Consider the following 110,818-nt stretch of genomic DNA (forward strand, 5'->3'; position numbering starts at 1 on the left):
GGGGTAAGCGCGCCGGTTTTCGCCACGCTTTTTCAGGTCGCAACGCGCTCGAACGCCTTTGTTGCCCTCACCGCCGCCGGACAGCGGGCCGGGCCCGAGGGCCAGTTGTGGCTTGCCGAGGCTATGGCGGTCACGGTGGCGGTGATCATCGTGGGCACTCTCGGCGTGCGCAACCTGTGGGGACCGGCGAAATCCAGTCCTGCTTCGGTGATGCGGAGGATCATCAAGAACCCGCTGGTTCAGGCCTGCATGATCGGAGACGCACTTACCTTGTCCGGGCTCCCGGTGCCCGAGGTGTTGATCACCACGCTGGATCTGGTCGGCCGTGCCGCTTTGGGCGTCGGCCTGTTGGCGGGAGGGGCAGGGCTGCCCCCGCGCGGTTGTTCCAAGCCTCGGGCCGGAGGGGGACCGGCATCCTGCTGCGCCCTGTGGTGGCTCCTGCGATCTTCGTCGGCGTGGCGGTGGGGCTTGAGCCGTCGGCGGTGCTGGCGGGCCGTCTGGCCTTTGTCGTCCCTGCCGCCTCGAACGGGTATATTCTGGCCTGCAGGCCGGGCGGCGACGCCGCGCTTTATGCCGCGATCCTCTCCTTTCAGACCCTCCTAAGTGTGGCGCTGATACCCGTGCTGGCGATCGCCGAGGGAGCGTTGGTCTGACGGGTTGCGGCGGCGCAGCACCGCAGCTACGCTTCTGCGCAAAACAGGAGCCAACATGAGCGGACTTCTCGCGCTTCTCGACGACGTGGCGGGTATTGCCAAAGTGGCAGCAGCCCAGATCGACGACATCGCCGGAGCCGCCGCCAAGGCTGGCGCCAAGGCCGCCGGCGCGGTGATCGACGACGCGGCTGTCACGCCGAACTACGTTCAGGGATTCGCCCCTGCCCGCGAATTGCCTATCGTTGGCAAGATCGCTCTGGGCTCGATCCGCAACAAGCTGTTGATCCTGTTGCCCGCCGCCATGCTGATGTCGGCCTTTGCGCCATGGCTTATCACGCCTCTGTTGATGCTGGGGGGCTCGTATCTGTGCTTTGAGGGGGCCGAGAAGATCTGGCACCTGTTCCGGCCCCACACCCCCCACGCCGATGGCAAGGTGCACAACGGCGATCCCCTGCACCTTGAAAGCGAAAAAGTCGCCGGCGCGATCAAGACCGACTTTATCCTCTCGGCCGAGATCATGACCATCATTCTTGCCGCCTTGCCTCAGGATCAGGGCATCTGGCTGCAGGGCGCGGCGCTGGCATTGGCGGCGGTGGGGATCACGGTGATTGTCTATGGTGGTGTCGCACTGATCGTGAAAGCCGATGACGTCGGGCTGTGGCTGGCGCGCGAAGGGCAGCTTTCGCTGACCCGCGGGCTGGGGCGTGGCGTGGTCCGGGTGATGCCGGGGTTCATGAAAACGCTGACCATTGTCGGGACGGCGGCGATGATCTGGGTCGGCGGCTCGATTGTCGTTCATGGGCTGTACGAACTGCTCTGGCCGCTGCCCTATGAATGGATCCACCATCAGGCCGTGGCGGCTGCGGCGCTGGTCGGCAGCGCGTCCGGTTTCGTCGAATGGGCGGTGACCGCGTTCTTCGATGGCATTCTGGGGCTGGCCTACGGGCTCTTGCTGATCCCGGTCGCGACCTGGGTGATCAACCCGGTGCTGAAGGCTGTGAGCCGGGACAAACCGGCGCATTGAATGTTTGCCCCGGCCCCCGCGCGTATGCTTGAGTGCGCGCACCTTTGGGGGAAGGACAACGCCGATGTGCTGGACGATGGGAGTCTCTGCGGCCATGGTCGCGCTTGGTGGCACCGCTACGGTGGTCTCGGCCCGGCGCAAGGATCCCTTGGCGATCCCGGTCACGCTGGGCTATTTCACGCTGATGGAGGCGTTGCAGGTCGCGGGCTATGCGGTGATCGACCAATGTTCGTCGCCGGTGAATCAGACGGTGACACTGCTGTCCGTGCTGCACATCGTTTTCCAGCCCTTGTTCATCAACGCCTTTGCCATGACGCTGGTGGCCAGACCCGTCGGGCGCGGGATGCGGTCGCTGGTGTTCTCGCTCTGCGCGGCGTCGTCCGTGCTGATGATCCTGCAACTCTACCCGTTCGACTGGGCGGGCAGCTGCGCGCCCGGCTCCAATCTCTGCGCGGCGCAGCTGTGCACGGTGAGCGGCGACTGGCATCAGGCGTGGGATGTGCCGTTCAACGGGCTGATGGTGCCGCTCGAGCAATCGTTGGGCCTGACCTGGGGCTTCCCGAGCTACCTTGTCGTCACCTTCGCCCTGCCGCTGCTCTATGGCGCGTGGCGACTGGTGCTGTTTCACGCATTGGCGGGGCCGATCGCGGCGGGGTTGCTCACGACCAATCCCAATGAGATCCCGGCCATCTGGTGCCTGTTCTCGATCGCCATCGTCCTGATCGGCCTCAGCCCGCTGATCCGCCGTCAGTTCACCGCCGGGCCGCCGTCGCCTGCGTGAGACCGCGCGGGGGGGCTGTCGGCCCCCCTCGGCCCGTGCCGGGCCTCACCCCCCGAGGATATTTTCAGACAGAAAATGCGCGGTTAACGAAACCTTAACAGCGCCTCTTTGCTCTGAAAATGTCCTCAGGAGGGTGCAGTCGGCGCCAGCCGAAGAGGCGGGCGGAAGGCCGCCCTTGCACCTTTGCCAAGCGCCTAGACGCTTCACAGGGGTTGCCCACCGCTGCTGTGCGGTGTTCTGTGGCATCAATCTGGGAGAGGAGCCTGTATGAAAGCCGCTGTTTGCCGAGCCTTTGGCGAGAAACTGACCATCGAAGAGGTCGTGCTGCGCGCCCCCGGGGCGGGTGAGGTGCAGGTCACCGTCGAAGCCGTCGCCATCTGTCATTCCGACATCGGCTTTCTGGACGGGCTCTGGGCCGGCCAGTTGCCTGCGGTTTACGGCCACGAGGCGGCCGGGCGCATCGCCGCGCTGGGGGACGGGGTGCAGGGGCTGGCGGTCGGCGATGCCGTCGTTGTGTCGATGATCCGCGCCTGTGGTCAGTGCCGCGCCTGTCGGACCGGCAAGCCGTTCCTGTGCGCCACCGCCTATAACCGGGGCAACGGCGTGCTGAGCCTGCCCGATGGCACCGTGGTCGAGCAGGGTCTGTCCACCGCCGGTTTCGCCGAATCCTGCGTGGTGCATGCCAGTCAGGTCGCCAAGGTGCCCGACGATCTGCCGATGCAGCTGGGCGCTTTGCTGGCCTGCGGCGTGATCACCGGCACCGGCGCGGTGATCAACACCGCGCAGGTCGCGCCCGGCGACAATGTCGTGGTGATCGGCGCAGGCGGTGTGGGGCTCAACGCGTTGCAGGGCGCAAAGCTGGCCGGCGCGAACAAGATCATCGCCATTGATCTGGCCGAGGAGAAGCTTGCCGCAGCGCTCGAGTTCGGGGCCACCGACACGCTGCGCGCCGATATGAAAGGCCTGCGCCGTGCGGTCATGGGCCTGACGGACGGCTACGGTGCCGATCATGTCTTCGTCGCCGTCGGCGCGATTGCCGCTTACGCACAAGCGCCCTCGCTGGCGTGCAAGGGCGGGCAGGTGGTGATGGTCGGCATGCCGCCCTCGGGCGTGAAGATGGAGGTCGAGCCGGTTATCGTCGCCGCCACCGCACAGACCCTGAAAGGCAGCTTCATGGGGGCGACTGTGGTGCAGCGCGACATTCCCTATCTGGTCGAGATGTGGCGGCAGGGTCGGTTGAAGCTGGAAGAGCTGGTGACGCAGACCTATCGCTTCGAGCAGATCAACGAGGCCATTGCAGACGCCCGGCAAGGCCATGTCCGGCGCAATGTGATCCTCATGGACCGGTGATGTCAGTCGTCCAGCGCGCCGTCCCAGCCATAGCCGATGAAGCTCACCTCATCGCCGCCCAGCCGCCGGTACAGCGCGCGGGCGGCGGTGTTGTCTGGTTCGGTGCCCAGCCAGATGCCCTGGCACCCCAGACGGCGGGCATGGTCGATCAGCGCCTGCGTCACCGCCCTCGCATAGCCGCGGCGCAAGACGGTGTCGCGGGTGCCGACCTCGTTGATGAACAACGATGGCGCCTTGTCGGGGTGCAGCAGGATGGTCCCCGAGGCAAAGCTGACCACCACCCCGTCCAGCAGGCCGACCACGATGTGGTGCAGCGGATCGGAGAGGAACGCTGCACTTTGCCCGGGGTCCACGGGATTGTCGAACAGCCCCGGCGGCGTTGCCAGCAGCAGGGGCAGGTCCGCTGGTTCCAGACATTTCACGATCAGATCAGTCACCGCATTTCCCCGGTTGCGCAGAGGTGAGGGCATGAAGCTAACAGACCTTGAGACTTTCGTCATCGGCACACCGCCCCCCGGATGGGGCGGGCGCTACTGGCTGATCGTCAAGCTGACCACCGACAACGGCATCACCGGCTATGGCGAGGTTTACGCCGCCTCGGTCGGTCCCAAGGCGATGGTCGCGGTGATCGAGGATGTCTTCGAGCGCCACATGCAGGGCGAGAACCCCGAGAGCATCGAGAAGATGTTCCGCCGGGTCTATTCCTCGGGCTTTACCCAGCGCCCGGATCTGACGGTGATGGGCGCTTTCTCGGGGCTGGAGATCGCCTGCTGGGATCTGATCGGCAAGGCACTGGACCGTCCGGTGCACGCGCTGCTGGGCGGGTTGCTGAACGAACGGCTGCGTGCCTATACCTATCTCTATCCGCTCGACGGGATGGATGCCGGGGCATTTTGGTCCTCGCCCGAGATGCAGGCGGAATCCGCGCTTGCAGCGGTAAATCAGGGCTTTACGGCGATCAAATTTGACCCCGCCGGGCCTTACACCATCCATGGCGGCCACCAGCCGGCGCTTTATGACATCGACCTGAGCGTGCGGATGTGCGCCGCGATCCGCAAGGCGGTGGGCAACCGGGCGGATCTGCTGTTTGGCACGCATGGGCAGTTCACGCCGTCGGGCGCGATCCGGCTGGGGCAGGCGTTGGAACCCTACAGCCCGCTCTGGTACGAAGAACCGATCCCGCCCGACAACCTGCTCGACTTTGCACAGGTGGCGCAGGCAGTGCGCATCCCGCTGGCGACGGGCGAGCGGCTGACGACCAAGGCCGAGTTCGGCACGCTTTTGCGCTCGGGCGGGGCGTCGATCCTGCAACCGGCGCTGGGCCGGTCGGGGGGCATTCTTGAGACCAAGAAGATCGCCGGCATGGCCGAGGCCTTTGGCGCGCAGGTGGCCCCGCATCTCTATGCCGGACCGGTCGAGTGGGCGGCGAATGTGCAGCTGGGGGCGACGCTGCCCAACCTCTTGCTGGTGGAGACAATCCAGACCGGCGGCACCTTCCATCTGCCGCTGATCCGCCATTCGCTGCGGGTGGAAGACGGCTATATCCCCGTGCCCACCGCGCCCGGTCTGGGCATCGCGTTTGACGAGGATCTGGCGCGCGAGCACCCTTACACCGGTCGCGATCTGCATCTTCAGGTGCAGGAAGCGCCGTGCAATTACGCGGCTGAGAACGCCTTCAAGGGCGGTGCCCCGCGCGAGTAAAAAACAGGCCCCCCGGCAAATCCGGCCTGCGTGCAAGGGTGAAGTTTCTGCAATGGCACCGGAATTCGGGTTGAAAAACTGGACCCGTCGCGTTTGGATAAGGACGGGTCGCATTTGGAGCGGCGTGTGTCGCGCTCCTGAGGCGCCATGACGGCAAGGATGGAGCAGGCACAGAACCGCCGCCCGCAAGATGATAACAAACAGGGAGACTGTTATGAATTTTTCCAAGGAAGCCGTTTCTGATCGTATCCATCCCGCCGCCACGATGTACGCGCGGGAATGCCAGGACGGCAAACTGAGCCGTCGCGAGTTCCTGACACGCACGACGGCACTGGGTGTCGCCTCGGTCACGGCTTACGGTCTGCTGGGTCTGGCCGCGCCTGAGGCTGTCGCGCAGGAAACCCCCGTCATGGGCGGCACGCTGCGCATGCAGATGATCATCAAGGCACAGCGCGATCCGCGCACCTGGGACTGGTCCGAGCACGCCAACGCGGTGCGCGGCTGGCTGGAATATCTGGTCGAGTACCAGCGCGACGGCTCGCTCAAGCCCGTGCTGATGGAAAGCTGGGAAGCCTCGGACGACGCCACCACCTACACGCTGAACATCCGTCAGGGCGTCAAGTGGAACAACGGCGACGACTTCACCGCCGCCGACGTGGCCCACAACATCGCCGCCTGGTGTGACACCAGCGTTGAAGGCAACTCGATGGCCACCCGCATGGGCGCGCTGGTCGAGGATGGTCAGCTGCGCGAAGGCGGCGTCGAGGTCGTCGACGACTACACGCTGCGCCTGAACCTCGCGACCGCCGACATCGCGCTGATCGTGTCGATGGCCGACTATCCCGCCGTGATGATGCACCCCTCGTTCGAGGGTGACGACGTTGTTGCCAACCCGATCGGCACCGGTCCCTATCGGCCGGTCAGCTACGAGCCGGGCATCGGCTGCGTGGTCGAGCGCAACACCGATCACACGTGGTGGAATGAGGGTAACGGCGCCTATCTGGACCGTATCGAGTTCGTCGATCTGGGCACCGACCCGGCGGCCTGGGTTGCGGCGGCAGAAGCGGGCGAAATCGACCTGAACTATCAGGCGCAGGGCGATATCATCGATATCTTCGATGCCATCGGCTATCCGCGCTCGGAAGCTGTCACCGCCTCCACCATCACCGTGCGCTTCAACCAGGACAGCGAGCCGTACGACAACCTCGCCGTGCGTCGCGCGCTGCAGAAGGCCGTCAACAACGCCGTGGTGCTTGAGCTGGGCTACAGCGATCTGGGCACCGTGGCGGAAAACCACCATGTCTGCCCGATCCACCCCGAATACGCCGAACTGCCGCCGCTGGTTGTCGATCCGGCTGCCGCTGCCGCTGAAATCGCCGAAGCGGGCTTTGCCGATTACGAATTCGAGCTGATCTCGGTCGATGAACCATGGCAGGCGGAAACCTGCGATGCGGTCGCCGCTCAGATCCGCGACGCGGGCATCAACATCAAGCGCACGATCCTGCCGGGTGCGACCTTCTGGAACGACTGGACCAAGTATCCGTTCTCGGCGACCGAATGGAACATGCGTCCGCTGGGCGTGCAGATCCTCAACCTGGCCTACAAGACCGGCGTTCCGTGGAACGAGGCTGCCTTTGCGAACGAAGAGTTCGACACGCTGCTCGATCAGGCCAACGGCATCGCCGATGCGGATGCGCGCCGCGAGGTCATGCACCGTCTGGAAGAGATCATGCAGGAAGAGGGCGTGCTCATTCAGCCCTACTGGCGCTCGATCTTCCGCAACGTGGCCGAGAACGTCCACGGGGCAGAAATGCACCCGACCTTCGTTGTGGACTATGTCCACTACTGGAAGTCGTAAGACACCGGGGCAGGGCGCGTTCATCACGCGCCCTGCGTCTTTCTAAGCCCGTCCCTTCCCGGAATCCTTCGCCGCAGCGGCGCAAGGGGCTGCGTTTCGCACCCTGACGCTGCCCGCCACAGGAGTCGCCATGCTGCTGTTTCTTACCCGGCGTATCGGCCTGATGTTGATCACGGCGTTGTGCCTGACCTTCATCGTCTTCGCGCTCACCAACATGCCCGCCAAGCTGAAAACACTGGCCAAGACGCAGGCCGGCGGTCGTCTGACCGACGCCGAAGTTGTCAGCTGGATCAACGAGAACGGCTACGGCACGCCGATGCTGACGCGCTACGGCGAATGGCTGGGCGTGGTGCCGGGCTGGGTGCGCGAGGAAGATGGCGTCGTTGTCCGCGGGCGCTGCGTCGATCTGACCGACGATCCTGGCAGGGCCGGTGAACGCTGCGGGCTGCTGCAAGGCGACTGGGGCTATTCCACCCGCTTTCAGGACAATGTCGGCACCGTGCTGAGCGCAAGGCTGGGGGCAACCGGTCTGTTGATGATGTGGGTGCTCATCGTGATGGTGCCCATGGCGCTGATCACCGGCGTGCTGGCCGGGATGCGCGAGGGCTCTCGCACCGACCGGACGCTCTCGACCTTCGCCATCGCCTCAACCGCCACCCCTGAATATGTCTCCGGCGTGGTGTTCATCGCGCTGCTGGCCTCGTCCACGGTCGGTATCTCGCCGATCCTTGCCGACTGGGGCTGGATCGACGGGCGCGTGCTGTTTCAGGGCAACGCCCGCTCGGCGATCGAGGGGATCACGCTGTCGAACTTCACCCTGCCGGTGCTCACTGTCGCGCTTTACGGCATGGGCTACGTTGCCCGCATCACCCGCGCCTCGATGACCGAGGTGATGACCCAGCAATACATCCGCACCGCGCGCCTCAAGGGCGTGGGTTTTTCCAGCATCGTCATGCGCCACGCCCTGCGCAACGCGCTGATCGCGCCGTTTACCGTGATCATGCTGCAGATCCCGTGGCTGCTGAACGGCGTGGTGATCACCGAGGTGCTGTTCAGCTACCCCGGCTTCGGCTGGACCCTCTATGAAGCCGCCGTGAACAACGACATCGAGCTGCTGCTGGCGTCTTCGGTCGTCGCCGTGGTGGTCGTGCTGGTAACGCAGTTGATCTCCGATATCGGCTATGTCTACCTCAATCCCCGCATCCGGATTTCGTAAGGAGCCATGCCCATGGACCCCCTGAGCTGGCTCCAGATCTTCGCCCGCCTCGCCCAGCAACTGCTGCCGGTGTGGATCGCCCTCGTTCTCACCTTCGGCCTGTCGATCCGCTACCGGCGGCGGCTGGGCCTCTATGGCAAGCTGTTTGACTCGACCGTCGGCATGATCGGCTTCGGCATCGTGCTGTTCTGGGTGTTCAGCGCGATCTTCGCCGACCTGATCATCACCCATGACGCGCTCAGTCAGGTCAGCCGCATGCGCAACGCGGTGCCCGGCTCGCCGCTGCCCGATCCCGGCGATCTGTACCCCTACTACCTGCTCGGTGGTGACAGCCTTGCCCGCGACGTGTTCTCGCGGGTGATCATGGGCGCGCGCGAGGTGCTGCGCATCGCCCCCTTCGCCGCGATGATCTCGTTCATGATCGGCATCACGCTGGGCCTGCCTGCCGGGTATTTCGGCGGCAAGCTGGATACGGGGCTGACCTTTCTGGCCAACCTCGTGCTGGCCTTCCCGGTGATCTTGCTGTTCTTCCTGCTGGTCGCGCCCGAGATTCAGGAAACCATCATCCCGCTGATCATGGCCGGGGTGCTCTTCATCGCGCCGATCCTGTTCCTGACCGTGCTGCTGAACGCGCGTTTCTTCACCCAGCCGCAGAAGCGCAACCTCTATGTCGGCGGCGTGCTGCTCGTTGGCGCCTGGGCCTATATCGGCCTTGTGTTCAACGCCGATCCGACCGGCCTGTGGTCGATGTCGCCGAACCTGCTCAACGTCTTCGTCGCCGTGGTGTTTGTGAACGCGCCGACCGTATTCCGCATCGTGCGCGGCATCACGCTGGACATCAAGACCCGCGACTATGTCGCCGCCGCCCAGACCCGCGGCGAGGGACCGTGGTACATCATGCTGTGGGAGATCCTGCCCAACGCCCGTGGACCCCTGATCGTCGATTTCTGCCTGCGCATCGGCTACACGACCATCCTTCTGGGCACGCTTGGTTTCTTCGGCCTCGGCGTCTCGCCCGAAAGCCCCGACTGGGGTTCGACCATCAACGCCGGTCGCCGGTTGCTCACTGTCTACCCGCACCCGGCACTGGTCCCGGCGCTGGCGCTGATGAGCCTCGTTCTGGGCCTCAACCTGCTGGCCGACGGGCTGCGCGAAGAAAGCCTGCGGGACTGATGCGCCGCGCTCGCTCCATCATCTGTCTGAAAATATCCCACGGGGGTCCGGGGGTGTGAAACCCCCGGTCCGTCAGTCGCCACAGGAGCCACCGATGACCAACTGGGACCCGTCGCAGCCGATCCTCGAGATCAAGAACCTCTCGATCTCGTTCTTCACCCGCTTGCGGGAAATTCCGGCGGTGATGGATTTCTCCTGCACCGTCATGCCGGGCGAGGCGATGGGCCTCGTCGGCGAATCCGGCTGCGGCAAATCCACCGTCGCGCTGGCGGTGATGCGCGATCTGGGCGTCAACGGGCGCATCGTCGGCGGCTCGATCACCTTCAAGGGCCGCGATCTGACCCAGATGAGCCAAGGCGATCTGCGCAAGCTGCGCGGCTCCGAGATCGCGATGATCTATCAGGAACCCATGGCCTCGCTGAACCCGGCGATGAAGATCGGCGCGCAGCTGGCCGAGGTGCCGATCATCCACCAGAACATGCCCAAGGCCGAGGCCTGGGCACTGGCCCGCAAAGTCGTCGCCGATGTGCGCCTGCCAGACCCCGACCGCATCCTGAACGCCTATCCGCACCAGCTCTCGGGCGGCCAGCAGCAGCGCATCGTCATCGCCATGGCGCTGATGTCCAAGCCCGCGCTGCTGATTCTGGACGAGCCGACGACCGCGCTCGACGTGACGGTCGAGGCCGGGATCGTCGATCTGGTAAACGTGCTGGCCGAGGAATACGGCACCTCGATGCTGTTCATCTCGCACAACCTCGGGCTGGTGATGGAGGTCTGCGACCGCCTGACGGTGATGTATTCCGGCGAGGCGGTGGAAACCGGCGACATCAAGGATGTCTTCGACACCATGCGCCACCCCTATACGCAGGCGCTGTTCCGCTCGATCCCGCTGCCCAGTGCCAACAAATCCGAACGTCCGCTGCGCGCCATTCCCGGCAACTTCCCGCTGCCGCACGAGCGGCCCAAGGGCTGCAACTTCGGCCCGCGCTGCGATTATTTCGAAGACGGGCGCTGCAACGCCACCGAGATTGCCATGCTCCCCGTCGCCGGGGACAGCCGCCACGCCAGCCGCTGCCTGAAGTTCGATGAAATCGACTGGGACGCGCCGCTGTCGGTCGGGCAGCAATACGCCCCGTCGCCCATCGGCGACGTCGTCCTGCGCATGGACGATGTGCGCAAGTATTACGAGATCGCGGCCTCGTCGATGTTCTCCAGCGGCGATACCAAGGTGGTCAAGGCCAACGAGACGCTCAGCTTCGACGCCCGCGAGGGCGAGACGCTGGCGATTGTGGGCGAATCCGGTTGCGGCAAGTCGACGTTCGCCAAGGTGCTCATGGGCCTGGAAACCGCGACCTCGGGCAACATCATGCTGTTCGACGAGAATGTGCAATCCACCCCGATCCAGTCGCGCAACACCGACACGGTGTCGTCGCTGCAGATGGTGTTCCAGAACCCGTTCGACACGCTGAACCCTTCGATGACCGTGGGCCGCCAGATCGTGCGGGCGCTGGAAATCTTCGGTGTCGGCAAGACGGACGGCGAACGCCAGACGCGCATGCTGGAATTGCTCGATCTAGTCAAACTGCCCCGCGAATTCGCCACCCGGATGCCGCGCCAGTTGTCAGGCGGGCAAAAGCAGCGCGTCGGCATCGCGCGCGCCTTTGCCGGCAACGCCAAGGTGGTGATCGCGGACGAGCCGGTCTCGGCACTGGACGTGTCGGTGCAGGCGGCGGTGACGCAGCTGTTGATGGACATTCAGCGTGAACACGGCACGACCCTGCTGTTCATCAGCCACGATCTGTCCATCGTGCGCTATCTCAGCGACCGGGTGCTGGTGATGTATCTGGGCCATGTGGTCGAACTGGGCACCACCGATCAGGTCTTTGCGCCGCCCTATCACCCCTATACCGAGGCGCTGCTCTCGGCGGTGCCCATCGCCGACACCAAGATCGTCAAGAAACGCATCGTGCTTGAGGGTGACATCCCTTCGGCCGTCAACCCGCCGCCGGGCTGCCCGTTCCAGACCCGTTGCCGCTGGAAATCTCAGGTGCCGGGCAACCTGTGCGACACCGAGATGCCACCGATGCGCGATCTGGGGGGCGGTCATCAGGTCAAATGCCACCTCAGCGCCGGGATCCTTGCGGATATGGAGCCGGTGTTCAAAGTGGCGGCGGAATAAGCCCGACCGCAAGCCTCAGGGCTTGCGGAACGTCATGTAATGGGGCGTGCGGCCTTCGCGCAGGGCTTTTTGCTCGTACCGGGTCGAGAACCAGTCCGCCCAGGCGGTCCGGCTGTCGGCTACCAGCTCGAAACCCGCCTGCGGCACTTCTTCAAGCGTCTGACGCGCGTAGTCGGCAATATCGGTGGCCACCCGGAACTCGGCACCGGGTTTGCAGGCGGCAAACAGCGGCACAAGATGGTCTTGGGTCACAAAGCGGCGACGGTGATGGCGCGCTTTGGGCCAGGGGTCGGGATAGTTCAGAAAGACCTTGTCGAGCGTCGCATCGGGCATCACGTCGAACAGATCGCGCGCATCGCCGGGATGCAGCAGCAGGTTGGGGCAGGGCCGGTTGCGCAGCAGCCCCAGCGCCATGGCGACGCCGTTGACGAAAGGCTCGCAGCCAATCAGGCGGACCTGCGGATAGGCCGCAGCCATATGCACCATATGCTCGCCGCCGCCAAAGCCGATTTCCAGCCAGATCGGCCCGTCACCGGGAAGCGCCTGTGCCATGTCCAGCGGGCTGCGCTCGGGGTTCTCGTCGATCGACACGCCGCGCAGGCGCAAGTCGGTGAGATCCTCGGACAGATAGGTCCGCTGCGCCGGGCGCAGGGTTTTGCCGTGCACCCGGCCATAGAAATTGCGATGCGTGCGCAGCGCGGCAAGCGCGGGGTGCGGCGGCAGGTCGGGTTTCTTGGGCTGGTCACTCATGCGCGGGCGAATAGCGCGCCTGTGGCTGGCTGGCAAGCCTCAGGCGCGCTGGATCAGAAACAAGCCCAGACCCATGAAGCCAAGGCCCGCAGCCCGGGCAAGGGTGATCGGGCGCAGGATGGCACCGAACAGACCGAACTGATCAATGGCGGCCGCGCTGATCACCTGTCCCAGCAACACAAAGAACACCGCGTTGCCGACCCCGAACCGGGGCGCGACGAAGGTAACGGACAGCACGTAAAAGCACACGAACAGACCGGCCAGAAACAGATGCCACGGCTGACCGGGCAGGCTGGCAAAGCCGCTTTGGCCGCCGGTGACCAGCATCACGACCAAGGCCCCCAGCATCGCAACACAGAACAACACGACCGCTGCGGCGGTCGGCGAGGCAAGCCGCGCACCCAGCTGCGCGTTGAGCGCGGCAAGGACGGGGATGCCGATCCCGGCGGCGAGCATGATCGCGGCATAGCGCAGGGTGTCGGGCATGGGAGTCACCTTGTGATGTCAGCAGCGGCCAGACTGGCGCAGCGCCAGCAGCGAGGCAAGAGCGCTCAGCGACCGACCGCCGCGCGCCAGTGGCGGCGGCAGAGCGAGACATAGGTTTCGTTTCCGCCGATCTGTACCTGCGCGCCCTCGCGCAAGGGCTGGCCGTCGGCACCTTGTCGGATCACCATCGTCGCCTTCTTGCCGCAATGGCAGATGGTGCGGACTTCGCGCATCTCGTCCGCCAGGGCCAGCAGCGCAGCCGAACCGGGGAACAGCTCACCGCGGAAATCGACCCGCAGACCGTAGCCCATGATCGGCACGTCCAGATCGTCAACGGCGCGGGCCAGTTGCCAGACCTGTTCGTGCGACAGAAATTGCGCCTCGTCGATGAACACGCAGGCGATGGCGCCTTGGGCGATGCGCGCCTCGATCTTGGCGAAAAGGTCTTCGCCGGGGGCGAAGGTATCGGCTTGCTCGCCGATACCGATGCGCGATGCGATGCGCCCGTCTCCGGCGCGGTTGTCGAACTGCGCGGTGATCAGATAGGTCTGCATCCCGCGCTCGCGGTAGTTATGCGACGCCTGCAGCAGGATCGTCGATTTACCGGCGTTCATCGTCGAATAGTGGAAATAGAGCTTGGCCATCGTCGCGGTTTAGCGCGCGGCATGCGGGCTGAAAAGCCCGTTTGCGCCCTCGTCCGCAGGCGGGTTGAGAACCGTCGCCCGGGACGAGGGGCCTTGCCTCAGCCGGTTCAGCTGACGGCGACGACCTCGACCGCGAAGGTCAGGTCCTTGCCCGCGAGCGGGTGATTGGCGTCGAGCACGACCTGCTCGTCATCGGCCTCGATCACGACGACCGGAATCACCTGGCCCTGGGCCGACTGCATCTGCAGCTGGGTGCCCGGGTCGGTCGGGATATGGTCGGGGATCTGGGCGCGCGGGACGGCCTGACGGGCGTTGGCGTCATGCTCGCCGTACGCCTGGTTCGCCGGGATGGTGACGGTTTTCTTGTCGCCCACGGCCATGCCGTCAATCGCGGCGTCGAGACCGGGAATGATCTGACCTGACCCCAGCGTGAAGCTGAGCGGCTCGCGGCCTTCCGAGCTGTCGAACACGGTGCCGTCGGACAGGGTGCCGGTGTAATGGAACTGAACGGTGTCACCCGCCTTTGACTGGGTCATGAAATCTCCTGAGATCGGAATGAATGGCGGAGGCGCCTTTGGCGCGGTTTCTCCGGTTGAACCCTGAGTTTAACAGCCCCGTCCCCAGAGTAAAACCCTGGGGTCCGAGTTGGGTTTCGGTGGGCGAATACTTGCGAGAAAATCAAGGCGTTAAGGCGGTTTTGCCCTGCCGTCCTGAGCAATGTCTCGGGACGCTGCGCGGTCAGAAGCGCTTGTCAGCGCCCGGATCATGCGCCTTGCACAACGCGCCGCCATGATCGCGTCCTCTGGCGCAGAGCGCCCGCAGGGGGCGCGTGCGGATAACCGGGACGCCGCCCGTCGTCAGACAGACCAACAAAAAAGGGATAGTTAAAATTTATACGTGATGAAGATCCTCTTAATGTGATCGGATTCGGCGCGCTTGGCTTCACCCATTCGGGCTAAATCCCTCGCCAAACTGGGCAAAATGAGGCAACCTGACCCCGTTCGCGCAAGAAATGTTGCAAATCGCGGGGGATAGCCTGTGAGAGATCAGAACGAGGACGCGGCCCTCGACGCCGAACGGGCCCGGTTGATCGGCAGCATCTATGACGTCGTGCTCTCGCCCGAGCATTACGACAGCTTCATGACCGACTGGTCCGATTTCGTCGACAAACTGGCGCGCAGGCTGGGCGAGTTGCATGTCACCGACGGCCCTTCGGCCCGCCAGTTGCAAGACCCGGTGATCGAGGCGCATTTCCGCCGCGCCTTCGCGCTGTTCGAACGGATGGGGCGGGGCGAACCCAACGAGTCCCTGGGCGGCCACCGCGCGCCTTTGGTCCGGCTTGGGCGTGGCGGCGTGGTGTTGTCGGCGCAAGAGGACGCGGCGCAGCTGTTTGGCGACACACTCTCGTTGGCCACGATCCGTGCGGCACTCGAACCTGACAGCGCCGCGCGCCTGACCACGCTGCTGGCGGCCTTTGACCGGGCTCCCGCATCGGGGCGCTTCGCGGTGCTGTCGCTGTCCGAGCAGCCCGCGACCGACGCGGGCAGTTTGCCGGGCGGGGGGCTGGTCTCGGTGGTGACGACGCGCGATCCGGCGGGTCAGGATTTCGTTGTCGAACTGCGGGCCATGAGCATCGGCTGGAGCGCGCCGCTGGCCAGCGTGCTGGTCGAGACCTTCCACCTGACCCCGCGCGAAACAGAACTGGTGCGCGAACTCACCCGTGGCGGCGATCTGCCGGCTGTGGCGCTGCGCATCGGGCGCTCGCTCAACACCTTGCGCGCGCAGCTGAAATCGGTCTTTGCCAAGACCCGCACCAATGCGCAGTCCGAACTGATGCGCCTGATCGCCGCGATGGTGCTGCACGGTGCCGAAGACAGCCGGGCCAAGGCCGCTGCGGGGGATGGGACCGAAGTCGCGGTGGATCTGGGCGACGGACGGATCATGCCGGTCGCTGTGCTGGGGCCAGAAGACGGGCTGCCGGTGGTGTTCGTTCACGGCATGCTCGAAGGGCTGGCGGCGCTGCACCGCCTCGGCCCGGCGCTGCAGGCTGCGGGTCTGCGACTCTACGCGCCGATGCGGCCCAATTTCGGCATCTCTTACCCCGCGTCGCGCATCCGCGAAGCCCCGGATCATTTTGCCCGCGATCTGGGTCTGGCGCTTGGCGTGCTGGGCTTGTCGCGGGTGGTGGTGATCGGCCATATGGCGGGTGCGATCTATGCGTACGGCGCCGCTGCGCGGCTGGCTCAGCAGGTGGCTGGCGTGGTCTGTGTGGCGGGCTGTGTCCCCATCGTCACCATCGAACAATTCGCCCAGATGACCCCGCGCCAGCGCGCGGTCGCCTATACCGCCCGCTTTGCACCCGCGTTGTTGCCCGCCGTGCTGCGGGCCGGTATCGCCCAGATCGACAGCGATAACGCCCAGAATTTCATGACGCCGCTCTATCCCAAGGGCACCCGCGACCGCGAGGTCGTCGAGCGCGAGGGCATCGCCGAAGCCTTGCTCGAGGGCTATCGCTTCACGGTAGCGCAGGGGCAAAAGGCGTTTCAGATCGACGCCTGGCATGTGACGCGGGACTGGTCGGCGCTGGTTGCCGCGTCCGATTGTCCGGTCGCGCTGATCCACGGCGATGCTGATCCCGTGGTTCGGTTGAAAAGCGTGCGGCACTTCGCGCAGCAACACGGCCGCGTGCACCTGCACGAGATCGACGGTGAGGGACAGCTTTTGCTGTACAGCCAGCCCGGCGTCGTCCTGGCTGAAATCCGCGCCTTTGCCGAACGCTGCCTCGCGTAGCCCGCAGCCCCTCACTGCCGTGTGTGAGCCTTTCGGCCGCGCAGCCATTGCCGCGGCGGGGTTGCGCCCTATACTCGCCTAAGTCCCAAAAAGAACGTCCCATGCCGCACCGTCCAGAGCTGATTGTCGGCTCCTACAACATCCACAAGGCCGTGGGCACCGATCGCCGCCTCGATCCGCATCGCGTGATCTCTGTGATCCGCGAAATGGCGCCTGACCTGATCGCCTTGCAAGAGGTCGACAAGCGCTTTGGCGACCGTCGCGGGATTCTGGATCTGGACGAGCTTTACGCCCAGACCGGGCTGCAACCCGTCCGCCTGAGCCTGCGCAAAAGCGCGTTGGCGCATGGCTGGCACGGCAATCTGATCCTGTTCAAGGATGCCGAGCTTGAGGACGTGCGCACCATCGATCTGCCGGGAATGGAGCCGCGCGGGGCCATTGTGGCGGATCTGACCTTTGCCGGGCAGCCGATCCGCATCATCGCGGCGCATCTGGGTCTGCTCAAGGGCTCGCGCCTGTTGCAGGCGCGCCGGCTGGCCGATGAGATCAGCCCCGACCGCCCCACGCTGATGATGGGCGATCTGAACGAATGGCGGCGCGGCGCGGGCTGCTCGCTGATGCCGTTGAAAACCGGGCTGGACGCTGTCGCCCGCGCCTCGACCGTGGCCAGTTTTCCCTCGGCCCGTCCGATGCTGGCACTGGACCGCATCATCGGCTGTACGCGGGCCGAGGTGGTGGATCTGTCCCCGCATACCTCGGCGCTGTCGCGTATGGCCTCTGACCACCTGCCCATCCGGGCGCGCATCCGATTGGGCACATAATGCACTGGCAATCCTGGGTTGTGATCGCGCTGCTGGTGGCCGGTGCGGGGGCGTTGCTGACGCTCTGGGCCACCGGGCGCTTTGCCAAGCGCAAGCGCGGCAAGGCCACGCATGTGCTGCCCGCCGGGTCGGACACCCGGCTCGATGCACTGATGGAACCGCTGGAGCGCGCGCATCCGGGGCTGACGGGCGCGCGACTGGTGCCCGTCGACAAGGACGCGCTGACCCTGCGGCTGGCGCTGGCGCACAGCGCCGAGCGCAGCCTCGATCTGATGTATTACATCTGGGAGGATGACCTGAGCGGCCGCCTGCTGGCGCAGGCGGTGCTGGACGCAGCGGATCGCGGCGTGCGGGTACGGATGCTGTTTGATGACGTCAACACGCTGAACCGTGACCCGACCTACCGCGCGCTCGATCGCCATCCGCGCATCGAGGTCCGTCTCTTCAACCCGATCCGCAACCGCGACCGGGGCGTGCTGCGCGGGCTGGAAATCCTGTTCAACCTGATGCCCTACAACCGACGCATGCACAACAAGATGTGGCTTTCGGATCAACGGCTTGCGATCTCGGGTGGGCGCAATGTGGGCGATGCCTATTTCGGTCTGCAACGGGGCTGGGACACCGATTACGACGACCTCGACATGCTGCTGTCGGGGGCCGTTCTGCGCGACATGGGCGCGCTCTATGACCGCTTCTGGAACTCCGGCCTCTCGCTGCCGGTGCGTCGGCTCTGGCTGGGCAAATCCACCCGGCTCAAACGCTTTCGCCGCAACCTGAACCGGATACTGGCGAAAAAACCCAGCCAGGAGCGGATCGAAAAGCTTGACCTGCCGCTCGCCGACCAGGCCGAAGAGGTGCTGAACGTCGAGACCCTGCGCTGGACGGACGGGCTGTCGTTCATTGGCGATCCGCCCGAAAAGACGCTGGGCACCCGCCGCAATGGCTGGATGGCCAGTGAACTGATGCCGCTTCTGCAATCGGCCAAGCGCGAGCTGCGCATCATGACGCCGTATTTCGTGCCCGGCGGGCCGGGGCTCAAGGCGCTGGTCGATCTGCAGAAATCCGGCGTGCAGATCGAGATCATCACCAACGGCTTGCGCCGCACCGACAGCGTATTGGTCTACGGCGCCTATCGCTGGTATCGCCCCCGCCTGCTGGCCGCCGGGATCAAGCTGGTCGAGGCCGCAACCCCCGGCGCGCCCGACACGATGGTGCACGCCAAGACCTTTATCGTCGATGGCGAGAGGGCCTTTGTCGGCTCGTTCAATTTCGATCTGCGTTCGGCGTTTCTGAACACCGAACTGGGGATGCTGTTTGACGACCCGGGGTTGATCGAGGATCTGACCGCCCTGTTCGAAGCCGCCTGCACCCCCGATAAAGCCTGGCGTCTGTCCATGGACGGCCGCTTTATCCGCTGGGAGCGCGGCGAGGAGAGCACGCATACCGAGCCGGGCACCACAGCATGGAAACGCGCGCTGACCTTCGCCATCGGTCATTTGCCGATCCACCGGTTCCTATGACCAGAAGGCCCCGTCCGCGCTGTCAGGGTTAACCGGCGCAAAGGCGGTCTCGGCTTGTGCCGGTGCGATCAGCGCCTCTGCCAGCAGCTGGCGATACCGCGCGCGGGGGATCTCGATACCGCCCAGACTGGCCAGATGCGGCGTCAGATATTGTGTGTCCATCAACCAAAACCCGCCGCGCCGTAACCGCGCGACCAGCTCGGCCAGCGCCAGCTTCGAGCCATCCGTCACCCGCGAGACCATGCTTTCGGCAAAGAACGCACCGCCGACCGCCAGCCCATAGACACCGCCGGCCAGCGCACCGTCCGGGCACCGAACTTCGACAGAATGGGCCAGTCCCATCATGTGCAGCTCGTTGAAAACGCGGAAGATCTCGTCGTTGATCCAGGTGACGTCGCGGTCAGCACAGGCGCGCATGACGCCGCCGAAATCGCTGTCGCAGCAAAAGCGGAAGCCACCCCGCCGGCGCGACCGCAGCAAGCTGCGCGAGGCGCGAAACCCGTCCAGCGGCAGCACGCCGCGCTGACGCGGTTCGAACCAGTGAATGGTCGGATCGTCGGCGGTCTCGGCCATCGGGAAGACCCCGCCTGCATAGGCCTTGACGATCAACTCCGGCGTCAACCGCATCGCGCCCCTATTTTCTGTCTGAAAGTATCCACGGGGGGATCCCCAAGGGGGGCGCGTGCGCTCCCCTTGGGCGAGGGGGTCCGGGGGCGAGCAGCCCCCGGCGTCCCGGTCACCCCAGTTCTTCGGCCAGAAACTTCTCCAGCCAGTGGATGTTGTACTCGCCGGTCACCACGGCTTCATTCTCAAGCAGCGCAAAGAACAGCGGGATCGTGGTGTCGATGCCGTCGATGATCAGCTCGCCCAGCGCCCGCTTCAGCCGGGCAATCGCCTCGGGCCGGTCGCGGCCGTGGACGATCAGCTTGCCGATCAGGCTGTCGTAATAGGGCGGGATGCGGTAGCCGCCGTAAAGCGCGGAATCCATCCGCACGCCCAGCCCGCCGGGCGCGTGGAAGGTGTTCACCAGACCGGGGCAGGGAGAGAAGTTCGGCAGTTTCTCGGCGTTGATGCGCACTTCGATGGCATGGCCGTTGAGCACCAGCTCATCCTGCGTGAACGACAGGCCCATGCCCGAGGCAACACGGATCTGCTCGCGCACCAGATCGACGCCAAAGATCGCCTCGGTCACCGGGTGTTCGACCTGCAGACGGGTGTTCATCTCGATGAAATAGAACTCGCCGTCTTCATAGAGAAACTCGATGGTGCCCGCGCCCGAGTATTTCATCGCGCCGATGGCATTGGCGCAGATCGCGCCGATTTCGGCACGCTGTTCGGGCGTGATCGACGGGCCGGGGGCTTCTTCCAGCACCTTCTGGTGGCGGCGCTGTAGCGAGCAGTCGCGTTCGCCCAGATGGACCGCGTTGCCCTTGCCGTCGCCGAACACCTGAATCTCGATGTGGCGCGGCTTTTGCAGGTATTTCTCGATATAGACTTCGTCGTTGCCGAAGGCGGCCTTGGATTCCGAGCGCGCGGTGCGGAAGGCGACTTCCAGCTCGGTCTCGGATTTCGCCACTTTCATGCCGCGTCCGCCACCACCGGCGGTCGCCTTGATGATCACCGGATAGCCCATGGCACCCGCGACCTTCTTGGCGGTTTCCACATCGGGCACGCCGCCCTCGGACCCCGGCACCACCGGGATACCCAGCGCCTTGGCGGTTTCCTTGGCGGTGATCTTGTCGCCCATCATGCGGATGTGCGCCGCGCTGGGACCGATGAAGGTCAGGTCATGATCTTCGACCATCTGCACGAAACTGGCATTTTCCGACAGAAAGCCATAGCCCGGATGGATCGCCTGCGCGCCCGAGATTTCACAGGCCGAGATGATCGCGGCCATGTGCAGATAGCTGTCAACCGACGGGGCTGGGCCGATGCAGATCGCCTCGTCGGCCATGCGCACATGCATGGCGTCCGAATCGGCGGTCGAATGCACGGCAACCGACTGGATGCCCATCTCGCGACAGGCCCGGATGACCCGCAGCGCGATCTCGCCGCGGTTCGCGATGAGGATTTTGTCGAACATGGACCTGCCTTATTCGATGATCATCAGGGGGGCGCCGTATTCGACCGGCGTGCCGTCGGAAACGAGGATGCGCTTGACCGTGCCCGACGTCGGTGCCGGGATATGGTTCATCGTTTTCATCGCTTCGATGATCAGCAGCGTATCACCGGCGCTGACCTGCTGGCCGACGCTGACAAAGGCAGCGGCACCCGGCTCGGCGGCCAGATAGCACGTGCCGACCATCGGCGAGGCTACCGCGCCCGGATGCTCGGACGGATCGGACGACGCGGCGGCGGCGCTTGCCGGCGCGGCTGCCGAAGGGGCAGCGGCGGCAGGAGCGGGCGCGTAAGAGACCGGCGCGGCCTGAAGGACCGGGGCGTGCTTGGCGACTTTCACGTTGAGCGTGTCGTTTTCACCGTATTCGCGCTTGACCGAAATCTCGGTCAGCTCGTTGGTGTTCAGAAGCTCGGCGAGTGCCTGAATGAAGGCCACGTCGGCCGTGATGTGATCTTTGCTCATGGACATCCTCGTTGGGGTAGAAGGCTTGCGCCCCGGCCCCGATGCTTGTCTGGCTGCGTGTCTGGCGCGTCATGCGCTTTGCCGCGGCGTTATACGTCAGGCCCCTGCGTCTGAAAAGTGCCATTCGCCCCGGTGTCGGTCGGGGCGCTTTTCCCGCGCGTCGGGCCGGTGCATGGTGTAACAGGTTGAAGAAGGAGGCAAGCGATATGCCCAAATCGGCGCTCTCAGGCACGCGTATCCGCGCATTGCGCACGGCTCGGCGGCTCGGCCAGGCCGATCTCGCGCGCATGGCCGGTGTGTCGCCGTCCTATCTCAACCTTATCGAGCACAACCGCCGCCGTGCCAGTCCCCGCATCATCGAGGCCATCGCCGGGGCGCTGCAAATCTCGCCCGAGACCTTGGATGAGCGTGCCGGAGATGCGCAGGTCGAGGCCTTGCGCGCCGCCGCTGCCCGCGCGCACCCCGCCTCTGTCACCGGCACCGCGCCCGAGATCGACCGGGCCGAAGAGCTGACCGGCCGCTTTCCCGGCTGGGCCGCGCTGATCACGCAGTTGCACACCGCGACCGAGACACAGGATCGCACCATCGAGCGGCTTTCGGACCGCATGGCGCATGACCCCAACCTGTCCGAGGCGCTGCACGAGATCGTCTCGGCGGTGACGGCGGTGCAGTCCACGGCGGCGATCCTGGCCGAATCCGAGGATCTCGAGCCGGAATGGCGCGCCCGGTTTCACCGCAATATCCATCAGGATTCGGTCCGGCTGGCCAATGCGGCCGAGGCCTTGGTGGCGTTTCTGGATACCTTTGGCGAAGAAACCGGCCTCGCTGCCCCGCAGGAAGAACTGGAAAGCTGGCTCGAGCACCAGGGCTTTCACGTCGCCGCCATCGAACATCCCGCCAGTCCCGACTGGAACGCCCTGACCAGCGGGCAGGCCGAGCTGGCCTCAGCCGCTGCGCGCACCTTGGCCGTCAGTTGGCTGGACCGTGCCCGCGTTGATGCGCAGGCGCTGCCGTTGGCGCAACTGATGCCGGTGTTGATGGCGATGCTGGGCGGCGGCGGGGTCTTTGCGCCCGAGGTTCTGGCGCGCCAGTTCGGCGTCAGTCTGGCGCAGTTGTTCCGCCGTCTCGCCACGCTGCCGTCCGCGCCGGGTGTTCCGCGGTTCGGGCTGGCGGTCTGCGATGGCTCGGGAACGCTGACCTTCCGGCGCCCGGTCGACGGGTTCCAGCTGCCCCGGTTTGGCGGCGCCTGTCCGCTCTGGCCACTGTACGAAGCGCTGGGTCAGCCCGACCGCCCGGTGCGGGCGCTTGTCGAATTCGCCGGTCGCCCGCCGGCGCGCTTTGTCGCGCATGCCATCGCCGGGGCACGCGATCCGCTGCGCTTTGACCCGCCGCATGTGTGGGAAGCCAGCATGCTGGTGACACCCGCTTTGGTTGCGGCGACGTCGGGGGATTCCGCCGAGCCGCGTGGCGTCGGCACCAGTTGCCGGGTCTGCCCGCGCATGGACTGCCCGGCGCGGCGCGAGCCGTCGATTGTTGCAGGGTAAGCCATCCGACACGCTGAGGCATGCTTTGACAGAGATGTGATAAGACGCAATAGTCTGTGCCAGACGCCGTCCGGGGAGGGCGGCGCAGGCGACAGAACCGGGGGAGGACCACGGCATGGAGCACGATGGCACCGCACCCTCGGGGACTGCGGCGGTGACGAGCCCCGGCAGCCCGGGCACTGGCGGCGGTCGTTCGGTGCTGGTGGTCGAGGATGAGCCGAACATCTCGGAAGCGATTCGCTATATCCTCAAGCGGGATGGCTGGGCGGTAACGCTGGTCGACAGCGGGGCCGAGGCTTTGGATTTTGTCACAACCGCGCGCCCGTCGGTGATGATATTGGACGTCATGCTGCCCGGCGTCAGCGGCTTCGATATCCTGCACGCCCTGCGCAGTCGGCCCGAGACCGAGGATCTGCCGGTCATCGTGCTGACCGCCAAAGGCTCGGTTGCCGTGCGCGACACGGCGCTGCAGGCCGGTGCCTCGCGGTTCATGGCCAAACCTTTTGCCAATGCCGAGTTATTGGCTGCCGTGCGCCAGCTTGCCGGGCTATGATCGCCCGATGAAAGCGCCCCGAGCCCCCCTGTTTCTGGAACGTGAAACCTATCGCCGCCGTCGCCTGATGGACGCGGCGCGGATTTTGCCGGTGGTCGGGCTGGTGATGATCCTGTTGCCGGTGCTCTGGTCCAGCAGCGAAGGCGGCATCGGCACGGCGGGCGAGACGGTCTATCTGTTCGTGCTGTGGATCGGGCTGATCCTTGCCGCCGGGTTGCTCTCGCGCCCGCTGCGCGCGGCGCTTCGGCGGGAAACCACGCCCCCCGCCGCCGAGGCCGGAGGCGACGGGGACACCGCGTCATGACCCTGAACATCCTGATCCCGGCGGCGCTGGGGTATGTTGTCTTTCTGTTCGTCATCGCCTCGCTGGCCGAGCGCCGGGCGGAAAGCCTGCGGGCCTCGGGTCGCAAACCGCGCTTTCTGCGTTCGCCGCTGATCTATACGCTGTCGCTGTCGGTCTATTGCACGGCGTGGACGTTTTACGGCGCGGTGGGCTATGCGGCGCGGTCGGGGCTGGAATTCGTCACCATCTACTTGGGGCCGACACTGGTTTTCGTCGGCTGGTGGTGGCTGTTGCGCAAGCTGGTGCGGATCGGCAAGGCGCAGCGGGTGACGTCGATCGCCGACCTGATCTCGTCGCGCTACGGCAAGTCGAACGCGGTGGGGGTGATCGTCACCATTCTGGCGGTGGTCGCCACCACGCCCTATATCGCGCTGCAGCTGCAATCCATCGCGCTGGCCTTTGGCGCCTTTGCCGCCGACCAGCCGCTGGCCCCGCGCCAGCTGGCGCTGTGGGTGGCCGTGGGGCTGGCGCTGTTCACCATCCTGTTCGGCACGCGCAATCTGGATGCCAATGAACAACACCACGGCGTCGTCACCGCTATCGCGGTCGAGGCGGTGGTCAAGCTGGTCGCCCTGCTGGCCGTGGGCATCTGGGTGGTCTGGGGGCTGGCCGATGGGCCTGCCGACATCATGGCGCGCATCAGCGAGGCCGAGCGCCCCGAGTGGGAAATCCAGCCGGGGCGCTGGCTGGGGCTGACCTTTCTCGCCGGGGTGGCGGTGATGACCCTGCCGCGCATGTTTCAGGTCCTGGTGGTCGAGAATGCCGACGAAAGCCATGTCGGTGTCGCCAGCTGGGCCTTTCCGCTCTACCTGATGGCGATGAGCCTGTTCGTGCTGCCCATCGCGGTGGCCGGGCTGACCTTTCTGCCGCCGGGGATGAACCCGGATCTGTTCGTGCTGACCCTGCCGCATGCGCTGGGGCAGGACGCGCTGGCGATGCTGGCGTTTCTGGGCGGGTTTTCGGCGGCGACGTCGATGGTGATCGTCGCGGCGCTGGCGCTGGCGACGATGGTGTCCAACCACATCGTTGTACCGCTGTGGCTGAGCACGCGCAGGCGCGCACCCTGGCCGGTGCCCGAGGCCGGGGACATGCGCGGGCTGGTGCTGAACGCGCGGCGGCTGTCGATCGGGGTCATTCTGGGGCTGGGGTATCTGTATTTCGCCGTCTCGGGGGGATCGCGCGCGCTGGCGGCGATCGGCCTGATCTCGTTTGCCGGGATGGCGCAGGTGTTTCCGGCACTGATGGGGGCGTTGTACTGGCGCGGTGCCAGCCGTCTGGGGGCTGTGGCCGGGCTGGTCGTTGGCGCGCTGGCCTGGCTCTATACGCTGTTCCTGCCGTCCTTCGGGCCGGGCGTGATGATGAGCGCGGATCTGATGGCGCAGGGGCCGCTGGGCATCGGCTGGCTGCGCCCCCACGCGCTGTTCGGGGTCGAGGGGATGGACCCGTTGCTGCACGCGCTGTTCTGGTCGCTGGCGCTGAACGCGGTGGCCTTTATCGCAGGCTCGCTGCTGAGCTTTCCCAGCCCGGTCGAGCGCGTGCAATCGGCGCAGTTCGTCAATGTCTTCGACTACAGCCGCGGCGAGGATCGCCCCAGCGCCCGCGGCTGGTCGCGCGAGGCCGCCGAGAACGAGGCCGAGGATCTGCTGGCGATGTCGCAGCAGATCCTTGGCGGGGCCGATGCGCAGGGGTTCTTTCAGGCCGAGGCGCGCGCGCAGGGCAAGGGCGGCTTTTTGCCCGATCCCACGCCTGATTTTCTGGACCGGCTGGAGCGCGAACTGGCAGGCTCGGTCGGGGCGGCGACGGGCCACGCGATGATCGCGCAGATCGTCGGCGGGCGGCTGGTGACGGTGGATGACCTGATGGCGGTGGCGTCCGAGACCGCGCAGATCATGGAGCATTCCGCCCAGCTGGAAGCCAAGTCCGAGGAACTGGCCCGCACCGCCCGCCAGCTGCGCGAGGCCAACGAGATGCTGCAGAAGCTCTCGGTGCAAAAGGACAGTTTTCTCAGCCAGATCAGCCACGAGCTGCGCACGCCGATGACCTCGATCCGGGCGTTTTCGGAAATCCTGATGGATGACGAGGTCAGCCCCGACGAGATCACCCGCTACGCCCGCATCATCCATGACGAAAGCATCCGCCTGACGCGGTTGCTTGATGATCTGCTGGATCTGAGTGTGCTGGAACACGGGCAGGTCAATCTGGATATCCAGAGCGAACGGCTGAGCGTGCTGCTTGACCGGGCGCTGATGGCCTCGAATTCGGTGCAGCCGCAGCGGGTGTTCACCATCCGCCGCCAGACGGTTGACGAGGACATCGCCCTGCGCACCGACATCGGGCGGCTGACGCAGGTGTTCATCAATGTGCTGTCGAATGCCCGCAAGTATTGCGATGCCACCCAGCCCGAAATCCGCATCACCACGCGCCAGCGCGGCGGGCGGGTCACGGTGGAGTTTGTCGATAACGGGTCGGGTATTCCGAAGAAAAGCCAGATGCTGATCTTCGAGAAATTCGCCCGGCTGACCGATACGCATCAGGCCGGCGGCGCCGGGCTGGGTCTGGCGATCTGCCGCGAGATCATGCAGAATCTGGGCGGCGAGATCGCCTATCTGCCGGGGCAGGGCGGCGCGGCGTTCCGGGTCAGTTTTCCGGCGGTTTTGCAGGCCCGGCCCAGCCGCGCGGCGCGGTGAGGTCAGTTGGTGCGGGGGGCTGCCGCCCCGTGTTTCCTGTTGGTGCGGGGGGCTGCCGCCCCGTGTTTCCTGTTGGTGCGGGGGGCTGCCGCCCCGTGTTTCCTGTTGGTGCGGGGGCTGCCGCCCCCGGGCCCCCTGCTTCAAGGGGGACGCACGCGCCCCCCTTGAAAATCCCCCGTGGATATTTTGGGACAGATGAGGGGCCTACAGGGCCGGGCTCAGTCCTTGAATTGCAGGGCGTAGAGGCGGGCGTAGGTGCCCCCCTTGGCCAGCAGGGTCTCGTGATCGCCTTCCTCGACGACGCGCCCGGCCTCCATCACCACGATCTTGTCGGCGTGGCGGATGGTCGAGAGGCGGTGCGCGATGACCAGCGTCGTGCGGTTGGCGCTGAGCTTGTCGAGCGCCTGCTGCACCAGCGCTTCCGAGCGGGCGTCGAGCGCCGATGTGGCTTCGTCCAGCAGCAGGATCGGGGAGGCGCGCAGCAGCGCGCGCGCGATGGTCACGCGCTGGCGCTGGCCGCCCGACAGGGCCGAGCCGCGCGGTCCGACCCGGGTGTCGAGCCCATCGCTGAGCGAGGGCAGGAATTCATCGACATGCGCGGCCGAGAGGGCCTCGGCGAGGCGCGCTTCAGAGACATTGCTGGCCCCCATCAGCACATTGTCGCGCAGCGTTTCGTCAAAGAGGGCGCTGTCCTGCGCGACGACGCTGAACAGATCGCGCAGGCTGCGCAGGTCGGTGCGCGTCACATCTGCACCGCCGACGCTGACGCGCCCGGCCTGCGCATCGGCCAGCCGGGTCACCAGCGTGAAGACCGTGGTCTTGCCCGCCCCCGACGGGCCGACCAGCGCCGTGGTCTTGCCCGGCTCGGCGGTGAAGCTGAGGCCGCGCAGCACCGGTTCGCCGTCATAGGCAAAGGTGACATCGTCAAAGCGGATCTCTTCGGTGCCCGGGGCGGGCAGCGGATCAAGCGGCCCCTCGGGTTGGGCGATGCGCGGCTTTTCGTCGAGCAGCCGGTAGATGCGCTCGAGCGAGGCCAGCACGCTCTGCCACGTCCCGGCAAGCGCGCCCAGTCGGCGCAGCGGATCGAACAGAAAGGCGATGGCCGAGAAGAAGGTCATGAACTCGCCCACGGTGCGCTCTCCGGCGACGATCTGGCCGCCGGCCAGCACCAGCACCAGCGCAAAGCCCAGAGCGGCCACCAGATCCGACATCGAGCCCATGGCCGCCTGACCGCCAGCGACGCGCACGCGCGCCTTGACGAAACGTGACAGCACCTGACTGAGGCGGGTGGTTTCCTGCTCTTCCAGCCCGGTGCGCTGGATCGTGACGACACCGTGGAAGATCTCATCCAGCCGGGTCGAGGCCGCCGCCGAGGCGTCCCGCGCGCGGATGCCCATCGTGCGCACCGCGCGTTGCAGGATCGCGGCGGGCAGCACCAGAAGCGGGACACCGACCAGAGCGGCGACGGTCCACAGCCAGTCGGTCCACAGCGCCACCGCCAACAGCGCGAGGATCGAGATTGAATCGCGCGCGACGCCGGGGATGAGCCTGTCAAAGATCGCCGCCACCTCGGCCGTGTCGCCGCGTACGCGGTCGATCAGATGGCCGGGCGGGTGCGTGTGGTGAAACCCGTGATCCAGCGTCATCAGATGGCCGGTCAGCTTGGATTGCAGGCCGGTCACCACCTTCTCGGACACATACGCCATGACTGTGCGATAGGTGAACGAGGTGATCGCGCGCACCACGAAGGTCGCGCCGAACGCCAGGGCCACCCAGAGCACCATATCCGCCCGACCTGCGACCAGCACATCGTCGAACATCGGCTTGAGCAACGCGCTGAGCACGCCCGTCATGGCCCCGTCGATCACCATGCACAGCGCACCCAGCAACAGCCAGGGAACCCAGCGGCGCGCATACCCGTTCCAGAACCAGCGCGCCAGCATGCGATCATGGGCGCGGTTGACGGTCGGGGCGTCGGATTCAGGGGTAGAGCGCATTGGCGGCAGGCCTGTTGGGGATCGCGCGGGTCTATACCGCGGATTGTGGCGCAGGGAAACCGGAGATGCGGAACCGCGAGGCTGTGCAGGGGTTTGCTCCTTGGTAGAGAATCGGTCAGGTTGGCCGCTTGTCGCCGGTTCAGGATCGCGAGAGGGGCACCGATGGACAGCCAACAGATGATGATCCTTGCCGTGCTTGGCCTGACCGTGGCGGGTTTCTTGTGGGGTCGCTTTCGCCATGATGCCGTCGCATTGGCGGCGCTGGTCGCCTGTGTGCTGACCGGTCTCGTGCCGGTCGAGACCGCCTTTGCCGGGTTCGGGCATCCCGCCGTGGTGACGGTGGCCTGCGTGCTGATCCTCAGCCGGGCGTTGCAGCATACCGGAGCGGTCGATGCGCTGGCCCGGCGCGTGTTGCCGTCGCAGGCGGGTCAGGTGCCTGCCGTGGCGGCCCTGATGGGGCTGGGCGCGGGACTGTCGGCGTTCATGAATAACGTGGGTGCGATGGCGCTGCTCATGCCGCTGGCTGTGCAACTGGCGGGGCGGCTCAAGCTGCCGCCGGGACAGGTGCTCATGCCGCTGGCCTTTGGCACGATCCTCGGCGGTATGGTGACGCTGGTTGGGACGCCGCCGAACCTGATCGTCGCCGGCTTTCGCCCGGAGTCGACGTTTCGGATGTTCGACTTCACCTGGGTCGGCCTGCCGGTGGCCGCCATCGGCATCGCCTTCGTGGCGCTGATCGGCTGGCGGCTGGTTCCGGCGCGCAGGCCCAGCGGCGAGGCGCCCTTCGAGACCGGCGCCTATCTGACCGAGCTGCGCATCCCCGAGGACAGCAAGGCCGTCGGCCTGACCCTGCGCGGGTTCGAGGATGCGCTGGACGGGCTCGATATCATGGTGCTGGCGCTGGTGCGCGGCACCACGCGGCAGAACAACCCGCACCGGGGGCGCAAGATCAAGGCAGGCGATCTGTTGATCGTCGAGGCCGAGGCGAAGGCGCTGACCGAGAGCGCCGCCCAGCACGGCATCGCGCTGGACGGGCTGTCGGCGTTTGAAGAGGAGGAAGACGATGACGAGATCGTCCTGCGGGAATTTGCGCTGCTGCCCGGCTCGGCGCTGATCGGGCGCTCGGCACGGCAGTTGCAGCCGCGCTCGCGCTGGGGGGTGTCGCTGCTGGCGATCTCGCGCGAGGGGCAGCGGCCGCGCGGACGGCTGGGCAGTCTGATGCTGAAATCGGGCGATCTGCTCTTGTTGCGTGGCACGCCCGCGCTGCTGGCCGAATTCGCGCGCGACATGAATTGCGTGCCACTTGATACAGCACCCGTGTCGGTGCCCGACAAGGGTAAGGCCATCGCGGCGGCGGGGATCATGACGGTGGCGATCCTTGCCTCGGCGGTCGGGCTGGTGCCGGCGGCGGTGGCGTTTGCGGCGGGAGTGCTGGCGACGATGCTGACCCGGACGCTGCCGCTGCGCGAGGTGTATACGGCGCTGGACGGGCCGGTGATCGTGCTGCTGGCCGCGCTGATCCCGGTGGCGGGGGCGATGCAGGCGACCGGGGCGGCGGATCTGCTGGCGGGCGGGCTGGTCGACGGGCTGGCGCAGGGCAACACGGTGGCGGCGCTGGTGGTGGTGCTGGTGGTGACGATGGTGCTGTCGGACGTGATGAACAACGCGGCGACGGCGGCGGTGATGGCCCCCATCGCGCTGGGGATCGCGGCGCAGCTGGGGGCGCAGGCGGACGGGTTCCTGATGGCGGTAGCGATCGGGGCGTCGTGCGCCTTCCTGACGCCGATCGGGCACCAGAACAACACGCTGATCTTAGGTCCGGGCGGGTTCCGCTTTGGCGACTACTGGCGGCTGGGACTGGCGCTGGAGGTGGTGATCGTGGCCGTCTCGGTGCCGATGATCCTGTGGGTCTGGGGGGTGTGAGGGGCCCGGTTGGCGGGCGTTTCGTACGGTGGGATAGTTGCACGGAGTGAGGGAATTCAGGGGGTTGAGTGGGGGCGTTAGGGTTTTGGTAGGGATTTCACGCCGTTTCAGGGGAGGCGGGCGGTGGCGCAGGTTCGAAACCATCGGGGTTTTCTTGCCAACGTTTCCATTCGCTGAGGAACGAAACCTCGGACTCGTCGAATGACAAGTATGGCGGCACGAATGACAAGTATGGCGGCACCCACTTTAGCCAATGCGCTGGACTTTGCCTGCCTTTGGGCAAGAGAACCGACTCATCACCGAAGCTTGCATTGACTTGTTCCTGAGAAATCGGCACCGAAGAACAATCCACATCCCTGAGCGCTGCACCTCGAAGAGTAGCAGCGCTCAGGGATGTGTCTGAATCCATCCGCGCTTCGATGAGGACCGCCCCCTCCATCCGCGCCCCGCTGAGGTCCGCCCCCTCCATCCGAGCTTCGATGAGGTCCGCCCCCTCCATCCGCGCCCCGCTGAGGTCCGCCCCCTCCATCCGCGCCCCGCTGAGGTCCGCCCCCTCCATCCGCGCCGCGCTGAGGACCGCCCCCTCCATCCGCGCCCAGCTGAGGACCGCCCCCTCCATCCGCGCCCCGCTGAGGTCCGCCCCCTCCATCCGAGCGTTGTTGAACTGCGCCAAGTCAAAGTTGCCTTTTTGCAACTTTGCGTTCTGAAGATTGGCGTGACGCAGGTCGAGTTGATAGCCCGAGTACCGGCCAACGGCGTCGGTCCAAGTTTCCAGCTCGCGTTCGAAAGCAGCAAGGGCTTCGGGTGTGAGTGCCGCCTTGCCGGGGTCATCGGGTAGCGCGGGGCAGGGCGTGTCGACATGACGGGTGATGCTTTGGCTTGGCGTAGCGGGCCATGCGGCCTCGACCAACAGTTGATCGTGGGTACGGCGGCCGATGACCTTCAAGGCTTGGGCGATGTCTTCCCGCGGCGTTGGGAGGCTTTGCGCCCATAGGCGGACCAGGCCGTTGCGATCTTGGCCGAATCGTTCCTCGCGTATGGTGAGATGCTCCTTGCGCTCGTCTTCGGTCGGATCGTCCTTGAGGTGTTCCCAGTCACCATAGGGATGGTACTGCGCGCTGCTGGCGGGGGCGTTTTCGCGGATATAGGCGCAGAGGATTTCCATCACGCGGACGTGGTCGCGGCCTTTGTCATGGGTGGTTGAATCCTGCGCGATGCGTTCGAGAGAGAGGATCGCGCCGATGCGGACTTCGAGGTTGGGTTTGGTTTCTTCCACGCCGTCTTTCTTGACCGTCTTTTCCGCCCCCAGCATCTCGACCGCTTTGGCGATGCGGTCGGTCATGTGGCCTTCTTTCTGGTAGCGGACGGTCTGGTGTTTCAGCACCGTGCCCCAGATCAGAAAAGGCGCGCCGAGGAGGGCGGCGATCAGCGCGCCTGCGCCGAGGTTCGGGCCCGCGCCGCCGGTTTCGGTCACGCGGAACGTGTGGAGGAGCACGGTGAAAGCTGCGCCCACAGCGCCGAGAAACAGGAGTGTGCCGAGGATCACCATCGCGGCGAGCAAGGCGTTTGCGTCGGGGTTGGCGAAGGGCCAGCGGCTGGCGACGGGCTTCGACAGAAGCGGTAGCGCGGCCCAGATCAGGAGCACGAACAGCGCCAAGGCGAGAGCGATGACGAGCCAGACGGGCACAGCGAGGGTTGTGAAGACGGAGAAGGGATCAGGCATACGCAACACTCACCAAGTGGTTGCGGGGAGGGTGCCTCAGGGGCGAGGGTTTGGGAAGGGGGTGGTGGGGTGAAACCCCACCCTACGGGCGCGGCAAGGGCGGTTGTTTGGGAAGGGGGTGGTGGGGTGAAACCCCACCCTACGGGCGCGGCAAGGGCGGTTGTTTGGGAAGGGGTGGTGGGGTGGAACCCCACCCTACGGGGTGGTGCTCAGGCGTTGCAGTCGGGGTAGCGGATCACGTCGCCCGGGCGGTCGATGATGACGGTGCCCTCGGCGCGCAGTTGGTCGAAGGCGGTGTCGATCGGGCGGAAGTAGGGGCCGTCGCGGCTGAGGGTTTCCTCGGCGGTGACGCCGAGCTGGGCGGCGAGGGACTCGGCCAGGATCCGCTCGCCGCCGTTCAGCGGCAGCTCGCAGCCGTGTTCGGCGAAACCGGCGCGGATGAGGGGGATCATCGTCTCGGGCGGGATGGTCGAGGGGGCAATGGGCGTGCGCGACACGTCGGTCATGCCGCCGGGGCTGCGCGGAGCGGAGGGCGTGTGCGGGGATTGCGGGGTCTTGGGCGACAGTTGCGCCTGGGCGAGGCCGGTGGAGAGGGCAAGGACGGTAAGGGCGATGAGGGGGCGATGAAACATGGGATGGGTCCAAAACTCAGGGGTTAAAGCCCGAGTCTCGGCCATAAGGGCAAGGTCTGTCAATTGCGCGGGTTAACCGGCGTCGCAGCCGGGGTAGCGCAAGGTGCTGGTCTGGGGGTCGACAAAGACGAGGCCGCTTGCGGCGAGCTGCTGCAGGGCGGTTTCGATCATCGCGCGGTAGGGGCCGCGTCTGTCGTAAATGTCGGCCACCGCGAGGCCGAGGCTGCTGGCAAGCCCCTCGACAAAGGTGTTTTCGGCGCTGGCGCGCGGCAGGGCGCAGTCATTGGCGGCGAAGATGGCACGGATCGTGGCGAGCATCGATTCCGGGTCGGCGGGTGCGGGGGCGGCCTGCGTTGGCGGCGGGGTCTTGGACGGGGTCTGGGCGCTGGCGAGGCTTGCGGTGAGAGCCGTGGCGGCGAGGACGATCAGGGCGCGGCGGAGCATGGGGTCGGGCCTGTGTGCAAGAGGGACGCAGAGAACGCTGGCGCGTGCGGGGGCGTCTGTCAATCGGGACGACGGAGGCGCGATGCCGTGCCCTGCGGCTTGCCGGTGGCGTGTCAATCGCCTAGACAAGCGCGAACCCGTTCCTTCCAAAGGTGAACCATGCGCCTGAGCCGCTATTTCCTGCCCGTCCTCAAGGAAAACCCCTCGGAGGCGCAGATTGTCAGCCACCGGCTGATGCTGCGCGCGGGGATGATCAAGCAGCAGGCGGCGGGGATTTATTCCTGGCTGCCGATGGGCTTCAAGGTCCTGAAACGCATCGAACAGATCGTGCACGAGGAGCAGGTGCGCGCGGGGCATATCCCGCTGCTCATGCCGACGCTGCAATCGGCGGATCTGTGGCGCGAATCCGGGCGCTATGACGCCTATGGTCCCGAGATGCTGCGCATCAAGGACCGGCATGACCGCGAGATGCTGTACGGGCCGACGAATGAGGAGATGATCACCGACATCTTCCGGTCGCATGTGGGGTCGTACAAGGATCTGCCGCTGACGCTGTACCACATCCAGTGGAAATTCCGCGACGAGGTGCGGCCCCGGTTCGGCGTGATGCGCGGGCGCGAGTTCCTGATGAAGGACGGCTATAACTTCGACGTCGACAAGGACTCGGCGCTGCACGCCTATAACCGCCATATGGTCAGCTATCTGCGCACCTATGAGCGCATGGGCCTGACGGCGATCCCGATGCGGGCCGACAGCGGGCCGATCGGGGGCGACGATACGCATGAATTCCTCGTGCTGGCGCAGACGGGTGAGTCCGAGGTGTTCTTCGACGACCGCGTGACCACGCTGACGCTGGGCGACCGGGCGGTCGATTATGACGACCGCGAGGCGGTGGCGGCGGTGTGCGAGGAGTTCACCACGCTCTATGCCCGCACGGATGAGACGCATGACGCAGGCCTGTTCGACGCGGTCCCCGAGGAGCATCGCAAGGTGGCGCGGGGCATCGAGGTGGGGCAGATCTTCTACTTCGGCACCAAATATTCCGAGCCGATGGGCGCGGTGGTGGTCAATGACAAGGGGGAGCGGGTGCCGGTGCACATGGGCTCGCACGGGATCGGGGTCAGCCGCTTGCTGGGCGCGATCATCGAGGCCAGCCATGACGACAAGGGCATCATCTGGCCCGAGGGCGTCACGCCGTTCCATGCCGGGATCGTGAATTTGAAGCAGGGCGACGAGGCGGCGGATGCGGCCTGCGAGGCGCTGTACAAGGCGCTGGCCGGGGTTGGTCTGGAAGCGCTCTATGATGACCGCAACGACCGGGCGGGGGCGAAGTTTGCGACGATGGATCTGATCGGTCTGCCGTGGCGCATCACCGTAGGCCCGCGCGGGCTGGCCAAGGGCGTGGTCGAGCTGACCTCGCGCCGCACCGGCGAGAGCGAAGAGATGACGCCGGAAGCCGCCGTGGCCCGGCTGGTTGCGATCTACGCGCCGCATCGGTGAGCGGGTGCGGCGCGCGGCCCCCATCGAGGGGGCCGCGCGCCGGCGCCTGTCGGCGCAGGGGGCTGTGCGCCCCCTCGGGCGCAGGCGCGCCCTTCACCCCCTGCAGAGTATTTCTGACACGATGAGGGGGCGCTGTTGCCGGATCGGGTCAGGGGCGTATTTTTGGCAAGATGAAGGGGCGGCGGGCGAGGGCGGCTGAGGGGGTGACGATCCCGCGGGTTGACTGGGCGGCGCTGCGGGCCGGCGATCCGGTGCAGGTGGCCGAGGGTCGGCGCGGGGCCTGCGACGTCGGGTTTCTGACGCGGGTGAACACACCGATTGACGCCGGGCAGCTGCGCGCGGCGTTGGCGGCGTCTCGGGCGTTCTTTGCGCAGCCTTTGGCGCTGAAGGCCGCGGTGGACATGGCGCGCACCGGGGCGAGCCGCGGTTGGGGCGGGCCGGGGTCGGAGCAGGTCGATCCGGCGGCAAACCGGGATTACAATGAAGTCTTCGATCTGGGGTTCGCGGTGGCGGGATCAGCGCTGGCCGTGCCTGCGCCCACTCTGGGGCCGGAGCGGCCTGAGGGCTATTACGCGCGCAGCGCGGGCGCTTTCGCTGCACGGGTTGGGCGTGATAGCCGGGGCAATTGGTGAAGACCCGCACTGGATTGACGGCGCTTTCGATCAGCCGATGGCGGTGTTGCGGGCCAATTACTATCCGCAGCGGCCGGGTTGGGCGGGCGAGCAGGATTTCGGCATCGCCGCGCATACCGACCATGGGTGACTGACGCTGCTGGCCACCGACGGTGTGCCCGGGCTGGCGGTGCAGCGGCGGGATGGCGGCGGGCTGGGTGTGGTGGCCGAGCCGGGCGAATTTGTCCTGTATTTTGGCGAAATGCTGGAGATGGGGTCAGGCGGGCGCATCAGGGCGACGCCGCACCGGGTTGTCGGCAGCGCCCAGGCGCGCGTTTCCGTGCCGCTGTTCTTCAACCGCAGCCCTGCGGTGAACGTGGCACCCTTGGGAACAGGCGGCGTGGTGCGGGCGGTCGATCACCTGCCGCGACGGTTCAACGAGACCTACGTGCCTTTGCACAAACGCTGACCGCGTGCCGTCAGGGCGCTGCCCGGTCGCCCCGCGTCAGGGAGCGGCCGCTGGGGCGACCTCGGGCTGGGGCACGGGTGTGACCTCGGCGCTCTCGGGCGGATAGCCTTGCTCATAGGCGCGGCAAAGAATCCCGATGCTGAGAACGACCGGCAGAGAGGTGACGATGAACTCGACGAGCGAAAGCGCGAAGGGGATCACCGGCGACGGCCAGTTCTGCTCGTTCGGCGGCGCAACTTGGTTCAGTGACCAGAAGAGTGCGAGCATTGCCGGCAAGGCGATCAGGGCGAGCTGAAGCAGGACCTTCCACCATGTCTTGCGCGCGGCGCGCAGGGTCTTGCGCAGCGACATCGGGCGACCCATCGCGGCGGCGGGCAGTTGCGTGCCGAAGACCGACAGGATCAGCCCGCTCCAGGGGATCATTGCAACAAAGGCCAAGCTGGCGACAGCGTTGCGAAAGTCTGGTGTGTCCCGGGGCGTAAAATCGACAATCAGGGTCACCGGGAGCAGGATGATGACGACAAAATAGAGCAGGCTAACGCCCAGAAAGCGCCACAAGTTTGCGATGGTCAAGAGCGGCTTGCCATCGTCGGTTTCCCATGTCCGCGACCAGAAGCGGCGAGGGCGGAGCAGGAGGACCTGGAACAGAGCGCCGTAAAAGAACAAAAGGGTGATTAACATCGTCGAATTGGAACCGCCATCGGCATTGAGAGACGCCAAGCCGACCATCAGCACCGCGAAGAACGCCACAACGGGAAACGAATGGGCGACGGCCCTGACCAGATACGCGAATAACGACGGCATGAACGCTCTTCCCTCACTCTGCACGCTTAGGGTGTAGGCCGGGAGGATGGCTACGTCGTTGTGAAATCACCAAACCCAGGTTTGAGGACACGGATCTGTGATCGATGCGCCACAGGCGGGGAGGCTGCCGACGTGGTGAGATCTGCTCAGGTGGCCGGCGTCTCGCGCAGGAAAGCGCGGGAGAGGATGGCGACTTTCAGGACCCCGATCGGGGCGACGGTTGCCATTGCCACAGCCGCAACGATCACCATCTGCGCAGACGGGGCGCGGTGGTTGAGCCATGACAGGGCATCGTCGGTGAGCATCGGTTCTGGCCCGAAGACGGGGGACGACCACCCAACGGCGGCCAGGAACGCGACGCCAAGTCCGAGCGCAAATACCAGAAGCTGAAACGCACTCCGATGCCATGTCGAGCGCGCAGCTTTCCGCGCTTCGAGCGGGGAAAAGGGCAGGCCGAGGGCTGCTGCCGGCAGCAGCGAGCCAAAGGCGGCGAGCACGGGCCAGAGCGTCACGACGCAGACCATGGCCGTGAGCCCTCGGCGGTCTGAGCGATGGGCCGGATCACGCGGCCGCACAGCGTCGGTCACGGAGAGGGCCGCAAGACAGCCGAGCAGCGCCGCAACCAGAAGGAAGCGCAGCAGGCTTGGTCCGGGGCGGGGTGTGCTCTTGTCGCTGGCCTGCGCAAGGCGTCGCCAGTGTCACGGCCCCAGGAGGAGCCGCCTGTGAACAAGGGAGAGAAAGGCGGCAGCGGGAAGCAAGGTGCCGATGAACGCGGGTGAGAGCAAGGTGATCACGAAAAAGCCCCCGATCAGCGGCAGGCAGTCGCGGATACTTTGGGCAAGGTAGAGGACGATGTTCTGGTGCGCAGGGGGCGCTTGCTTTCAACTGGGAGGTACTGACCGGGCGCAATCGCGTCAGGGGGGCGATACGGCGCTTGGGCAACCTCTGCGCCTCTGGCACTTGGGGATCAGCGGAACACGCTCAGGATTTCTTCCAGCGGTTTCTTGGTTTTGGCCACGGCGGGGACGGTGGCATCCTCGGCCGGATAGCCGACGGGCAGGATCATCACCGGCTTCTCCGAGGCTGGCCGACCGCAAAGATCGTTGAGGAATTTCATCGGGTTGGGCGTGTGCTCGAGGCACACCAACCCCGCATGGTGCAGGGCGGCGATCAGGAAGCCGGTGGCGATGCCGACGCTTTCGGGGACGTAGTAATTCTTGAACCGCGCGCCGCCGGGCCGTTCGCCCCAGCGTTGAGCGAAGATGACGATCAGCCAGGGCGCGTCGGTCAGATGGGGTTTGGAGGCGCCGGTGCCGATCGGCTCCAGCGCGGCCAGCCATTCATCGCCCGCGCCGCCGGCGTAAAAGGCGCGCTCTTCATCCTCGGCGGCGGCACGGATGCGGGCTTTCAACGCCGGATCGGCGATGGCGACGAAATGCCAGGGCTGGTGGTTGGCCCCTGAGGGCGCGGTGCCCGCGGCGGCGATGCAGGCTGCGATGACGGGTTCGGGGACCGGGCGGGCGCTGTAGTCGCGCACCGAGTGGCGCTTGCGCAGGTAGGTGAGAAAAGCCTGCGCCTGAGTCAGGGCGAGCGCGTCCGTGGTCTGGACGCGGTCAGGCAGCGGGACGGGCTGGTACTGGGGCTTTGCGCTGTCGGACATGGGCACCTCCTGAGACCCCTTGCGTAGCAGCGCGGTGCAGGGTGGTCCAGCGGTGTCATCTTAACCTTCGGGCAAGGGTTTCATGCGCAGACTGGGGCAGGGAATCCGGATCCTGTCTATGCCACACAGGAAGAGAGGTCGCTTGGAAACAAACGCATAAGGTGCCGGTCGGCACCGTACCCGTGGCTGTGGATTGACGCGCGGGGTGGTGGGCGGTAGGGGTCCATCTCGCACACCCATCCGCCCGGTCGGGGATCCGATACCCATGCCCACCCCCTTGCTCCTGATCCTGACAGCCGCCGGTTTTGGCGCCTCGCCGCTGTTGATCGCGCTTGCCGTCGCCTATTTCCCGCCCTGGACCCTGGCGGCGCTGCGCTCGGCCTTCGCGCTGCCGTTGCTGCTGATCGCGGCCGGTTTCTTTGGCAGCGGGCTGCGCCTGTCGCGGCATGATCTGCTGACCGCCCTGGTCGGCGGTGTGCTGGTGGTGTCGATCCCCTTCGTGAGCATGGCGGCGGGCATGCAGTATATTCCCACCGGCATGGGCGGCATGCTCTATGCCACGATGCCGCTGTTCACATTGGCGCTGGCAGCATTTTTTCTGGCCGATGAGCCCGCGACGCTGGAGCAGGAAATCCGTATCGGCATCGGTATGGTTGGTGTTGTGCTGATCTCGATCCCGGCGATCCTGTCAGGCGGTCTGGCCGAGGCGGGTCTGGGCACGCTGCTGACGCTGATCTCGCCGCTGAGCTACGCGGCGGGCAACGTGTGGTTCCGTCGGCGTGAAAAGATGTCGCCGATGGTCCTGTCGGCGGGAATGTTCGCGGTGGGTGTGGTGACGGTCTGGCCGGTGGCGCTGCTGGTCGACGGGGCGGTGCAGGTCACGCCCTCGCCCTATGTTCTGTTGGTGCTGCTGGCACTCGTCGTTCTGGCGACGGTCGCGCCAAACCTGCTGAATTACGCGCTGGTGCGCCGCGCTGGTGCGAACCGGGCGGCCCTGGCGATGTTCCTGATGCCGGCGTTCAGCGTGATCTTCGGGATGATATTTCTGGGCGAACGGCTGCCGGTTCTCGCTTTTGGCGGTCTGGCGCTGGTGATCGCTGCATCGACTGCGCCGGTGCCGGGCTTTGTCCGCCGTCTTGCCAGAAAGCGCCGGTCAGCGGGCAACGGGTCACGGGGCGGCGGGCGGGGGCGCGGCCGCGGTCGTGGCCGGGGCCAGCGCGTCGGAGGTGTGCCGTTGTCGCCGGAAGAACGCGCGGAATTTCAGGCGCGGCGCGAGGCGCGGCAGGCCGCGCGCGCGCTGGCCCCGGTTGACGAGTGATCAGCGCAGCCGCAGCCCGCCTTCACGCTCCAGGAAGGCGATCACCGCCTCGATGCCGACCCCGTTGCGCACCTGCGCCATGACATAGGGCCGCTGGCCGCGCGCGCGGTGGGTGTCGGCCTCAAGCTGCGCGAGATCGACGCCAACGTAGGGCGCCAGATCGGTCTTGTTGACCACCAGCAGGTCGGATTTTGTCAGGCCGGGGCCGCGCTTGCGCGGAATGTCCTGCCCGGCGGCGGTGTCGATGACATAGATCGACAGATCCGCCAACTCGGGCGAAAACGTCGCCGCCAGATTGTCGCCACCGCTCTCGATCAGGATCAGGTCCAGACCGGGGATCTCAAGGCTCAGTTCAGCCACGGCGGCCAGATTGATCGACGCATCCTCGCGGATCGCGGTGTGCGGGCAGCCGCCGGTTTCTACGCCCTTGATGCGCGCCTCGGGCAGGACCTGTGCGCGGACCAGATAATCGGCGTCCTCGCGCGTGTAGATGTCGTTGGTGATCACCGCCATCGAGCAGCGGCTGGCCAGCGCACGGGCCAGTTGCTCGGTCAGCGAGGTCTTGCCGCAGCCGACGGGGCCGCCGATTCCCACCCGGAGGGGGCCATTCATGCTCATGTCCGAAAGATCCTGACGTCTTGGGTTTCGTGTTCAAAGGCGGCAAGGTCGGCAGCCAGCGCCGCCCCGCCGAGGTCATCAAGCGTCGCCGTTGCCGCACTGGCCGCAAGACTGCCCAGCACCGGTGCCAGATTGGCCAGAACCGTTTGTCCTGCAGTCTGGCCCAGCGGCACATGGCGTACAGCGATGGTGGTCAGGTTGCCTGCAAATCCTTGCAAGAACAAGGCGATAACCGTAGCGGGCGGCAAGGAAAGCGCCTGCGCCGCCTCACCCAGCGCGATCGGGAGCGCACGCGGGGGCAGGCTGCGACCGGTGATGCCCGCAACGGTCCGGGCAAGGGCGGTGCCCTGATCCAGCGTTTCACGCAGACGCTCGGCCGATGGCGCGAGGGCGCGGGCCAGAGCGTCGAGCGCATCAAGGTCTGTCCCGGGCCTGAGCGCCTGCGCCAGTAACACCGCGTCCTGCCACCCCGCGCCATACAGCAAGATGCCGGTAAGCCAGTCTTCAAGTGTGGCGGCGTCGTGGATCGTGCCGTCGGCGACCACCCGTTCAAGCCCATGGGAATAGGCAAAAGCCCCTGTCGGAAAGGCGGGGGAAAGCCATTGCATCAGGGTCAGCAGATCGGTGTCAGCCATCGAGCCGTTTGGCGACCTCGTTCACGTTCCCCAGCGCCACCAGCCGGACCTCGCGCGTCAGGCGCAGGGTAGGTTTCAGGCCGAAGAATACCGATCCGAGGATGAACAGCAAGGTGCCGGTTTGCGTGGTGTCGGGGCTGAGAAACAGGATCGATCCGACAATGAACAACCCCGCGGCCAGGAAATCAACCAATGTATAGGCGATCTCATAGGCGGCCCAAAGGCGCTCGTGCTCTGGCGAGAGGCTGCGGTTGGCGGGGTGGAACAGCGTCATTCAGCGGCATCTTCCGCATGCGGGTGATGATGTCCATGGTCATCATGTCCATGATGATGGTGTCCATGGGTATGATCGCCATGCGTATGGTGCGCTGCCGGACCATGGTCATGGCCCATCGTGCGACCTGTGCCATAGGCCCCGGATTCGGGTGCGAAGGGGCGCGAGGCCCGGGTGATTTGCGCGCCAAGACCGGTAAGCATTTTCTCCAGCACATGGTCTTCGCGGATCAGCAGATGATCGTGGTGAATTTCGCAGGGTGTATGCCGGTTGCCGATGTGCCAGCACAGGCGCGCCAGCGGCCCGGTGATCACAAGGACTGACTCTTCGGCGGCGACGATCTGAATGTTACGTCCGTCTTCCAGTTCAAACCCCCAGAAGGGGTCGAGATTGGTGACGGTGGGCAGGTCGACCAGAAAGCTGTCGCCCTGCACCGTTGTCAGCCGTTTGCGGCGGATCAGGCGGGCGTCATAGTCCAGCACCACGATGTCATGGGCCTGCGCAGGTTGTTGGGTCAGCAGTCGGGCGGCGGGGGGCAGGTCAGTCATCAGGGAATCCTCGTAAACGGTCCGTTTACCCTCGCAGGGCTAGAGTGCAGGTGCAAGCAAGGGAGGCGTCCATGCGCAGCGAGTCGCAGGCTGATGAACTGACCAGGGTCCGCGAAAGGATCACCGCGCTGCGGTCGCGTGAACGCGATCTGTGTGCGGCTTTGATCGCCGGCAGTGAGGACGCGCGACTGGGACAATGGAGCCGGGTCGAGGTGGTGGAGCGACGCGTGCGGATTTTTGACCACAATCTGTTGCCGCAGGTGCTGCGTGAAGACCCGCTGTTCTGGCGCGAACGGGTGCTGACCGAAGTGCGCTGCGACCGGCTGGGCGCGGGTCTGATGGGGGCCGATGACGCCGCGTTGATAGGGATGTCCCTTTTGAATTGAAGGGGTTGGCGCGTCCAAGCGGCGCGTTGGACAGGCGGGTTGCCAAAGCTGTAACCGGCAAGGCATGTCCGGGTGCCCGAAGGCGCGCGGGCTTGGTGCAGGAATGCTGTGCCGTTTGGCGTGCACAAAGTGCGGGCCAGACACCAGCGGCGGGCGCGCCCGAAGGCGACGCCGTCCGCGCCAGGGCGTGGGTGCATGCGGGACGCGACTGTGCCGGTGCGCTCAGCGCGCGGTCCCGCAGAAGCGGGGCCGCCTGCGCGGCGGTCAGAAGCCGATGCGGTCGCGGAAAACGTGGTGCACGATACGGTCGCGGCTGGTGCCGAGTTCGGCCAGTTGCGCGTCGGTCATCATTTGCAGACGCTCAATCTCATCCCGGCGCGAGCGGGCTTCAAGATAGGCGTTGAAGCCCTGGCCGAGCGTGGCGAAAAAGGCGTCGATCTGGGCGCGGATGCGCGGGGTGAAGTCGGTGGCGGAAATGAAAGCCATTTGAAAACCTCGTTTGCAGAGTTCTCTCCCTTGGGTTCAAAATAGGACACCGGGGCTGACATAACCACTGCTGGTTCGGCATGCGTGCTTTGCGGGTGCAGCATGGCTCATGCCGGGGGCGTGATGGCGAAGGCCGGCGTGATTGCAGAGGAAAATGGCGGCATTCGTGCTTGACGCCTGCCTGAAGACGACGTTTTCCCGTGTGAAGGCGCTTAGTTTGCCGCGATGCAGCGTAAGGCTGGCGGGATGGTGGGAAAAGCAAAGGGCGGCACGGGCATTGCCCCGCACCGCCCTCAGTCAACGTCAGGCTTGCGCTCAGAACAGGAAGTAGCGCTGCGCCAGTGGCAGTTCGGTGGCGGGCTCGCAGGTGAGCAGTTCGCCGTCGGCGCGGACCTCATAGGTCTCGGGGTCAACGTCGATACTGGGGGTGGCGAAGTTGAGCTTCATGTCGGACTTGGTCACCCCCCGGCAACCCTGCACAGCAACCAGCGATTTGCGCAGTCCGAGCGCGTCGCCAATGCCCGCGTCCAGCCCGGCCTGACTGACAAAGGTAACCGCCGAACGCTCGACCGCGCGGCCCAGTGCGCCGAACATCGGGCGCGAATAAACCGGCTGCGGCGTGGGGATCGAGGCGTTCGGATCGCCCATCTGCGCCATGGCGATGGAGCCGCCGATCAGCACCATCTCGGGCTTGGCACCGAAAAACGCGGGGGACCAGAGCACCAGATCGGCGCGTTTGCCGGTCTCGATGGAACCGATTTCACCGGCCATGCCGTGCACGATGGCCGGGTTGATGGTGTATTTCGCGATGTAGCGGCGGGCGCGCAGGTTGTCGTTCTCGCCGGTTTCATCGGCCAGCCGCCCGCGTTGCTGCTTCATCTTCGAGGCGGTCTGCCAGGTGCGGGTGATCACCTCGCCGACGCGGCCCATGGCCTGACTGTCCGAGGAAATGATCGAAAACGCGCCCATGTCGTGCAGGATATCCTCAGCCGCGATGGTTTCGCGGCGGATGCGGGATTCCGCAAAGGCGACATCCTCAGGGACTTTGCGCGACAGGTGGTGGCAGACCATCAGCATGTCGAGATGCTCTTCGATCGTGTTGATCGTGTAGGGCATCGTCGGGTTGGTCGATGACGGGATGACGTTCTGCGACGAGACCACCTTGATGATGTCGGGGGCGTGGCCGCCGCCCGCGCCTTCGGTGTGGAAGGCGTGAATGGTGCGGCCCTTGATGGCGTCGAGGGTGTTTTCGACAAAGCCGGATTCGTTAAGCGTGTCGGTGTGGATCATCACCTGCACGTCCATCTGGTCGGCCACGGTCAGGCAGCAGTCGATGGCGGCGGGGGTGGTGCCCCAGTCTTCGTGCAATTTCAACGCACAAGCGCCCGCAGTGATCATTTCAACCAGCGCATCCGGCTGGCTGGCGTTGCCCTTTCCAGCCAGGCCGATGTTCATCGGCAAGCCGTCGATGGCCTGCAGCATCCGTCCGATATGCCAGGGACCGGGGGTGCAGGTGGTGGCGAGCGTGCCATGCGCCGGGCCGGTGCCGCCGCCGAGCATGGTGGTCAGGCCGGAATGCAGGGCGTCCTCGACCTGTTGCGGGCAGATGAAATGGATATGCGCGTCGAAGCCGCCCGCGGTCAGGATCTTGCCTTCGCCAGCGATGATCTCGGTCCCCGGGCCGATGATCACATCGACGCCGGGCTGGGTGTCGGGGTTGCCCGCCTTGCCGATCACCGCGATGCGCCCGTCGCGCAGGCCCACATCGGCTTTGTAGATGCCGGTATAGTCGAGGATCAGCGCGTTGGTGATAACAGTGTCCATGGACCCCATCGCGCGGGTGATCTGGCTTTGGCCCATCCCGTCGCGGATCACCTTGCCGCCGCCGAATTTCACCTCGTCGCCGTACAGGGTCAGGTCGCGCTCGACCTCGATGATGATCTCGGTATCACCAAGGCGCACGCGGTCGCCGGTGGTCGGGCCGAACATGTCGGCGTATTGGGCGCGGGAGATGGCGTAGGGCATGAAGGCTCCTTTCAGACGACCCAGAGGCCGTGCGATGTGTGCCAGTCCTCGATCGAGGTGTCGGGATAGCGGGGAAATTCAGCGTCTTGCGGCCCGGCGTTGACCGGCACCCAGTCGGGTTTGGCGTCGAGCATCAGGTGGGTCAGCGCGGGCGCGGGCGGCAGCGGCGTGTCGAGCGCGCTGGCGAGCGGGTGGATGAGGTCCGGCCAGGTGGGATCATAGAGCCACAGGTGGCTGCCGCAGCGCGAACAGAAATGACGCTCGGCGGTCGAGTGGCGGGTTTCACCGTCTTCGGTGATGGTGGCGCGGTAAATTGCCAATGTCTCGCGGTTCTCGACCACCAGACTGTCGGCGCGGGCGGCGAGGTTGATCGCATAACCCCCGCCGCCGGTGGTTTTGCGGCACACCGAGCAATAGCACAGCTGGTAGGGCACCGGCGTGTGGCTGGTGACGCGAAAGCGCACGGCCCCGCAGTGACAACTGCCTGAGAGGGGGAGGCCGCTCATCGCTCAACCCGGTCCGCGTCGCGACAGGCTGCGGGCGTTCGAGCGGGTGCGCGTGGCGTAGGGTTTGAGCGCTGCGGCGGCCACGGCGAGCGGCGGTTTGGATCGGGTGAGGGCGGTGTGAATGGCGGCGCTGGATTCGGTGAAGGCGGCCATTTTCTCGGACACCATGCGCGCGGTCTCACCGTCGCGCAGGTTCCAGCCGCCCATCATGCCCAGCGTGCGCATCGCCACGACCTGCTGCGCCTGCATCAGCATGGTGCCGGTTTGCAGGGCAAGGCGCAGGGCGTCAAACGCGAAGGCGGCCATCACAGCGCACCCATGACTTTGGCGTTGAAGCCATAGACGGTGCGACTGCCCTGATAGGGGATCAGATTGACCTCGCGCGTTTGCCCCGGCTCGAAGCGCACGGCGGTGCCGGCGGGAATGTCCAGCCTCTGGCCGCGCGCGGCCTCGCGGTCAAAGCTGAGACCGGGGTTGGTTTCGGCAAAATGGTAATGCGAGCCGACCTGCACGGGCCGGTCGCCGGTATTGGCGACCGTGAGCGTGGTGACGGGGGCGTCGGGGTTGAGGATGATGTCGCCGGGGGCGGCGAAAATCTCTCCGGGGATCATGGCATGTCCTTACACAAGGGCCAGCGCAAGGCCCGCCAAAGCGGCGGCCCCGCCCAGCGAGCGCGTGGTCAGGGCAGAAAGGCTGCGCCCCATCGCGATACCCGCAGCATGTAGCGCGGCGGTGGCCAAAGCAAAGCCCGCCGCGTAAAGCACCATGCCGGTGGCCGGGCCTTCAGCGCCATGCGCCCAGCCATGGGCCAGACCGAACAGCGCGATCATCGGCAGGGTGGCGGCCAGCGGCAGGCGGGTGGCAAGGGCGGCCAGCACGCCGAGGATGACGATGGAGGCAAGGATCATCGGCTCGACCGCGGGCAGGGTGACGCCGACAAAGCCAAGGGCACCGCCCGCCAGCATCGCGCCGACAAAACCCAGCGGCATCGCCCAGAGCGCGCGGCCACCGGCCTGCGCGGCCAGCAGTCCCACCGCGAGCATCGCCAGCACGTGATCCAGCCCGCCCAGCGGGTGCGCGGCGCCATGGGCGAAGGTGCCAAGGTCATGGGTGCCGTGAGCCAGCGCCAGCGTGGGCGAAAGCAGCAGCATCAGGGCGAGGGGGAGTGCGCGCATGGGGAACCTCTTAGCGGATCGGGTGGTGAACGGTGACGAGTTTGGTGCCGTCGGGGAACGTCGCCTCGACCTGCACGGAATGGATCATTTCGGGGATGCCGGACATGCATTGCTCGGCGGTGATCACATGCGCGCCGGTTTCCATCAGTTCGGCCACCGGGCGGCCGTCGCGGGCGCCCTCGACGACGAAATCGGTGATCAGCGCGATGGCCTCGGGGTGGTTGAGCTTGACGCCGCGCGCCAGCCGTCCACGCGCCACCATGGCCGCAAGGCTGATCAGCAGCTTGTCCTTTTCGCGGGGGGTAAGGTTCATGCCTGTCTCCTAGATCTGCCAGACGCGGGGCAGGCTGCCAGTGTTAGCAGGTCGCAACACGGATACCAGCCGTGCGATCTGCCGTCTGAGCGGCCAGCCGTCGGCGGCGATCAGCCGCAGCGTCAGTTTTCCGTCGAACGCCGAGGCAGCACCGCGCACACCCGGCTCGTTCAGTGTGGCGCGCACCGGACCCAGCGCATCCTCGGCCCCCTGCGCGACCAGCGCGATCGAGGCAAAGGCGCGCGCGCCCTGCAGCGTGGCGGGGCCGGTCAGGGTGCCACCGTGCATTTTCAGCGGCTCGACCAGCACGGGCTTGCCTGCGCGCAGAATCTCGCGCCGGTCGGTCAGGGTGAAGTCGCGCACCGTCTCGCCCATCGCGGCGCGGCCCAGCACGATGGCCTCCAGCAGCAGACACTCGGCCTGCGGGCCCAAGCTGATGCGGGTGTGGCGGCGCAGGGCCGAGCGGTCGAAAAGGATGGTTTCCTGCGGCAGCCAGTCGAGCCTGCCGTGGCTGATATCCAGCGAGACGCTCATCTGCGCCGTGCCCTCGCTGGCGCGGTAGGCGCGCTCGGCGGTCTGGGTGGTGGCGGTGGTGTCACTGTCGGTCTGCAGGGCAAAGGACAGTCGGTCGCCGCCGGTCAACCCGCCGGATGTATTGAGAAAAACCACCTCAGGCCGCGCGCCGGTCAGCGGAATCGCCTTGGCCGAGCCTTGGGTATAAAGCCGCTTGAGCCGCCCGCCCGCCATCACGACATCGGCCGAGCCGCGCGTGCGCTGGTGAAGGGGCGGGGTTTGGGCGTTCATGGGATCTCCGTTCATGCAAGCTCAAGCTTGTGCGGCGGCTGGGTTCAAGACGGGACGAACGGCGGGCGTTTGCTGCTTTGGCGGGCATCGTGTAGATGCCTATGTCTTAGGCGCTTCGCTCAATTTCCGGGCGAAACGGGAAGCGGCGCCGACACAGTTCGCGCTTTCGCCGGATGCGGATTTTTGCCAGCATGGCGGGGAGTTTGCGGGGCCTTTGGTGCCCCTGACGGCGAGAGAGTGTGATGCAGCCAGATGCCCGCTGGGCCTTTGCCCGATACTGCGCGATTGCGCATCATTACCCCCGGCCCGGGCGGATCTTTCCGCCGTTCAGTGCCAGGATTGACGACCTGCGCGGCGTGATTGATCGCTATGACGGCTTCATTCTGGACGCGTTCGGCGTGCTGAATGTGGGCGACGGCGTGCTGCCGCAGGCCGTCGAGCGGATCGCGCAGATGCGCGCGGCGGGCAAGCGCGTGGTGGTGCTGACCAACGGTGCCTCGGCCACGCGGGACGAGGCGCTGGCGAAGTACCACAGCTGGGGCTTTGATTTCACCGCCGATGAGGTGATCGCCAGCCGCGATCTGGCCGGTGCGGCGCTGGCCGGGCGTGGCGGGGTCTGGGCGGCGATTGCCCCTGAAGGCGCCGGGTTCGACGACCTGCCGGGCGACGTGCGGGCGCTGGACGCGGGGTTGCTGGACAGCGCGGACGGGTTCTTGTTTCTGGGCTCGCAGGGCTGGGATGACGCCAAACAGGCGGCGTTGGTGGCGGCGCTAACGGCGCGTCCGCGCCCGGTGATCTGCGCCAATCCTGATGTGGTGGCCCCGCGCGAAGGCGGGTTCACCTGGGAGCCGGGGCATTATGCGGTGGATCTGCCGGTGCCGGTCGAGTTCTACGGCAAGCCGTTTGGCGGGGCGTTCGAGGCGGCGCTCAAGGCGCTGGACCTGCCTGCCAAGCGCGTGGCGATGGTCGGCGACTCGCTGCATACCGACATTCTGGGCGGGCGCGCGGCGGGGTGTTTTACCGTGCTCATCCAGTCGCACGGGTTCTTCAAAGGCGTCGATCCCAAGGCGTTCATCGCCGCCAGCGGGCTGGTGCCGGATTTCATCGCGGCTGAGACATGACGCACAAGCCGTTGAAACCGAATGAGGAAGTGACCGACGCCATCCTGGGCGCGGATGCCAGCCTTGGGTTCATTGGCCATGTCGAGACGCCTTACAAGACGCTCTCGGAGTGCCCCAAGCGTGTCGGAGCTGACGGGCCGGAGTGCGCGGTGGTGCTGAATGCGCCGTGGGATCGGGCCTTGCAGGGGATCGAGCAATTTGAGTGGATCGAGTTGTTCTTGTGGTTCCACAAGGCGCGCCGCGATCTGCTGATCATCGAGCCCAACCACGGCAACGGTCCGCGCGGCGTGTTCTCGCTGCGCTCACCGGTGCGGCCCAATCCGATTGCGGTGACGACGGTGACCCTGATCGCGCGGCAGGGCAACCGGCTGATCGTGCGCGGGCTGGAAGCGCTGGATGGCACGCCCCTGCTTGATCTCAAGCCGGGGCGGTGTCCGTTGGCGTAGTTACTCGGCCTGCGGTGCGGGCGTGCGGCCCGACAGCGGGATTTCGCGCAGGATCAGCGCGACGATCAGACCCAGCACACCGAAGGCCGCGACGACCCAGTAGATCGGGGCGATGGCGTCGACGATATGCGTGGCGATGCCGGCGCGGATCGCCGGGTCGAGCTGCGCGAGCGCCTGCGGGCCCATCTCGGCCGAGAAGTTCAGCCCGCCTGCCTGCGCGGCCAGCCGCGCGGTCATCATCGCGCCGAACATGGCGACCGCCAGCGAGCCACCGATCTGCCGGAACATGACGCCCGAGGACGTGGCCGTGCCCAGTTGCGCGCGCGGCACGGCGTTCTGCACGGCGGTGGTCAGCACCGGGAAACACAGGCCCATGCCAAAGCCGAAAAGCACGATCATGGCCGAGAAGCCCCAGGTCGACGTCTCGACCGAGATCTGCGCCAGCAGCACGCCGCCGATGGCAAGAATGGTCATGCCGACAATCGGCAGGATCCGGTAGCGCCCGCTGCGGCGCATATAGGTGCCCGCAACCGTGGTGGCGGCGACGATACCCAGCGTCATCGGGGCCAGCAGCAAGCCCGAGATCATCGGGCTCACGCCGCGCGCGACCTGCAGATACAGCGGCAGGAACGTCACCGCCCCCAGCATCGCCGCGCCGGTCAGGAAGCTCAGCATCGAGGTGGTGGTAAAGACGTTCAGATTGAACAGCTCAAGCGGCAGGATCGGTTCGACCGCGCGGCGCTCAATCAGGATGAACGCCACCAGCGCCACCAGCGACAAAGCACCCAGCCCATAGGTTTCCAGCGAATCCCAAGGCAGCGTATTGCCCCCCAGCGCGGTCATCAGCGTCACCGAAGCCAGCGTGAGCGACAGGGCCGCAGCGCCCGCCCAGTCGATCTTGTGCTTCTTGGTGGCGGTATGAGCCGGGAAGCTCATGGCGAAGCCGATCACGGCCAGAATGCCCAGCGGCACGTTGATCAGGAAGATCCAGTGCCAGCTGAACTGCTCGACGAAATAGCCGCCGATCAGCGGCCCGACCATCGACGAGATCGAGAAGACAGCCGCAAACATGCCTTGGATCTTGCCGCGCTCCTTGGCGGTGAGCACGTCGCCCACCACCGACAGGGCAAGCACGAACAGCCCGCCGCCGCCAAGGCCCTGAATGGCGCGCGAGACGATGAGGAACGTCATGCTGCCCGCCAGCCCGCAGAGCAACGAGCCGATCAGGAACAGCCCGACCGACACAAAGACCATGATCCGGCGGCCATAAAGGTCGCCCAGTTTGCCATAAAGCGGCGCTGCCACGGTCGAGGCGAGGATATAGGCGGTGACGACCCAGCTGAGGTGTTCGAGCCCGCCCAGATCCGAGACGATGGTGGGCAGGGCCGTCGATACGATGGTCTGATCAAGCGCTGCGAGCAGCAAAAGCGTGGCGACAGACGCGATGACCAGCCGGACCGACCGGACAGCGGTGGGGGTGACGTCTTGAGGCGTGGGGGAGGATGTCATGTTGAAAATACCAAACCTGAAATGCGAAACCGTCAGACGGCGCGCGGCCCGCGACACATAGTCCCGCGCGCCAGAGTCGATCAAGAGCGCGTAAGAATTTAATTTGTGAAGTTTTGTGTACGCGCGCGCGCCTGACGCTGCTGCCCATGCCAGCAGCGCCGCTAAGCGGTTCTGCGCACGTCCTGCGCGTTGCCGCCCCTGGTCAGTACGTCAACCAGCGCGGCGTTGCCGTCAATCAGGTCGTGCACCGTATAGCGGTCAAGGCTGCTGTAGAAGGCATCGAGCGCCTCGCACAGCAACCCTTTCAGCCGACAGACCGTGACCAACGGGCAGGTGTTGCGCTTGTCATCCATGCATTCCGCGAAGGGCAGATCAGCCTCGAACAAACGGATCACCGTGCCGACGCCGATCTCGGCCGCAGGTTTGGCCAGCGCGATACCGCCCCCGCGCCCCCGGCTGGTGGCCAGAAACCCGCCGCTTTCCAGTTGATTGACCACCTGCGCGACATGGTGAAACGAGGCGTTGCAGGCGCTTGCCACATCGGCGGTGCGCAAGCTGACGGGGAACTGCGTGGCGCAATGCATCAAGGTGCGCATCGCAAGATTGGTTCTAAGGGTCAAACGCATAAAAAAACTAGCCCTGCACGACGCGCAAATCTGCGCTTTGAATGCGGCTTTCTTAGCGTCTGATCGTGCGGCGGCCATGATCCAGATCAATCAAGGCCGCGCGTCGGCATGATTTGCGCTGTCAGGCGAAGGCGCGGGTTTGCGGGTCGACCGGGCGATAGGCGGCGTCCAGGAGGGGCGCTGAGCGCGGGGCCTCGCTTTCGGGCTGCGTCAGCGAGACGGTCGGCAGGGCCAGACCCGTGCCCGACGGGGCGGTGACGTGTTGGGCGGTGATCTGCTGCGCGGGGTCGATGCCGGTGTGGCTGGCAAGAGCGGCGCTGCCAGCAAGCTGGGCGGCAAGGATCAGGGCGGCAAGGGGGGTGCGATACATGGGGTGGCTCCGTGGGGTGTTGGGGTGGGTATGAGATCACCCTAGCCCCGCGTCGGCGTCCGCGCAGTTCCCGGGGGAACAGTGGCCAGCGGGCCGAATGAAAAAGGGCCCCCGAAGGGGCCCGCCGTTGCAAAGGTCTTGGCGGTCAATAGCGGCGGTACGCGGTGCCCTGCGCCGGGGCTTGATAGGCCGGGGCCTGATAGGCGGGTGCCTGATAGGTGCAATGTGCATTGCTTTCGGCGATGTAGCTGCCCGAGAGCCAGCCGTACTGACCCTGCCATTCGGCCCGGACCCAGCCGCTCTGCCATTCATAGGTCTGGATCACCGCGCAGCGCGGCAGGGTGGCGATGACAGCGTAATAGCTGCTCGGCCCGTCGCGAAAGTTGACACCGGCGGTGGTCCAGGCGTCCGAGGCAGAGGCGGCGGCGGGGATCAGGGAGAGGGCGGCGGCGATGAGTGCGTTGCGGATCATGGGCTTGGTTCCTTGTGCGGGTTGCGGCGTTGGTGCCGATGGAACCAACCTAACGGGCGCAGGCTGTGCGCTCAGTTCCCGGGGGAACACTGCAGTCAGGGCAGGGTAAAAACCTCAACCGGCCCGAATCCGCGCAGCTCCTGCAGGCCAAGGGCGCGCAAAGGCTGCGTGCTTTGCGCCGCGGCGGCGGGGCCGATGATCACGGCGGGCCCCAGCGCCTTGCCCGCCGCCTCCAGCCGCGCAGCTAGGTTAACGCAGGCACCATGCGCGGTGTAATCGATGCGCGCGCCCGAGCCGACATCGCCCAGAATCGCCGCGCCGGTCTCGATCCCGATGCGGGTTCGGCCCAGACCGAGGCTGGCGCGCAGGGCCTCGGTCTGGGCGACGATCTCGGCGGCGGCCCGAAGGGCTGCGTCGACATGGCCGGGCTGGTCCAGCGGCGCGTTAAAAAGCGCGTGGACCGCATCGCCGACGATTTTGTCGATCATCCCGCCGTGGCGCAGAATCACCGCGCAGACCACGGTGAAATAGCGGTCGAGGGCGTCGATCAGGGCTTCGGGCTCCAGCGTGACGGTGGCGGCGGTGAAGCCTTCAAGATCGGTGAAAAGCGCGGTGACGATGCGCCGTTCCCCACGCAGACGCAGCAGGCCGGGATCATTGGCCAAGCGCGCGACGACGACCGCAGGCAACAGCTGGCCCATCCGTTCGCGCAGGGCGCGCTCGGCCCGGGCGGTGAGTGCGGCTTGCAGCAGGATCGCGGCGGTGGCGGAAAAAAGCAGCGCGAGCGCGGGCATAAACGGATCATAAAGACGATTGGTGGCAAGATGAGTCGTCGTCGCGGTCCCGGTCCAGACCAGCGCAAGGGCAAGAGCAAGGGCAACCCCGGTCAACGGGGCAAGGCGCGGCAGCAGGACCGCAAGGATGAGACCGGCAAGGGCGAGGGCGGCTGCCTCGACCCAGGGCGCGCTGGCGGGGCGCCAGGGGAGCTGGTCGGCGATCAGGTCGGCGGTCAGATCGGCGGCGATCTGGACGGACGGATAAAGCGGCCCCAAGGCGGTGGGGCGCAACCCGCCACGTTGCGGCACGGACGAGCCGACGATGACCACGCGGTCGGCAAGGTCGGGAACAGGGCCGCTGAGCAGGGCAGCCGCGTTGAGCGTGCGCGCTGCGCGCATCGCGGCGGGGCGCGGGCGCAAACGCAGCGTGCCGTCCCTGTCCAGAGGCACGGCACGCGGGCCAAGATGCAGGCTCAGCGCGCCACTGGCATCGGCTGCGAGAACCACGGCTGAGGGGGCGCGCGCGCGCCGGGCCAGCTCTACCGGAAGCGACGGCCAGGCAAGGGTCGCAACGGTGACGGCGGCGGGAACACGGCGCACGCGGGCTTCGGTGTCGCCGGGCAAGGACAGGCTGGCAAGGGTGACCGGGTCGGACAGGAAGGTTTCACAGGGGGCTTCCGCCCCCGGCGCGCTCCACAGCCGCGTGCCCGCATCGCCGCCAAGGGCCAGCGCGGGGGGCGGGCCGGGCAGGGCCTCGGACTGGTTGGCGAGCAGGAAGCCAAGGACGGTCGCGCTGCGGCTGAGCGTGGCGGTAAGCGCCAGATTGGCCGCGGTTGGCGCGCAGTCCCCTGCAAAGACCACGTCCCAACCGACGACGCGCGGTGACGCCTCGGCCAGCCGTGCCGCCAGCCGGGCCGAGGCCGCGCGCGACCACGGCACACCGGTGTCATCAGCGCGCGGGATATCGATGACGGTGACGCCTGGCGTCGGCGGTGCAGGGACCAGAACAAGCAGGGCATCCAGCGCCCGTTCTTGCCATCGAACCAGCGGCGCGGGTTGCCACGCGATCAGCGCCGCCAGCGCCAGGCAAAGCCCCAGCGCCCCCCTCCGGCCAGCGGACGGCGCGGGGTTTCAGCCATCCGATCCGGCCTCGGCCCGCAGCCCGGCTACATGGCACCGCCAGCTGCGTCCGTCGTCAATGATCAACCCTTCGTCGCGGAAATCCTGCAAGACGCGGTTCACCTTGGGCCGGGTCGCGCCCAGAACGGCGGCCAGCTCTCCTTGCGACAGGCCCAGCGAAAGCCCGGCCTCCTCGGGAATATCGGCCCCGTGCAGCTGTTCGAGCGTGATCAGCAAGAACCGCGCGACCCGCCCGCGAAGCTGATAAAGCGCAATGGATTCAAGCTGCAACGTGGTGCTGCGCAGCATGCCGGACAGATGCGCCAGCGCCGAGCGGTAAAACCCTGTGTCAGCCTGTGCCAATGTGTGAAACGCGCTGCGATCCAGAACAAAACCACTGACAGCGCCCACGGCCGTGGCATCGGCCGAACGCGGGGCACTGTCGAACAGCGCCATCTCCCCCAGAATTTCACCCGGTTCAGAGTGGCGCAGCACCAGCTCGCGCCCGCCCGGCGTGACCAGCGAGATCCGCACTCTCCCGCTTTCGAGCGCGACCAGCCAATCGCCGGGGTCATGGCGTTGAAACAGCAGCTCTCCATTGCGCCAATGGCGCGCGCGCGCTGTTGCGGCGACGGCATCAAGCGCATCCGGGGACAACCCCGAAAAGAGCGCGAAGGATTTCCAGAACCCGCGATTGCGCATGCCGTCCCCTTTGGTGCGGCAATGGTGCCGCAGGCGGCATCCGGCGTAAAGCCCTCAGGCGGTGTCAGTCGCGCGACAGGCCGAGGCTGGCGAAGGCCTCGTCGATGCGCGCCTCGCCCCATAGGGTGACCTCGGACGGTGCGCCGTCGGACAGGGTGCATCCTTCGCCCGCATTCAGCAGGCGGGTCACGCCGGCATTCGACACGCTGACCTGTCCGCGCTGGACAAAAACCGCATAATCGCCCCGCGACCAACCGACGAAGAACCGTGTGCCGCGCACACCGATCTCGCCGAACGCGGTGACAAAGCGTGCGTCCAGCGCGGGCAAATCGTCTGGCCGGTCAAAGACCATGGCGCCGCCGACACGTATGGTGCCGCCGATCTCGGACAGGAAAGTGGCCAGTTCAATGTGGCTGTTGGTGCCCAGTGCAATGCGGGTGCGCTCGTCGAGCAACAACAAGGCAAGCCCGCTGTCACCCGTCTCTGCGGTGTCACCGTCCTGCAACGCGAGGCCCGGCGCCAGGGGCAGCCTTTGGCCATCGCGGATCAGATCGCCCGGGCCGGTGGTTTCCAGCACTTCGCCCAGCCGCGATGGGGTGCTGGCAAAGGCCGGGAGGGACAGCGGCAGGCCGGCCGCTGTCATAAGTAGCGTGCGGCGGGAAAAAACGGTCATGAGGCGCCTCGATTCAACAAATGGTAAGAAATGTGGCGTTCAACTAGCATGTGTGGGCGCGAGCATGACGTTCCCAGCGGAACCCGTCAAAGGGGTTCGATCAGGAGCGCGCGGAAATCGTTGACATTGGTCAGGGTCGGGCCGGTGACAACCTGCGCACCCACGCGGGCGAAGAAACTGTGGGCGTCATTCTGGGCCAAGGCGCTCTCGGCTGCGGCGCGCTGGCCATTCAAAATGTCGGGGCCGATCAGGGCCCCGGCGACCTCGGCTGCGCCATCGACGCCGTCGGTGTCACAGGCAATGGCGTAGATACCGGGTGCGCCGTTGAGGGCAAGGGCCAGGGCAAGGCAGAACTCGGCGTTGGGTCCGCCGATGCCATCACCGCGGCGGGTGACCGTCAATTCGCCGCCTGAGAGCAGGACCAGCGGCGCTTCCCCTGGGGAGAGCGTCATTTGCAAGGCAAGGGCTTGGGCCGCCATCGCGCGCGCAACGTCCCGCGCTTCCCCTTCGAGCGCGTCACCAAGGTGACGTGCCTGACACCCGTGAGCCGTCGCCAGCGCGCCAGCGGCGGCAAGCGACTGCGCAGGGGCTGCGTAGATCCGGTTTTCTACCCGCGACAGGCGCGTGTCGCCGGGGGGATCACGCCGGTCGGACGATTGAGCGCGTCTGTCACCGCCGGCGGGACGCTTACGTGCCAGCGCGCCAGAACGGCGCGGGCGTCCTCGGGCGTCGATGGATCGCCCACGGTCGGACCCGACCCGATAAAGGCCGGATCATCGCCGGGGACATCAGAGATCATCAGCGCCAACATCTGCGCAGGATAGGCAGCCGCCGCCAGCTGGCCACCCTTGACCCGGCTCAGGTGTTTGCGCAGCGTGTTCATCTTGTCAATCGGCGCACCAGAAGCGAGGAGGGCGCTGTTAACCGCCTTCTTCTCGTCCAGCTTGATGCCCTCACACGGCGCAATCAGCAGCGCAGACGCCCCGCCCGAAATCAGGGCGAGCACAAAGTCATCCGCGCCCAGCCCGTGCAGAAGGTCGAGCATCCGGGCCGTCGCATCGGCGCCAGCCTGATCCGGCACCGGATGCGCAGCTTCAACGATTTCAATGCCCTGACAGGGGCGGCCATAGCCGTAGCGGGTGATCACCAGACCTTCGCAGGGGCCCCATTCGGCCTCGACCGCCTCGGCCATGCGCGCGCTGGCCTTGCCCGCACCGACCACCACAACCCGGCCTGCGGGTTTGGGCGGGAGATGAGCCGCGAGCGAGCGCATCGGGTCAGCAACTTCGACCGCCCGGTCAAACAGGGCGCGCAGCAGTGGCACAGGGGACAGGGGCATCGCGACTCCTCTTTTCCGTATCATGGCGCGCGCAGGGCACGAGGGAAAGGCCCCGGCTTGCGTTGAGAGAGCGCGGCGATAACCGGCTTTCGCTGACGGGCAAAGAATGGCAGGCTCGGCAAGGCTTTGCGATTGAGAAGGAAAAACCGTGATCCGTCATAGTGTCTTGACTAAATTCAAACCAGAAACGGATGAAGATCTTATCGCGGCTCTTTATGCGCAGCTCTCTGCCCTGGTCGACAGATTGCCGGGTGCGCATGGTTTTGTCGGCGGCCGATCAGAAAGCCCGGAGGCATTGGAGAAAGGGTTTATGCATGGCTTTTTCATCGATTTTGACAGTTGGGCCGATCTGAAACTGTATGCCGAACACCCCGGGCATCTGGCCATCGCTGCCCGGTTGATCGACAGCGCGATTGGTGGTGTCGATGGTGTTCTCGTCTTTGATTTGGCTGCGTGATCAGTGCCTTATGAGGTCACGTGTGGTCGTGGCTGCGCAGGCTGTCCCGGACACCCCAAACCGCTCTGTTTTAAGCTGATCTTAAGATTTGAATCGCACACTGGTAATTGCGACGGAAGGAGGGTGTAGCGCTTTTGGCAGGGTCGCATTGGTTGCGGGGGTGCACGCGGGCAGGGGCGTGCAATCGCGATGGATTTATGTCGGGATAACAGCGTAGGGGGCTTTTGACACTGTCATTGCCGCGGTGATCGAGCGGTTCGGACGGTTGTATGGAATGGTAAATAACGCAGGCGTTGCTCGAAAAAGGCGTCTCGGCAGAAGAATTGCACGGCATCTGGGAACTGAATGGTGTCGGACCTGTTTCGCTGCAGGCGTCGGCCTTAGCGTATCTCCATCCGGGGGCTGCGATTGTGACTATCTCTTCGGTCAATGCGGTGCTGCCACGACGCGGTGCGGCGATGTTCGGGGCGAACAAGGCAGCACTGGAGCTGTAGACGCAGGGGAGGGCCAAAGTGCTGGGCAGCAGGCACATTCGCGTCAACGCGGTGGCACCGGGCGCGATTGATCTGCCCGGCGAGCCGCGCGAGGCGGGTTTGGGTGCGCAGTTTGTCAGCCAAACCGCGTTGGGTCGTCTGGCGATTCCGCAAGACGTGGCGCGTGTGGTTTCGTTCCAGTCCGGTGAGGCCGCAGGATTTGTCACGGGTGCGGTTATCATAGTGTCCAGCGTTATCGGTCGTGAACGCGAACGCAGAGCAGACCAGAACGGCGCAGGGCCTGTCGGCCTTCTTATGCCAGCGACGTCGCGATTCTGAAGGCGCAGGATTGGGACCGCTTGGGTGATGTTGCGCATGGCGAGGTTGAGCACAATGGGCGACGCTTGGGTCTGGGAGGATACCGGTCGATGCTGGAGGGTGACTTTCGCGCGATACCGGATCTGTGTTTCGGTGTGAGCCAGATGGTGTCTGAGCCGCCGCCTATCGCTGCGCGGCTACATTTTGAGAGCAGGCTAGCGGGTGGCCTGTTCGGCCTGCCGGTTCACGGCAAACGCGTGCAATTTGAGGAGAGTGTGTTTCACACGCTTGCCCACGGAAGACTGCGCTGGGTGGGGCCAGTGATCAATGAGGCTGCGATTGCGGCACGCAGGGCTGAGTACTGTGGTCAGGATTACGGAAGGCGTGTCCAATCCTCGCCCGTGACCCAGTCGCAAAAGGCGGCGACAGATTTCAGGCGGCGGTGAGCGCGCGGCACGACAAGGTAGAAGCCGGGGATCTGGGCTGCGGGCATGCTGCGCAGGGCATCGGGCCCGAAAGGGGCGATCAGACTGCCGGTGGCCAGATCTTCAAGCGCGTCGATGGTGGAGACGAGGCCGACACCAAGGCCCGCCAGCGTGGCGCGGCGCATGGTGGCGGCGTCCTGAAAACGGATGTCGGCGGGTTTGCTGCGGGCGTCGACGCCCAGATGGGTCAGGACGTTTGACCAGAGCTCGGTAGAGAGAACCGGGTGCAAGAGCGGCAGGTCGAGCAGATCGGCGGGGGTGGAAAGGCGCGCTGCCAATGCGGGAATGCAACAGAGGATCTTGGGGTCGCGCATCAGCAACACGGGCTCGAACTTCCGCCAGTCGCCAAAGCCCCACTGGATCGCCACATCGACGTCGTCGGCGATGAAGTCGGGCAGATCGACCATGGTTGTCAGGCGCAGATCGGCGTCGGGGACGATGGCGCGGAAGCGGGCGATGCGGTCGAGCAGGAAGCGGGTGGCGAAATAGGGGCTGGCGTTAACGTTGATGCGGGTGCGCTGGGTGGTTTTGGTGACGCGGCGCACGCCCTCTTCGAACTCGTTGAACCCGGCCTGTACGTAGTGGGAAAGCAGGATCGCCTGTTCATTGGGCTCGATGGTGCGGCCCTTGCGGTCGAACAGCGGGGTGCCGAGCGTGTCTTCCAGCAGTTTGATCTGCTGGCTGACCGCCTGCGGCGAGACGCGCAGCTCGTCCGCAGCGCCGCGAAAGCTTTTGTGCCGCGCGACGACGTGGAACACGCGCAAGGCGTTCAGGGGCGGCAGGCGGGCGTCGCGGCTCATCGGGGGCTCATCGGCGGGTGCGCATCAGATCACCGCTTTTTCCAGGAACGGGCGGTTTTCCGCGATGCGCTCATAGCCGACTTGCGTGAAATCGAGGCTGCGGTAGGCACCATAGGTGATCAGCTCGGAGACGGCACGGCCAACGGCGGGGGATTGCTGCAAGCCATGGCCGGAAAATCCGTTGGCGAACAGGAAGTTGGTGACCTCGGGATGGCGGCCGACGATCAGGTTGTGGTCAAGGGTATTGTAATCGTAATGCCCGGCCCATTGGTTGATCACCTTCATCGCCTCGAAAGCCTCGGACCTTTCGGCCAGCGCGGGCCAGATGATGTCCTCGAATTCTTCATAGCGCGGGGTGAAATCGTCAAAATCGACGGCGGGGTCGTCGACCGGCACGGCGCCGGACAGGAAATAGCGCCCCTCAGGCCGGATAAACACGCCCGAGGTGTCGATCATCAACGGCAAGCGCCCCCCGGCGACACGGGCCGAGCCTTCGGGCGATTTCGCACAGTCCAGCACAAAAAGCGTCCGCTTGCGCGGTTCGACCGGGACATCCAGCCCAGCCATGCGCGCGGTCAGTCCGGCGCGGGGGCCGGAGGCGTTCACCACGATGCCTGCCCTGATCACCGCGCCGGATTTCAGCGTGACGCTGCTGATTGAGCTGCCGTCGCGGGTGATCGCGGCCACTTCATCATGGATCAGATCGGCACCTTGCGCGCGGGCCTTGGCGCGGAAGCCGTTCATCAGCCCGGTGTTGTTGAACCAACCCTCGCCCGAGCGCCCGTAAGAGGCCAGCACGATGTCATCGACGCGCAGATGCGGGAAAGCATCGGCCAGCTCGGCCTGCGACCAGAGCACCGTATCGGCCCCGCAGGCGCGCTGGACGGCGTGGTTCTCGCGCAGGATCTGGGCCTGCGCATCGGTATTGGCCAGAAACAGATAGCCGGATTCGTGAAAGTTCAGGTCGGGCCGGTCGTCGCCGACCTGCATCACCTTGGCGAAGTCGCGGATGAAGCTGAGCCCGAACTGGCTGATCTGCACGTTGATCGGGTTGGAGAACTGGGTGCGGATCGACGACGCCGACAGCGCCGTCGAGGCCTGGGCGAAACGTGGGTCGCGTTCGACCACCAGCACCGAGCCGGTGAAATCGGGGTTGGCGGTCAGGAAATACGCCACCGACGCGCCGATCACCGCGCCGCCGACGATCACCACGTCATAGCTGTCTTTCATTTCGAGGGCTCGTCGTCAGGGTGCGGGAAATCGACATAGGCGCCGCCAAGGCAACGGGTCGAAGGGGCGTCGGGGTCTTGCACCGGCACTGTCGCCTCGATCCGGGCGCGGTGGGGTTCGGCCGACTCCTGCGGGCGGTAGCCGAGGTGATTGGCCAGCCGGTTGTCGGTGACTTTAACCTTGTTGTCGGACATGCCGAACACGACCGTGTGGCCCACGCGCGGGGCGGTCAGCGCGTCACTGACCAGACGCACACAGTCATTGTAGGTCAGAAAGGACCACAGGTGGCGGCGGTCGGCGGGCTCGGGGAAGGACGAGAAGATGCGCACCATGACGCTCTCGACGCCGAACTTGTCCCAATAGAGGCTGCCGAGATCTTCGACAAAGCATTTGGACAGACCGTAGAGCGTGTCGGGGCGGTGGGGCGAGCGGGCGTCGATGTGGCTTTCCATCTGGTGAAAGCCGATGGCATGCACGGACGAGGCATAGACCACGCGGCTGACGCCGTGTTTGCGCGCGCCCTCATAGATGTGGTACGAGCCGCGGATCGAGCTGTCGAGCACCTCTTGCCACGGTTTCTCGACCGGCGCGCCGCCGAAATGCACAATCATGTCAACGCCCTCGCAGGCGGCGATGACGGCGTCCATATCGGCCAGATCGCAGGCGACCATCTCTTCATTGGCTTGCAGGTCGCTAACCGCAACGCGGTCCAGCAGGCGCAGTTTGCGGGCCAGCGGGGCAAGGCCGCGGCGCAGTTCGCGGCCCAGATTGCCCGCCGCGCCGGTGATCAGAAGGGTGTCGAAACGCGGGTTGGTCATGGGATTTCCTTACAGATGTGTGGTGCCTTGGTGCGCCTGCGGGGCGGGCGCGGTCAAGCTGGGTCAGTCTTTGGGCGCGGTGACGTAGCCCTTGGAGAGATCGTCGGCGCGGGCTGCCGGGGCGCGCTTCGCGGGATCGCCAAAGCCGCCGCCGCCGGGCAGGGTCAGCATCAGCCGCCGACCGGCGGGGACGTGCTGCCAGCCTTTCGGTTTCAGCCTTGTGCCATCGTCGAGCGCCACCCCGCCCGGCGCGCCGGAGCTGCCACCATCGCGGCCCTCGGCTGCGTGGTTCACGCGGTCGAACATGGCCGAAAAGTCGAACTCGTGCCCCGGCATCGGCGCGATCTCGATCCGCTGACCAAGGCCGCCGCGATACTGCCCGTCACCGCCGCTGTCCGCGCGCAGTTCCTTGCGCCAGACGATTATCGGGCCGGTCTGCTCGGTCGCCTCGACCGGCATGGTCATCACGCCCGAGGGGAAGGCGGTCGCGCCCAGCCCGTCAAGGCCCGGCCGCGCACCCATGCCGCCCGAGTTGAACATCAGGATCTCGGCCTTGCGACCCTCAGTGCCCGCGACCGGACGGGCCGAGATATGCAGGTTCCACAGCGCGCCCGCCCCTTGGGCAAGGATCTGGCCGGGCAGGGCCTGCGCCAGCGCGTTGAGGATCAGGTCGGGCACCATATGGCCGATGACGTGGCGCAGGCTGACGGGCGCGGGGCGTTGCGCGTTCAGGATATTTTCCGGCGAGGCGATGGTGACCAGATCGAGCGAGGCCCAGTTGTTGGGAATATCCGGGGCGACAACGCATTTCAGGGCATAGCTGGCGTAGGCCTTGGTGTAGATCAGCGGCACGTTGATGCCCCAGCGGCTGGGCGCGTCGGTGCCGGTGAAATCGACATGCACGCCGTCCGGGCGCAAGGTCACGGTCGAGGCCAGCGTGACGGGGGCGTCGTAGCCGTCGGTGGTCAAGGTGCTGGACCAGGTGCCGGCGGGCAGGGTGGCCAAGCGCTCCAGCATGGCGGTGCGGGTGCGGGTGAAGATGAAATCAGCAAGGCTGTCGAGCGAGTCGAGCCCGATTTCCTGCATCATGTCGATCAGGCGGCGGTGGCCGACCTCATTGCAGGCGGCAAGCGAGTAGAAATCGCCAACCACCTGATTGGGTTCCCGAACATTCGCGCGCAACAGGCGGATCAGGGTGCTGTTGACCTGACCACGCTCGGCGAATTTCAGGATCGGGATCTGGATGCCTTCCTCATACACCGATTTCCCGTCGGCCCCAAAACCGCGCCCGCCTACATCCACGACATGCGCGGTGCAGGCGAAAAAGCCGACCAGCCGGTCGCCCAGAAACGACGGCGAGACCATGGTGATGTCGTGCAAGTGGCCGGTGCCCTTCCACGGGTCGTTGGTGACATAGGTGTCGCCCGGAAACATGTCCTCGCGTGGGATTTCGGCCAGAAAATTTCCCACGGCCTCGGCCATCGTGTTGACGTGGCCGGGGGTGCCGGTGACGGCTTGGGCCAGCATCCGGCCCTGCGGGTCATAGACCCCCGCCGACAGATCGCCCGCCTCGCGCACCGAGGTGGAAAAGGCGGTGCGGATCAGGGTCATCGCCTGTTCTTCCACGACGGAAATCAGGCGGTTCCACATGACTTGCAGGCGGATCTCGGTGATGGCGGTCATTGCGTGGCCTCTTTGCGGATCAGCAGCAGGCTGCCGTCGCCCTGCATCACCGCATCAAAGGGTGAGGTGACGACGGTCGAGGTTTCGCGCTCGCTGATCACGGCGGGGCCTGCGATGCGGTCGCCAGGGGTGAGCGCGTCGCGGGCGACAAGCGCGGTTGGCAGGGCGGCACCCTGTGCCGGGTCAAAGACCGGGCGGTGCTGCGTAGCGTTGTGGCTGCGCTGGCCAGTGGTCAGCGCGGTTGTCGGCGGGGCGGGGCGCTGGTCTTCGGCCTTGACCGAAATCGTGACGATTTCGATGTCGAGCCCGTCCAGCCCGTCAATCGCGCGACCAAAGAAGCGCGCGTAAGCTTCGCGGAAACTGGTGGCGAGCAGCGTGGCATCTTGCGCCGTAAAGGCGCGGTCGGGCAGCGGCACGGGGATTTCCCAGCCTTGCCCGGCGTAGCGCATGTAGCCGGTGACCGCGCGCGTGATCACGCCGTTCGAGCCGGTGCGCACGAAGCCCTCGGCGGTGGTTTTCAGCCCGTCGAGCAGGGCGTTCAGGCTGGGCGCATCGAAGCGCGACAGGGGCAGGACGCGCGAGGCCAGCGCCTCGTACCCGAAGGGCGCTTTCAGGAAGCCGATGGCCGAACCGACGCCCGCACCCTGCGGGATCAGGCAGCGGTCGATGCCCAGTTTTTCGCACAGCCGCGCGGCATGCAGGGGGGCGGCACCGCCAAAGGCGACCATGGTGTTGTCGGCGATATTCTTGCCGTTCTCGACCGCATGGACGCGGGCGGCATTGGCCATATTCTCGTCCACCACCTCGCAGATGCCAAAGGCGGCGGCGGTGGGGTCCAGCGACAGGCGGGTGCCGACATCGGCCGTGATGGCGGTTTGCGCCTTGTCCATCGACAGGGCAATCTTGCCACCGGCGAAATTGTCGGGGTCCAGCTTGCCCAGCACCAGATCGGCGTCGGTGATCGCCGGATGGGTGCCGCCGCGTTGGTAACAGGCGGGTCCGGGTTCCGAGCCTGCCGATTCCGGGCCGGTCTGGATGCGGCCCATCGCGTCGACCCAGGCCAGCGAACCGCCGCCTGCGCCGATCTCGATCATCTCGATCACCGGGATCGAAATCGGCATGCCCGAGCCTTTGGCGAAACGGGTTGTTCGGGCGACCTCGAAACTGCGGGCGGTCTTGGGGGCGAAATTCTCGATCAGGCAGATCTTGGCCGTGGTGCCGCCCATGTCATAGCTGACCACCTTCTCCAGCTCAAAGCGCTGCGCCACATCGGCGGCAAAGATTGCGCCGCCAGCAGGACCGGATCTCGATCAGCCGGACGGGGAACTGCGCCGCCGTTTCGACCGAGATGAGGCCGCCGCCCGAGTGGATCATGAACACGGGGCAACGCGCGCCCATGTCCTTGAGGCGGACCTGCAGGCGGGCAAGGTAATCGGCCATCTGCGGGCGGACATAGGCGTTGGCGCAGACGGTGTTGAAGCGTTCAAATTCGCGCATCTGCGGCGAAACTTCGCAAGAGATCGAAATAGGCAGGTCCAGCACCCGCGACAGGATTTCGCGGGCGCGTTCCTCATGCGCGGGGTTGACATAGGAATGCAGAAAGCCAATCGCCACCGCGCCAAAATCCTGCGATTTTATGGTCTGGGCGATGGTTTCCAGCGCGGCCTCATCCAGCGGTGCCAGCTCTTGCCCCTGCGCGCCGATGCGGCCGGAAACAGGAAAACGATCCTCACGCGGGACCAGCGGCTTGGGCAACACGAGGTTCAGATCGTATTGATCAAAGCGGTTCTCGGTCCGCATTTCGATCACGTCGCGGAACCCTTCGGTCGTCACAAACGCCGTGCGCGCGCCGCGGCGCTCAATCAGCGCGTTGGTGGCCAAAGTGGTGCCGTGGATGACCAGATCTAGGTCGGCGGGTTTGAGCCCCGCGTCGGCCAGAACGATCTCAATCCCGTCCAGAAGCGCCTGTTCGGGCGCGGCATAGGTGGTCAGCAGCTTGGTGGAATAGAGCGCGCCTGCGTGTTCCAGCGCAATGTCGGTGAAGGTGCCGCCGATATCGGCACCAAGGCGAATGGCACTCATGATTTTCCTTGGGCGGCTTGGGCTGCGGCGCGCATCTGGCTGAGGGTCTGGCGCGGGGTCAGGGCCTCGGGCGAGATGTCGAGATCGAGCACCGCGCCGGTTTTCGACGCCAGCGCCCGCTCGAACGCGGCGGGGAAATCGGCGGTGGTGGCGACGCGCTCACCGTGAAAGCCGTAAGCGCGGGCGAGGGCGGCGAAGTCGGGGTTGATCATCGTGGTGCCGGACACGCGCGCCGGATAGTGGCGTTCCTGATGCGCGCGGATGGTGCCGTAGATGCCGTTGTTGACGATCAGCACGATGGGCTGCGCGCCGTATTGCGCGGCGGTGGCGAGTTCCTGACAGTTCATCTGGAAATCGCCGTCACCGGCAAAGCAGACCACGCACCGCTCCGGGTAGGCCACTTTGGCGGCGATGGCGGCGGGTAAGCCGTAGCCCATCGCGCCCGATTGCGGCCCGAGCATCCGGGCCTTCGGCCCGTATTTCAGGAACTTGTTGGGCCAGACGGTGAAATTGCCCGCGCCGTTGGTGGTGATGAAATCATCGGGTAGCACGTCGCGCAGATGGGCGCTGACCGCGACCATATCGACCGGCGAGGGTTGGGCGGGGGCGTCAAAGCTGGCCTCGTACGCGGCGCGCGCGTCGGCACGCCAGTCGGCCCAGCCGCCTTGGACGGGGTGCAGCGCCTGCGCAAAGGCGTTATGCCCGGCGTGGATGCCGAGCGCGGGTTGGTACACCTTGCCGATCTCGCGATCCGAGGCGTGGACGTGGATCACCTTTTGTGTCGGCATCGGTACGCTGAGCAGCGTGTAGGCGTCGGTCGTCATCTCGCCAAAGCGGATGTTCAGCGCCAGGATCACATCGGCGTTCTGGATCAGCCCGCGCACATGCGGGGGCATGCCGACGCCCGCCTCACCGACAAAGGCGGGCGAGTGGTTATCCACCTGATCCTGATAGCGGAAAGCCGCGACGACGGGGATGTCCGAGGTCTGCGCGAAATCCTGCAGCGCGGCGCGGCCTTCGTCGGTCCAGCTGGTGCCGCCAAGCAGGATCAGCGGGCGCTGCGCCCCGGCGAGCAGGGCCTGCGCCTGCGCGACGGCCTCGGCGGTCGGCGCGGGGGCGGTCATCACCGGCGCATGGGTGAGCGCGGGGAAATCGGCGGGGCCTGAGAGCATATCCTCGGGCAGGGCGATGACCACGGGGCCGGGGCGGCCGGTGGTGGCGGTGATCCAGGCGCGCGAGAGGATCTCGGGGATGCGGGCGGCGTCGTCGATCTCGACCGCCCATTTCGCCATGGTGCCAAAGACCGCGCGATAGTCCAGCTCCTGAAACGCCTCACGCCCGCGCATGTCGGTGCCAACTTGCCCCACGAACAGCAGCATCGGTACGCTGTCCTGCATCGCGGTATGCACGCCGATCGAGGCATTGGTCGCGCCAGGGCCGCGCGTCACCATGCAGATGCCGGGCTGGCCGGTCAGCTTGCCCCAGGCGGCGGCCATGAAGGCGGCACCCCCCTCATTTCGGCAATTGATGAAGTCCAAGGCACCGCCGGTGTCGTGCAGGGCGTCGAGCATGGCCAGATAGCTTTCTCCGGGCACGCCGAAGGCCTTGCGTGCCCCCAGCGCCACCAGACATTCGACCAGAAGCTGTCCACCATGTTTCATATCGGTTCTCTTCCCCTGAAGCGTTGCTGCCGATCCTGCCGCTGTCTTGGGACAAGGACCATCAAGAAAACAGCTGGATCGGCAAGAAAGACTTGTCAATCGCCCTGCGCGGAAAAGCGACCGGCGGAGAGACGCCCAGTGTCAAACCAACGCTGGACCCGGCGGCGGGTTGCGTGCGTTGTACCGCTGATCAGGTGGCCGGGCTGACGATGTCGGACAGGCCGCCCCCATGAACAGGAAGATACCGATGAAACGCATTGTGATTGCCGGTGTTGCCGTGCTCAGCACCTTTGCCTTTGTTCCGACCGCCTCGGCAGACCGGGGCGGTCATTCAGGCTATTCGCGCTGCGATTATGGTGATCGCGGTTGCCCGGACGGTGGCGCACGCGGCCACGGTCGCCATGACGAGCGCCACGGCGGGCGCCATGACCGCCATGACCGGCGCGACGGTTATTATGACCGCGACCGTTATGACCGTCATGATCGGCACGCCCGTATCGGTGGCTATGGGCATCGCGGCCAACGCTTCGAGTGGCGCGAAGGCTATCGGTTTGGCCCCGCGCCCCGCGGGCGCGAGTACCAGATCGTCAACAATCAGGTGGTGCTGGTCGACAGCGAAACGATGCAGATTCTGGCGATCGTCGGTCTGCTCAGCGATATCCTGAACTGATCAGAACGCGGCATCCTGCCCGCGTCCCTCAGCGACCGCGCGGTCCAGCACATGCTGGGCCGCGGCCAGATCCTGCGCCACGACTCCCAGCGACCGATAGGCGGTGATCGACTGCGCCGAACTGCGGCCGGGGGCACCGGCCAGAACGCTGCCGATCTCGATGCTGAGGTCGTCTTCGGTGAGCGTGCCATCCTTCAGCCCCTCGACGATCTCACCGGCCTGCGCCAGCAACGACGGGCGGTAGTCGAAGAAATAGGCGGCGCGCTTGACGACCTGAGCATCCACCTCGCGCTTGGCAGCCATCGAGGCCCCGACGATGTTCACATGCTGGCCGGGTTCCAGCCAGTCACCCTGCAGCACCGGCGTCGCTGAATTGGTCACCGTGCAGATGATATCCGCGCCCTTGATCCCCGCTTGCACATCGGTGCCATGCGTGATCACCAGCGCCGGATACTGGTGCCCTGCGTGGACGGCCATCGCCGCCGCCTTTTCGGCGCGGCGGCCGACGATGTGGACATGGGCGATGGGGCGCACGGCCAGCATGGCGGCGAGGTGATGCTCGGCCTGCTCGCCGGTGCCGATGATCGTCAGCCGCTCGGCCTCCGGCCGGGCCAAGGCGCGGGTGGCAACGGCGCTGGCGGCGGCGGTGCGGATCGCGGTCAGAAGCCCTGCGTCCATCATCGCCACGGCCCCGCCGGTCTGGGCCTCGAACAGCACGACAGCGCCGCGGTGGCCGGACAGGCCCTTGTCAGGGTTGCCGGGGAACAGGCTGACCAGCTTGACGCCGTAGCAACTGGGGGCCGCCAGCGAGCCCGACATCACGCCCATCATGTTCGGCCCGCCGACGGGCACGACATGCCGCAGCGGCAGTTGCGCGCTGCCGTCCGAGACGCCGCGCATGGTGGTGTCGATCACCTCGATCGCCTCGGCCATGGGAAGCAGGTCTGCGACATCGGCGTTGGAAAGAATCTTCATGCTTCAAAAACCCCGTCGTTTTCAGCCCATTCGCCGCCCATGGGCACGCGCCCCAGGCGCGAGAGCAGCAGGTTCGCGTAGACGTCGCCGCGCACCAGATAAGGAAAATGCCCGCCCCACAGGAAGCGATAGGAATGGCCCGGCGCGTTGCGCTCGCGCACGGCGGCGCGCATCGGTGCGGGGATGAGGGGATCATCCAGCGACTCGATGGTGGTGGCCGTGTCGGCGGTGTTGCTGAGCGGCGGCAGCACCGGGCCGGTTTTCAGCGCGTCCAGACGGGCGCGCATTTCCATCTCGGGGATGCGGCCAGCGGCCTCGGCCAGCAGGAAGTCGATCACCTCGCGCTGGTCGGGATGCGCGTCGGCCCAGGCGGTTAGTCCCATGGCGAAACCCCGGCGAAGCTCGTCGATGGGGGCAGTCCACAGGTCCGACGAATAGGGCGGCCGCTCGCCGATCCCGGCGAGCGAATGCAGGGTATTGGCGGCGAACAGGTGGCTGACACGCTCGGGATAAGTGGCAGCGAAGTATTGCGCGACGAAGCCCCCCAGCGACGAGCCGAGCAGCGAGACCTTGGCCACGCCAAGCTGATCGAGCAGGGAGATCAGGCTGGCCGCCCAATCAACCACGCCGCCGCTTTCAGGGTACGATACCGCCAGCACGCGCATATGCGCGGCCACAGGTTCGATCACCTTGAAGAACACATCCGCGCGGCCCAGCGTGCCGGGCAGGAACAAAAACACATCGCCCGTGCCGCCGGTGTCGATCAGACCCCAGTCGCGGCCGTCCAGCGTCAGGCGGGTTTCGGGGTGGCGCGCCAGAAAGGCGTCGCGTTCGGCCATCAGCGTGTTGCTCATGCGAAGGGGTTCTCCACCTTGGGCCAGTAGTTCAGCGCGCGTTTCTTGTACGGAATCGCGGTGAAATCCGGGGTGATTGCGCCCGGAGGGGCGACGGGGATGATGGTGCTGGCGATGGGCGCAAAGCCCGCGCGGTAGTGGTTCGAGGACTTGACCACAACATGCCGCTTCTTCGCAACCTCAATCCCCAGTTGTGTAAAGGCCTCGGGGTGGAAGGTCTGGGTGCGCACATCATTGACGGCCAGATCGATGTTGTCGCTGGGATCGGGCGTGCCCGCGTCAATGCTCAGCCAGACGGTGGTGCCCAGCTCTACCGGCAGCGCGCCGAAGCTTTGGGTAAGGCCCTTGGCGATGCGCTTGACGGTGACGGTCAGGTCCAGCGGATCGCCCGACATCGGCCCGGTCTTGCCGCCCAGACGGACGGGCAGGGTGGCGCCTTCGCCGGCGTCCTCGGCCAGCCGCACCAGTTGCGGGTCCCAGTAGAGGCCCGACACCACCGAGGTCAGCCCGCGTTCCAGCATGGCGCGCAGCATGAAGGTGCTGTCACCGGGTGCGCCGCCGCCGGGGTTGTCGGACATATCGGCCAGCACGATGGGGCCCTGATTGTGACCAGCGGCGCGGTCCAGCGCCGCGTCGATGCTCAGAACCTCTTGAAAGATTGCCTCTTTCTCGGCCCAGAGCTTTTCGCCCAGCTCGCGCGCCATCTTCTCGGCCAGTGCCGGGTCGCCATCGGTGATCGCCAGCGCCCGCGCGCCGGTACGCTCGTGATCGCCCCACGGAAAGCCATGCGCCAGCGACAGGGACAGCACGCCGGGCTCGGATTCGCGGGCCGTCATCGCGTCGACATAGGCGCGCATCGGGCCTTCGGGCGTCGGCATCGCCATGATGATGCGGCAGTCATAGTCACGCATCACCGGGTTGGTCTTGCCCATCGCAGCATCGGCGCACAGGGTGAACAGCTCGGCCCCGCGTTCCAGAATGTCGATATGGGGATATTCCTTGAAGCAGATCAGCGCGGTGGCCTGGGTGAGCATCGCTTCGGTCAGGTGGCAATGCGGGTCCAGCGAGCCGCCGATCTTGGCATCGGGGGCGATGGCGCGGATATGGGTGATCAGGTCGCCCTCGCAATCATCGTAGCCATCGGCGATCATCGCGCCATGCAGTTGCAGCAGCACGATATCCACCGGCATCGCGGCTTTCAGGTCACGCAGGATCTCGTCGCGGAAATCCTCGTAGACCTTGCGCAGGGTCAGACCGGCAGGCTGGGCAAAGGCAGCAAGGCTTTCGACAACCTCCCAGCCGCGCTTTTCGGCCTCGGTCCGCCACAGGTTGATGGCGCCGGTCCAGTATTTCGGCGCGCTTTTGGTGGCGTCGCCGTGGTGGATCATGCCCTCTTCAAAGCCCGACAAGGCGGTGGGCAGGGGCGAGAAGCTGTTGGTCTCGGTGGCAAGGCAGGCAATGAAGGTCTTCATGGGGTCTTTCCGTCGCGCATCTCAAGCGCGGGGTCAGTCTGACCCGTCGCTGAAAGCGCCAGTTTTGCGGCCAGATGGATCAGGATCAGCGCGAAAGCCACGGGAACGGCGGCGGTGAACCAGATCATCGGGATGGGGATCATTTCGGCGGTGCGGCCCAGCGAGCGGCCCAGAAACCCGCGCGCGGGGTTCATGCCGGGGCCATAGAGCGAGAACCACAGGATCGGCGCGGCAAAGAGCAGAACGCCTGCGCCGCGCAGCACGGTCCACAGCGCGCCCAGCCTGCCGCGCAACAGCACGGCCTGCGGGAAGAGCGTGGGGTCAGCCCCGGCGCGAAACGCGACCGAGGCCCCCAGCATACCGGCCCAGACCATCGCCCGACGGGCGAGTTCTTCGGTCCAGACCGGCGGGGCCGAGAGGAAATAGCGCGCGATGACCTGCCAGCCTGCGGCATAGACCATCGTCAGCACCGCCAGCACCGCGCCGACAATCGCCACGGCATTGAGGGTGGATGACACCCGGTCCAGTCCACGGGCAGTTTTCGCCAGCATCGCGCGCGCTCCTGTTACTCGGCGATGGCGGCTTGCCAGGCGGCAAGCTCGTCAGCGTTGACGATGGTGGTGTAGGTGACAGCCGAGGCATCCTGGAATTCGGTGCGTGCCTCAGGGGTCAGTTCGGTGATGGTCACGCCTGCCGCTTCCAGCTGCTCATGCACGCCGGTCTGGGTGCTGAGCCATTCACGGTTCGCCTCGGTCGCCGCTGCAATCGCGCCGTCAACGGTGGTGCGCTCTTCGTCCGACAGCCCCTCGTACCAGTCTTGCGAGATGATCGCGCTGCGCATCGAGGTGATGATGTCGGCGGGGGTGTAGTAGTGCAGGAACTCGGTGTGCCCGAACAGCAAGGGCACAAAGGCCGGGTTCACATAGCCATCGGCCACGCCGGTCTGCAGGGCGTTGGGCACTTCGGCCCAGCTGACGATGGTACCGGTGGTGCCCCAGGCCTGAAACAGGTCGATCTGCGCCTGATCCAGCGCCCGCATGCGCAGGTCGGCCATGTCGGCCATCGTGGCAATCGGGTGGCGGGTGTTGAAGATACCGGCCGCCGGCCCGACGGTCACGATGCTGGCAATGCGCACGCCCGCCGGGGTGATCCCCTCATTGATGCGCGCCAGCATGCCGTTGTCATAAAGCGCGTGGTCGATCTGCTCGATCCCCGAGAAGAAATAGGGCAGGCGCAGCCCGTTGATCATCGTGTCGATAGAGGACGCGATGCCCAGCGGCGCCATGGCCACCTCGACCAGCCCCTGGGTGACCTGATCAAAGACCTCATCGTCACCGCCCAGAGCGCCGCGCTGGTATTCCTCGGCCTCCATGCCATGCTCGTTGAGGTAGGTGGCAAAGGTATGCGCCCAGACATAGGTGCCCGAGCCGTCCAGATCGGCGGGGCTGTCGAGAGCGACCTTGATCTGCGCCTGGGCAGCGCCCGAGGCGGTGATGAGCGCGATAACGCTCGCGGCTTTCAGCAGGTGTTTCAGTGTCATTAGAGCCTCCATGTTGTTTTTTGTCGTGGTCTTGCGTGGTTCAGTTGCCCATCAATCCCATCAGGCGCGGCAGGAAGAGGGTCAGGTCCGGCAGCCAGACCAGCAGGCCCAGCACCAGAATTTCAGCGGCGAGAAAGGGCAGCACCGCGCGTGCCAGCCGCCAGTAGTTCAGCCCCGTCACGGTCGAGACCACCAACAGGCAGCCGCCAAGCGGGGGAGAGATCAGGCCGATGGACAGATTGAAGCACAAAACGATGCCCAGATGAACCGGATCGGCCCCCTGCGCGATGGCCACCGGGGCCAGCAGCGGCACCAGCAGGGCCAGCGCGACGGGGATATCCAGCACCATCCCCGCCAGCAGGAAGATCACGTTGAGCAGGATCAGGTATTGCAGCGGTCCAAGGCCCAGTTCGGTCACGCTGGCGGCAATGGCTTCGGGCAGGCGTTCCAGCGCGCCCAGATAGCCCAGTGCCGACACCGCCGCGATCAGCATGAAGATCGAACCCGACAGCATCGCCGTGCGTTTCAGGGCTTCCCACAGGGTGGCGATCCCGAAGCGCTCGTAGAAGAACCCGGCCAGCGTGGCGGCGAAGACAGCGACGGCGGCGGCTTCGGTCGGGGTCATCCAGCCAAAGACGATGCCGCCGACGATGATCACCGGGATCGACAGCGCAGGCAGGGCGCGCAGCAGGGTAGGGAAGAAGGCGGGCAGTTCCGCGCGGCTCAGGCGCGGATGGCCGTCACGCCAGGCGAAGAACGCGTTCAGCAGCATCAGCGCCCCGGCCAGCAGCAGGCCGGGGACGATACCGGCGATGAACAGGGCGGTGACCGAGGTGCCCATCAGTGCACCGTAGAAGATCATGATGATCGAGGGCGGCACAATCGGCCCGATGATCGACGAGGCCGCCGTGATCGCGCCCGCATAGGGCAGCTTGTAGCCCTGCTCGGTCATCGCCGGGACCAGCGTGTTGGACACTGCCGCGCTGTCGGCCACAGCCGAACCCGAGATCCCCGCAAAGAACACCGAGGTCAGCACGTTCACATGCCCCAGCCCGCCCGGCATCCGCCCGACAATGGCCATCGCCAGCCGGATCAGCACCCGCGTCACGCCGCCCCGGTTCATCACTTCCCCGGCCAGAATGAACAGCGGCATCGCCATCAACGCGAACACGTCGATCTTCGAGAAGATCTGCTGCGGCAGGATCGCCAGATAGCGCGTGTTGTCGGTGGCCCAGAAGGTCAGCACCGTTGCCCCGCCGATCACATAGGCAATGGCGAGGCCCGAGGCGAGCAACACAGCACCGATCAGGGGGATGATGTACATCATGCGGCAAGCGCCTTGCGAAGGGGAGAGAGGGCCTGAGCGGTAACGCCTTCAGCGGCGACGTCGTCGGGGATCGGCTGGCCCAGCACCAGCGCGGCAGCGGTGCGCGCCAGCGCCGGGGCGCTCTGAATGCCATAGCCGCCCTGGCCCGCCAGCCAGAAGAACCCCGGCGCGCTTGGCGCGAACCCGGCGACGGGGGCCTTGTCGGCAACGAAGGACCGCAGACCGGCCCATTTATGCTCGATCCGGCGGACGGGCAGGTCAAAGGCGGTCTGGATGCGGTCGATGCAGATGGCGACGTCCAGCTCTTCGGGCTGCGCATCGCAGGGGGGCGAGGGGGTCTCGTCCGCGGGTGACAGCAGCAGCTTTCCGGCATCAGGGCGCAGGTAGAATTGTTCGGCGATGTCCACCGCCATCGGCCAGTGCTCGACCGTGCAGCCAGCGGGCGGCGAGACCAGCACGGCGGTGCGGCGCTTGGGCGTCAGGCCAATCGTGCCTGCGCCCGCCATCTCACCCAGCACATCGGCCCATGCCCCGGCCGCATTGATCACGATCTCGGCGCGGATCTCGCCCTGCGGCGTCTCGATCCGCCAGCCCTGACCGTCCCGTGACAGGCCCGTCACCTCGGTCTTCATCCGCGCCTCGCCCGTTGTGCCCAACTGGCGCAGGTAATGGCGGTGCAGGGCCTCGACGTCGATGTCGGCCCCGCTTTGATCCAGCAGAACGCCGCCCAGATAGTCGTCTTGCAGGATCGGCAACAGGGCGCGCGCGGCATCGGGTGAAATCAGGCTGACCGCAGCGCCCAGTTCGGCCTGCATCGCCTCCAGCTCGGCCTGCTGATCGGGGCGCGCCAGAAACAGCACGTCGCGCTGGCGCAGCAGCGGGTGCGGGCGCTCAGGGGTTGGCGGCGCGTTGAAGGCAGCAATCGAGGCGCGGGTCAGCGCGCGGATCACCGCCGGGCCATAGGTCGGCGCGAACAGCGCCGCCGAGCGTCCGGTGGTGTGATACCCGGGCTGCGATTCGCGTTCCACAAGCAGCACATCCTGCCCCGCAAGCGCCAGTTCGGCCGCGACCGAAGCCCCCGCCATGCCGCCGCCAATCACCACGATTCCCCGCATTTGTGCCGTCACCATCGTCCAACTTTCCTTGCTTTGGTCAGGACGCTAGCATGAATTTGCGTATAGGAAAGAGAAAATTTTCCGATACGAAAAATGATTTGCGCGGCCGTCCGAACCGCCTATGATTGCTGCATGTCGAGCATCAGCCCCATTGCCACTGCCGAATCGCCAGACAGCCAGCGCGCCGAATTCGGCCGCCGTCTGCATGCGCTGCGCCGGGATCGGGGCTGGACACTGAGTGAGCTTTCCGAACGCTCTGGGCTGGCCGTTTCCACCATTTCCAAGGCCGAACGCGGGCTGATGTCGCTGACCTATGACCGCATGCTGCAACTGGCGCGCGGCATCGGCGTGGATATGTCCGAGTTCTTCTCGGCCGAGGGGACGTCCTTTGCCAAGGGCAGTTTCGCCGTGGCCCCCAAGGGCACGTTCCAGCGGCAGGAAACGCCCAATTACGTCTATGAGATGCTGTTCCCCGAGATCCGCAACAAGGCGATGGTGCCGATGATGGGCTCGCTCAAAGCGCATGATCTGGTCGATTTCGAGGATTTCGTGCGCCATCCGGGGCAGGAGTTTCTGCTGGTGCTGGAGGGCGCGGTGACCGTGTTTGCCGAGGGCAAGGCCCCGGTCACGCTGCGGCAGGGTGACAGCCTCTATTTCGACAGCGCACGGGGGCATCTATATGCCTCGGCAGGGGCGGTCGATGCGCGGATTCTGGTCGTGTGCACCGAACTGAGTACCGACGCCGACGGACTGGCCGTCGCGCGCTAAGCTGTGACTGGTGCTGTCCGTGCGCGTCGGCTACCAAAGCGCCATGCACCGGAACCTGTCCCCTTTTGCCTGTGTCGCGTTGTTGGGCCTTGCCCCGCTGCGCGCCGTGGCGCACCCGCACGAGTTCATCGACACCACGCTGACCCTGCGCGTCGACGCGGGCGGCGCTCTGGCGGCGGTGGGGTTTGTCTGGGCGTGGGACGATTTCACCTCGATGCTGATTCTCGCCGATCAGGGAATGGACGGCGATGGTGACGGGGTGCTCGGCGATGATGAGATCGCGGCGCTGAGCGACCTTTATTCCCACTGGCCACCCGAATTTGACGGTCATTTCTATCTGCATCACGCCAACACTCCGGTGGCGCTGGGCGGCCCGCAAGGGGTTCAGGCGGCGTATCGCGACGGGCAACTGATCGTGTCGTTCGAGCGGGCCTTGGTCGCGCCGGTGGCCGCCGACAGCCTGACGCTGCAGGTCTACGATCCCAGCTATTACAGCTTTTACGCCCTGACCGGCGCGCCGGTGATCGAGGGGCGCAGCGATTGTCGGATCGCCACGCAGGCGCCCGATGTCGAGGCGGCGCAGCAACTTTATGAGCAGGCGATGGGCAGTCTGACCGAAGCCGATCTGATGTCGGGTGCGAATGAACCGCAGGTCGGCGGCGCCTTTGCCGATACCGTGAGCATCACATGCGCCGCACAGCCCTGATTGCCCTGATCGTTGTTGCGGTTCTGGCCGTGGTTCTGGTCGCTTCGGGCGCGCCCGGCTGGCTGGCCGGACGCGCGATCGTCTGGCAGCGCGAGGCACAGGATGCGCTGGCAGGGGCCTTGCGCGCGCTGCGCGCGGGCCAGCCGGGCGCGGTCACCGGCTTTCTGGCGCTGTGCTTTGCGCACGGGTTTCTGCACGCGGTCGGGCCGGGCCATGGCAAGGCGGTCATGGCGGCCTACGGCGCGGCCTCGGGCGCGTCGTTGCGCTGGCTGGCGCTGATCGCGGCGCTGTCGAGCCTTTCGCAAGCGGCGGTGGCGGTGTTGGCGGTCTACGCCGGGGTCTGGCTGCTGGGCGGCGCGCGTGACCGGGTCGAGGGGCTGGCAGCGGTCATCGAGCCTGCCTCTTTCGCGGTGATCGGCCTGCTGGGGCTGATGCTGGTCTGGCGCGGGCTGCGGCGGTTGCGCGCGCCGGTGCACGACCATCACCACCATCACGACGCGCAGTGCGGCCATTCCCATGGCCCCGACCCTCAGGCGGTGCTGGCCGCGCAAAGCTGGCGCGAGGCGGTGGTGCTGATCGTCGGCATCGCGCTCAGACCCTGCACCAGCGCGCTGTTCCTGCTGATCCTGACCTGGCGGCTGGATCTGGATGCGATGGGGATCATCGGCGCGTTCGTGATGGGGCTGGGCACGATGATGGTGACGCTGTTCGCCGCGGTGTCCTCGGCGCTGATGCGGCGCGGGATCGTGCTGGCGCTGCCGCAGGGGCGCGGGATGGGGCAGGCGCTGAGCGTCCTCGAACTGGCCATCGGCGCGGCAGTGGCGCTGCTGGCGGGACTGGCGCTGCTGCGGATGCTGTGACGCGGATCAGAGGGGTCTCGCCCGCGGCGCCAAGTGGCCAACGGGCGAGGAACGCTTAGCGCAAGCCGAAAAAGCTCAGGATAAACAACACAACGACGACAAGGCCGACGATATAGATGATTCGGTTCATGGCAGCCCTCTGCGATCTGACATTGGCCGTTGGTGACCAACAGGGGGCTATGTAGCGTGCGACGGGGGTTCGGCGACCGCGACGCCGAGTTTTGTCGCGCCCGTCAGCGGTGATCAGCGCAGCCCGAGCATCCGGTGCAGCAGGACGACAAGCTGCTGCGCGTCCTCGGGCGTTAAGTTTTTGGCAAGACCTGCCTGATACGCCGGAGTCAGCGCGGCGGCTTGGGCAACCATCGCGCGGCCCTCGGGGGTCAGATACAGACCAAAGGCGCGCCGGTCCTCAGCCGACCGGATGCGTTCGAGCAATCCTTTGCGCTCGCTGCGCTTGGCCAGATCGCTGAAGGTGTTGGCGTCAAAGCCGACGGCCTCGGCCAGCTCTGTCTGGCTTGAGCCGGGCTTGCGGTTGATGGCAAACAGCAGCGCCAGTTGGCGCGAGGTGACTTCAAGGCCGGGATAGGCGGCAGGAAAGGCGGATTCGGCGGCAAAATGCGCGCGGCGCAGCAGATGCGAGAGAAGTTCATGAACTTCAAACGGAACGGGGATGCGCGCATCCTCGGGGGCGGGTTTGACAGTCGGAGCGGGCATTGGCGGGGCGGGTATTGGTGGGGCGGTCATTGGCGGGGCCGTCCTAAGGTTGCGCGGTTCTTTCGGGATAAGCGACACGAGGGTCTTGAACAATGGGCTGTCAGGATCGGCCAGATCCAGCGCGGCATCAAAATAATCGCGGCCGGGGAGTTTCATCAGTCTCGCATTGCTCCTGACGTGCTGGAGAGCGCGGGACTGGGTGGCAAAGCCGGCAACCATCAGCATCGCCGCCAGATGCCCGCCCGCCGAGATGCCGGTGACGATGATGCGGCTGCGGTCGATGCCAAGAGCCTGCGCAATGTGCCACAGATAGGCGAGCGCCGCGCGGCACTGGCGGGTGATCTCGACCAGCGAGGCGTTAGGGAGCGCGTGGCCGAGCGTGGCAACGCGGATGCCCGCCCGACCAGTCCAAGGGCGGGACAGCGCGACTCGGCCCGCGACCGGGCGCGCCAACAGCCGCCGTGGATATACACCACCAGCGGGCAGCCGGGGCCAGCCGGGAACAGGTCCAGGCACTGGCCGCTGGCGGGATCATAGCACAGACCGGCCTGCACCGGCCGCGTTGCCAGTGCCCGATCCGAGGCATCGCGAGACGCCGTCATGCGCTGTGCGAACACCGTCAGGCCGCCATACGTGACCGGGTAATAGGCAGCGTTCAGCGCGTCGCCATCGAGGCTTGCCTCAAGGTCGGGCTGGGCCTTCACGCGAAGCTTAACCCCGGCTGCGCGACACCGGCGGCGCGCAGCATAGAGCCGACTTGCGCTGCCAGCATCTCGGTGCCCGAGACGCCGACCACCGGCTGAACCTTGCGCGACTGGTGCAGCGAGCCGTCCTTGCCCACCGCGCGGACCTCGGCGATGGCCACGGTGAGCGACGGGTCGGCGATCAGCACGGCACGGCAGCGGTCCAGCCCTACGGTGGCCAGCGCGCAGGTGGTCATCGTATTGACATTGCGGGGAAACAGCGCCGCAATCCCGCGAACCGGGCCGTCATAGACGACTGTCTGCGTGGTGATCAGCGCAGGATTGATGTCGGTGTCGGTGAAGTCGATATTGGCCGGGTTCTTGCGGAAGGTGATGGTCACCTCCTGCCACATCTCGCGCATCTCGACGAGGTTATCGAGCCCGATCAGTGCCCCATGCGGAATGATGATGCGCCGGCCCTGCGCCTTGGCCAGCGCGACCAGCCGCGCTTCGGTTGCGGCATCGGCGAAGGCGTTGACCGACAGCGGCAGGTAATCCGCCGCGCGCAGGATGGCCGCGCCATGGATCACGCTGACGGCGGGGTGGGCGCATTCGACCACCAGATCGGGCTGGCGGCTGGCCAGCATGTCCAGATCGTCCAGCGGCAGGTCGGCAGGCAGCCCGGCCAGCTTGGTCTTGTCGCGGTTCCACACGAAAGCCAGCTCAAGGTTCCAGTCGGGCGTGTCCCGGATCAGGCGGCACAGTTCGCGGCCAATAAACCCGTAACCGGCCACCCCGATCCGGGTTTTCTGCGAGGGCGTCATACATCTTTCCTTAATTTTGCGGTGGCAGACTTACAGCCCGGCCCCCGAGACTTTGCGACCGATCAGCACCGGCCAGCCGATGGTGAGCAGAACGAACAGGCCCGTGACCAGTTTCAGGTCCGACGGGTTCAGACCCAGCGCCAGCGCGAGCGAGGCAAGCTGATAATAGACCACCGCCCCCACGACGGGGGCCGCGATCTGGCGCAGCAGGGTGCGGCGTCCGGTGATCGCCTCGCCGATGATGACCGAGGCGAGGCCGTTTACCAGCATGCCCACGCCCATGCCGACATCGGCATAGCCCTGCGATTGCGCCATCAACGCCCCGGCCAGCGCGCTGATGCCCGACGCAAGGCCGAGGCCCCCGGCGGTATAGAGCACCAGATTGACCCCCAGCGCCGGGGCCAGTTGCGGGTTCGCGCCGATGCCGCGCAGGCCCAGCCCCAAGTCGGTCTGCAAGACCCACCAGAGCGCCAGCACCAGCGCGACAGCCAGCGCGGCGGCGACGGTGATCTGCAACGGCAGGCTGCGCAGGATGCCGGGGCTGATCCAGTCATAGAGCGTCTCGATGCCGAAGATCGGTGCGTTCGGGCGGCCCAGAATACGCAGGTTGATGCTCCACAGCATTGTCACGGTCAGGATCCCGGCAAGCAGGGAATGGACCTTGAATTTCAGATGGATCATCGCCGTGGTCATCCCGGCAAGGAAGCCCGCAATCACCGCGCAAGCCGTGGCGATGAACGGGTGTGCCCCGGCGCTGAGCAGGGCGGCGGCGACGGCGGCGGCCAGTGGGAAGACGCCCTCGGACGACAGATCAGGGACCGAAAGGATGCGGAACGGGATCATGATCGCCAGCGCGATCAGCGCATAGGTCAGACCCTGAACCAGCGTGACGGGGACAAGATTCCAGAACAGCTGCAGGATATCCATCACTCTCTCCTCATGCGCGCAGCAGTTGGTCGTCACTGGCGCCAAAGCGCTGCACCAGCGCCTCGACCGTCAGCCCGGCCTTGGCCTGCGCATCCAGATCCAGCCGCACCTGACCCGCGTTCAGCGCCAGCAGACGGTTCCCGGTGTCGAGGGCGTGTTGCATGTTGTGGGTGATCATCAGCGTGGTCAGCCCGCCCTCATCGACGATGCGGCGAGTGGCCTGCATGACCAGCTCGGCAGTGCCGGGGTCGAGCGCGGCGGTGTGTTCGTCGAGCAGCAGCAGCCGGGGCTTTTGCATCGCGGCCATGAGCAGCGCCAGAACCTGCCGTTGCCCGCCCGACAGCTTGCCCGCGAGCACGGCCATCCGGGTTTCCAGCCCCAGTCCGAAGGGCGCAAGCAGGTCGCCAAACCGCTCGCGGTTGCCGCGTCCCAGCGCCAGCCGGAAGCCGCGCCGCAGGCCGCGACGTTGCGCGAGCGCGAGGTTTTCCTCGATCGACAGGGCCGGGGCCGTGCCCAACATCGGGTCTTGAAACACCCGCCCGATAAAACCCGCGCGTCGGTGGACCGGCAGGTCGGTGACGTCCTGCGCGCCGAACAGCACGCGCCCGCTGTCCGGCTGCAGCGCGCCCGAGATGGCGTTGAGCATGGTGCTCTTGCCCGCGCCGTTCGAGCCGATGACAACGGCGAAATCGCCCTCATTCATGCGCAGGCTCAGCCCGTCCAGCGCGACCCTTTCATCCGGGGTGCCCGGATGAAAGGTGAGGCGCAGCGCGTCGAGGGTCAGGGCGGGGCGGGCGTCAGTCGACGACACAGTCGCACCCGGTCAGCGCCTCGGGCAGGGTCAGGCCAAGCGCGGTCATCTGACGCTGGCTGATGCGGATCAGGTGATCCTCGGGCGCCGGAACCGCGATGGCGATCGTGGCCGGATCTTCACCGCCGAGGATGCGCGCGGCCAGGTCACCCGCGCGTTCGCCGATGCGGTAGAAATCGACGGCAAAGGTCGCCAGCGCCAGCGCATCGCCGACCGATTGGGTGTTCGAGCTGAACACCGGCATCGAAATCCGACCGGCGGCCGAGGCAATCGCCGGGCTGGCGGGTTGCAGCAGGCTGGAGGCCGGAACGAACAGCGCATCCACCCGGCCCTGCGCCGAGGTCACACGTTGCGGGATGTCATTGGCATTGTCGACGCCGATCAGCAGCACCTCGACGCCCTGCGCTGGGGCAAGGGTTTGCAGGCGGGTGGCAAAGGCCGTGTCGCTGTCATCGCCGGGATTATAGAGCACGCCCAGCCGGGTCATGCCGGGCACCAGCGATTGCATGAAGGCGACCGTCGCCGCCAGATCGGGGATGTTGGACACACCGGTCAACAGCGGCGCGCCCGCGTCCCAGCTGCCGACCAGCCCGGCCTGCACGGGATCGGTGACGGGCGCAAAGACGATGGGAAAATCGCGGTTGGCAAGGATCTGGCGCGCGGATTGTGCCATGGGGGTGGTGATCGTCAGCATCAGATCAGGGTCGGCGGCGGCCAGCCGGTTCAGGAACTGCGGCACAAGCGACCGGTCGAAATTGACGTTGCCCTCGTCATAGACCGGCTCATAGCCCGCAGCATCGAGCGAGGCCTTGAAGCCATCCGATACCTGCTGAAGCGACGGGTGCGGGCCGAACAGGGCGATGGCGATGCGTGGTGCGGTTGTCTGGGCCAGAACCGGCGTGGTCAGCGCGGCGGCGACGGCCAGCCCGGTGACCACCGTGCGAAGTTTTGTGAACATGGCGTTCTCCCTGCGATGGTGTTTTTATATTACGTGTTCGTATCAAATTGCAGAGCAGGGGCTTTTGTCAACACCGAAGCTGGCGCAGGCTTGCGGACGCGGGGCCATTTTCCCAGCCGCCGCGTGCCTGCCTAAATCTTGGACATCCGGTAAGGGCGCTCAGCCCTGAAGGCGCAAGAGCAGCGCAACCCCGGCCCACGCGCAGAACCCGGTCAACACCGTGCCCCACAGCGTGTCGGTGGCGACCATCGCCCATGACCAGTCTTTCATGATCGACATCGAGGTGAACTCGTACGTGCCGTAAGCCATCGCGCCGATCACCGCGCCCTGCAACAGCGCCCGAACCGGGTCGGCGTCCCGCAGGGCAGGGGCCGAGACGAGGAACACCAGTCCCGCCACATAGGCCAGATAGAACAGCCCTGCCGGGGCCAGCATCGGGCTGTCGCGCATCGTCGCGCCCAGATGGCGGACAAACAGCGGCTTCATCACCAGGGTCAGCATCAAAGCGTCGATGGCAAGAAACAGGAGGGCGGTGATGGCGTAGAGGATCATGACGGGCTCCGGGAACGGGTACGCGAGCACAGGTAGCGCGGTGTTTCGCCAAGGCGAGGGGGCCTTGCCCATTGCATAACCCGGCCTCGGGCGGCATCACTGTCATCTTGCAACAGGTGAGCCGGTCTGTGTCTGCCCTGAAGATCTCGAATTCGGACGCCAGAGCGCTGTGGCTTTGCGCGCATGGCCTTTCTGCGCCACCGGCAGGGGTGTGCGATACGCTGGGCTTGATCCGCGCGCTGGGGTTTGTCCAGCTGGACACCATCCAGATCGTGTCGCGCGCGCATCATCATATCCTGTGGAGCCGCAACCCGCGCTATCGCGAGCCTTTGCTCGACGGGTTGCTGGCGCGCGACCGGCAGGTGTTCGAGCATTTCACCCATGATGCTTCGGTCCTGCCGATGGAATTTCTGCCGCTGTGGCAGCGGCAGTTCCGGCGGATGAAGGCAAAGGTGGAGCGTTCGTCGTGGTATGGCGGTGCGTTGGAGCCTGAGCTTCTGGCGCTGGTCAAACGGCGCATTGCGGATGAAGGCCCGCTGTCGACGCGCGATTTCGACACCAAACTTGAGGGGCCCAAGGAGATGTGGCGCCGCCCACCGCATAAGAAGGCGCTGGATTACCTATGGTACGCGGGCGAACTGGCGACCTCGCACCGGGACGGGTTCATCAAATATTATGATCTGGCTGACAGGGTGTTTCCGGCAGAGCTGAGAAACGCGCAGTTGTCCGATCAGGCGCAGATCGACGGGCTGTGCCGCGCGGCACTGGACCGCATCGGCTTTGGGACACTGGGCGAGATCCGCAAATTCTGGGACGCGACCGATCCGGCAGAGGTTGCGGCTTGGGCAGAGCGGGACAGCGGCGCGCTGATCCCGGTAGAGGTGCAGGGTGCCGATGGCAGCTGGACCAAGGCCTGGGGCTGCGCGGATCTTGAAGAACGGCTGACGGCGCTGGCAGCACCGGGCGGACGGCTGCGTATCCTCAGCCCGTTCGACCCGGCGATCCGGGACCGGGCACGGCTGAAACGCCTGTTCGGGTTCGACTACACGGTAGAACTGTTCCTGCCGGCGGCGAAGCGGCAGTGGGGTTACTACGTATACCCGGTGCTTGAAGGCAGCCGTTTTGTCGGCCGGATCGAGGCCAAGGCGGACCGCGCGGCGGGGGTGTTGAGCGTGCTCAAATGGTGGGACGAGCCGGGTGTCCGGGCGTCGAAGGCCCGTGCTGAAAAGCTTGAGGCCGAGCTTGCGCGCTTCGCCCGGCTGGCTGGGGTTGAGCGGGTGGTCTGGGAATGCCCGCGCTAACCCGGTTCAGCGGCGCAGGCGGTTCACCTGCTTGCGGTGCAGGCTGGGGCTGACCCCGGTTTCTGCCCGGAACGCGCGGGTAAAGGCGGCGGCGTCGGAATAGCCCAGCTTTTGCGCGATATCGAGGATGGAAAATTCGGTATCCTCAAGCTGCCGCATCGCAACCGCGACCTTCTTGGCGCGCAACAGATCACGAAAGCTCACCCCTTCGGCGCTCAGCTTGCGGCGCAATGTGTGCTCGGTCGTGCCCAGCCTGAAGGCGACATCGGCCACCGTCACCGGGTCCGCGCCGACGATCTTGGCCAGAACCGCGTCGACCTGATCGGTGACGCGGCTGGGCCGGTCCTTGGTGTGGCGGATCATCGTCAGATAGTGGCGCAGCAGGCTGGCGAGCCTCGGGTCATGGCGGCGCGCCTTCGACGTCAGATCCTGCGGGCGCATGACAAGCGAATTTCGCGCCTGCTCGAAATAAACCGGGCAACCGAAATGGCGTTCATAGCTCGACAGCGGGGCAAGGCGCGCATGCTCGAATGTCAGCTCGACCGGCGCATAGGGCGTGCCCAGAAACAGGCAGATCAACTGGTGCATATAGGCCAGCGAGAACTCGGCGTCCTGACGGCGCGACGTCAGGGACTGATCGACGATGAAATAGCTCATCATCGGCGTGGGCGTGCGGGCAAAATCCAGAAAAGTCGCGCCCTGAATGGCAAACACCGTGCGCACGAATTCGTCGATGGCCGTGCCCAGATCGGGGGCGCCCAGAAACAGGTAGCCCGGCGCACCCGCCAGATCCGGCCCCATCCGTCGCGCCAGTTTCAGGCCGAGCGTGGGTTGGCGTTGGTGGGTGGCGAGGCTTTCGAAAATTTCCAGATAGGCGGCAAGCGGGACCGCACCGTCTTCGCCGTCGATGTCAGCATCGCTGAGCCCGTACCCGCCCAGCAAGCCGTGGCGCACCGAATCCGTGACGGCGCATTCATCAAAGATCTGGCGCAGCACGGTGCCGCGGATTTCGGCGCGGGGCCGGGCGATTTCAGGGGGCATGCGGATATGGCTGTTCAAAAATGTATGTTTTCTGTTCGAAACTATCAGGAAGGCGCGGGCGCGCGGTGTCAAGCTTTGTGAAAATCAAAACCCGGCTACGGGCAAACAGGGACACTGCAGCATGACGAAAGACCGTTTTTTCACCGTTGCCATCGTCGATACGAACGGGCTTTTGCGCGGGCAGAAGTTCCGCGGTGCCGATCTGCCGGGCGTGTTGGCGCATGGTATCGGCATGTCGCCGGTGCAACTGGCGCTGGATCCGACGGATGACATCATGGCGATGCCCGGCGTGACCGACGACAGCGCCGATTTTCACGACAGCGAGCTGACGGTCGATGCGGCCAGCCTGCGGCATATCTCCTTCGAGCGCGATGAGGATTCGGCGCTGTATCTGGCCGAGTTCACCGGCGAGGCCGCCGGGCTGTGCCCCCGTAACCTGCTACGGCGAGTGCTGGCGCGGGCGGCGGCAATGGGGCTGTCCACCAAGGCCGGGATCGAGCTGGAATTCACCCTGTTTGACGAAACGCCGCGCAGCCTGAAGGCCAAGGGCTATGAGGATCTGATCACCGCCACGGCGCATCCCAGCCACGATCTGATCATCTATCAGGCCGCGCAATCCGACTTCTACGCCGGGGTCGCCGATTTCTGCGAGCCGCTGAGAATCAGCCTGCAGAAGATGCACGAGGAGATCGGCGGCGGCTTCATGGAGGCGTGTATCGGTGCGGTTCCGGCGCTTGACGCTGCCGACGAAGCCGTCTTGCTGCGCAACTTCCTGCGCGTGTTTGCCATGCGGCAGGACCAGACCGTGTGCTTCATGCCCCGCTGGACCGAGGATGCGGACAGCCAGTCCTCGCATATCCATATCTCGCTGCTTGATGAGGCGGGCCAGTCCCTGTTCTGGGACGCCGATGCGCCGGATCATCTGTCGCCCGCGTTCCGCTATTTTCTGGGCGGGTTGCAGGAATACCTGCCCGGCCTGATGCTGCTCTTCGCCCCGACCGTGAACAGCTGGCGGCGCTTTGCCGAGGGCACTTTTGCGCCGCCTGCGTTCTCTTGGGGGATCGAAAACCGCACGACCGCGTTCCGCGTTGTCGGCACGCGGCCGTCGACGCTCAGGGTCGAGAACCGTCTGCCCTGCGCCGATGCCAACCCCCATCTGGCTATGGCGGCGACGCTGGCCGCCGGACTGGCGGGGATCGCGGGCAAGGTCGAGCCGACCGCGCCCACCACGGGCAACGGCTATGTGCCCGGCGTTGCCAAGGGGCACGCATTGCCCGACGGGATGGCAGCGGCGATCGACGCGCTCGAGCAGTCGGCGCTGGCCGCCGACTGGCTGGGCGAGGGGTTCGTGCGCGCCTATTGCGCCACCCGCCGCGATCAGGTGGCAAAATTCGCAGGCAAGACCCTGATCGACGAACGCCGCCGCTTTTTCGAGTTGGGATAAGTCATGCGTATTGGCTTGATTGAATGTGGCACACAGCGCCCCGACTGGTCAGATTTCGGCGCGTTCGGCACGTGGTTTCCGCCCCTGCTGGCTCTGGCCGGGGCAGCGCCCGAGTATCGCGTCTGGAACGCGGTTGAGGGGCAGCTTCCCGCCGATCCGGGGGCCTGTGACGCCTATCTGCTCACCGGCAGTCCGGCCTCGGCCTATGACGACGCGCCGTGGCAGCAGGCGTTGACCGGGTTTCTGCGGCAGGTTGCCCGGCAGGTTCCCCTTATCGGTATCTGCTACGGCCACCAGCATCTGCACCATGTTCTGGGTGGGCAAGTGAGCGAAGGGGCGGCCTGGGGCGTCGGGATTCATCATTACGATGTCACGGCGTTGCCCGCGTGGCTGCCCGATGAAGTGGCAACGGACAGCGCCCAAGGCTTTGACCTGATTGCCTTGCACAAGGATCAGGTCACCCGCCTTGCCCCCCAAACGCAGGTTCTGGCGCAAAGCCCGTTCTGTCCGGCGGCGGTGACGCAGATCGGTGACACGATCCTGACCTTTCAGGCGCATCCTGAGATGGACCCGGCCTTTGCCGCCACCGTTTACGCTTACGAGCGCGACCGCATCGGCGCCGCCCAGACCGAAGCTGCCACCGCCAGCCTGACCCTGCCGCGCAATCCCGCTTTGGCGGCGCGCTGGATCATGGCCTTTCTGACTCACACCCTCGCCAAAAGCGGAGCCTCGCAATGACTCTCTCGACCGCACGACCCACCACGCAGGTTGATCTGTCCAACGCGGGCAACTGGCAGAACGGCGTCCCGCGCGCCGAGTTCGCCCGCCTGCGCCGCGAAGCGCCGGTGGCATGGAACCCGCGCAACGACGGACACAAGGGGTTCTGGGCCGTCACCCGCTATGACGACATCGTGCAGGTGTCGAAAGACACCGAAACCTATTCGTCGCGCAATGGCGTGATCTCGCTTGATGATTTCGATGACGCGCAGAATGACGCGCGGCGGACGCTGTTGGAAATGGACCCGCCGCAGCATGGCAAGATGCGCCTTCTGACCATGCCGGGATTTACCCGGCGCGGGGTTGGCGGGCTGGAAGAGGATGTGCGCGCGCGCATCGGGGCCTTGCTTGACCGGCTGGTCGGGGCGGGCAGCTTCGAGGCGGTAACGACGCTGACCAAGGAAGTGCCGATCCTGACCCTGTGTTCACTGCTCGGCATCCCGGCCGAGCGCAAGGATGACCTGATCCGCTGGTCTGATCTGCTGATCGGCTCGGATGATCCCGATTTTATCGACCCGATCTTTGACCGCTATTCGGCCGAGGAACGGCGGATGCTGCCCTTTGGCCACCCGGCCTCGCTTCTGGCGTTCGAGATGGGCCGGGAACTGGCCGCCGACCGCCGCGCCAACCCGCGCGAGGATGTGATCACCATGCTGGTGCAGGCGCAGGTTGATGGCAAACCGATCAGCGAAGACGATTATCTCAACTATTTCCTGATGTTGGTTGTCGCCGGGAACGAGACGACGCGCCACACCATGTCCCACAGCCTGAACGCGCTGGCGCAGAACCCGGGCGAATGGGCGCGTTTTCGTGAAGGCGGGATCAAGAGCCAGACGGCAACGGATGAATGCGTCCGCTGGGCGACGCCGGTGCATTTCGTGCGCCGTATCACCACGCGGGCGACCGAATTGGGCGGCGTGCAGATCGACAAGGGTGAGAAAGTCGCGATGTATTATGCCTCTGGCAACCGGGATGAGGCGTATTTCGACGCGCCCGATCAGTTCCGTCTGGACCGCAGTCCCAATCCGCACATGGCTTTTGGCAAAGGCGGGCCGCATTTCTGTCTGGGCAATTACGTGGCGCAATTGCAGGTGCGGGTCTTGCTTGAGGAAATGGCCAAGCGGGTGGCGACGATCCGCACGCAATCGGGGCCGAACCTGTTGCGCAGCAACCATGTGCATGGCGTCAAATCGCTGGATCTGGAGCTGACGGCGCTCTGACAGCCGGAGGGTTCTTTGGCGCTTAGCCGTCCGCTTGCGGGCGATAGCGCGTCCGGTGAGGGGGCGGCAGGCTGCAATTCTTGCCTCGGCCGGCCTGCGGGCTGCACCGGATCTTCGCCGCCCCCGCTCGCAAAAACGCAACGCTGACCGGTGGCAAATCACCGCCGGTCGCGGCGCGAGTGCTCACTATGGCGCTACCGGTTGCGCGTGGGGGCTACACGAAGAACCGTTGATGGTGTATACAACCCCTGAGACCCGCCTGAGTGGCGGCTCAAGGGGGAGAGATGGCGACACGACCGGACGTGCCTTGGGCACTGTCGGCACCTTTGTCACAAGCGCTGTGCAGAAGGCGCGTTTTTGCTTTGGTGCGTATTCACAGCGAAAAATCGACTTTCCGGTGTGTTATCCATGCGATGACACGTCTTCTGACCCTTGGCGGCGTGCTGAGAGGGTGGTGTCCTTCCACCCTTGGCGGCACGCGACTCCCCGTCATTGCTGACGTTTCGCTGCCCTCATGGGGAGAGGCATGGCGCATACAGCGTCTGGTTAGGCCCATAGCGCAAGAATCATGTATACAATGACGCCAAGTAATCGCAGTCTCACTGATATTGGGCGACACGCCCCTGTGCAGGCGTTGCCCGCTGCCTTTCGTCACGACCGCTGACCCTTCGAGGAACAAGACACGATGCCCAACTATGTCGTTTGCAAGCTGACCGATATTCCACAAGGCGAGGCGCGCAGGTTCTCGGCAGGTAAGCGCGATGTGGCGATTTTCAACGTGCAGGGCACCCTGCACGCGATCGCTGACCGCTGCCCGCATGAGGGGGCCAGCCTGTGCAAGGGAAAGATCACCGGGCTGGTCGATTCGGACGGTCCCGGCGACTACCGCATGGAACGGCGCGGCGAGCTGGTGCGTTGCCCTTGGCATGGCTGGGAGTTCGATATCCTGACCGGAAAGTCCTACTGCGACCCCAACCGCCTGAAGGTGCGCAGCTATGACGTCAAGGTGAGCCCCGGTTCGGATCTGGCCGAGGGGCCTTACCAGATCGAAGTCTACGATGTGTCCGTGCAGGACGATTACGTGATCGTGACGCTGTGAGCAGCCACGCAGAAGGAGATGTTTGAATGAGCGACACCCTCGCAAAGCCCCGGGCGATCACCACGGCAGGCGCGATTGACACCGATGTGCATCCGCCGCTGCCGCGTCAGGCCGATCTGCTGCCCTATGTCGACGACTACTGGAAAGAGACCTTTCAGTCGCGCGAGATCGACGTTCTGGAACTGATGAGCGCGCCCGAGCGCACCAAGCCCTACCGCCGCCCGGATTGGGTGGGCGAGGGGGACGCGCTGGTGGCGATGCAGAAGAACCTGCTCGACCCGCTGGAACTGGGCCATGCGATCCTGAACGTGGTCTCAGGGGCGCATGCGCTGTTTGACCCGTATCTGGCGCAGGTCGTGTGCCGGGCGACGAATGACTGGCTGGCGGACACCTGGCTTGACCGTGACAGCCGGTTGCGGGCGTCGATGCTGGTGCCGTTCCAGAACGTCCCCGCCGCCGTGGCCGAGATCGAGCGGCTGGCATCGGACAAGCGCTTTGTGCAAATCCTGACGCTGGCGGCTGGCGAATTGCCCCTTGGCCGCCAAACCTATTGGCCGATCTTCGAGGCGGCCGAAAAGCACGGCCTGCCCATCGGCATTCACGCGGGCAGCATGCTGCGCCACGCGCCCAGCCACAGCGGCTATCACTCCTTTCTGATCGAAGACCACATCGCGATGACGCAGGGCTTTGCCACGCAAATCGCCAGCATGATCGCCGAAGGGGTGTTTGCGAAATACCCCGACCTCAAGGTCGTCGCCATCGAATCCGGTGTGTCGTGGATCCCGCCCTTGATGTGGCGCATGTCCAAGGACTGGCGCGGCACGCGGATCGAGGTGCCTTGGGTCAAGGACAGCCCCGCCGCGCTGATCCGCCGCCACGTGCGCGTGACCTCGCAGCCTTTTGACGGCCCTGAAGATCCCGCCGAGGTAGAAAAGATGCTCTCGCATCTGCTCTCGGATGATATGCTGCTGTTCTCCAGCGATTACCCCCACTGGCATTATGAGGGGCTCGATGTGCTGCCCCACGGTGTGCCGGATGCGCTCCTGCAAAAGGCCATGCGCAGCAATGCGCTGGCCACGTACCCCCGTCTTGGAGGCTGACATGGAAGCAACTGAACTCGACCGCGAAACCACTGCCGCCAAGCGTCTGGGCGTTGTGGATTGCGACATTCACCCGGCCTTTTCCAACCCGCAGGAACTGGGCAGCTATCTGCCGCAGCGCTGGCGGGATCACATTCGCGACTTTGCCCTGCGCACGCCGAACCCGTTTCTGGGCGCGATGATCTATCCGCGCATGACCCCCGGCAATGGCATGCGCCGCGACAGCTGGCCGCCCAATGGCGGGCCTCCCGCCTCGGATCTGGCGTTCCTGCGCGAGCAGTTGCTGGACCAGTGCAACATCGACCACGGCGTGCTGCAGCCGCTGGCCGCCGGGGCGGTGACCAACAATCAGGATCTGGGCGCGGCGCTGTGCATCGGCATCAACGACTGGCAGATCGATAAATTCGCCGGGCCCGAGCCGCGTCTGCGCGCCTCGATCTGTGTGGCGCAAGAGGATGCGGCGGAATCGGTCGCTGAAATCGACCGCCGCGCCCATGACCGGCGCTTTGTGCAGATCTCGATCCCGCCGCGCACCATCGAGCCGATCGGCCGTCGCCGCTATTGGCCGATCTTCGAAGCTGCCGAGCATTACGGACTGCCCATCGGCCTGCACACCGGTGCATTCGGGCAGCGGCCGAACACGCCTTCGGGCTGGTCGTCGTTCTATCTGGAGGAGCATTACGCCGCCTCGAACAGCCTGCAGACGGTGATCGTGTCGATGATCATGGAGGGCGTGTTCGAACGCTTTCCCAAGCTGAAGATCGTCGTCGTCGAGGGTGGCTTTTCGTGGGTGCCCTCGTTGGCATGGCGGATGGACCGCGAATGGAAGCGGATGGGCGCCGAGGTGCCGCAGGTCAAACGCAAGCCCAGCGAGTATCTGCGCGACCACTTCTGGTTCACCACGCAGCCGATCGAGGAGCCCGAAGAGAATCGTCATCTCGACGATATCGTGCGCTGGATCGGGGCGGACCGGTTGATGTTCTCGACCGATTATCCGCATTGGGATTTCGACGATCCGCGCTTTGCATTCCGCACGCCGCTGGACCCTGCGGACCGGGCGAAGATCTTTCGCGATAACGCAATGCAGCTGTTCCGATTGGACCAGTAATCAGCGCCGGGCAGGGCCCGGCGCGATCAAATTGTATACAGGTGCCGTGGAAACGGGCACGCCACAGCCGCTCGCCGGGATGGGGAGCGGACTGTGCATGTGTGACCCTGCGCCGGCGTCTGCTTGCGTGCTGCTCGAGAATTATTAATAAATATAAGCAGTTATGCGGCTTTCCTGTGACGGAAGGGCCGATTTTCGCTGTCAGCACGGTCGTCGCGCTGCGCCGTTTAATTATCAACGTCAAAGGTGCAATAAAGATATTGCTTAGGGGTGTTGGCTGTGTTTGCATACACGTGGAGAGACGGTGCAGGGGTGGCAACGGGGCGGATACGTCGGCCCATAGCCCGAACGATTTTGCGCCGGAAGCGTGGGCGAGAGCCCGCACGGGAGGTAACGGATGTCCGTAACTGAGGCGCAGCGGCCTGAGGTCGCGACCGGCATGTCAGCCGGCGCTGGTGCGCTGTTGAGCGTCGACGGTCTGAAGCTGGATTTGCGCGATGAAAGCGGCTGGGTCCGCGTGCTTGACGACGTGTCCTTTCAGATACGCCCGCGCGAAACGCTGGGCGTTGTCGGTGAAAGCGGCTGCGGCAAGTCGATGACCGCGCTGTCGATCATGCAGCTTTTGCCGCCGCGCTATGCGCGCACCGAAGGGCGCATCCAGTTCGGCGACCGCGACCTGCTGACCCTGTCGCGCCGCCAGATGAGCCGCATCCGGGGTCGCAACATCTCGATGATCTTTCAGGAACCGATGAGCGCGCTGGACCCGGTGTTCACCGTCGGCGCGCAGATCATCGAAACCGTGCTCTGCCATTTCAAGGTATCGCGCCGCGAGGCTGAAGAGCGCGCAATCGACGCGCTCGACAGTGTCGGCATCGCCGCACCGCGCGAAATCGCGCAGCTTTACCCGATGAGCCTGTCGGGCGGCATGCGCCAGCGGGTGATGATCGCCATGGCGCTGGTGTGCGAGCCGGAATTGCTGATCGCGGATGAGCCGACCACCGCGCTGGATGTGACCATTCAGGCGCAGATCATGGATCTGCTGCTCAAGCTGTCCCAGCAAAAGGGCACGGCGATCATGTTCATCACGCATAATCTGGCGCTGGTGTCGCAAAACTGCGACCGGATGATCACCATGTATGGCGGTCAGGTGATCGAGGGCGGGCCTGTCGCCGATGTTCTCGCCACCCCGCGCCATCCCTACACCACCGGCCTGCTGCATTCCGTCCCCGAGGCCGGGCGCGCGCGCGGCACGCTGAACGCCATTCCGGGCCGCGTGCCGTCCCTGCGCGCCATGCCGCCGGGCTGCCGGTTCGAGCCGCGGTGCCCGCATTCGGCGCCCGTCTGCCGTCAGCCGGTCGGCATCGCGCAAACCGGCGACCGCCAGATCCGCTGCCATCGCTGGCAAGAGCTGACCCAGCAGCAGGCCGTCTCGCTATGACCACGCAACGCCCTAACGCCGTCGACGTTCAGGACATGACCGTCACCTTTGGCCGCAGCCGCACGCTGGTGCGGGCTGTGGACGGGGTGTCGTTCACCGTCGCGCCCGGTGAGATCTTTGGCATCATTGGCGAATCCGGTTCGGGCAAGTCCACGCTGGGCCGGGCCGCTGTCGGCATGATCACGCCCTCGGGCGGTGAGGTGCGCCACAGTGGCGTCGATCCCTTCGCGCTGAGCCGCAAGGCGCTGAACGTCCACCGGCGCAAATATCAGATCATCGCGCAGGATCCCAACGCGGCGTTCAACCCGCGTATGACGATCCTCGAAAGCGTCATGGAGCCGATGTACATTGCCGGCATCGGCAACCGGGCCGAGCGGCGCGCGCGCGCGCTGGCGATGCTCGACACCGTCGCGCTGTCGCCCGAACTGAGCAACCGTTACCCGCATGAGCTGTCTGGCGGCCAGAAGCAGCGCGCCAATATCGCGCGGGCGCTGGTGCTGGACCCTGAAGTGCTGGTCTGCGACGAGGTGGTCGCGGCGCTGGATGTGTCGATTCAGGCGGACATGCTGAACCTGTTCTGGAAACTGCAGCAGGACTTCAACCTGACCTATCTGTTCATCAGCCACGATCTGAACGTCGCCAGCCACATCAGCGACCGCGTCGCGGTGATGTATTTCGGCAAGATCATGGAAATCGGCCCGGCCGAGGCGGTGATGAACCGCCCGCTGCATCCTTATTCCGAGGCGCTGCGCTCGGCTGAACCCGAGATCATCGCCGATCAGGCCAAGGCCCGCGAGCGGATCATCCTGCAAGGCGAGATCCCCAGCGCGCTGAACCCGCCCTCGGGCTGCCGGTTCCATACCCGATGCCCGCGCGCGGCCGACCGGTGCTCGACCGATGAACCCGTCCAGCGTGAACTGGTGCCGGGCCGGTTTGTCGCCTGCCATTTTGCCGAAGAGATGCTGGCACGTTTCGCGGAGGGAGGTGCAGCGATGCGCCGCGAGACCGTCAGCTGAAGTCAACACGTCGCGGCGCGTCATGGCCGCAAACAGGGAGAGAGAACCATGCATAAAGTGATCTTCGATACCAGCCTTCGCCCGACCCGCCGGTCCATCCTGATGGGGGCTGCTGCCGCTGCCGGGGCAGGAATGATGCTGCCGGGCGGTGCCTTCGCGCAGGAGGCGACGCCGCAACGCGGTGGCACGCTGCGGGTTTCGATGCCGTATAACCCGGCCTCGCTGGACCCGATCACCGGTCGCAACCTGCCCGATTTCAACACGCTCTACGCGCTCTATGACGCGCTGATCGGTTTTGACGACGAGACGCTCGAATTGCAGCCGATGCTGGCGAAAAGCTGGGATTGGGCGGATCCGAGCACGCTGGTTCTGGAACTTCAGGACGGTGTGATGTTCCATGACGATACGCCCTTCAACGCCGAGGCGGTTGTGTTCAACCTGCGTCGCGGGCTGGACTATGCACGCTCGAACGTGAAATCCGACCTCGCCGGTGTTCAGGCGATCGAGGCAACCGGCCCGCTTCAGGTCACGATCCGTCTTGAGGCACCCAACGCCGCGCTGCCCGCCATCCTGTCGAACCGCGCGGGCTGCATGGTGTCGCCAGCGTCCGTTCAGGCAGCCGAAGACGGCAATATCGACCGGGCGCCGGTCGGTGCCGGACCGTTCCGTTTCATCGAATGGCGCGACAATGACCTGATCCGTCTTGAGCGCAACGAGAGCTATTGGCAGGGACCGGAACTGCCGTATCTCGACGCGCTGGAGCTGCGCATCATCAACGAGCTGAACACGGCGGCGCGTACCGTCACCTCGGGTCAGGCTGATGTCGCGCTGCAACTGGCTGCCCAGCAGATCATGGTCGCGCGCCGCAGCGACAACATCATCGCCACGGCGACCACGTCGATGACCTATTACACCGCCTTCTTCAACTATGCCCGGGGCCCGCTGGCGGATCTGAAAGTCCGTCAGGCGATGAACTACGCGCTGAACCGTGCCGATCTGCAGCAAGTGCTGCTGATGGGGCTGGGCGAGGCGACCTGTTCGGTCTTCCCGCGCGAATTCTGGGCATCGGGCCCCGATGCTGCGGACTATTACCCCTACGACCCCGAGCGCGCGCGCGCCCTGTTGGCCGAGGCGGGCTATCCCGACGGCGTCGATATCGCCACGCTGTCCTGGCCCGATCAGGCGGCGATGCAACGCACCGAGATCATCGGCAACCAGCTTGCGCAGGTCGGTATCCGGCTGAACGTCACGCCGGTGCAGCCCGCGCAGGCGATTCAGGTCTTCATGATCGAAGAGCAGGGCGACATGTTGCTCTCGCCGACTGGCGGCAACCCGGATCCGTCCCTTGCCTTCGACCGGCAATTCTCGGCCACCGCGTTGCGCAACGCGGGCAAGATCGAGCTTGACGGTTACCGCGAGCTGCTTGAAGCGACGATGTCCACCTATGACTTCGACGAGCGCCAGCAGAAGCTGTTCGAACTCGAAATGTTCGTCGTCGAAAATGCCCTGCATCTGCCGCAGTACATGTCGGCGGGGATGTCGATCCAGACTCCGCAGGTGAAGGACTTCACCTTCGGCATTCTGGCGGCACCGCGGTTCCACACTGTCTGGCTCGATCAGGCCTGAGCACGGCAGTAGGGGAGGGACGCCATGCATGGCGTAGGCAAAATGGTACTGCGGCGGCTGGCTCAGCTGATCCCGGTGATGATCATCGCGACCTTCGTGGTGTTCGCGCTGGTGTTTCTGATGCCGGGCGATCCTGCAGTCACGCTGGCTGGCGAGTTCGCAACCGAGGCGCGGATCAACGAGATCCGCGCGCTCTACGGCTTCGATCAGCCGTTCTGGGTGCAATACGGGCACTGGCTGTGGAACGCGCTGCAGTTCGATTTCGGCCGTTCGCTGTTTTCGAATGAAGAGGTCAGCCGCCTGATCAGCATGCGCCTTCCCCACACCTTGCTGTTGGTTTTCTATGCGCTGTTTCTGGGTGCGATTACCGGGATCCCCTTGGGGATCCTGGCCGCGACCCGGCAGGGCACGCGGCTGGACAAGGCGATCACCAGCCTCGCGTCGCTGGGCGTCGCGGTGCCGAACTTCTGGCTCGGTATCATCCTTGTTTCCGCTCTGGCCCTAGACTGGAGACTGTTTCCGGCAACCGGGGCGGTTTCGATCTTTGAAGATCCGCTGGGCGCGCTCTATTACGCCACGCTTCCGGCGCTGGCGCTGTCGACCAACGTCACGGCAGTGCTGACCCGGCAGGTACGCTCGGCCCTGCTCGAGGTGCTCAGCTCGCAGTTCATCCGCACGCTGCGCGCCAAGGGGCTCAGACCGGCGGCGGTGCTCTGGCGGCATGGTTTGCGCAACGTGGCGGCGACCATGCTGACCATCGCCGGGTTGCAGTTCAACCTGCTGTTCTCGTCGGCGGTGATCGTGGAATCGGTGTTTGCCGTGCCCGGCGTCGGTTCGCTGATCAGCTATTCCGCCCTGAACAAGGACTTCCCCGTCGTGCAGGGCGTGGCGCTGGTGCTGGTGGTGCTGGTGATCTTCGTCAACCTGCTGGTGGATGTTCTCAATTCGATCCTCGATCCCAGAGTGGCGGCTTCGACATGACAGATGCAACGGTAACGACCCCCGTACCGGCAGGTCCGGCGCGGTTCTCGGTCTGGCGCTGGATGCGCAGTGACATGCGTGCGGCGCTTGCGTTGACCTATCTCATCATTCTGGTGTTGGGGGCTGTGCTGGCGCCGTTTCTGGCGCCCTATTCGCCGACCGAGCAGAACATCATGAACATGCTCGCCGACCCGTCGGGTGAGCACTGGCTGGGCACCGACGATCTGGGCCGCGATACGCTGTCGCGGCTGATGTATGGCGCGGGCAATGCGCTCTATGCCAGCGGGCTGGCGGTGGGGATCGCCGTGTTGATCGGCGTGCCGGTGGGTGTGTTCATCGGCTTTGTCGGCGGCTGGATCGACGAGGCGGTCAGCCGGGTGATCGACGCCATTCTGGCCTTTCCGCCGATCGTGCTGGCCGTGGCCATCACCGGCGCGTTGGGCATCGGGCTGACCAACGCCATGCTCGCCGTCGGCTTCGCCTTTGCCCCGTATCTGGCGCGCACGATGCGGGCGCAGACGCTGGTGGTCAAAAACGCGCTTTATGTCGATGCGGCGGTTGGGTTCGGGGCCTCGCGGTTCCACCTGATCCGCAAGCACATCCTGCCCAACGCGATCCAGCCGGTTATCGTCGAGGTGACGCTGCTGCTGGCCGTGGCGCTGCTGGCCGAGGCGGGGCTGAGCTTTCTGTCGCTCGGCGTTCAGGCACCCGAGGCCAGCTGGGGCGGCATGCTGGCGCGGGCGTATTCCTATATCGAAATCGCCCCGACCCAGATGTACGCGCCGGGCTTTGCCATCCTCTTCACCGCGCTGGCCTTTAACGCACTGGGCGAGTCGATCCGCGTCTTGCTGGACCCGACGGTCAAGAAGATCTGATCGCGCGCCACGGCACCGGCCCCTGGCACCGGCCCCCGGCAGCGCCCGCGAACGCGGCCTGTCGGGGGCTTGCGTGGGTCTTGTGCGGCCCAGTTGGGTGACAGACACGGCGGGCTGATGATCCGGCTATCGGCGCGCGACAGGCTGCAAATCTTCGCCAAGTCAGCCTCGCTGCGGGTGAAATCGAAGGTGTCGATAGTCTCGGCAACCCGCGCGGGCGTCGCGGTCGTCGACGGCGTGATGAACCCTTGGTGCGCCTGACAATCGCGCGCGTGGCAGGCTGGGGTCAGCCGATCTTCAGCGCGGCGATGCGCCCGCCGTCCAGCGCGAAGGTGAAGGTCAGGACCGCCGGGCTGCCGGGAAAGTCGCCAGTGACCCGCGCTTGCACCACGGCTTCGCCGTCACCCTCGCGCAATGAGAGGGGCTCGGCGTGGTGGCGGTACTTGGCCTTTGCGGCCAGCCACCAACGGCGGATTTCCTCAGGTCCACGGTGCTGGTTGCCCTCGTCATGGACGAGGGCTTCGGTGGTAAAAGCCGCCGCAAAGGCAGCGCCATCGTGGGGCGGTTGGGCGGTGAAATAGGTCTGGATCGAAGCGGAAAGCTGCATGGAATTGTCCTTTCTGTGCTGTGGGAAAGATAGGGCTCGACGGTCGGCCCGATAATCGGGATAAATCGGCATCCTATGATGACAGGATCGGGATAATGGCTGAGACAGGGCTGAAAGGGCTTGAGGCCGTGCTGAGCATCGCGCGGCACGGATCCTTTCGCGCGGCAGCGCTTGAGCTGGGTCTGTCGACCACCGCCCTGTCGCACACGATCGGGCGGCTGGAGGCCAGTCTGGGCGTGCGTTTGTTCAACCGCACCACCCGCAGCGTGTCGCTCAGCGGGGCCGGTCGGGCGTTTGTCGAACGGATCACCCCGGCGCTGGCCGAGATCCACGCGGCCATGGACACCGCTCGTTCACAGCGCGACATCCCCGCGGGGATGTTGCGCATCAACGCGTCGGTTCAGGCGGGTCGCGAGATCGCACCAACGGTCCTGGCCTTCTTGCGGCAGTATCCGCAGATGCAGGTCGATCTGGTGACCGAAGGACGGCTGGTCGACATCGTGGCCGAGGGGTTCGATCTGGGCATCCGCCCCGCCGATCTGGTGCCGCGCGACATGATCGCGCTGCCGTTGCCGACCGCTCAGCGGCACGCCGTGGTGGTGTCGCCGGACTGGCTGTTGACCCATCCCACGCCGACCAATCCGGCCGAGCTGCCGCTGACCGACTGCCTGCGGGTGCGGTTGCCGAACGGCGCAGTCTTGCGCTGGCCATTCGAGAAAGACGGCGAGCACGTGCAGATCGACGCCAAGGGGCGGCTGACCGTGGACGAGGCTGCCATCGCCCGCGCAGCCGTGCTTGACGGGGCGGGGATCGGCTTTTTCATCGAGCAGGATGTCGCTGCGGATATCGCCTCGGGTCGGCTGATCCGTCTGCTCGAAGACTGGACGCCACCGCGCCCGGCTTTCAGCCTGTATTACCCCGGTCGTCGCCACCCGTCGGCGGGGTTTACGGCTTTCCTTGCGATGGTGCGGGGCGTGCGCCGCTCTTAGGACCGGGTCGGTAGCGAGAACCGGTAGGTAACCCCAAGACCGATCGAGTAATTCTCGAACGTGTTGGTATGCGATCCGACATACTGACCCAGCGACACCGCCGCGCCCAGCTGGCTGTACAGCGACAGGCGGTCGTTGAGATGGTAGCTCACGCCAACGGCGGGATAGAGCAACGCGCCGACCTCGTGCGCGGCATCGACGCCAACATCATTCAGCCCGTACATCAGCTGCGCGTAGGCCTGAAGCCGACCATTCGCGTAAGCGTTGCTCTGCCAGCCGACGCCCACAAAGCCCTCGGCGTATCCGGCATAGCCCCGGAATGCCGTCGCCGCGGCCGCAATCTGCCCGGCGATGTACCAGTGATCGCTGAGCGCATAGTCAGCCTGCACGGCGATCATGCTGATGCCATCGCTCTCGCGGCCATTGTAGGTGATGCTCGACGTCGTGCGGCCAAAGACGTTCAGGCGAATGCCGCGCAGGCTGTAGTCCAGCCCGTTGGGCGCGCTGCGCGCCTGAGCCTCGGAATGCGACAGGTGATAGTTCAGGCCCAGACCCAGCGTCCAGTTGCGCGAAGTGCCCATCGGTGCATAGAGATACCCGGCAGAAACCGTCGCGCCGACGCCGTTGCCCCACAGGTATTCGAGCATGGCCTTGGGGTAGATGATGAAGCCGGGGCCGGTATCGACGGTATCGGTCACCCAGCCGCTGCTGCCCAGACCGATCTGGCCATAGAGATTGACGTTCGGCGAGAGTGCCACCCGCGTGCCGATACCGCCATGGGCCTGATTGTACCAATGCAGGCCGGTGACGCCGATATCGACGGCAAAGAACGAATAGAGGTTCGGGTTATGGAAATGGGTGAACTGGGTCGAGGCAACGCCGATATCCCCGGTGTATCTGCCCGTCGGGTTGATCTGCGCGAAATTGTTGAACTGAAGCGAGACGATATTCTCATGCGCGGGCGCGTCGAAATCCGCCGAGCTGACCACCGATCCCGCGTCCCCGTAAGAGCCGACCGAGAACGAGAACGGGCGTTGCACGAAGAAATTGATCGTCGCGTCGTTGATCGGCGAGCCGGCGATGGCGACCCGCGCATAGTTCACGCCAAAACTGAGGTTGCGATAGGTGTAGCCCAGGCCGACATAGGCCCGGCTGTAAAACCCGTCGCCCGACAGGCTCTGGATCCCGGCCACGCTGGCCCCGCCCGCCGCCGCGCCAACCGAAATACCGGCATTGGCGAACCAGTTTCCGGCAATCCGGCGCTGGATGTGAAGGGTCGCATCCGCGCCAAAGAAGCCGCCGTAATCCCCCTGCGCGAGGGGGGCAAAGGCGCCGACACCGTAATACAGCCAGTCATTCGCGCGCTGCATGTAGTGCACGCCAAACAGATCGAACGCGCCGCCATCCGACAAGGTGATCGTGCTGTAATCCAGCATGATCATCCCCGACACGTCCCGCATCGCCGGGCGTCCGGCGGCAGTATCGGTAAACGCGGTCTGCGCCAAGGCGGGCAGGGCTGCGGCAGTCATTCCAACCAGCGCCGCGCCCAGAACCGCTGCTCGACCTGTCACGGGACGCAGGGGCGTTGTGGTTTCTTTTCTGCTGCGCGCGGCAAAGCTGCCCACGAGTCGAGATAAAGCACTCATTGAAAACGTTCCCGGAGTTCCGTTGCAGTCCAGGACAGAGCCAGCCCAAACCTGTTGGGGCAAAGGCTACTATGACGGGAACGTGATTCCTTGGGGTTTTTTGGCTTGGGGCAAGAGAAGTCCGGCACTGCGGCAAACTTGCACACCATATGGTCCCGATCGCGTCCGCAGCCACCATAGTTGCGGTGACCCCGGTCGCGCGCAGCCCGTGTCCTTGGTGATCAATCCGTCAGCAGCGCTTTTTGCACCGCGTCATCCCACCCCAGATACCACACGCCATCCGCCTCGATCACCGGACGCATCATCAGCTTGGGCTGGGCGGCGATCTGGGCCTCGGCCTCGGAGTTCTTCAGCCATGCGCTGAGCCCGCGGTAGTCGCTGGATTTGCGATCAACCAGCCGGTCGCCAAACTCGGCAATCAGGGCGGCCAGTTCCGTTTCGGTCAAAGGCTCTGCCCGGATATCGCGGAAATCGATGGTTTTACCCGTCGACTCCAGCGCTTTGCGGGCATTTTGGCATGTGGCGCAGGTGTTCAGTCCATAGATCATCATGCCGTGCTCTCCCGTGGTGACGTCTGGCATCACGGGTGTACCGGACCCGATGCGCCGACGCAAATCGCGCGCATTGCCGCTTCAGTCGCGCCAGAACGGCTTGCCGGCCTCGATCTCGGCAGCGGCGCGAGAAAAGCCGATATCCTTCAGCAGATGCGGCTCAAGGCGGTGAAGGGCTTTGCGCGTGCGGCGGTGGCGGTCCCATTTGGTCATCACAACAGCCAGAACGATCAGGGCGCGCGCTGCCGAGGGCAGGCCTGCCTGATTGTTCAGGAGCGCAAGTTGAGCGGCGTGAAGTGAGCGTGACATGGGGTCATCCCTTGCGTATTGTGTTGACACAATCTTCGATATCAGTACGATTACTTGATACAAAAGAAGCAGGCTGGGCGCTACAAAATGATTGTACCTGACACAATTTGGCAACCCGCCGCGCCGATCACCGGGAAAGCCAAGTACAAAGCGCTGGCGCAGGCGCTGCGTGAAGGCATCGCATCAGGGCAGCTGACGCCGGGGATGAAGCTGCCACCGGTGCGTGACCTTGCCTACCGGGTGCAGGTCACGCCGGGCACCGTCGCGCGGGCGTATACGCTGCTCACCGAAGAGGGGCGGCTTCAGGCGGAGGTCGGGCGCGGCACCTTTGTTGCGGCGGGGCGCGCGGTGAAGAGCGAGGGTGTTACCTCTTTGGTCAATCTGCCCGTCGACACGGTGGCGGATTTCCGCAGCAGCCGGGTGCCGGATGTGGGGCAGGGGCGGATCATCGACGCGGCGCTGATCAAGATCGCGCAAAGCCATCGGCGGCGCCACATCAACTACCCGACCGCCGAAACCGATCTTGAGGCCCGCAGCGCCGTGGCCGCGTGGATCGATCAGCAACGTCTGGGGGGTGCCGGGCCAGAGGAGATCGTCCTGGGCAACGGCGCGCAGAATTGTTGCCTGCTGACGCTTCAGGCGGAACTCAGCGGTCACAATCCCATCATCATGACCGAGGAACTGGGCTATCCCGGCACACGCCACGCCGCGCGCCTGCTCCGCGCGCAGACAGTCGGGTTGCCGATGGATGATGAGGGTATTCTGCCCGAGGCCTTCAAGCAGGCCTGCCGCACGCATGGCGGTCGTATCCTGCTGACGGCGGCTGAAGTGCACAGCCCGACCACCATCCGCACACAGCCTGCGGCGCAAACAGGACATCGCCGAGATCGCGCGGCAACTGGATATCACCATCATCGAGGATGATTGCCACACCACCGCCCCCAGTGACATTCCCAGCTATCGGTCGATGTTGCCGGAACAAAGCTATTTTGTGTCGTCGCTGACCAAATCTGTCAGCGGAGCCTTGCGGTTTGGCTATGCCATCGCCCCGGTCGGACGGGAAAAGGACTTGCGGCAGGTCGCGCAAAGCTCGTTCTACGGAGTGGCGCAGCCCATTCTGGACCTGTGCCACGCGCTGATTACCAGTGGCGCGGCGCAGGGGATCCGGGACCGGGTGATCGAGGCGACGGCAAGGCGCACCCGGCTGGCGGTCAATGCGCTGGGGGCCTGGGATCTGCGGTGGCGCGAGGATGCGCCCTTCGTCTATCTCAACATGCCGCAGGGCTGGCGCGCCTCGCGGTTCGCCATGGCCTGCGAGAAGCGCGACATCCTGATCAAGCCTGCCGATGAATTCGCCCTGCCCAATTGCAGCGCGCCAAATGCCGTGCGTCTGTCGGTCAATACCTGCGCCTCTGAGGAGCTCTTTCTCAAGGCGCTGGATGACATGAATGCGTTGCTGGCCAACCCAAGCTCGCCGGTCGATGGGTGACGGACGCGCCTGACCCGGCCCTCACCTACGTCCCCGACAGCGCAGTGATCAGCGTGGCCACCGACTGGTCCGCCGAGCCATCCGGCACGAACAGATCGCGCACCAGCGCCGTGCCGGGCGAGACAGCGTAGCGGTCGAAGTCGGTGACGCCTTCGGCGCGCAGAACCTCTTCATCGATAAAGAACATCCCCGTCGAGGCGCGCGCCTCCCGCGTCAGGATCGCATGCGCCGCATCCGCCATGATCTGCGGCGTCCGGCTGACCGAGGCCAGCGCCGCACCGCCCAGCAGGTTGCGCACGGCGGCAGTGTCGATCGCCGTCATCGGCCAGAGCGCATTGACCGCGATCCCGGCTGTGGCAAGTTCCGCGCTCAGCCCCAGCACGCACAGCGACATGCCGAATTTCGACAGCGTATAGGCCGGGTGATCCTTGAACCACCTGGCCTGCAGATCCAGCGGCGGTGCGAGCACCAGAATATGCGGGTTGGCTGATTTCTGCAGATGCGGCAGGCATAGCTTGGACACCATGAAGGTGGCACGGGTGTTGACCTGCTGCATCAGGTCGAACCGCTTCATGCTGATATCCTGCGTGCCCGACAGGTTGATCGCGCTGGCATTGTTGACGCAGATGTCGATGCCGCCGAACCGCTCCACCGTTTGCTGTATCGCGTGCGCCACCATTGCCTCGTCGCGGACATCGCACACAAGCGGCAGCGCCTTGCCGCCCGCTTCCTCGATGGCCTTGGCGGCGTCATAGATCGTGCCGGGCAGGGTGGGCTGCGCTGTCACCGTCTTGGCGGCGATGGCAACATTCGCCCCGTCGCGCGCCGCGGCCAACGCAATCGCCAACCCGATCCCGCGCGACCCGCCGGTGATGAAGAGCGTCTTGTCAGCCAGTGAGCGGTCAAGGGTCATTGCGGTCTCCGCTGTTGTGGGGGTGTCGGGCACGGGCCGGCCGGGGGTGGCCCGTGGTCGTCGGTCAGGCGGTGATCGGCGTGGTGACGGCCCCCAGCCCCTGAACCTCGACCCGCACCACGTCGCCGGGTTTGAGGTAGCGCTGCGGTTTCATCCCCATGCCGACCCCGGCAGGCGTGCCGGTGATGATCAGATCGCCGGGGTTCAGCGTCATCTGGCGCGAGACACAGGCGATGATCTCGGGCACGGTAAAGATGAAATCGGCGGTATTTCCGCTTTGCACCCGTTCCCCGTTCACGTCGCAGATCACCTGCCAGCCCTCGGCGGGGTTGCCCGCCTCGTCCGCACTGACGATAGCACCCACCGGGCCCGAGCGGTCGATATTCTTGCCCAGCGTCCATTGCGCGGTTTCCAGCTGCAAGGCGCGGTTGCTCAGATCGTTGAACGTGCAATAGCCAAACACGGACTCCAGCGCCGAGGCGGCATCGGCTGCCCTGGTCTTGCGCCCGATCACCACGCCCAGTTCGGCCTCCCAGTCATAGGCAGCGCCAGACACCGGCGACGGCTCGCCATCCGCGACCAGGGTCTCGGTCCAGCGGCTGAAGACGACGGGCGTGGTCGGGATCGCCATGCCCGCTTCCTCGGCATGCGCGCGGTAATTCAGCCCGATGCAGATGACCTTGCCGGTGCGCGGGATCGCCGGACACAGGGTGACGGCGGACAAAGGGACGGGCGCTGCGCTTTCGGTGGCCTTGGCGGGATCGTCCCAAAAGCCTGCGATCGGTCCCAGTGGCACGATCATGTCACCCTCGATACGGCCGATCTGGATGCCTGTGTCTGTCGTGAATCCGGTGATCTTCATGCTGTGTTCCTTTCGCAAGCGGTCAGTTCAGACGCTCAACCGACCCGCCGTTACTCTGCAGGTTCTGACCGGAAAGGAAAGATGGCGGAACCCGACACGCCGTTGCGCCGACATCGGCCGTCGGAAGCGGCGGGATGGGCGATGACGCTGCCAGTCAATGCGGCCTCCACCCCCAGTCGGTCTTCTCATCCCGGCAAACCACGCCTTTTGACATCAGCCCGCTCAGCGCGGGCGTGGGTTGGCATGGGCCGTATCATGGCCGTTTGGGCTGCAAGCGTTCTGCGCACGGGGAAGGGGGGCGCGCAAAATTCCTGGATATTGGCGGGACCACGGACGGGCTTTAGCGCAGCGCGTCGAAGCCGCGGCTCGCATCATGGGATCCCGGAACACCCTGTTGCGGACGCTGGTAGCTGCGAAAGGCGGGATATCGGCGTTCGCGATCTTAAACCGAAGTGGCGGAAGCGGTGGGATTCGAACCCACGGTACGGTTCCCCGTACGCTAGTTTTCAAGACTAGAGCCTTAAACCACTCGGCCACACTTCCGTTCTACGCCTCTTAGCCGGGCAGCGCGCGGTCTGCAAGATCACCCTGTCGCAATGCGCGGGCGGCCCGAAGCGGTGACGCGCAGGCGGATCTCGACTAGCAGGGGCTGGCCTTCGATCTCGGCGCCGATGTCCTCGCGGGTGGTTTGCACGCGGGGATCGGGGACGCCGGCGGCTTGGGCACGGGTTCGCGATTGGGCCGTCAGATCGCCTGTCAGCGCCTCGACAGCGGCCTCGACGGTGGTGAAGCGGGCAGGGCCGTCCGACAGATGGGCAAGGAACGCGCCGGGTCCGGGCACGGTCACCTGACCTTCGGCATGCATCGAGACCTGACCGACCACAGCGCCCAACGCATTGGCGACACCGGCAAACTCCGGCACGACCATGTCGCAGCCCAGCCGCTCGCCCACCGCGCCGTAATAGCAACCCGCCGAGGCGCCCAAGCCGATCACCGGCACGCCCAGCCGTGCCTCAAGCCGAACAAGGCTGGGTGCGCGGGTCAGCGCGGCCTCGGTCAGCGGGTGGCGGGCAAGGGTTTCAGGCGGCAGCGACCAGTCGCGGGGATCTTCGGCGAAGGCGGCTTCCAGCAGGCACTCGACGGTCTGCCGGGTCAGCTGATCGACGATCTGCTGCGCCATCGCTGCCGCATCCGCCGCCAGCCGCTCGCCATTGCCGGTGCGGCGCCGGGCCAGCAGGGTCAGTGCCTTGTGCGCTGCAGCACCGTCCCAGCCGCTTTGCCGGCCCAGCACATGCGCGGCGTCCGACGGGGTCGGCCCGGCCAGCATCACATGTCCGGCCTGTACCAGCCGCATCAACGCCGGGCCCTCAAGGCGGGTGCGGATCAGCGCAGACACCCGCTGCGGACCGTCAAGCAGCCGTTCGGCCACCGCGGCATCGCGGGCAGAAAGGCCCGCGGGCAGGGCAGTGAACAGGGGGAGCGCGAGCCGCCATGTTTCCTCGGGTGACGGATCGCGGCCCAAAGCTTCATCCAGCATCCGGTGCACCAGATCCGGGTGCTGCACGGCGGCCAGCGACAGCGGCATCACGCGCCGGGGGCCGAGGGTCAGCCCCCCTCCAACCCCTCGCGGATCTGCACGGCGCTGTCGCCGCCCAGACCCGTGGTGCGCATCGCCACGGCTTCGACCATCGTGCGCCAGCCGCCGACGCGCGCGCCCTGCGGGTCAATGGACGGCTTGCCGTCGCGCAGCAGGCACACATCGGTGGTGGTGCCGCCGATGTCCGAGACCAGCGCATCCTTCAGCCCGGTCAGCCACGCCGCCCCGGCGATGGATGCCGCCGGGCCGCTGAGGATCGTCTCGATGGGCCGCTCACGCACCAGCGCGGCCGAGACCAGCGCGCCGTCACCGCGCACCACCATCAGCGGCGCGGTGATGCCCAGCCGGGTCAGATGCCCCTCGCAACTGGCAATCAGCCGGTCGATCATCGCCACCAGCCGCGCGTTCAACAGCGCGGTCAGCGCGCGTTTGGGGCCGTTCAACCCGGCACTCAGCTCATGCGAGCAGGTCACGGGCAGGCCGGTCCGGGCGCGGATCAGGGCGCGGGCCGCGATCTCGTGTGCGGGGTTGCGGGTGGCGAACTGGGCGGCGACGGCGATGGCGCTGATGCCTTTGGGCAGCGCGGAGAGTGCCTGTTCCAGCGCGGCCAGATCCAGCGGCTCGGCTTCGCCGCCGGCGTGGGTATGGCCACCGGCCAGCGCAATGAGGGGATCGTCGCCCAAGGCCTCGGTCAGCCCGGCGCGGGCACGGTCGCCGCCATCGAAACCGATCAGCACCAGCGCGGCCCTTGCGCCTTGGCCCTCGACCAGCGCATTGGTGGCCAGCGTGGTGGACAGCGCCACCATCGCCACATCGGCGGGGACGATATCGGCGGCCTGCGCCAGCACCGCGTCAATCGCGCCACCGATGCCCTGCGCCAGATCCGGGCGCGAGGTCAGCGCCTTGGCATGCGCGCGGATCGCCTGCGCGCTGTCGTCTAGAAGAACGGCGTCGGTATAGGTTCCGCCCGTATCGACCCCAAGCAAGATTGCCATGCGCGCCTCCGCTGCCCTGAAACCCGCTTAGGGCCGGACGCGGACAAAGAAAAGGGGGCGCGTGTCAGCCCGCGACCGCCAGTGTCAGTGCCCGCGTCAGCGTTTCGCGGCGGAAGGGCTTGGCGACGTGCCCGGTAAAGCCCGCAGCCAGATATTCGTCGATCTGGTGCTGCATCGCATTGGCGGTCACGGCCAGCGCCGGAACCGGCACGATCCCGGCCTCGGCCTCGCGCATGCGGATCGCCGCCAGCGCACCGGTGCCGTCCAGACCGGGCATCGAGATGTCGAGCAGGATCACATCAAAGGCGCCCGGCAGGAACTTGTCGCAGGCATCCTGACCGTCTTCGGCCAGCGTGACGCTGATGCCCAAAGCCCCCAGCATGGATTCCAGAATGCGGCGGTTGGTGTGGTTGTCATCGGCGACAAGCATGCGCATCCCGGTAAAGTCGATGCCGGGTTGCTGACTGGCACCACCCGCCATGCCGACACCGCCGACATGCAGAACGGCGCCCGCCTTGTCATCGTCCGAGAGCCGCGGGGCAGGGACCGTCATCACCAGATGCGTGCCCTGACCCGCCACACTGTCCAGCGTGATCGAGCCGCCCATCAGCACCGCCAGCTTGCGCGTGATCGACAAGCCCAGCCCGGTGCCGCCATAGCGTCGTGCGGTCGAGGTTTCGGCCTGCTCGAATTCCTCGAACACTTTGGCCGTCTGCTCGGGCGACATGCCGATGCCGGTGTCGCGCACTTCGAAGCGCAGCGAATCCTTCGCAATCGGATCAGGCCGGACACTGACGTCAATGCTGCCGGATTCGGTGAATTTCAGCGCGTTGCCGACCAGATTGTTGAGCACCTGCAACAGTCGGTTGGCATCGCCCATGCGCGGTGCCTGGCAGTCGGGGTCGACATGGATCCGCAGCGCCAGCCCCCCGGCCTCGGCCCGGGGCAGGAACAGCGCGCGGACCCGGCCCAGCAGCTCGGTGGGGCTGAAGGGTTGATGCTCGATCATCATCTTGCCCGCTTCGATCTTCGCCAGATCGAGGATGTCGTTGAGGATCGCCAGCAGCCCTTCGCCGGAATCACGAATGGTGTTGATCATGTCACGCTGATAGGGCGCGACCTCGGTTTCGCCCAGAAGCTCGGCCATGCCCAGCACGCCGGTCAGCGGGGTGCGCAACTCGTGGCTCATGTTGGCCAGGAAGCGCGATTTGGCGTGGCTCGCGGCTTCGGCCTTTTCGGTGGCGGCGATCAGCGCGCTGACATTGGTGCCGACACCGCGATAGCCCGCATACTGGCCCGCAGCGTTGTAGAAGGGCGCGCCGCTGATGCGCAGCCAGATAGCATCGGCATTGCGGCCGGGGCGCAGGCGAAACACGAAATCGGTCAGTTTGTCACGCGCCATGACATTGCGCGCCAGCCGCTCCCAATCGCCCAAGGCACTGTCCGAACCGGGCGTGACCCCCAGCTCGTCCAGCCCGCGGTTGAGAATGCGGTCGACCGGAATGCCCGTCGTCCGCTCGAACCCGGCGGTCAGATGGGTGATCTTGCGGCCCGGCGCGACCTCCCAGAACCATTCATCGCTGGCCTCGGCAATATCGGAATAGCGCTGCTCGGATTCGCGCCGCGCTTCCAGCGCCTCTTCCAGCCGCAGTTTGGCATCGGCCAGCGCAGCCTCGCGCATCTTGCGCTCGGTGATGTCGATATGGATGCCGGTCTCTTCGGCGGGCACCCCCGGCGATGTCCAGCGCTGCACCCGTATGTGCGACATGACCCAGACCCAGCGCCCGTCGCGGTGACGGATGCGGAATTCGTGACCGACATTGGCGGTGTCCGCCCCGTAGATCTTGGAGACGCCGCTGCGCAGCTGGGGCAGGTCGTCGGGATGGACCAGCGCATCGAACTTGTCGCGCGTCCAGGGCACCAATTCGTCCAGATGATAGCCGATCATCGCGGCGTATTGCTCGTCGATGAGGACGCGACCGGTTTCGCAATCAAGCTGCCATGTCGCAACCGAGGACGACTCCAGAATTGCCCGCAACCGCTCTTCGGCATGGCGGCGGCCGGTCATGTCGAAACCCAGCCCGCTGATGCGCAGCGGGTTGCCTTCATGGTCGCGCGCGCTGATGCGTCCACGGACCAGCACATGCACCCAATGGCCGTTGGCGTGGCGCAGGCGAACCTCCAGCTCGACCGCGTCGCGGGTGCCGTTGATCACCGCGCGCAGGTGTTCGCGCATCATGTCGTTGTCGTCAGGGTGGAACGGCGCAACCCAGTTCTCACGGGTCAGCACATGATCGAACGGGCCGCTCCATCCCAGCATCGAGCGCCAATGCTCGTTGATGGTGGTCTCGCTGCGCAGCAGATCCAGATCCCAGGTTCCGACACCGGCGCCGACAATGATGTCGTTCATCCGCTGCTCGGCTTCCTTCATCGCCGTGACATCGACCCGCAGACTGACGCGCCCGCCTTCGGGCGTCTGGCGTTCGAACACACGGACATAGCGTCCGTCTTTGAGCAGCAACTCCATGCGGTTATAGGGCAAGCGGTGCTTTTCCATCCGCTCGGCCAGCCACGCGTCTTCGTCGCCGACCGCATCGGGGAACTCTCCGTGATTCAGCCCAGCCCGGACCACGTCTTCAAAACGCACGCCGGGTTTGAGCATGGCGGCGGTGCGCGGCGTCGATTGGCGATAGCGCTCATTGCACAGCACGAGCCGGTCGTCGGCATCGTAATACGAAAACCCGTCCTGCAGCGATTCAATGGCAGCGTGCAGCCGGTCATGAGATTGCCGCCCCTGCGCGATGGTGCGCTCGAGATCGGCCTCATGGCGCTTGAGCGCGGTGATATCGTTCTCGATGATCAGGAAGCCCTGCGGCATCCCCTCACGGTCCTGCATCGGCTGGACGGTGACATCCACCCAATAGGGCGCGCCCTTGCGGTCGTGGCGCAGCAAATCGGTGGTGTAGGTGACACGCGCCCGCATCGCATCGCGGATGCGGTCCATGGTCGCCTCGTCCGCCAGAGGATCAAGGAAGGTCGACACCGAACCGCCGCGCAACTCCTCCAGTGCCCAACCCGAACGCTTCTCCATCGCCGGATTGGCCCAGATGACATTGAGATCCTCGTCCAGCACCATGACAAGATTGGTCATGCTGCGCGAGATTTCGATCAGCATCGCGTTCTCGGCTTCACGCTGATGATCTTCGGTGACGTCGCGGATGCGGAACACGTAACCGTACTGGCCGCTGCCCTTGGTCCGGTGCGAAATGATCGTGTCATACCAGCGCGTCTTGTCGGCATGGTCGATCGAATAGCGGGGCACCGCTGCGGTCCCTTCGACCCGCGCCCGCGCCATCGCGTCGCGCTGCAATTTGGCGACGGCGGCAGGAACACTGTCCTCCAGTGCCTGCCCC

Annotated in this window: 113 protein-coding genes, 1 tRNA gene and 2 pseudogenes (2 of these 116 cut by a window edge); 50 read left to right on the plus strand and 66 right to left on the minus strand. The window is 65.8% G+C overall.

Annotation, left to right across the window (positions count from 1 at the left end; all coding sequences use genetic code 11):
* Window positions 1-7, plus strand: partial view of a hypothetical protein gene (locus OKW52_RS12080; protein ID WP_264505924.1) — the 3' portion only. Its footprint begins 122 nt before the window's first position; only the last 7 of its 129 coding nucleotides appear in the window; the start codon falls outside the window, past its left edge; its stop codon occupies window positions 5-7.
* A 25-nt stretch (window positions 8-32) separates the two neighbouring features.
* On the opposite strand, the gene OKW52_RS12085 is transcribed toward OKW52_RS12080, so the two are convergent.
* Window positions 33-224 (minus strand): hypothetical protein, encoded by a 192-nt coding sequence (locus OKW52_RS12085; protein ID WP_264505925.1) that lies wholly within the window; start codon window positions 222-224, stop codon window positions 33-35.
* 207 nt (window positions 225-431) lie between these two features.
* Here OKW52_RS12085 and OKW52_RS12090 point away from each other — a divergent pair, with 207 nt between their 5' ends.
* From OKW52_RS12090 to OKW52_RS12105, 4 genes are all read left to right on the plus strand, one after another.
* Window positions 432-653, plus strand: coding sequence for an AEC family transporter (locus OKW52_RS12090; RefSeq protein ID WP_264505926.1), 222 nt, complete (start codon window positions 432-434; stop codon window positions 651-653).
* Window positions 654-708: 55 nt separating this feature from the next.
* The gene (locus OKW52_RS12095; RefSeq protein ID WP_264505927.1) at window positions 709-1,677 is read left to right on the plus strand and encodes a DUF808 domain-containing protein; all 969 of its coding nucleotides are present in this window, start codon (window positions 709-711) and stop codon (window positions 1,675-1,677) included.
* A gap of 76 nt (window positions 1,678-1,753) precedes the next feature.
* A complete protein-coding gene (locus tag OKW52_RS12100) occupies window positions 1,754-2,458 on the plus strand; it encodes a DUF5765 domain-containing protein (RefSeq protein ID WP_264505928.1) in 705 nt (234 codons plus the stop codon).
* Window positions 2,459-2,725: 267 nt separating this feature from the next.
* The gene (locus tag OKW52_RS12105) at window positions 2,726-3,808 is read left to right on the plus strand and encodes a zinc-binding dehydrogenase (RefSeq protein ID WP_264505929.1); all 1,083 of its coding nucleotides are present in this window, start codon (window positions 2,726-2,728) and stop codon (window positions 3,806-3,808) included.
* 2 nt (window positions 3,809-3,810) lie between these two features.
* Here OKW52_RS12105 and OKW52_RS12110 read toward each other — a convergent pair whose 3' ends face one another.
* Entirely contained in the window at window positions 3,811-4,245 is a 435-nt protein-coding gene (locus tag OKW52_RS12110) for a GNAT family N-acetyltransferase (RefSeq protein ID WP_264505930.1), read from the minus strand.
* 31 nt (window positions 4,246-4,276) lie between these two features.
* Here OKW52_RS12110 and OKW52_RS12115 point away from each other — a divergent pair, with 31 nt between their 5' ends.
* The 5 genes from OKW52_RS12115 to OKW52_RS12135 all read left to right on the plus strand — a co-directional run bounded on the left by OKW52_RS12115 (window position 4,277) and on the right by OKW52_RS12135 (window position 11,935).
* On the plus strand, window positions 4,277-5,509 hold the full coding sequence (locus OKW52_RS12115; RefSeq protein WP_264505931.1) for a mandelate racemase/muconate lactonizing enzyme family protein: 1,233 nt from the start codon (window positions 4,277-4,279) through the stop codon (window positions 5,507-5,509).
* 214 nt (window positions 5,510-5,723) lie between these two features.
* Window positions 5,724-7,367, plus strand: a complete 1,644-nt coding sequence (locus tag OKW52_RS12120) for an ABC transporter substrate-binding protein (protein WP_264505932.1) — start codon at window positions 5,724-5,726, stop codon at window positions 7,365-7,367.
* Between the two features lie 130 nt (window positions 7,368-7,497).
* Window positions 7,498-8,583, plus strand: coding sequence for an ABC transporter permease (locus OKW52_RS12125; RefSeq protein WP_264505933.1), 1,086 nt, complete (start codon window positions 7,498-7,500; stop codon window positions 8,581-8,583).
* A gap of 12 nt (window positions 8,584-8,595) precedes the next feature.
* Entirely contained in the window at window positions 8,596-9,756 is a 1,161-nt protein-coding gene (locus tag OKW52_RS12130) for an ABC transporter permease (RefSeq protein WP_264505934.1), read from the plus strand.
* A gap of 94 nt (window positions 9,757-9,850) precedes the next feature.
* A complete protein-coding gene (locus tag OKW52_RS12135; protein WP_264505935.1) occupies window positions 9,851-11,935 on the plus strand; it encodes a dipeptide ABC transporter ATP-binding protein in 2,085 nt (694 codons plus the stop codon).
* Window positions 11,936-11,950: 15 nt separating this feature from the next.
* Here OKW52_RS12135 and trmB read toward each other — a convergent pair whose 3' ends face one another.
* The 4 genes from trmB to OKW52_RS12155 all read right to left on the minus strand — a co-directional run bounded on the left by trmB (window position 11,951) and on the right by OKW52_RS12155 (window position 14,351).
* Complete coding sequence (gene trmB, locus OKW52_RS12140) at window positions 11,951-12,685, minus strand: tRNA (guanine(46)-N(7))-methyltransferase TrmB (RefSeq protein ID WP_264505936.1); 735 nt, start codon at window positions 12,683-12,685, stop codon at window positions 11,951-11,953.
* 39 nt (window positions 12,686-12,724) lie between these two features.
* On the minus strand, window positions 12,725-13,171 hold the full coding sequence (locus tag OKW52_RS12145) for a DMT family transporter (RefSeq protein WP_127104009.1): 447 nt from the start codon (window positions 13,169-13,171) through the stop codon (window positions 12,725-12,727).
* A gap of 65 nt (window positions 13,172-13,236) precedes the next feature.
* Window positions 13,237-13,815 carry a thymidine kinase gene (locus OKW52_RS12150; protein WP_264505937.1) on the minus strand — a complete coding sequence of 193 codons (579 nt, stop codon included), beginning with the start codon at window positions 13,813-13,815 and terminating at the stop codon, window positions 13,237-13,239.
* A gap of 107 nt (window positions 13,816-13,922) precedes the next feature.
* Window positions 13,923-14,351, minus strand: a complete 429-nt coding sequence (locus tag OKW52_RS12155) for an FKBP-type peptidyl-prolyl cis-trans isomerase (protein WP_127104007.1) — start codon at window positions 14,349-14,351, stop codon at window positions 13,923-13,925.
* Between the two features lie 502 nt (window positions 14,352-14,853).
* Here OKW52_RS12155 and OKW52_RS12160 point away from each other — a divergent pair.
* The 3 genes from OKW52_RS12160 (at window position 14,854) to OKW52_RS12170 (ending at window position 18,946) form a co-directional block, all read left to right on the plus strand.
* Complete coding sequence (locus OKW52_RS12160) at window positions 14,854-16,605, plus strand: alpha/beta fold hydrolase (RefSeq protein WP_264505938.1); 1,752 nt, start codon at window positions 14,854-14,856, stop codon at window positions 16,603-16,605.
* Between the two features lie 101 nt (window positions 16,606-16,706).
* Window positions 16,707-17,426, plus strand: a complete 720-nt coding sequence (locus OKW52_RS12165) for an endonuclease/exonuclease/phosphatase family protein (RefSeq protein ID WP_264505939.1) — start codon at window positions 16,707-16,709, stop codon at window positions 17,424-17,426.
* Entirely contained in the window at window positions 17,426-18,946 is a 1,521-nt protein-coding gene (locus OKW52_RS12170; protein WP_264505940.1) for a phospholipase D-like domain-containing protein, read from the plus strand. The genes OKW52_RS12165 and OKW52_RS12170 overlap by 1 nt, the downstream gene beginning before the upstream one ends.
* Here the strand turns inward: OKW52_RS12170 and aat are convergent.
* The 3 genes from aat to accB form a co-directional block, all read right to left on the minus strand.
* Window positions 18,941-19,573 (minus strand): leucyl/phenylalanyl-tRNA--protein transferase, encoded by a 633-nt coding sequence (aat, locus tag OKW52_RS12175; RefSeq protein WP_264505941.1) that lies wholly within the window; start codon window positions 19,571-19,573, stop codon window positions 18,941-18,943. The genes OKW52_RS12170 and aat overlap by 6 nt on opposite strands.
* A gap of 109 nt (window positions 19,574-19,682) precedes the next feature.
* Entirely contained in the window at window positions 19,683-21,029 is a 1,347-nt protein-coding gene (gene accC, locus OKW52_RS12180) for an acetyl-CoA carboxylase biotin carboxylase subunit (RefSeq protein WP_264505942.1), read from the minus strand.
* 9 nt (window positions 21,030-21,038) lie between these two features.
* Window positions 21,039-21,527: an acetyl-CoA carboxylase biotin carboxyl carrier protein gene (gene accB / locus OKW52_RS12185; protein WP_264505943.1), complete on the minus strand. Its 489-nt coding sequence runs from the start codon at window positions 21,525-21,527 to the stop codon at window positions 21,039-21,041.
* 206 nt (window positions 21,528-21,733) lie between these two features.
* On the opposite strand from accB, the gene OKW52_RS12190 reads away from it, so the two are divergent.
* The 4 genes from OKW52_RS12190 (at window position 21,734) to OKW52_RS12205 (ending at window position 26,654) form a co-directional block, all read left to right on the plus strand.
* Window positions 21,734-23,071 carry a helix-turn-helix transcriptional regulator gene (locus tag OKW52_RS12190; protein WP_264505944.1) on the plus strand — a complete coding sequence of 446 codons (1,338 nt, stop codon included), beginning with the start codon at window positions 21,734-21,736 and terminating at the stop codon, window positions 23,069-23,071.
* Window positions 23,072-23,186: 115 nt separating this feature from the next.
* Window positions 23,187-23,624, plus strand: coding sequence for a response regulator transcription factor (locus OKW52_RS12195; protein ID WP_264505945.1), 438 nt, complete (start codon window positions 23,187-23,189; stop codon window positions 23,622-23,624).
* Between the two features lie 7 nt (window positions 23,625-23,631).
* Window positions 23,632-23,928, plus strand: coding sequence for a hypothetical protein (locus OKW52_RS12200; RefSeq protein WP_264505946.1), 297 nt, complete (start codon window positions 23,632-23,634; stop codon window positions 23,926-23,928).
* Window positions 23,925-26,654: an ATP-binding protein gene (locus OKW52_RS12205; protein WP_264505947.1), complete on the plus strand. Its 2,730-nt coding sequence runs from the start codon at window positions 23,925-23,927 to the stop codon at window positions 26,652-26,654. The genes OKW52_RS12200 and OKW52_RS12205 overlap by 4 nt, the downstream gene beginning before the upstream one ends.
* 218 nt (window positions 26,655-26,872) lie before the next feature.
* On the opposite strand, the gene OKW52_RS12210 is transcribed toward OKW52_RS12205, so the two are convergent.
* Window positions 26,873-28,651 carry an ABC transporter ATP-binding protein gene (locus tag OKW52_RS12210; RefSeq protein ID WP_264505948.1) on the minus strand — a complete coding sequence of 593 codons (1,779 nt, stop codon included), beginning with the start codon at window positions 28,649-28,651 and terminating at the stop codon, window positions 26,873-26,875.
* Between the two features lie 162 nt (window positions 28,652-28,813).
* Here OKW52_RS12210 and OKW52_RS12215 point away from each other — a divergent pair, with 162 nt between their 5' ends.
* A complete protein-coding gene (locus tag OKW52_RS12215) occupies window positions 28,814-30,574 on the plus strand; it encodes an SLC13 family permease (RefSeq protein ID WP_264505949.1) in 1,761 nt (586 codons plus the stop codon).
* A 97-nt stretch (window positions 30,575-30,671) separates the two neighbouring features.
* On the opposite strand, the gene OKW52_RS12220 is transcribed toward OKW52_RS12215, so the two are convergent.
* The 3 genes from OKW52_RS12220 to OKW52_RS12230 all read right to left on the minus strand — a co-directional run bounded on the left by OKW52_RS12220 (window position 30,672) and on the right by OKW52_RS12230 (window position 33,373).
* Complete coding sequence (locus OKW52_RS12220) at window positions 30,672-32,297, minus strand: pentapeptide repeat-containing protein (protein ID WP_264505950.1); 1,626 nt, start codon at window positions 32,295-32,297, stop codon at window positions 30,672-30,674.
* A 209-nt stretch (window positions 32,298-32,506) separates the two neighbouring features.
* A complete protein-coding gene (locus tag OKW52_RS12225) occupies window positions 32,507-32,929 on the minus strand; it encodes a hypothetical protein (RefSeq protein WP_264505951.1) in 423 nt (140 codons plus the stop codon).
* Window positions 32,930-33,001: 72 nt separating this feature from the next.
* Window positions 33,002-33,373 carry a hypothetical protein gene (locus OKW52_RS12230; protein ID WP_264505952.1) on the minus strand — a complete coding sequence of 124 codons (372 nt, stop codon included), beginning with the start codon at window positions 33,371-33,373 and terminating at the stop codon, window positions 33,002-33,004.
* A 159-nt stretch (window positions 33,374-33,532) separates the two neighbouring features.
* Between OKW52_RS12230 and proS the strand changes: the two genes are divergently transcribed.
* The 4 genes from proS to OKW52_RS12250 all read left to right on the plus strand — a co-directional run bounded on the left by proS (window position 33,533) and on the right by OKW52_RS12250 (window position 35,953).
* Complete coding sequence (gene proS, locus OKW52_RS12235) at window positions 33,533-34,873, plus strand: proline--tRNA ligase (RefSeq protein ID WP_264505953.1); 1,341 nt, start codon at window positions 33,533-33,535, stop codon at window positions 34,871-34,873.
* A gap of 203 nt (window positions 34,874-35,076) precedes the next feature.
* Window positions 35,077-35,505, plus strand: coding sequence for a 2-oxoglutarate and iron-dependent oxygenase domain-containing protein (locus OKW52_RS12240; RefSeq protein ID WP_264505954.1), 429 nt, complete (start codon window positions 35,077-35,079; stop codon window positions 35,503-35,505).
* Entirely contained in the window at window positions 35,483-35,635 is a 153-nt protein-coding gene (locus tag OKW52_RS12245) for a hypothetical protein (RefSeq protein WP_264505955.1), read from the plus strand. The genes OKW52_RS12240 and OKW52_RS12245 overlap by 23 nt, the downstream gene beginning before the upstream one ends.
* Before the next feature lie 24 nt (window positions 35,636-35,659).
* The gene (locus tag OKW52_RS12250) at window positions 35,660-35,953 is read left to right on the plus strand and encodes a 2OG-Fe(II) oxygenase family protein (protein ID WP_264505956.1); all 294 of its coding nucleotides are present in this window, start codon (window positions 35,660-35,662) and stop codon (window positions 35,951-35,953) included.
* Window positions 35,954-35,989: 36 nt separating this feature from the next.
* On the opposite strand, the gene OKW52_RS12255 is transcribed toward OKW52_RS12250, so the two are convergent.
* The 3 genes from OKW52_RS12255 to OKW52_RS12265 all read right to left on the minus strand — a co-directional run bounded on the left by OKW52_RS12255 (window position 35,990) and on the right by OKW52_RS12265 (window position 38,417).
* Entirely contained in the window at window positions 35,990-36,781 is a 792-nt protein-coding gene (locus tag OKW52_RS12255) for a hypothetical protein (protein ID WP_264505957.1), read from the minus strand.
* Window positions 36,782-36,903: 122 nt separating this feature from the next.
* Window positions 36,904-37,281 (minus strand): hypothetical protein, encoded by a 378-nt coding sequence (locus OKW52_RS12260; protein ID WP_264505958.1) that lies wholly within the window; start codon window positions 37,279-37,281, stop codon window positions 36,904-36,906.
* Between the two features lie 443 nt (window positions 37,282-37,724).
* Window positions 37,725-38,417, minus strand: a complete 693-nt coding sequence (locus OKW52_RS12265) for a nitroreductase family protein (protein ID WP_264505959.1) — start codon at window positions 38,415-38,417, stop codon at window positions 37,725-37,727.
* A 265-nt stretch (window positions 38,418-38,682) separates the two neighbouring features.
* Between OKW52_RS12265 and OKW52_RS12270 the strand changes: the two genes are divergently transcribed.
* Complete coding sequence (locus OKW52_RS12270; RefSeq protein ID WP_264505960.1) at window positions 38,683-39,735, plus strand: DMT family transporter; 1,053 nt, start codon at window positions 38,683-38,685, stop codon at window positions 39,733-39,735.
* Here the strand turns inward: OKW52_RS12270 and ureG are convergent, their stop codons facing one another.
* Genes ureG through OKW52_RS12290 form a run of 4 tightly spaced genes read right to left on the minus strand, consistent with a single transcriptional unit; the run spans window position 39,736 to window position 41,810 of the window.
* Window positions 39,736-40,353, minus strand: coding sequence for an urease accessory protein UreG (gene ureG, locus OKW52_RS12275; protein ID WP_406622252.1), 618 nt, complete (start codon window positions 40,351-40,353; stop codon window positions 39,736-39,738).
* A complete protein-coding gene (locus OKW52_RS12280; RefSeq protein ID WP_264505962.1) occupies window positions 40,350-40,988 on the minus strand; it encodes an urease accessory protein UreF in 639 nt (212 codons plus the stop codon). The genes ureG and OKW52_RS12280 overlap by 4 nt, the downstream gene beginning before the upstream one ends.
* Complete coding sequence (locus OKW52_RS12285; protein ID WP_264505963.1) at window positions 40,981-41,262, minus strand: YrhK family protein; 282 nt, start codon at window positions 41,260-41,262, stop codon at window positions 40,981-40,983. The genes OKW52_RS12280 and OKW52_RS12285 overlap by 8 nt, the downstream gene beginning before the upstream one ends.
* On the minus strand, window positions 41,259-41,810 hold the full coding sequence (locus OKW52_RS12290; RefSeq protein ID WP_264505964.1) for an urease accessory protein UreE: 552 nt from the start codon (window positions 41,808-41,810) through the stop codon (window positions 41,259-41,261). The genes OKW52_RS12285 and OKW52_RS12290 overlap by 4 nt, the downstream gene beginning before the upstream one ends.
* Window positions 41,811-41,881: 71 nt before the next feature.
* On the opposite strand from OKW52_RS12290, the gene OKW52_RS12295 reads away from it, so the two are divergent.
* A complete protein-coding gene (locus OKW52_RS12295; RefSeq protein ID WP_264505965.1) occupies window positions 41,882-42,196 on the plus strand; it encodes a hypothetical protein in 315 nt (104 codons plus the stop codon).
* Between the two features lie 264 nt (window positions 42,197-42,460).
* On the opposite strand, the gene OKW52_RS12300 is transcribed toward OKW52_RS12295, so the two are convergent.
* From OKW52_RS12300 to OKW52_RS12335, 8 genes are all read right to left on the minus strand, one after another.
* Window positions 42,461-42,682 carry a hypothetical protein gene (locus OKW52_RS12300; protein ID WP_264505966.1) on the minus strand — a complete coding sequence of 74 codons (222 nt, stop codon included), beginning with the start codon at window positions 42,680-42,682 and terminating at the stop codon, window positions 42,461-42,463.
* A 315-nt stretch (window positions 42,683-42,997) separates the two neighbouring features.
* Complete coding sequence (ureC, locus tag OKW52_RS12305; protein WP_264505967.1) at window positions 42,998-44,707, minus strand: urease subunit alpha; 1,710 nt, start codon at window positions 44,705-44,707, stop codon at window positions 42,998-43,000.
* Window positions 44,708-44,718: 11 nt separating this feature from the next.
* Entirely contained in the window at window positions 44,719-45,213 is a 495-nt protein-coding gene (locus OKW52_RS12310; RefSeq protein ID WP_264505968.1) for a GFA family protein, read from the minus strand.
* 3 nt (window positions 45,214-45,216) lie between these two features.
* Window positions 45,217-45,519 (minus strand): antifreeze protein, encoded by a 303-nt coding sequence (locus OKW52_RS12315; protein WP_264505969.1) that lies wholly within the window; start codon window positions 45,517-45,519, stop codon window positions 45,217-45,219.
* On the minus strand, window positions 45,519-45,824 hold the full coding sequence (locus OKW52_RS12320; RefSeq protein WP_264505970.1) for an urease subunit beta: 306 nt from the start codon (window positions 45,822-45,824) through the stop codon (window positions 45,519-45,521). The genes OKW52_RS12315 and OKW52_RS12320 overlap by 1 nt, the downstream gene beginning before the upstream one ends.
* A 9-nt stretch (window positions 45,825-45,833) precedes the next feature.
* Window positions 45,834-46,388, minus strand: coding sequence for a HupE/UreJ family protein (locus OKW52_RS12325; protein ID WP_264505971.1), 555 nt, complete (start codon window positions 46,386-46,388; stop codon window positions 45,834-45,836).
* Window positions 46,389-46,398: 10 nt separating this feature from the next.
* Window positions 46,399-46,701, minus strand: a complete 303-nt coding sequence (locus tag OKW52_RS12330) for an urease subunit gamma (RefSeq protein WP_127103974.1) — start codon at window positions 46,699-46,701, stop codon at window positions 46,399-46,401.
* A gap of 9 nt (window positions 46,702-46,710) precedes the next feature.
* Window positions 46,711-47,505, minus strand: a complete 795-nt coding sequence (locus OKW52_RS12335; RefSeq protein ID WP_264505972.1) for an urease accessory protein UreD — start codon at window positions 47,503-47,505, stop codon at window positions 46,711-46,713.
* 242 nt (window positions 47,506-47,747) lie between these two features.
* On the opposite strand from OKW52_RS12335, the gene OKW52_RS12340 reads away from it, so the two are divergent.
* Together OKW52_RS12340 and tsaA are read left to right on the plus strand one after the other, a co-directional pair.
* Window positions 47,748-48,626 carry an HAD-IIA family hydrolase gene (locus OKW52_RS12340; protein WP_264505973.1) on the plus strand — a complete coding sequence of 293 codons (879 nt, stop codon included), beginning with the start codon at window positions 47,748-47,750 and terminating at the stop codon, window positions 48,624-48,626.
* A gap of 29 nt (window positions 48,627-48,655) precedes the next feature.
* Window positions 48,656-49,072, plus strand: coding sequence for a tRNA (N6-threonylcarbamoyladenosine(37)-N6)-methyltransferase TrmO (gene tsaA / locus OKW52_RS12345; RefSeq protein WP_264505974.1), 417 nt, complete (start codon window positions 48,656-48,658; stop codon window positions 49,070-49,072).
* Here tsaA and OKW52_RS12350 read toward each other — a convergent pair whose 3' ends face one another.
* The 8 genes and pseudogenes from OKW52_RS12350 to OKW52_RS12385 form a co-directional block, all read right to left on the minus strand.
* Window positions 49,073-50,581, minus strand: a complete 1,509-nt coding sequence (locus OKW52_RS12350; protein ID WP_264505975.1) for an MDR family MFS transporter — start codon at window positions 50,579-50,581, stop codon at window positions 49,073-49,075.
* Window positions 50,582-50,742: 161 nt separating this feature from the next.
* On the minus strand, window positions 50,743-51,207 hold the full coding sequence (locus OKW52_RS12355; RefSeq protein ID WP_264505976.1) for an RrF2 family transcriptional regulator: 465 nt from the start codon (window positions 51,205-51,207) through the stop codon (window positions 50,743-50,745).
* 121 nt (window positions 51,208-51,328) lie between these two features.
* Complete coding sequence (locus OKW52_RS12360; protein WP_264505977.1) at window positions 51,329-51,577, minus strand: hypothetical protein; 249 nt, start codon at window positions 51,575-51,577, stop codon at window positions 51,329-51,331.
* A gap of 145 nt (window positions 51,578-51,722) precedes the next feature.
* A complete protein-coding gene (locus OKW52_RS12365; RefSeq protein ID WP_264505978.1) occupies window positions 51,723-52,049 on the minus strand; it encodes an SH3 domain-containing protein in 327 nt (108 codons plus the stop codon).
* Window positions 52,050-52,144: 95 nt separating this feature from the next.
* Window positions 52,145-53,923: an adenylate/guanylate cyclase domain-containing protein gene (locus OKW52_RS12370; protein WP_319800500.1), complete on the minus strand. Its 1,779-nt coding sequence runs from the start codon at window positions 53,921-53,923 to the stop codon at window positions 52,145-52,147.
* 33 nt (window positions 53,924-53,956) lie between these two features.
* Window positions 53,957-54,646 carry a Crp/Fnr family transcriptional regulator gene (locus OKW52_RS12375; protein ID WP_264505979.1) on the minus strand — a complete coding sequence of 230 codons (690 nt, stop codon included), beginning with the start codon at window positions 54,644-54,646 and terminating at the stop codon, window positions 53,957-53,959.
* 64 nt (window positions 54,647-54,710) lie between these two features.
* The gene (locus OKW52_RS12380) at window positions 54,711-55,319 is read right to left on the minus strand and encodes a FecR domain-containing protein (protein ID WP_264505980.1); all 609 of its coding nucleotides are present in this window, start codon (window positions 55,317-55,319) and stop codon (window positions 54,711-54,713) included.
* A gap of 86 nt (window positions 55,320-55,405) precedes the next feature.
* Window positions 55,406-56,658: pseudogene (locus OKW52_RS12385) on the minus strand (glycerate kinase type-2 family protein).
* Between the two features lie 148 nt (window positions 56,659-56,806).
* Here OKW52_RS12385 and OKW52_RS12390 point away from each other — a divergent pair.
* From OKW52_RS12390 to OKW52_RS23300, 3 genes are all read left to right on the plus strand, one after another.
* Complete coding sequence (locus OKW52_RS12390; RefSeq protein ID WP_264505981.1) at window positions 56,807-57,115, plus strand: Dabb family protein; 309 nt, start codon at window positions 56,807-56,809, stop codon at window positions 57,113-57,115.
* 512 nt (window positions 57,116-57,627) lie between these two features.
* Window positions 57,628-57,927 (plus strand): SDR family oxidoreductase, encoded by a 300-nt coding sequence (locus tag OKW52_RS12395; RefSeq protein WP_264505982.1) that lies wholly within the window; start codon window positions 57,628-57,630, stop codon window positions 57,925-57,927.
* A 20-nt stretch (window positions 57,928-57,947) separates the two neighbouring features.
* Window positions 57,948-58,352 (plus strand): ester cyclase, encoded by a 405-nt coding sequence (locus tag OKW52_RS23300; protein WP_406622254.1) that lies wholly within the window; start codon window positions 57,948-57,950, stop codon window positions 58,350-58,352.
* Here OKW52_RS23300 and OKW52_RS12400 read toward each other — a convergent pair.
* From OKW52_RS12400 to OKW52_RS12425, 7 genes are all read right to left on the minus strand, one after another.
* Window positions 58,280-59,191 carry a LysR substrate-binding domain-containing protein gene (locus OKW52_RS12400; RefSeq protein ID WP_264505983.1) on the minus strand — a complete coding sequence of 304 codons (912 nt, stop codon included), beginning with the start codon at window positions 59,189-59,191 and terminating at the stop codon, window positions 58,280-58,282. The two genes, OKW52_RS23300 and OKW52_RS12400, sit on opposite strands and share 73 nt — an antisense overlap.
* A 24-nt stretch (window positions 59,192-59,215) precedes the next feature.
* Window positions 59,216-60,421 (minus strand): NAD(P)/FAD-dependent oxidoreductase, encoded by a 1,206-nt coding sequence (locus tag OKW52_RS12405; RefSeq protein ID WP_264505984.1) that lies wholly within the window; start codon window positions 60,419-60,421, stop codon window positions 59,216-59,218.
* Window positions 60,418-61,239, minus strand: coding sequence for an NAD-dependent epimerase/dehydratase family protein (locus tag OKW52_RS12410; RefSeq protein ID WP_264505985.1), 822 nt, complete (start codon window positions 61,237-61,239; stop codon window positions 60,418-60,420). The genes OKW52_RS12405 and OKW52_RS12410 overlap by 4 nt, the downstream gene beginning before the upstream one ends.
* A 63-nt stretch (window positions 61,240-61,302) precedes the next feature.
* Window positions 61,303-62,922, minus strand: coding sequence for a hydantoinase B/oxoprolinase family protein (locus OKW52_RS12415; protein ID WP_264505986.1), 1,620 nt, complete (start codon window positions 62,920-62,922; stop codon window positions 61,303-61,305).
* Window positions 62,919-64,190 (minus strand): hydantoinase/oxoprolinase family protein, encoded by a 1,272-nt coding sequence (locus tag OKW52_RS23240; RefSeq protein ID WP_319800469.1) that lies wholly within the window; start codon window positions 64,188-64,190, stop codon window positions 62,919-62,921. The genes OKW52_RS12415 and OKW52_RS23240 overlap by 4 nt, the downstream gene beginning before the upstream one ends.
* Window positions 64,174-65,004 (minus strand): hydantoinase/oxoprolinase family protein, encoded by an 831-nt coding sequence (locus OKW52_RS23245; protein ID WP_319800470.1) that lies wholly within the window; start codon window positions 65,002-65,004, stop codon window positions 64,174-64,176. Before OKW52_RS23245 ends, OKW52_RS23240 begins: the two co-directional genes overlap by 17 nt.
* Entirely contained in the window at window positions 65,001-66,665 is a 1,665-nt protein-coding gene (locus tag OKW52_RS12425; protein WP_264505987.1) for a thiamine pyrophosphate-dependent enzyme, read from the minus strand. The genes OKW52_RS23245 and OKW52_RS12425 overlap by 4 nt, the downstream gene beginning before the upstream one ends.
* Before the next feature lie 23 nt (window positions 66,666-66,688).
* Between OKW52_RS12425 and OKW52_RS12430 the strand changes: the two genes are divergently transcribed.
* The gene (locus OKW52_RS12430) at window positions 66,689-66,898 is read left to right on the plus strand and encodes a hypothetical protein (protein ID WP_264505988.1); all 210 of its coding nucleotides are present in this window, start codon (window positions 66,689-66,691) and stop codon (window positions 66,896-66,898) included.
* A 14-nt stretch (window positions 66,899-66,912) separates the two neighbouring features.
* Window positions 66,913-67,335 (plus strand): hypothetical protein, encoded by a 423-nt coding sequence (locus OKW52_RS12435; protein ID WP_264505989.1) that lies wholly within the window; start codon window positions 66,913-66,915, stop codon window positions 67,333-67,335.
* Here the strand turns inward: OKW52_RS12435 and OKW52_RS12440 are convergent, their stop codons facing one another.
* The 7 genes from OKW52_RS12440 to OKW52_RS12470 are packed head-to-tail and all read right to left on the minus strand — an operon-like array spanning window position 67,336 to window position 74,633.
* Window positions 67,336-68,310 carry an ornithine cyclodeaminase family protein gene (locus OKW52_RS12440; RefSeq protein ID WP_264505990.1) on the minus strand — a complete coding sequence of 325 codons (975 nt, stop codon included), beginning with the start codon at window positions 68,308-68,310 and terminating at the stop codon, window positions 67,336-67,338.
* A complete protein-coding gene (locus tag OKW52_RS12445; RefSeq protein ID WP_264505991.1) occupies window positions 68,307-69,164 on the minus strand; it encodes an alpha/beta fold hydrolase in 858 nt (285 codons plus the stop codon). Before OKW52_RS12445 ends, OKW52_RS12440 begins: the two co-directional genes overlap by 4 nt.
* The gene (locus OKW52_RS12450) at window positions 69,161-70,636 is read right to left on the minus strand and encodes a M81 family metallopeptidase (RefSeq protein WP_264505992.1); all 1,476 of its coding nucleotides are present in this window, start codon (window positions 70,634-70,636) and stop codon (window positions 69,161-69,163) included. Before OKW52_RS12450 ends, OKW52_RS12445 begins: the two co-directional genes overlap by 4 nt.
* Window positions 70,633-71,187: a TRAP transporter small permease gene (locus tag OKW52_RS12455; protein WP_264505993.1), complete on the minus strand. Its 555-nt coding sequence runs from the start codon at window positions 71,185-71,187 to the stop codon at window positions 70,633-70,635. Before OKW52_RS12455 ends, OKW52_RS12450 begins: the two co-directional genes overlap by 4 nt.
* A gap of 14 nt (window positions 71,188-71,201) precedes the next feature.
* Window positions 71,202-72,176, minus strand: a complete 975-nt coding sequence (locus OKW52_RS12460) for a TRAP transporter substrate-binding protein (protein ID WP_264505994.1) — start codon at window positions 72,174-72,176, stop codon at window positions 71,202-71,204.
* Between the two features lie 40 nt (window positions 72,177-72,216).
* A complete protein-coding gene (locus tag OKW52_RS12465; protein WP_264505995.1) occupies window positions 72,217-73,503 on the minus strand; it encodes a TRAP transporter large permease in 1,287 nt (428 codons plus the stop codon).
* Entirely contained in the window at window positions 73,500-74,633 is a 1,134-nt protein-coding gene (locus OKW52_RS12470; RefSeq protein WP_264505996.1) for an NAD(P)/FAD-dependent oxidoreductase, read from the minus strand. Before OKW52_RS12470 ends, OKW52_RS12465 begins: the two co-directional genes overlap by 4 nt.
* 117 nt (window positions 74,634-74,750) lie before the next feature.
* Between OKW52_RS12470 and OKW52_RS12475 the strand changes: the two genes are divergently transcribed.
* Genes OKW52_RS12475 through OKW52_RS12485 form a run of 3 tightly spaced genes read left to right on the plus strand, consistent with a single transcriptional unit; the run spans window position 74,751 to window position 76,952 of the window.
* Entirely contained in the window at window positions 74,751-75,386 is a 636-nt protein-coding gene (locus OKW52_RS12475; RefSeq protein ID WP_264505997.1) for a helix-turn-helix domain-containing protein, read from the plus strand.
* 19 nt (window positions 75,387-75,405) lie between these two features.
* The gene (locus OKW52_RS12480) at window positions 75,406-76,092 is read left to right on the plus strand and encodes a DUF1007 family protein (RefSeq protein ID WP_264505998.1); all 687 of its coding nucleotides are present in this window, start codon (window positions 75,406-75,408) and stop codon (window positions 76,090-76,092) included.
* Complete coding sequence (locus OKW52_RS12485; protein ID WP_264505999.1) at window positions 76,074-76,952, plus strand: nickel/cobalt transporter; 879 nt, start codon at window positions 76,074-76,076, stop codon at window positions 76,950-76,952. Before OKW52_RS12480 ends, OKW52_RS12485 begins: the two co-directional genes overlap by 19 nt.
* 243 nt (window positions 76,953-77,195) lie before the next feature.
* Here OKW52_RS12485 and OKW52_RS12490 read toward each other — a convergent pair whose 3' ends face one another.
* The 6 genes from OKW52_RS12490 to OKW52_RS12515 all read right to left on the minus strand — a co-directional run bounded on the left by OKW52_RS12490 (window position 77,196) and on the right by OKW52_RS12515 (window position 82,421).
* The gene (locus OKW52_RS12490) at window positions 77,196-78,119 is read right to left on the minus strand and encodes a MarR family transcriptional regulator (protein WP_264506000.1); all 924 of its coding nucleotides are present in this window, start codon (window positions 78,117-78,119) and stop codon (window positions 77,196-77,198) included.
* 247 nt (window positions 78,120-78,366) lie between these two features.
* Complete coding sequence (locus OKW52_RS12495; protein WP_264506001.1) at window positions 78,367-79,173, minus strand: aspartate dehydrogenase domain-containing protein; 807 nt, start codon at window positions 79,171-79,173, stop codon at window positions 78,367-78,369.
* 30 nt (window positions 79,174-79,203) lie between these two features.
* Complete coding sequence (locus OKW52_RS12500) at window positions 79,204-80,100, minus strand: ABC transporter permease (protein WP_264506002.1); 897 nt, start codon at window positions 80,098-80,100, stop codon at window positions 79,204-79,206.
* Window positions 80,101-80,110: 10 nt separating this feature from the next.
* Window positions 80,111-80,911, minus strand: coding sequence for an ABC transporter ATP-binding protein (locus tag OKW52_RS12505; protein ID WP_264506003.1), 801 nt, complete (start codon window positions 80,909-80,911; stop codon window positions 80,111-80,113).
* Window positions 80,898-81,869: an ABC transporter substrate-binding protein gene (locus OKW52_RS12510; protein ID WP_264506004.1), complete on the minus strand. Its 972-nt coding sequence runs from the start codon at window positions 81,867-81,869 to the stop codon at window positions 80,898-80,900. The genes OKW52_RS12505 and OKW52_RS12510 overlap by 14 nt, the downstream gene beginning before the upstream one ends.
* A 159-nt stretch (window positions 81,870-82,028) precedes the next feature.
* Window positions 82,029-82,421, minus strand: a complete 393-nt coding sequence (locus tag OKW52_RS12515; RefSeq protein WP_264506005.1) for a DUF2177 family protein — start codon at window positions 82,419-82,421, stop codon at window positions 82,029-82,031.
* Window positions 82,422-82,549: 128 nt separating this feature from the next.
* Between OKW52_RS12515 and OKW52_RS12520 the strand changes: the two genes are divergently transcribed.
* Window positions 82,550-83,722 carry a winged helix-turn-helix domain-containing protein gene (locus tag OKW52_RS12520; RefSeq protein WP_264506006.1) on the plus strand — a complete coding sequence of 391 codons (1,173 nt, stop codon included), beginning with the start codon at window positions 82,550-82,552 and terminating at the stop codon, window positions 83,720-83,722.
* Between the two features lie 6 nt (window positions 83,723-83,728).
* On the opposite strand, the gene OKW52_RS12525 is transcribed toward OKW52_RS12520, so the two are convergent.
* Window positions 83,729-84,763 (minus strand): AraC family transcriptional regulator, encoded by a 1,035-nt coding sequence (locus OKW52_RS12525; protein WP_264506007.1) that lies wholly within the window; start codon window positions 84,761-84,763, stop codon window positions 83,729-83,731.
* 121 nt (window positions 84,764-84,884) lie between these two features.
* On the opposite strand from OKW52_RS12525, the gene OKW52_RS12530 reads away from it, so the two are divergent.
* The 12 genes from OKW52_RS12530 (at window position 84,885) to OKW52_RS12585 (ending at window position 97,708) form a co-directional block, all read left to right on the plus strand.
* A complete protein-coding gene (locus tag OKW52_RS12530) occupies window positions 84,885-86,207 on the plus strand; it encodes a glutamine synthetase family protein (RefSeq protein WP_264506008.1) in 1,323 nt (440 codons plus the stop codon).
* 3 nt (window positions 86,208-86,210) lie between these two features.
* Entirely contained in the window at window positions 86,211-86,945 is a 735-nt protein-coding gene (locus OKW52_RS12535) for a glutamine amidotransferase-related protein (protein ID WP_264506009.1), read from the plus strand.
* A complete protein-coding gene (locus tag OKW52_RS12540) occupies window positions 86,942-88,204 on the plus strand; it encodes a cytochrome P450 (RefSeq protein ID WP_264506010.1) in 1,263 nt (420 codons plus the stop codon). Before OKW52_RS12535 ends, OKW52_RS12540 begins: the two co-directional genes overlap by 4 nt.
* 685 nt (window positions 88,205-88,889) lie before the next feature.
* Window positions 88,890-89,303, plus strand: a complete 414-nt coding sequence (locus OKW52_RS12545; protein WP_264506011.1) for a Rieske (2Fe-2S) protein — start codon at window positions 88,890-88,892, stop codon at window positions 89,301-89,303.
* Window positions 89,304-89,329: 26 nt separating this feature from the next.
* Window positions 89,330-90,403 carry an amidohydrolase family protein gene (locus OKW52_RS12550; RefSeq protein ID WP_264506012.1) on the plus strand — a complete coding sequence of 358 codons (1,074 nt, stop codon included), beginning with the start codon at window positions 89,330-89,332 and terminating at the stop codon, window positions 90,401-90,403.
* Between the two features lies 1 nt (window position 90,404).
* Window positions 90,405-91,511, plus strand: a complete 1,107-nt coding sequence (locus OKW52_RS12555; protein WP_264506013.1) for an amidohydrolase family protein — start codon at window positions 90,405-90,407, stop codon at window positions 91,509-91,511.
* Between the two features lie 397 nt (window positions 91,512-91,908).
* Complete coding sequence (locus tag OKW52_RS12560; RefSeq protein ID WP_264506014.1) at window positions 91,909-92,949, plus strand: ABC transporter ATP-binding protein; 1,041 nt, start codon at window positions 91,909-91,911, stop codon at window positions 92,947-92,949.
* Window positions 92,946-93,965 carry an ABC transporter ATP-binding protein gene (locus tag OKW52_RS12565; protein ID WP_264506015.1) on the plus strand — a complete coding sequence of 340 codons (1,020 nt, stop codon included), beginning with the start codon at window positions 92,946-92,948 and terminating at the stop codon, window positions 93,963-93,965. Before OKW52_RS12560 ends, OKW52_RS12565 begins: the two co-directional genes overlap by 4 nt.
* Window positions 93,966-94,013: 48 nt before the next feature.
* On the plus strand, window positions 94,014-95,591 hold the full coding sequence (locus OKW52_RS12570; RefSeq protein WP_264506016.1) for an ABC transporter substrate-binding protein: 1,578 nt from the start codon (window positions 94,014-94,016) through the stop codon (window positions 95,589-95,591).
* A gap of 24 nt (window positions 95,592-95,615) precedes the next feature.
* Window positions 95,616-96,572 (plus strand): ABC transporter permease, encoded by a 957-nt coding sequence (locus OKW52_RS12575; protein WP_264506017.1) that lies wholly within the window; start codon window positions 95,616-95,618, stop codon window positions 96,570-96,572.
* Window positions 96,569-97,447, plus strand: coding sequence for an ABC transporter permease (locus OKW52_RS12580; protein ID WP_264506018.1), 879 nt, complete (start codon window positions 96,569-96,571; stop codon window positions 97,445-97,447). The genes OKW52_RS12575 and OKW52_RS12580 overlap by 4 nt, the downstream gene beginning before the upstream one ends.
* Window positions 97,448-97,564: 117 nt before the next feature.
* On the plus strand, window positions 97,565-97,708 hold the full coding sequence (locus OKW52_RS12585) for a hypothetical protein (protein WP_264506019.1): 144 nt from the start codon (window positions 97,565-97,567) through the stop codon (window positions 97,706-97,708).
* Window positions 97,709-97,733: 25 nt separating this feature from the next.
* Here the strand turns inward: OKW52_RS12585 and OKW52_RS12590 are convergent, their stop codons facing one another.
* On the minus strand, window positions 97,734-98,054 hold the full coding sequence (locus OKW52_RS12590) for a nuclear transport factor 2 family protein (RefSeq protein ID WP_264506020.1): 321 nt from the start codon (window positions 98,052-98,054) through the stop codon (window positions 97,734-97,736).
* 95 nt (window positions 98,055-98,149) lie between these two features.
* On the opposite strand from OKW52_RS12590, the gene OKW52_RS12595 reads away from it, so the two are divergent.
* Window positions 98,150-99,043 carry a LysR substrate-binding domain-containing protein gene (locus OKW52_RS12595; RefSeq protein ID WP_264506021.1) on the plus strand — a complete coding sequence of 298 codons (894 nt, stop codon included), beginning with the start codon at window positions 98,150-98,152 and terminating at the stop codon, window positions 99,041-99,043.
* Here OKW52_RS12595 and OKW52_RS12600 read toward each other — a convergent pair.
* The 3 genes from OKW52_RS12600 to OKW52_RS12610 form a co-directional block, all read right to left on the minus strand.
* Entirely contained in the window at window positions 99,040-100,572 is a 1,533-nt protein-coding gene (locus OKW52_RS12600) for a hypothetical protein (protein WP_264506022.1), read from the minus strand. The two genes, OKW52_RS12595 and OKW52_RS12600, sit on opposite strands and share 4 nt — an antisense overlap.
* A gap of 338 nt (window positions 100,573-100,910) precedes the next feature.
* Window positions 100,911-101,240: an arsenate reductase family protein gene (locus OKW52_RS12605; RefSeq protein ID WP_264506023.1), complete on the minus strand. Its 330-nt coding sequence runs from the start codon at window positions 101,238-101,240 to the stop codon at window positions 100,911-100,913.
* Window positions 101,241-101,321: 81 nt separating this feature from the next.
* Window positions 101,322-101,549, minus strand: a complete 228-nt coding sequence (locus tag OKW52_RS12610; protein ID WP_264506024.1) for a DUF1127 domain-containing protein — start codon at window positions 101,547-101,549, stop codon at window positions 101,322-101,324.
* Window positions 101,550-101,636: 87 nt separating this feature from the next.
* Between OKW52_RS12610 and OKW52_RS12615 the strand changes: the two genes are divergently transcribed.
* The gene (locus OKW52_RS12615) at window positions 101,637-102,473 is read left to right on the plus strand and encodes a GntR family transcriptional regulator (RefSeq protein ID WP_264506025.1); all 837 of its coding nucleotides are present in this window, start codon (window positions 101,637-101,639) and stop codon (window positions 102,471-102,473) included.
* Window positions 102,474-102,516: 43 nt separating this feature from the next.
* Window positions 102,517-103,038 carry an aminotransferase-like domain-containing protein gene (locus OKW52_RS12620; RefSeq protein ID WP_264506026.1) on the plus strand — a complete coding sequence of 174 codons (522 nt, stop codon included), beginning with the start codon at window positions 102,517-102,519 and terminating at the stop codon, window positions 103,036-103,038.
* A 25-nt stretch (window positions 103,039-103,063) separates the two neighbouring features.
* Here OKW52_RS12620 and OKW52_RS12625 read toward each other — a convergent pair whose 3' ends face one another.
* The 5 genes and pseudogenes from OKW52_RS12625 to OKW52_RS12645 form a co-directional block, all read right to left on the minus strand.
* Window positions 103,064-103,951 carry an SDR family oxidoreductase gene (locus OKW52_RS12625; RefSeq protein ID WP_264506027.1) on the minus strand — a complete coding sequence of 296 codons (888 nt, stop codon included), beginning with the start codon at window positions 103,949-103,951 and terminating at the stop codon, window positions 103,064-103,066.
* 64 nt (window positions 103,952-104,015) lie between these two features.
* A complete protein-coding gene (locus OKW52_RS12630) occupies window positions 104,016-104,813 on the minus strand; it encodes a fumarylacetoacetate hydrolase family protein (protein ID WP_264506028.1) in 798 nt (265 codons plus the stop codon).
* Between the two features lie 453 nt (window positions 104,814-105,266).
* Window positions 105,267-105,356: transfer RNA gene (locus OKW52_RS12635), tRNA-Ser, on the minus strand.
* 40 nt (window positions 105,357-105,396) lie between these two features.
* Window positions 105,397-107,405 (minus strand): annotated as a pseudogene (locus OKW52_RS12640) (hydantoinase/oxoprolinase N-terminal domain-containing protein).
* Window positions 107,406-107,469: 64 nt separating this feature from the next.
* Window positions 107,470-110,818, minus strand: partial view of a PAS domain S-box protein gene (locus OKW52_RS12645; RefSeq protein WP_264506029.1) — the 3' portion only. Its footprint extends 689 nt past the window's final position; the window shows 3,349 of its 4,038 coding nt (coding positions 690-4,038); its start codon lies beyond the right edge, outside the window — the gene reads right to left on this strand; its stop codon occupies window positions 107,470-107,472.

The sequence above is a fragment of the Pararhodobacter zhoushanensis genome, from assembly GCF_025949695.1.
GTDB lineage: Bacteria > Pseudomonadota > Alphaproteobacteria > Rhodobacterales > Rhodobacteraceae > Pararhodobacter > Pararhodobacter zhoushanensis_A.

Coding starts and splice junctions, on each gene's coding strand:
- OKW52_RS12125 (WP_264505933.1), top strand. CDS start 7,498: ATGCTGCTGTTTCTTACCCGGCGTATCGGCCTGATGTTGATCACGGCG.
- aat (WP_264505941.1), bottom strand. CDS start 19,573: ATGCGGTTGACGCCGGAGTTGATCGTCAAGGCCTATGCAGGCGGGGTC.
- OKW52_RS12330 (WP_127103974.1), bottom strand. CDS start 46,701: ATGAACCTTACCCCCCGCGAAAAGGACAAGCTGCTGATCAGCCTTGCG.
- OKW52_RS12145 (WP_127104009.1), bottom strand. CDS start 13,171: ATGCCCGACACCCTGCGCTATGCCGCGATCATGCTCGCCGCCGGGATC.
- OKW52_RS12300 (WP_264505966.1), bottom strand. CDS start 42,682: ATGGCTTTCATTTCCGCCACCGACTTCACCCCGCGCATCCGCGCCCAG.
- OKW52_RS12340 (WP_264505973.1), top strand. CDS start 47,748: ATGCAGCCAGATGCCCGCTGGGCCTTTGCCCGATACTGCGCGATTGCG.
- trmB (WP_264505936.1), bottom strand. CDS start 12,685: ATGAGTGACCAGCCCAAGAAACCCGACCTGCCGCCGCACCCCGCGCTT.
- OKW52_RS23245 (WP_319800470.1), bottom strand. CDS start 65,004: ATGAGTGCCATTCGCCTTGGTGCCGATATCGGCGGCACCTTCACCGAC.
- OKW52_RS12630 (WP_264506028.1), bottom strand. CDS start 104,813: ATGAAGATCACCGGATTCACGACAGACACAGGCATCCAGATCGGCCGT.
- OKW52_RS12290 (WP_264505964.1), bottom strand. CDS start 41,810: ATGACTGACCTGCCCCCCGCCGCCCGACTGCTGACCCAACAACCTGCG.
- OKW52_RS12285 (WP_264505963.1), bottom strand. CDS start 41,262: ATGACGCTGTTCCACCCCGCCAACCGCAGCCTCTCGCCAGAGCACGAG.
- OKW52_RS12445 (WP_264505991.1), bottom strand. CDS start 69,164: ATGAGCAACACGCTGATGGCCGAACGCGACGCCTTTCTGGCGCGCCAC.
- OKW52_RS12510 (WP_264506004.1), bottom strand. CDS start 81,869: ATGTTCACAAAACTTCGCACGGTGGTCACCGGGCTGGCCGTCGCCGCC.
- OKW52_RS12215 (WP_264505949.1), top strand. CDS start 28,814: ATGGACAGCCAACAGATGATGATCCTTGCCGTGCTTGGCCTGACCGTG.
- OKW52_RS12095 (WP_264505927.1), top strand. CDS start 709: ATGAGCGGACTTCTCGCGCTTCTCGACGACGTGGCGGGTATTGCCAAA.
- OKW52_RS12365 (WP_264505978.1), bottom strand. CDS start 52,049: ATGATCCGCAACGCACTCATCGCCGCCGCCCTCTCCCTGATCCCCGCC.
- OKW52_RS12560 (WP_264506014.1), top strand. CDS start 91,909: ATGTCCGTAACTGAGGCGCAGCGGCCTGAGGTCGCGACCGGCATGTCA.
- ureG (WP_406622252.1), bottom strand. CDS start 40,353: ATGAGCATGAATGGCCCCCTCCGGGTGGGAATCGGCGGCCCCGTCGGC.
- OKW52_RS12165 (WP_264505939.1), top strand. CDS start 16,707: ATGCCGCACCGTCCAGAGCTGATTGTCGGCTCCTACAACATCCACAAG.
- OKW52_RS12590 (WP_264506020.1), bottom strand. CDS start 98,054: ATGCAGCTTTCCGCTTCGATCCAGACCTATTTCACCGCCCAACCGCCC.
- OKW52_RS12265 (WP_264505959.1), bottom strand. CDS start 38,417: ATGTCCGACAGCGCAAAGCCCCAGTACCAGCCCGTCCCGCTGCCTGAC.
- OKW52_RS12280 (WP_264505962.1), bottom strand. CDS start 40,988: ATGGCTGACACCGATCTGCTGACCCTGATGCAATGGCTTTCCCCCGCC.
- OKW52_RS12485 (WP_264505999.1), top strand. CDS start 76,074: ATGCGCCGCACAGCCCTGATTGCCCTGATCGTTGTTGCGGTTCTGGCC.
- OKW52_RS12540 (WP_264506010.1), top strand. CDS start 86,942: ATGACTCTCTCGACCGCACGACCCACCACGCAGGTTGATCTGTCCAAC.
- OKW52_RS12200 (WP_264505946.1), top strand. CDS start 23,632: ATGAAAGCGCCCCGAGCCCCCCTGTTTCTGGAACGTGAAACCTATCGC.
- OKW52_RS12195 (WP_264505945.1), top strand. CDS start 23,187: ATGGAGCACGATGGCACCGCACCCTCGGGGACTGCGGCGGTGACGAGC.
- OKW52_RS12530 (WP_264506008.1), top strand. CDS start 84,885: ATGACGAAAGACCGTTTTTTCACCGTTGCCATCGTCGATACGAACGGG.
- OKW52_RS12620 (WP_264506026.1), top strand. CDS start 102,517: ATGTTGCCGGAACAAAGCTATTTTGTGTCGTCGCTGACCAAATCTGTC.
- OKW52_RS12600 (WP_264506022.1), bottom strand. CDS start 100,572: ATGACTGCCGCAGCCCTGCCCGCCTTGGCGCAGACCGCGTTTACCGAT.
- OKW52_RS12375 (WP_264505979.1), bottom strand. CDS start 54,646: ATGCGCAATCGCGGGTTCTGGAAATCCTTCGCGCTCTTTTCGGGGTTG.
- accC (WP_264505942.1), bottom strand. CDS start 21,029: ATGTTCGACAAAATCCTCATCGCGAACCGCGGCGAGATCGCGCTGCGG.
- OKW52_RS12135 (WP_264505935.1), top strand. CDS start 9,851: ATGACCAACTGGGACCCGTCGCAGCCGATCCTCGAGATCAAGAACCTC.
- OKW52_RS12230 (WP_264505952.1), bottom strand. CDS start 33,373: ATGCTCCGCCGCGCCCTGATCGTCCTCGCCGCCACGGCTCTCACCGCA.
- OKW52_RS12320 (WP_264505970.1), bottom strand. CDS start 45,824: ATGATCCCCGGAGAGATTTTCGCCGCCCCCGGCGACATCATCCTCAAC.
- OKW52_RS12270 (WP_264505960.1), top strand. CDS start 38,683: ATGCCCACCCCCTTGCTCCTGATCCTGACAGCCGCCGGTTTTGGCGCC.
- OKW52_RS12120 (WP_264505932.1), top strand. CDS start 5,724: ATGAATTTTTCCAAGGAAGCCGTTTCTGATCGTATCCATCCCGCCGCC.
- OKW52_RS12515 (WP_264506005.1), bottom strand. CDS start 82,421: ATGATCCTCTACGCCATCACCGCCCTCCTGTTTCTTGCCATCGACGCT.
- OKW52_RS12470 (WP_264505996.1), bottom strand. CDS start 74,633: ATGGTGACGGCACAAATGCGGGGAATCGTGGTGATTGGCGGCGGCATG.
- OKW52_RS12475 (WP_264505997.1), top strand. CDS start 74,751: ATGTCGAGCATCAGCCCCATTGCCACTGCCGAATCGCCAGACAGCCAG.
- OKW52_RS12610 (WP_264506024.1), bottom strand. CDS start 101,549: ATGTCACGCTCACTTCACGCCGCTCAACTTGCGCTCCTGAACAATCAG.
- OKW52_RS12440 (WP_264505990.1), bottom strand. CDS start 68,310: ATGAAGATTCTTTCCAACGCCGATGTCGCAGACCTGCTTCCCATGGCC.
- OKW52_RS12455 (WP_264505993.1), bottom strand. CDS start 71,187: ATGCTGGCGAAAACTGCCCGTGGACTGGACCGGGTGTCATCCACCCTC.
- OKW52_RS12295 (WP_264505965.1), top strand. CDS start 41,882: ATGCGCAGCGAGTCGCAGGCTGATGAACTGACCAGGGTCCGCGAAAGG.
- OKW52_RS12155 (WP_127104007.1), bottom strand. CDS start 14,351: ATGACCCAGTCAAAGGCGGGTGACACCGTTCAGTTCCATTACACCGGC.
- OKW52_RS12220 (WP_264505950.1), bottom strand. CDS start 32,297: ATGCCTGATCCCTTCTCCGTCTTCACAACCCTCGCTGTGCCCGTCTGG.
- OKW52_RS12465 (WP_264505995.1), bottom strand. CDS start 73,503: ATGATGTACATCATCCCCCTGATCGGTGCTGTGTTGCTCGCCTCGGGC.
- OKW52_RS12260 (WP_264505958.1), bottom strand. CDS start 37,281: ATGGTCTGCGTCGTGACGCTCTGGCCCGTGCTCGCCGCCTTTGGCTCG.
- OKW52_RS12225 (WP_264505951.1), bottom strand. CDS start 32,929: ATGTTTCATCGCCCCCTCATCGCCCTTACCGTCCTTGCCCTCTCCACC.
- proS (WP_264505953.1), top strand. CDS start 33,533: ATGCGCCTGAGCCGCTATTTCCTGCCCGTCCTCAAGGAAAACCCCTCG.
- OKW52_RS12535 (WP_264506009.1), top strand. CDS start 86,211: ATGCGTATTGGCTTGATTGAATGTGGCACACAGCGCCCCGACTGGTCA.
- accB (WP_264505943.1), bottom strand. CDS start 21,527: ATGAGCAAAGATCACATCACGGCCGACGTGGCCTTCATTCAGGCACTC.
- OKW52_RS12410 (WP_264505985.1), bottom strand. CDS start 61,239: ATGACCAACCCGCGTTTCGACACCCTTCTGATCACCGGCGCGGCGGGC.
- OKW52_RS12130 (WP_264505934.1), top strand. CDS start 8,596: ATGGACCCCCTGAGCTGGCTCCAGATCTTCGCCCGCCTCGCCCAGCAA.
- OKW52_RS12625 (WP_264506027.1), bottom strand. CDS start 103,951: ATGACCCTTGACCGCTCACTGGCTGACAAGACGCTCTTCATCACCGGC.
- OKW52_RS12335 (WP_264505972.1), bottom strand. CDS start 47,505: ATGAACGCCCAAACCCCGCCCCTTCACCAGCGCACGCGCGGCTCGGCC.
- OKW52_RS12150 (WP_264505937.1), bottom strand. CDS start 13,815: ATGGCCAAGCTCTATTTCCACTATTCGACGATGAACGCCGGTAAATCG.
- OKW52_RS12115 (WP_264505931.1), top strand. CDS start 4,277: ATGAAGCTAACAGACCTTGAGACTTTCGTCATCGGCACACCGCCCCCC.
- OKW52_RS12315 (WP_264505969.1), bottom strand. CDS start 45,519: ATGGCCGCCTTCGCGTTTGACGCCCTGCGCCTTGCCCTGCAAACCGGC.
- ureC (WP_264505967.1), bottom strand. CDS start 44,707: ATGCCCTACGCCATCTCCCGCGCCCAATACGCCGACATGTTCGGCCCG.
- OKW52_RS12425 (WP_264505987.1), bottom strand. CDS start 66,665: ATGAAACATGGTGGACAGCTTCTGGTCGAATGTCTGGTGGCGCTGGGG.
- OKW52_RS12350 (WP_264505975.1), bottom strand. CDS start 50,581: ATGACATCCTCCCCCACGCCTCAAGACGTCACCCCCACCGCTGTCCGG.
- OKW52_RS12545 (WP_264506011.1), top strand. CDS start 88,890: ATGCCCAACTATGTCGTTTGCAAGCTGACCGATATTCCACAAGGCGAG.
- OKW52_RS12565 (WP_264506015.1), top strand. CDS start 92,946: ATGACCACGCAACGCCCTAACGCCGTCGACGTTCAGGACATGACCGTC.
- OKW52_RS12605 (WP_264506023.1), bottom strand. CDS start 101,240: ATGATGATCTATGGACTGAACACCTGCGCCACATGCCAAAATGCCCGC.
- OKW52_RS12580 (WP_264506018.1), top strand. CDS start 96,569: ATGACAGATGCAACGGTAACGACCCCCGTACCGGCAGGTCCGGCGCGG.
- OKW52_RS12435 (WP_264505989.1), top strand. CDS start 66,913: ATGAAACGCATTGTGATTGCCGGTGTTGCCGTGCTCAGCACCTTTGCC.
- OKW52_RS12380 (WP_264505980.1), bottom strand. CDS start 55,319: ATGACCGTTTTTTCCCGCCGCACGCTACTTATGACAGCGGCCGGCCTG.
- OKW52_RS12460 (WP_264505994.1), bottom strand. CDS start 72,176: ATGACACTGAAACACCTGCTGAAAGCCGCGAGCGTTATCGCGCTCATC.
- OKW52_RS12595 (WP_264506021.1), top strand. CDS start 98,150: ATGGCTGAGACAGGGCTGAAAGGGCTTGAGGCCGTGCTGAGCATCGCG.
- OKW52_RS12325 (WP_264505971.1), bottom strand. CDS start 46,388: ATGCGCGCACTCCCCCTCGCCCTGATGCTGCTGCTTTCGCCCACGCTG.
- OKW52_RS12205 (WP_264505947.1), top strand. CDS start 23,925: ATGACCCTGAACATCCTGATCCCGGCGGCGCTGGGGTATGTTGTCTTT.
- OKW52_RS12100 (WP_264505928.1), top strand. CDS start 1,754: ATGGGAGTCTCTGCGGCCATGGTCGCGCTTGGTGGCACCGCTACGGTG.
- OKW52_RS12085 (WP_264505925.1), bottom strand. CDS start 224: ATGATCCTCCGCATCACCGAAGCAGGACTGGATTTCGCCGGTCCCCAC.
- OKW52_RS12105 (WP_264505929.1), top strand. CDS start 2,726: ATGAAAGCCGCTGTTTGCCGAGCCTTTGGCGAGAAACTGACCATCGAA.
- OKW52_RS12210 (WP_264505948.1), bottom strand. CDS start 28,651: ATGCGCTCTACCCCTGAATCCGACGCCCCGACCGTCAACCGCGCCCAT.
- OKW52_RS12310 (WP_264505968.1), bottom strand. CDS start 45,213: ATGAGCGGCCTCCCCCTCTCAGGCAGTTGTCACTGCGGGGCCGTGCGC.
- OKW52_RS12555 (WP_264506013.1), top strand. CDS start 90,405: ATGGAAGCAACTGAACTCGACCGCGAAACCACTGCCGCCAAGCGTCTG.
- OKW52_RS12585 (WP_264506019.1), top strand. CDS start 97,565: ATGATCCGGCTATCGGCGCGCGACAGGCTGCAAATCTTCGCCAAGTCA.
- OKW52_RS12190 (WP_264505944.1), top strand. CDS start 21,734: ATGCCCAAATCGGCGCTCTCAGGCACGCGTATCCGCGCATTGCGCACG.
- OKW52_RS12495 (WP_264506001.1), bottom strand. CDS start 79,173: ATGACGCCCTCGCAGAAAACCCGGATCGGGGTGGCCGGTTACGGGTTT.
- OKW52_RS12570 (WP_264506016.1), top strand. CDS start 94,014: ATGCATAAAGTGATCTTCGATACCAGCCTTCGCCCGACCCGCCGGTCC.
- OKW52_RS12415 (WP_264505986.1), bottom strand. CDS start 62,922: ATGACCGCCATCACCGAGATCCGCCTGCAAGTCATGTGGAACCGCCTG.
- OKW52_RS12360 (WP_264505977.1), bottom strand. CDS start 51,577: ATGTATCGCACCCCCCTTGCCGCCCTGATCCTTGCCGCCCAGCTTGCT.
- OKW52_RS12450 (WP_264505992.1), bottom strand. CDS start 70,636: ATGAAGACCTTCATTGCCTGCCTTGCCACCGAGACCAACAGCTTCTCG.
- OKW52_RS12525 (WP_264506007.1), bottom strand. CDS start 84,763: ATGCCCCCTGAAATCGCCCGGCCCCGCGCCGAAATCCGCGGCACCGTG.
- OKW52_RS12355 (WP_264505976.1), bottom strand. CDS start 51,207: ATGCGTTTGACCCTTAGAACCAATCTTGCGATGCGCACCTTGATGCAT.
- OKW52_RS12400 (WP_264505983.1), bottom strand. CDS start 59,191: ATGAGCCGCGACGCCCGCCTGCCGCCCCTGAACGCCTTGCGCGTGTTC.
- OKW52_RS12550 (WP_264506012.1), top strand. CDS start 89,330: ATGAGCGACACCCTCGCAAAGCCCCGGGCGATCACCACGGCAGGCGCG.
- OKW52_RS12500 (WP_264506002.1), bottom strand. CDS start 80,100: ATGGATATCCTGCAGCTGTTCTGGAATCTTGTCCCCGTCACGCTGGTT.
- OKW52_RS12405 (WP_264505984.1), bottom strand. CDS start 60,421: ATGAAAGACAGCTATGACGTGGTGATCGTCGGCGGCGCGGTGATCGGC.
- OKW52_RS12615 (WP_264506025.1), top strand. CDS start 101,637: ATGATTGTACCTGACACAATTTGGCAACCCGCCGCGCCGATCACCGGG.
- OKW52_RS12575 (WP_264506017.1), top strand. CDS start 95,616: ATGCATGGCGTAGGCAAAATGGTACTGCGGCGGCTGGCTCAGCTGATC.
- OKW52_RS12170 (WP_264505940.1), top strand. CDS start 17,426: ATGCACTGGCAATCCTGGGTTGTGATCGCGCTGCTGGTGGCCGGTGCG.